The sequence below is a fragment of the Desulfofalx alkaliphila DSM 12257 genome, assembly GCF_000711975.1.
GTDB lineage: Bacteria > Bacillota > Desulfotomaculia > Desulfotomaculales > Desulfohalotomaculaceae > Desulfofalx > Desulfofalx alkaliphila.
Genome location: NZ_JONT01000007.1, coordinates 57,672 through 151,744, shown reverse-complemented (window position 1 = coordinate 151,744; position 94,073 = coordinate 57,672). Strand labels below are relative to the sequence as shown.

The 94,073-nt window shown below is 44.9% G+C and carries 93 protein-coding genes and 3 pseudogenes (1 of these 96 only partly in view); 82 read left to right on the top strand and 14 right to left on the bottom strand.

Annotated features, from left to right (window positions below; genetic code table 11):
* Positions 1-669: 669 nt before the first annotated feature.
* The 6 genes from BR02_RS0105395 (at position 670) to BR02_RS0105370 (ending at position 6,583) form a co-directional block, all read left to right on the top strand.
* On the top strand, positions 670-972 hold the full coding sequence (locus BR02_RS0105395) for an ArsR/SmtB family transcription factor (RefSeq protein ID WP_031514948.1): 303 nt from the start codon (positions 670-672) through the stop codon (positions 970-972).
* Between the two features lie 70 nt (positions 973-1,042).
* On the top strand, positions 1,043-1,834 hold the full coding sequence (gene arsM, locus BR02_RS14360) for an arsenite methyltransferase (protein ID WP_157834925.1): 792 nt from the start codon (positions 1,043-1,045) through the stop codon (positions 1,832-1,834).
* Positions 1,835-2,111: 277 nt separating this feature from the next.
* Complete coding sequence (locus tag BR02_RS0105385) at positions 2,112-2,642, top strand: hypothetical protein (RefSeq protein ID WP_031514946.1); 531 nt, start codon at positions 2,112-2,114, stop codon at positions 2,640-2,642.
* A gap of 23 nt (positions 2,643-2,665) precedes the next feature.
* Positions 2,666-3,907 carry a glycosyltransferase gene (locus BR02_RS0105380; protein ID WP_034638891.1) on the top strand — a complete coding sequence of 414 codons (1,242 nt, stop codon included), beginning with the start codon at positions 2,666-2,668 and terminating at the stop codon, positions 3,905-3,907.
* 102 nt (positions 3,908-4,009) lie between these two features.
* Positions 4,010-4,825, top strand: coding sequence for a polysaccharide deacetylase family protein (locus BR02_RS0105375; protein ID WP_169738573.1), 816 nt, complete (start codon positions 4,010-4,012; stop codon positions 4,823-4,825).
* Between the two features lie 411 nt (positions 4,826-5,236).
* Positions 5,237-6,583, top strand: a complete 1,347-nt coding sequence (locus BR02_RS0105370; RefSeq protein WP_031514940.1) for a glycosyltransferase family 2 protein — start codon at positions 5,237-5,239, stop codon at positions 6,581-6,583.
* A 450-nt stretch (positions 6,584-7,033) separates the two neighbouring features.
* Here BR02_RS0105370 and BR02_RS0105365 read toward each other — a convergent pair whose 3' ends face one another.
* A complete protein-coding gene (locus BR02_RS0105365; RefSeq protein WP_034638890.1) occupies positions 7,034-8,440 on the bottom strand; it encodes an MFS transporter in 1,407 nt (468 codons plus the stop codon).
* A 100-nt stretch (positions 8,441-8,540) separates the two neighbouring features.
* Complete coding sequence (locus BR02_RS0105360; protein ID WP_031514936.1) at positions 8,541-9,650, bottom strand: iron-containing alcohol dehydrogenase family protein; 1,110 nt, start codon at positions 9,648-9,650, stop codon at positions 8,541-8,543.
* A gap of 165 nt (positions 9,651-9,815) precedes the next feature.
* On the opposite strand from BR02_RS0105360, the gene mobA reads away from it, so the two are divergent.
* The 58 genes and pseudogenes from mobA (at position 9,816) to BR02_RS0105060 (ending at position 59,667) form a co-directional block, all read left to right on the top strand.
* The gene (mobA, locus tag BR02_RS0105355; RefSeq protein ID WP_031514934.1) at positions 9,816-10,415 is read left to right on the top strand and encodes a molybdenum cofactor guanylyltransferase; all 600 of its coding nucleotides are present in this window, start codon (positions 9,816-9,818) and stop codon (positions 10,413-10,415) included.
* A gap of 4 nt (positions 10,416-10,419) precedes the next feature.
* Complete coding sequence (locus BR02_RS0105350; RefSeq protein ID WP_238442408.1) at positions 10,420-10,920, top strand: YqeG family HAD IIIA-type phosphatase; 501 nt, start codon at positions 10,420-10,422, stop codon at positions 10,918-10,920.
* Between the two features lies 1 nt (position 10,921).
* Positions 10,922-11,794: a shikimate dehydrogenase gene (locus tag BR02_RS0105345; protein ID WP_031514930.1), complete on the top strand. Its 873-nt coding sequence runs from the start codon at positions 10,922-10,924 to the stop codon at positions 11,792-11,794.
* Entirely contained in the window at positions 11,794-12,954 is a 1,161-nt protein-coding gene (gene aroC, locus BR02_RS0105340; protein ID WP_031514928.1) for a chorismate synthase, read from the top strand. The genes BR02_RS0105345 and aroC overlap by 1 nt, the downstream gene beginning before the upstream one ends.
* 1 nt (position 12,955) lies before the next feature.
* Positions 12,956-13,474, top strand: coding sequence for a shikimate kinase (locus tag BR02_RS0105335; RefSeq protein WP_031514926.1), 519 nt, complete (start codon positions 12,956-12,958; stop codon positions 13,472-13,474).
* The gene (aroB, locus tag BR02_RS0105330) at positions 13,471-14,550 is read left to right on the top strand and encodes a 3-dehydroquinate synthase (RefSeq protein ID WP_031514924.1); all 1,080 of its coding nucleotides are present in this window, start codon (positions 13,471-13,473) and stop codon (positions 14,548-14,550) included. The genes BR02_RS0105335 and aroB overlap by 4 nt, the downstream gene beginning before the upstream one ends.
* Positions 14,551-14,564: 14 nt before the next feature.
* Entirely contained in the window at positions 14,565-15,320 is a 756-nt protein-coding gene (locus tag BR02_RS0105325; protein ID WP_238442407.1) for a prepilin peptidase, read from the top strand.
* Complete coding sequence (locus tag BR02_RS0105320) at positions 15,321-16,373, top strand: type IV pilus twitching motility protein PilT (protein ID WP_031514920.1); 1,053 nt, start codon at positions 15,321-15,323, stop codon at positions 16,371-16,373.
* 4 nt (positions 16,374-16,377) lie between these two features.
* Positions 16,378-18,048 (top strand): GspE/PulE family protein, encoded by a 1,671-nt coding sequence (locus tag BR02_RS0105315; RefSeq protein WP_031514918.1) that lies wholly within the window; start codon positions 16,378-16,380, stop codon positions 18,046-18,048.
* A gap of 171 nt (positions 18,049-18,219) precedes the next feature.
* Positions 18,220-18,999 (top strand): annotated as a pseudogene (locus BR02_RS14355) (Abi family protein); the annotation flags it as partial.
* 324 nt (positions 19,000-19,323) lie between these two features.
* On the top strand, positions 19,324-20,562 hold the full coding sequence (locus BR02_RS0105305; RefSeq protein WP_031514916.1) for a type II secretion system F family protein: 1,239 nt from the start codon (positions 19,324-19,326) through the stop codon (positions 20,560-20,562).
* Positions 20,563-20,583: 21 nt separating this feature from the next.
* Positions 20,584-21,000 carry a type IV pilin protein gene (locus BR02_RS14350; RefSeq protein WP_034638887.1) on the top strand — a complete coding sequence of 139 codons (417 nt, stop codon included), beginning with the start codon at positions 20,584-20,586 and terminating at the stop codon, positions 20,998-21,000.
* Between the two features lie 3 nt (positions 21,001-21,003).
* The gene (locus tag BR02_RS0105295; protein ID WP_031514912.1) at positions 21,004-21,480 is read left to right on the top strand and encodes a prepilin-type N-terminal cleavage/methylation domain-containing protein; all 477 of its coding nucleotides are present in this window, start codon (positions 21,004-21,006) and stop codon (positions 21,478-21,480) included.
* Positions 21,481-21,484: 4 nt separating this feature from the next.
* Complete coding sequence (locus BR02_RS0105290) at positions 21,485-21,865, top strand: type IV pilus modification PilV family protein (protein WP_169738572.1); 381 nt, start codon at positions 21,485-21,487, stop codon at positions 21,863-21,865.
* A gap of 5 nt (positions 21,866-21,870) precedes the next feature.
* Positions 21,871-22,395 carry a PilW family protein gene (locus BR02_RS0105285; RefSeq protein WP_031514909.1) on the top strand — a complete coding sequence of 175 codons (525 nt, stop codon included), beginning with the start codon at positions 21,871-21,873 and terminating at the stop codon, positions 22,393-22,395.
* A gap of 51 nt (positions 22,396-22,446) precedes the next feature.
* Entirely contained in the window at positions 22,447-22,908 is a 462-nt protein-coding gene (locus BR02_RS0105280) for a hypothetical protein (RefSeq protein WP_207640981.1), read from the top strand.
* Positions 22,909-22,920: 12 nt separating this feature from the next.
* Complete coding sequence (gene pilM, locus BR02_RS0105275) at positions 22,921-23,790, top strand: type IV pilus biogenesis protein PilM (RefSeq protein ID WP_031514905.1); 870 nt, start codon at positions 22,921-22,923, stop codon at positions 23,788-23,790.
* Positions 23,787-24,332, top strand: a complete 546-nt coding sequence (locus BR02_RS0105270; RefSeq protein WP_031514903.1) for a PilN domain-containing protein — start codon at positions 23,787-23,789, stop codon at positions 24,330-24,332. Before pilM ends, BR02_RS0105270 begins: the two co-directional genes overlap by 4 nt.
* Positions 24,322-24,909, top strand: a complete 588-nt coding sequence (locus BR02_RS0105265) for a hypothetical protein (protein WP_031514901.1) — start codon at positions 24,322-24,324, stop codon at positions 24,907-24,909. The genes BR02_RS0105270 and BR02_RS0105265 overlap by 11 nt, the downstream gene beginning before the upstream one ends.
* Before the next feature lie 58 nt (positions 24,910-24,967).
* Positions 24,968-26,428, top strand: a complete 1,461-nt coding sequence (locus BR02_RS0105260) for a TldD/PmbA family protein (RefSeq protein WP_031514899.1) — start codon at positions 24,968-24,970, stop codon at positions 26,426-26,428.
* 494 nt (positions 26,429-26,922) lie between these two features.
* Positions 26,923-27,135, top strand: a complete 213-nt coding sequence (locus tag BR02_RS0105245) for a sporulation peptidase YabG (RefSeq protein WP_031514898.1) — start codon at positions 26,923-26,925, stop codon at positions 27,133-27,135.
* A gap of 106 nt (positions 27,136-27,241) precedes the next feature.
* Positions 27,242-28,582 carry a TldD/PmbA family protein gene (locus BR02_RS0105240; protein WP_031514897.1) on the top strand — a complete coding sequence of 447 codons (1,341 nt, stop codon included), beginning with the start codon at positions 27,242-27,244 and terminating at the stop codon, positions 28,580-28,582.
* A 148-nt stretch (positions 28,583-28,730) separates the two neighbouring features.
* Positions 28,731-29,180, top strand: a complete 450-nt coding sequence (gene aroQ / locus BR02_RS0105235) for a type II 3-dehydroquinate dehydratase (RefSeq protein WP_031514896.1) — start codon at positions 28,731-28,733, stop codon at positions 29,178-29,180.
* Complete coding sequence (locus BR02_RS0105230) at positions 29,177-30,256, top strand: M24 family metallopeptidase (RefSeq protein ID WP_031514895.1); 1,080 nt, start codon at positions 29,177-29,179, stop codon at positions 30,254-30,256. The genes aroQ and BR02_RS0105230 overlap by 4 nt, the downstream gene beginning before the upstream one ends.
* Before the next feature lie 30 nt (positions 30,257-30,286).
* Complete coding sequence (efp, locus tag BR02_RS0105225; RefSeq protein WP_031514894.1) at positions 30,287-30,844, top strand: elongation factor P; 558 nt, start codon at positions 30,287-30,289, stop codon at positions 30,842-30,844.
* A 107-nt stretch (positions 30,845-30,951) separates the two neighbouring features.
* The gene (locus BR02_RS0105220; RefSeq protein ID WP_031514893.1) at positions 30,952-31,407 is read left to right on the top strand and encodes a CD1247 N-terminal domain-containing protein; all 456 of its coding nucleotides are present in this window, start codon (positions 30,952-30,954) and stop codon (positions 31,405-31,407) included.
* 186 nt (positions 31,408-31,593) lie between these two features.
* On the top strand, positions 31,594-33,303 hold the full coding sequence (locus BR02_RS0105215) for an FAD-dependent oxidoreductase (protein ID WP_031514892.1): 1,710 nt from the start codon (positions 31,594-31,596) through the stop codon (positions 33,301-33,303).
* A gap of 74 nt (positions 33,304-33,377) precedes the next feature.
* Positions 33,378-33,542 carry a small, acid-soluble spore protein, alpha/beta type gene (locus BR02_RS0105210; RefSeq protein WP_031514891.1) on the top strand — a complete coding sequence of 55 codons (165 nt, stop codon included), beginning with the start codon at positions 33,378-33,380 and terminating at the stop codon, positions 33,540-33,542.
* Between the two features lie 186 nt (positions 33,543-33,728).
* Positions 33,729-34,661, top strand: coding sequence for a stage III sporulation protein AA (spoIIIAA, locus tag BR02_RS0105205; protein WP_051688142.1), 933 nt, complete (start codon positions 33,729-33,731; stop codon positions 34,659-34,661).
* Positions 34,655-35,173: a stage III sporulation protein SpoIIIAB gene (gene spoIIIAB, locus BR02_RS0105200; RefSeq protein WP_031514889.1), complete on the top strand. Its 519-nt coding sequence runs from the start codon at positions 34,655-34,657 to the stop codon at positions 35,171-35,173. The genes spoIIIAA and spoIIIAB overlap by 7 nt, the downstream gene beginning before the upstream one ends.
* A gap of 15 nt (positions 35,174-35,188) precedes the next feature.
* Positions 35,189-35,389: a stage III sporulation protein AC gene (gene spoIIIAC, locus BR02_RS0105195; protein WP_031514887.1), complete on the top strand. Its 201-nt coding sequence runs from the start codon at positions 35,189-35,191 to the stop codon at positions 35,387-35,389.
* Between the two features lie 20 nt (positions 35,390-35,409).
* Entirely contained in the window at positions 35,410-35,799 is a 390-nt protein-coding gene (gene spoIIIAD, locus BR02_RS0105190; RefSeq protein WP_031514885.1) for a stage III sporulation protein AD, read from the top strand.
* Between the two features lie 9 nt (positions 35,800-35,808).
* Complete coding sequence (gene spoIIIAE / locus BR02_RS0105185) at positions 35,809-36,981, top strand: stage III sporulation protein AE (protein WP_031514883.1); 1,173 nt, start codon at positions 35,809-35,811, stop codon at positions 36,979-36,981.
* 13 nt (positions 36,982-36,994) lie between these two features.
* Positions 36,995-37,603 (top strand): stage III sporulation protein AF, encoded by a 609-nt coding sequence (spoIIIAF, locus tag BR02_RS0105180; RefSeq protein WP_031514881.1) that lies wholly within the window; start codon positions 36,995-36,997, stop codon positions 37,601-37,603.
* Positions 37,604-37,640: 37 nt separating this feature from the next.
* Positions 37,641-38,252: a hypothetical protein gene (locus BR02_RS14345; RefSeq protein WP_034638881.1), complete on the top strand. Its 612-nt coding sequence runs from the start codon at positions 37,641-37,643 to the stop codon at positions 38,250-38,252.
* 81 nt (positions 38,253-38,333) lie between these two features.
* Entirely contained in the window at positions 38,334-38,981 is a 648-nt protein-coding gene (locus BR02_RS0105170) for a SpoIIIAH-like family protein (RefSeq protein ID WP_051688138.1), read from the top strand.
* Positions 38,982-39,171: 190 nt separating this feature from the next.
* Positions 39,172-41,103 carry an acetyl-CoA carboxylase biotin carboxyl carrier protein gene (gene accB / locus BR02_RS0105165; protein ID WP_031514875.1) on the top strand — a complete coding sequence of 644 codons (1,932 nt, stop codon included), beginning with the start codon at positions 39,172-39,174 and terminating at the stop codon, positions 41,101-41,103.
* A 13-nt stretch (positions 41,104-41,116) separates the two neighbouring features.
* Positions 41,117-42,481: an acetyl-CoA carboxylase biotin carboxylase subunit gene (gene accC / locus BR02_RS0105160; protein WP_031514873.1), complete on the top strand. Its 1,365-nt coding sequence runs from the start codon at positions 41,117-41,119 to the stop codon at positions 42,479-42,481.
* Positions 42,482-42,562: 81 nt separating this feature from the next.
* Positions 42,563-42,973: an Asp23/Gls24 family envelope stress response protein gene (locus BR02_RS0105155; protein ID WP_034638879.1), complete on the top strand. Its 411-nt coding sequence runs from the start codon at positions 42,563-42,565 to the stop codon at positions 42,971-42,973.
* 67 nt (positions 42,974-43,040) lie between these two features.
* Positions 43,041-43,577 (top strand): alkaline shock response membrane anchor protein AmaP, encoded by a 537-nt coding sequence (amaP, locus tag BR02_RS0105150; RefSeq protein WP_031514869.1) that lies wholly within the window; start codon positions 43,041-43,043, stop codon positions 43,575-43,577.
* Positions 43,578-43,594: 17 nt separating this feature from the next.
* A complete protein-coding gene (locus BR02_RS0105145; protein ID WP_031514867.1) occupies positions 43,595-43,816 on the top strand; it encodes a DUF2273 domain-containing protein in 222 nt (73 codons plus the stop codon).
* A gap of 60 nt (positions 43,817-43,876) precedes the next feature.
* Positions 43,877-44,311: a transcription antitermination factor NusB gene (gene nusB, locus BR02_RS0105140; protein ID WP_031514865.1), complete on the top strand. Its 435-nt coding sequence runs from the start codon at positions 43,877-43,879 to the stop codon at positions 44,309-44,311.
* A 91-nt stretch (positions 44,312-44,402) separates the two neighbouring features.
* Complete coding sequence (gene xseA, locus BR02_RS0105135) at positions 44,403-45,602, top strand: exodeoxyribonuclease VII large subunit (protein WP_031514863.1); 1,200 nt, start codon at positions 44,403-44,405, stop codon at positions 45,600-45,602.
* A gap of 19 nt (positions 45,603-45,621) precedes the next feature.
* Positions 45,622-46,476, top strand: a complete 855-nt coding sequence (locus BR02_RS0105130; protein WP_031514861.1) for a bifunctional 5,10-methylenetetrahydrofolate dehydrogenase/5,10-methenyltetrahydrofolate cyclohydrolase — start codon at positions 45,622-45,624, stop codon at positions 46,474-46,476.
* 15 nt (positions 46,477-46,491) lie between these two features.
* Complete coding sequence (locus BR02_RS0105125) at positions 46,492-47,124, top strand: cyclodeaminase/cyclohydrolase family protein (protein ID WP_031514859.1); 633 nt, start codon at positions 46,492-46,494, stop codon at positions 47,122-47,124.
* 29 nt (positions 47,125-47,153) lie between these two features.
* Positions 47,154-47,402: an exodeoxyribonuclease VII small subunit gene (gene xseB / locus BR02_RS0105120; protein WP_031514854.1), complete on the top strand. Its 249-nt coding sequence runs from the start codon at positions 47,154-47,156 to the stop codon at positions 47,400-47,402.
* On the top strand, positions 47,403-48,287 hold the full coding sequence (locus tag BR02_RS0105115; RefSeq protein WP_031514852.1) for a polyprenyl synthetase family protein: 885 nt from the start codon (positions 47,403-47,405) through the stop codon (positions 48,285-48,287).
* A gap of 846 nt (positions 48,288-49,133) precedes the next feature.
* Positions 49,134-49,715: a hypothetical protein gene (locus BR02_RS0105110; RefSeq protein ID WP_031514851.1), complete on the top strand. Its 582-nt coding sequence runs from the start codon at positions 49,134-49,136 to the stop codon at positions 49,713-49,715.
* A 24-nt stretch (positions 49,716-49,739) separates the two neighbouring features.
* Positions 49,740-51,635 carry a 1-deoxy-D-xylulose-5-phosphate synthase gene (gene dxs, locus BR02_RS0105105; RefSeq protein WP_031514849.1) on the top strand — a complete coding sequence of 632 codons (1,896 nt, stop codon included), beginning with the start codon at positions 49,740-49,742 and terminating at the stop codon, positions 51,633-51,635.
* 25 nt (positions 51,636-51,660) lie between these two features.
* Entirely contained in the window at positions 51,661-52,473 is an 813-nt protein-coding gene (locus BR02_RS0105100; protein WP_031514847.1) for a TlyA family RNA methyltransferase, read from the top strand.
* On the top strand, positions 52,470-52,994 hold the full coding sequence (locus BR02_RS0105095; protein WP_031514845.1) for a hypothetical protein: 525 nt from the start codon (positions 52,470-52,472) through the stop codon (positions 52,992-52,994). The genes BR02_RS0105100 and BR02_RS0105095 overlap by 4 nt, the downstream gene beginning before the upstream one ends.
* Positions 52,991-53,857, top strand: coding sequence for an NAD(+)/NADH kinase (locus BR02_RS0105090; protein ID WP_031514843.1), 867 nt, complete (start codon positions 52,991-52,993; stop codon positions 53,855-53,857). The genes BR02_RS0105095 and BR02_RS0105090 overlap by 4 nt, the downstream gene beginning before the upstream one ends.
* Complete coding sequence (gene mnmM, locus BR02_RS0105085; RefSeq protein WP_031514841.1) at positions 53,850-54,419, top strand: tRNA 5-(aminomethyl)-2-thiouridylate-methyltransferase MnmM; 570 nt, start codon at positions 53,850-53,852, stop codon at positions 54,417-54,419. Before BR02_RS0105090 ends, mnmM begins: the two co-directional genes overlap by 8 nt.
* Positions 54,420-54,878 carry an arginine repressor gene (argR, locus tag BR02_RS0105080; protein ID WP_031514839.1) on the top strand — a complete coding sequence of 153 codons (459 nt, stop codon included), beginning with the start codon at positions 54,420-54,422 and terminating at the stop codon, positions 54,876-54,878.
* Positions 54,879-54,882: 4 nt separating this feature from the next.
* Positions 54,883-56,565 (top strand): DNA repair protein RecN, encoded by a 1,683-nt coding sequence (gene recN / locus BR02_RS0105075; RefSeq protein ID WP_031514837.1) that lies wholly within the window; start codon positions 54,883-54,885, stop codon positions 56,563-56,565.
* 226 nt (positions 56,566-56,791) lie between these two features.
* Complete coding sequence (gene spoIVB, locus BR02_RS0105070; protein ID WP_031514835.1) at positions 56,792-58,174, top strand: SpoIVB peptidase; 1,383 nt, start codon at positions 56,792-56,794, stop codon at positions 58,172-58,174.
* Positions 58,175-58,334: 160 nt separating this feature from the next.
* On the top strand, positions 58,335-59,096 hold the full coding sequence (spo0A, locus tag BR02_RS0105065) for a sporulation transcription factor Spo0A (protein ID WP_031514833.1): 762 nt from the start codon (positions 58,335-58,337) through the stop codon (positions 59,094-59,096).
* A gap of 145 nt (positions 59,097-59,241) precedes the next feature.
* Positions 59,242-59,667, top strand: a complete 426-nt coding sequence (locus tag BR02_RS0105060) for a universal stress protein (RefSeq protein WP_031514831.1) — start codon at positions 59,242-59,244, stop codon at positions 59,665-59,667.
* Positions 59,668-59,800: 133 nt separating this feature from the next.
* On the opposite strand, the gene BR02_RS0105055 is transcribed toward BR02_RS0105060, so the two are convergent.
* The 9 genes and pseudogenes from BR02_RS0105055 to BR02_RS0105015 form a co-directional block, all read right to left on the bottom strand.
* Positions 59,801-60,199 (bottom strand): TIR domain-containing protein, encoded by a 399-nt coding sequence (locus BR02_RS0105055; protein WP_031514828.1) that lies wholly within the window; start codon positions 60,197-60,199, stop codon positions 59,801-59,803.
* An 80-nt stretch (positions 60,200-60,279) separates the two neighbouring features.
* Positions 60,280-60,738 carry a RipA family octameric membrane protein gene (locus BR02_RS0105050; protein ID WP_048601839.1) on the bottom strand — a complete coding sequence of 153 codons (459 nt, stop codon included), beginning with the start codon at positions 60,736-60,738 and terminating at the stop codon, positions 60,280-60,282.
* 73 nt (positions 60,739-60,811) lie between these two features.
* A complete protein-coding gene (locus BR02_RS0105045; protein ID WP_031514825.1) occupies positions 60,812-63,913 on the bottom strand; it encodes a type I restriction endonuclease subunit R in 3,102 nt (1,033 codons plus the stop codon).
* Positions 63,910-65,100: a restriction endonuclease subunit S gene (locus BR02_RS15860; RefSeq protein ID WP_031514823.1), complete on the bottom strand. Its 1,191-nt coding sequence runs from the start codon at positions 65,098-65,100 to the stop codon at positions 63,910-63,912. Before BR02_RS15860 ends, BR02_RS0105045 begins: the two co-directional genes overlap by 4 nt.
* Positions 65,097-65,927, bottom strand: a pseudogene (locus tag BR02_RS0105035) (type I restriction-modification system subunit M); the annotation flags it as partial. The gene BR02_RS15860 and the pseudogene BR02_RS0105035, both read right to left, overlap by 4 nt.
* Positions 65,928-65,948: 21 nt before the next feature.
* Positions 65,949-66,839 (bottom strand): IS3 family transposase, encoded by an 891-nt coding sequence (locus BR02_RS0105030; protein WP_114638798.1) that lies wholly within the window; start codon positions 66,837-66,839, stop codon positions 65,949-65,951.
* The gene (locus BR02_RS0105025; protein ID WP_051688137.1) at positions 66,836-67,117 is read right to left on the bottom strand and encodes a transposase; all 282 of its coding nucleotides are present in this window, start codon (positions 67,115-67,117) and stop codon (positions 66,836-66,838) included. Before BR02_RS0105025 ends, BR02_RS0105030 begins: the two co-directional genes overlap by 4 nt.
* 68 nt (positions 67,118-67,185) lie before the next feature.
* Positions 67,186-67,983, bottom strand: a pseudogene (locus BR02_RS0105020) (type I restriction-modification system subunit M); the annotation flags it as partial.
* A gap of 4 nt (positions 67,984-67,987) precedes the next feature.
* On the bottom strand, positions 67,988-68,209 hold the full coding sequence (locus tag BR02_RS0105015) for a helix-turn-helix domain-containing protein (RefSeq protein WP_024822623.1): 222 nt from the start codon (positions 68,207-68,209) through the stop codon (positions 67,988-67,990).
* Positions 68,210-68,855: 646 nt separating this feature from the next.
* Here BR02_RS0105015 and BR02_RS0105010 point away from each other — a divergent pair.
* From BR02_RS0105010 to BR02_RS0104995, 4 genes are all read left to right on the top strand, one after another.
* Positions 68,856-71,159 carry a phage/plasmid primase, P4 family gene (locus BR02_RS0105010; RefSeq protein WP_031514811.1) on the top strand — a complete coding sequence of 768 codons (2,304 nt, stop codon included), beginning with the start codon at positions 68,856-68,858 and terminating at the stop codon, positions 71,157-71,159.
* 264 nt (positions 71,160-71,423) lie between these two features.
* On the top strand, positions 71,424-72,323 hold the full coding sequence (locus tag BR02_RS0105005) for a phage major capsid protein (protein WP_031514809.1): 900 nt from the start codon (positions 71,424-71,426) through the stop codon (positions 72,321-72,323).
* A gap of 75 nt (positions 72,324-72,398) precedes the next feature.
* Positions 72,399-72,602, top strand: a complete 204-nt coding sequence (locus BR02_RS0105000; RefSeq protein WP_031514807.1) for a transposon-encoded TnpW family protein — start codon at positions 72,399-72,401, stop codon at positions 72,600-72,602.
* Positions 72,603-72,659: 57 nt separating this feature from the next.
* Positions 72,660-74,312: a recombinase family protein gene (locus tag BR02_RS0104995; RefSeq protein WP_031514805.1), complete on the top strand. Its 1,653-nt coding sequence runs from the start codon at positions 72,660-72,662 to the stop codon at positions 74,310-74,312.
* A gap of 92 nt (positions 74,313-74,404) precedes the next feature.
* On the opposite strand, the gene BR02_RS0104990 is transcribed toward BR02_RS0104995, so the two are convergent.
* The 3 genes from BR02_RS0104990 to BR02_RS0104980 form a co-directional block, all read right to left on the bottom strand.
* Positions 74,405-74,833 (bottom strand): YaaR family protein, encoded by a 429-nt coding sequence (locus BR02_RS0104990; protein ID WP_051688136.1) that lies wholly within the window; start codon positions 74,831-74,833, stop codon positions 74,405-74,407.
* A gap of 22 nt (positions 74,834-74,855) precedes the next feature.
* Complete coding sequence (gene dut / locus BR02_RS0104985) at positions 74,856-75,431, bottom strand: dUTP diphosphatase (RefSeq protein ID WP_051688135.1); 576 nt, start codon at positions 75,429-75,431, stop codon at positions 74,856-74,858.
* Positions 75,432-75,624: 193 nt separating this feature from the next.
* Entirely contained in the window at positions 75,625-76,488 is an 864-nt protein-coding gene (locus BR02_RS0104980) for a DegV family protein (RefSeq protein ID WP_031514800.1), read from the bottom strand.
* A 164-nt stretch (positions 76,489-76,652) separates the two neighbouring features.
* Here BR02_RS0104980 and BR02_RS0104975 point away from each other — a divergent pair, with 164 nt between their 5' ends.
* The 14 genes from BR02_RS0104975 to BR02_RS0104900 form a co-directional block, all read left to right on the top strand.
* Complete coding sequence (locus BR02_RS0104975) at positions 76,653-77,564, top strand: diaminopimelate dehydrogenase (protein WP_031514798.1); 912 nt, start codon at positions 76,653-76,655, stop codon at positions 77,562-77,564.
* A gap of 497 nt (positions 77,565-78,061) precedes the next feature.
* Positions 78,062-78,361 carry a hypothetical protein gene (locus BR02_RS0104965; protein WP_031514794.1) on the top strand — a complete coding sequence of 100 codons (300 nt, stop codon included), beginning with the start codon at positions 78,062-78,064 and terminating at the stop codon, positions 78,359-78,361.
* A gap of 4 nt (positions 78,362-78,365) precedes the next feature.
* On the top strand, positions 78,366-78,929 hold the full coding sequence (nuoE, locus tag BR02_RS14340; RefSeq protein WP_051688133.1) for an NADH-quinone oxidoreductase subunit NuoE: 564 nt from the start codon (positions 78,366-78,368) through the stop codon (positions 78,927-78,929).
* Between the two features lie 31 nt (positions 78,930-78,960).
* A complete protein-coding gene (nuoF, locus tag BR02_RS0104955) occupies positions 78,961-80,736 on the top strand; it encodes an NADH-quinone oxidoreductase subunit NuoF (protein WP_034638907.1) in 1,776 nt (591 codons plus the stop codon).
* Positions 80,729-84,163, top strand: coding sequence for an FAD-dependent oxidoreductase (locus BR02_RS0104950; protein ID WP_031514788.1), 3,435 nt, complete (start codon positions 80,729-80,731; stop codon positions 84,161-84,163). Before nuoF ends, BR02_RS0104950 begins: the two co-directional genes overlap by 8 nt.
* A gap of 193 nt (positions 84,164-84,356) precedes the next feature.
* Positions 84,357-85,043, top strand: a complete 687-nt coding sequence (locus BR02_RS0104945) for a response regulator transcription factor (RefSeq protein WP_031514786.1) — start codon at positions 84,357-84,359, stop codon at positions 85,041-85,043.
* Between the two features lie 24 nt (positions 85,044-85,067).
* Positions 85,068-85,871: a sensor histidine kinase gene (locus tag BR02_RS0104940; protein WP_051688132.1), complete on the top strand. Its 804-nt coding sequence runs from the start codon at positions 85,068-85,070 to the stop codon at positions 85,869-85,871.
* A 222-nt stretch (positions 85,872-86,093) separates the two neighbouring features.
* On the top strand, positions 86,094-86,639 hold the full coding sequence (locus tag BR02_RS0104930) for a helix-turn-helix domain-containing protein (protein ID WP_034638870.1): 546 nt from the start codon (positions 86,094-86,096) through the stop codon (positions 86,637-86,639).
* A 56-nt stretch (positions 86,640-86,695) separates the two neighbouring features.
* Positions 86,696-88,738 carry a hydantoinase/oxoprolinase family protein gene (locus BR02_RS0104925; RefSeq protein ID WP_031514780.1) on the top strand — a complete coding sequence of 681 codons (2,043 nt, stop codon included), beginning with the start codon at positions 86,696-86,698 and terminating at the stop codon, positions 88,736-88,738.
* A gap of 3 nt (positions 88,739-88,741) precedes the next feature.
* Entirely contained in the window at positions 88,742-90,487 is a 1,746-nt protein-coding gene (locus BR02_RS0104920; protein WP_031514778.1) for a hydantoinase B/oxoprolinase family protein, read from the top strand.
* Positions 90,488-90,501: 14 nt separating this feature from the next.
* Complete coding sequence (locus BR02_RS0104915) at positions 90,502-90,819, top strand: cupin domain-containing protein (protein ID WP_031514776.1); 318 nt, start codon at positions 90,502-90,504, stop codon at positions 90,817-90,819.
* Positions 90,820-90,837: 18 nt separating this feature from the next.
* Positions 90,838-92,493, top strand: coding sequence for an ABC transporter substrate-binding protein (locus BR02_RS0104910; protein ID WP_031514773.1), 1,656 nt, complete (start codon positions 90,838-90,840; stop codon positions 92,491-92,493).
* A 90-nt stretch (positions 92,494-92,583) separates the two neighbouring features.
* The gene (locus tag BR02_RS0104905) at positions 92,584-93,606 is read left to right on the top strand and encodes an ABC transporter permease (protein WP_031514772.1); all 1,023 of its coding nucleotides are present in this window, start codon (positions 92,584-92,586) and stop codon (positions 93,604-93,606) included.
* Positions 93,606-94,073 carry the 5' portion of an ABC transporter permease gene (locus tag BR02_RS0104900; RefSeq protein WP_031514771.1) on the top strand. It continues 450 nt past the right edge of the window, so the window shows 468 of its 918 coding nt (coding positions 1-468); the start codon lies at positions 93,606-93,608; its stop codon lies off the right edge, out of view. The genes BR02_RS0104905 and BR02_RS0104900 overlap by 1 nt, the downstream gene beginning before the upstream one ends.

Sequence of the window (94,073 nt, the reverse complement as noted above, 5' to 3'; positions counted from 1 at the left end):
CGATAAAGGCGAACCATGCCCTTACAACAGGGACATCTATCAAAAGAAGGAAAATTGTTTTCCTTTCCCAAACGGGCATATTCTTCTAAATCGATTTTAAAGTCATGATAAACGACCACAAAAATCACCCCGAAGCATTTTGCAAAAATTATAGCAAAATGTCGGGGTATAGGAAACATTGTCTAACCGGGTTAATTTGAAAAAACTCTTCAGGTTAGGAAGAGGATAAAGAGGCAAGTGACACCAAGCCTAGTCCGAGCCATACGGCCCACCAGTCTTCTTTTTTAATTAGGTCTAACCATCCACTGCTTTTCACAGCAGGCTTAGAAGCCACTTTAATTCCTCCTTAAACTACACAATTTTGATCTGTGATGTATGTCGACAACATCAATTAAAAAGGTGCTTTGTACTTTAGCGCTAAGCGGCATATTCATATTATTGATATAAAAGGCACATCTATCATATTAATGGTTAACATAATAAATATCCGTCTTATAGCTGACAATTATTCAGATTCCCGAATTTTGAGATATTTTGATGCATATTGTCGATATTTGCCAGGGTTTTTTATCATAAAACAAGTTATACATTGACAACTATCTATATCTAGGAATACAATATATATAGATAGTTATCTATATGTATTGATTTACTAAGGAAGGTGCCAAGGTGGAAAATAAATACAGGGATTATGCATTGCTTATGAAAGCTCTCTCAGACGAAACAAGGGTTAAGATATTTCATATGCTTTCTCAGGGTGAGCTTTGTGCTTGTAAAATTTTAGATGAATTTAACATTAAACAGCCGACTCTTTCATACCACATGAAAATTTTAAGCGAAAGTGGCCTTGTCAATGGTAGGCGTGATGGGGTTTGGATGAAATATACTATTAACAAGGATAGTCTTGTAGTACTAAATAAATTTTTTAATGATATTACTTTAAACCTAGAATGCCCAGAAATATTCAAATAAATGCTTAGAAGGTCTATTGGAAAAAGGAAAGGGATCGGTTCTTTAATAAATAATTTAAGGAGTGGAACCTATGGGTGATATAAATAAAACTGATATTAGAAATATTGTCCGTGTAAGTTATGGTAAAATAGCCGACAGCACGGCAAACGGTGGAGGATGTTGTAGCGGTAGTATTGAAATTAAAGGTTCTACCCAAAAAGTATCAAAAGAAATTGGGTATTCTGATGAAGAAATCTTAAATGTACCAGAAGGAGCTAACATGGGGCTAGGTTGTGGAAATCCTCAACTTATTGCAGAGATAAAAGAAGGTGAAACAGTAATTGACCTTGGAAGTGGAGGAGGATTTGATTGTTTCTTGGCATCAAAAAAGGTAGGGCCCAAGGGATATGTAATTGGAGTAGATATGACTCCTGAAATGGTGAGTAAGTCAAGGTTTTTGGCAAAGAAACACAATTATACGAATGTAGATTTTAGATTAGGAGAAATTGAAAATCTTCCGGTAGCTGATAACACAGCAGATGTAATTATCTCAAATTGCGTAATAAACTTATCCCCTAATAAACAAAGGGTATATAATGAGGCATACAGGGTATTGGTAAAAGGTGGTAGAGTTGCTATTTCTGATGTAGTCCTAATTAAAGACCTGTCAGAAGAAATGAAGCAAGATGAAAAACTTTATTGTGGTTGAGTTGCCGGTGCCTCTTCAGTTGAAGAGATAAAAATGTATTTAAAGAAAGCCGGTTTTAGTAACATCAATATTGAAACTAAAGAAGTACCTGAGGAATATGCTAAAAAATGGGCACATAATTTAAGAGTTGGTGAGTATATTATGTCTGCTTCAATAAAGGCAACGAAATTGTAATAGTTTACTATAAAAACTTAAACCTTTCATGGGGCTTTTTTTTACCCCTCAGCAAACCTTGGGAGCAAGCAAGCTCTTAAGGGGCTGAGGGGTTTTTTATTAATAAGCAAGACGAATAATTTCGCCTATTTCATAATACAAATTGGAAAATATTTGATATAATGTAATCAATTGGTTATTAAAGAAAGGTTGTTGGACTTTACAACTACAGAAAAATGGACATTCCATTTTCTGAACATCCCTAGAAAGAAATATATGATTAAGAAGGATAGATAATATGTCAAATATGGTGCCAAAAACTAACGAAAGTGATGCCAAAATCCACAAAGGGATAATCGCCCGTGGATTAGAAATTAGTGCAACCCTAGGGACATGGGCTGTGCTTGTTTTTGCCGTCGTCTGGTTATTGGCAGCCATCGGCTGGTATATGCTGGCCCGTCTATGGTGGCAGGAACTCTTTGTGCCCGATGCTGTGGCTTCTCTTATTAGAATTGGCTTAATCACACTTTTATGGGCGGTTCTACTGGGTTGCAGCGCCTTGTTATGGGCCGGTTATCATAAGCGGCGTTATTATAAAAACAATAGGCGCAAGGTTTTGCCTTTAATAATGGAATCGAATGATCCCCATCAAAACCCTATTATCGGTATAAATGTACAAGAAGACTTTAAGGATGATAAAGGAAGGGTGGTATTGATGAAGGGGGAAGTTATCACTCCGGAAATCATTGATAGAATAACTGCCCGCGGGCTTTATGGCATCTTTGTGGTTTATTTGACAAAACAATTATTAGAGACTATCAAGGAATAGAAAAGAAGATAGAAGGGGTTCAAATGACAGTATACGGTTTTCTTAGTTGGTATGTTTTTATTTATCCTTTTTATATAAGTGTAGTATGGGTCGTTTTAGGGCTTTATTACTGGTGGCGTCGGGAAAGGGACCCAGATAAAGAAAGAAGCAACTGGCCCGATCATTGGCCGCCTGTGACTATTCTTGTGCCTTGCTACAACGAGTCGGCCAGTATTGCTGCCACTTGCACTAGCTTAATGATTCTATCCTATCCCAATTATAAAGTGGTATTTATTAATGATGCTTCCACCGACGATACAGCAGCAATTATAGAAGGTATGATGCGCCATAATAAAAATTTTCACCTTATAAATCTTGAAGAAAACGGCGGTAAGGCCCGGGCTTTGAATTACGGCCTGGACACTGTGACAAGCTCAATAACAGTAGTAATTGATGCCGATACCCTACTTACCCCTTCAGCACTAAAATACCTTGTTGCCCCATTTTGTACCCAGCCGAGGCTGGGCGCAGTTACTGGCAATCCTTTTGCCCTTAAACGTAATAATCTTCTTGAAAAAATACAAACTGCAGAGTTTTCGTCCATCATTAGCTTGATTAAACGTGCTCAAAGGGTTGTTGGACGTGTGTTTACCGTATCCGGCTGTGCCGCTGCCTATAGGACAGAGGTGCTGAAAGAAGTGGGCGGCTTTTCGCCCTATACTGCCACTGAAGATATTGATATTACTTGGCGTATGCAGCGCCATTTCTATGAAGTTTGGTTTATGCCGCAGGCAATAGCTTTTATCCAGTGTCCGGCCACGGTCAAGGAATACTGGAAGCAAAGGAAACGCTGGGCCTTAGGAGGCTGGCACCTTTTGCGTACACATAAAGGTATATTTAAAGACCTTAGGTACCGCTATCTCTATCCAGCCTACCTGGAGACGGTTTTGAGTTTTTTCTGGTCCTTTGTATTTGTATTGGGATCAGTCTTTTGGGTTACCACATATCTATTTGAATTAGCACCAATGGGGGTTAGCCCGATTCCGGCCTGGCTTGGGGCCCTTATCTCCATTGCCTGTATTGTCCAAATGGCAACATCCATATTCATTAATAGACGTTACGATCCCACACTGTACCGGTCTTTTTTCTGGGTTCCCGTGTATATTTTCTTTTTCTTTGTTGTCGGTGCATTAACCATAGTGTGGACAGCACCAAAGGGCATTTTTGGCAAACTTGAGCATGCCGGTAAATGGGAAAGCCCTGAGCGGAGGACTTTAGGTGCTTAGTATTGTTTAGGGCTTCTCCGAAAGGAAGGGTTTTGATTGAGGCGCGCATGTGGTTTTTTGTTGTTGGTATTAATACTTACAAGCTATCTTGGCTGTTCTCCTATGCCTAAAGAACAAGCAACTCAAGCTGAACATAAATTGGAGGGGGATGGCTTGGTAGTTCTCTGCTACCATAGAGTATTGCCTAACACAGTGCTAAATTGGGGCCGCTTGGTAGATCCAACTGAATCGGAATTCTCCCTTTACACCGTTAGCAAAGAAGATTTTGCTTCTCAATTGGATTTTCTACAGGAGCAAGGAGTGCGTTTCTTGACGCCCCAAGAGGCAGAAGATTATCTGGTTGGTAAGAAGCATTTTTCCGGTAAGCTTGCACTGGTTACTTTCGATGACGGTGATCTCAGCCTATACAAGCATGCTTTTCCGGTGCTTAAGGATAAACAAATACCTTTCTTACTTTTCTTTATTCCCGGTCAGGCTAATGAAAGATGGGAAGGTTTTACCATGTGTTCATGGGAGCAGGTTATGGAGATGATGGACGGCGGTCTTTGTACGGTGGGTCTACATACCTATGACCTTCATTATTACGATCCGGTAGCTGTAATGCCGGTTTTTAATCACCCAGAAAAGGCAATTCTTTTTGAGGAAGATACCAAAAAAGGAATTGAATTGCTAGAAAAGAAGCTAGGCACAGAAGTGAAATGGTGTGCTTATCCGTACGGTTTTGGTACATCTCGAACCAATGAAATTATTATATCCCATGGGATACCTAATAATTTTACATTAAGTGCAAAGGTGAATAGACCGGGCAGCAGTCGTTCTTTTATCGGGCGGGTAATGGTTACAGCGCAAAGCTGGCCCAAGGTAGAAGGCTGGGTACTGGAGCACCATAATAAAGGTGCAGTCCAAAATAGTATGTAGTTATGGAAATGATATTCTAAAAACATAAATGAGCGAGGAAGAAATTAAAGCAGGTTCGGGAAGATATCGGAATACTTTAGATGCCTAAAAAGGTTATGTCGATATGATGAAAAATAAGCAAATCAAGAGGATATTGACATATTTAGTAGAATTACATCAAGTAGCAATTTTTATTTTATATTTTTTTCGGGAACGATGAGGTACAGTTTGTATTTGGCTACTTGAGCTATATGGAGTCAGTAGTACCAACCCACCGTGCAGGTTATTTATTTACCTGTGCGGTTTTATTAACTAACGGGCTAAATGATTGTTGTATTACCTTATTAATTATCTAAATATTCTACCAATGTATTCATTAAAAATAGTGCTTTTGGAATTAGGGGCTAGTCCGAAGTAGAAGGAGAAGGAACAATGCCAGTACCAAAAATAGGTGTACCGGAAACGAAAACAGGTAGTGAAAAAAGATATATAAGTGTAGATAAAAAGTTTTGGATTGGACATTCCTTTGCTTTGGTATGGATGATTTTTTCTATTATAATTTCACTTCCCTGGTTAAATGATCTGAGTCAAATAATTAGCATGCCGCTTGCCATTTTAGTCATTGCCGGCATAGGCTACATTCCCGGATATATTAATGCTTTTATTGTAGTAAGCTTGCTATTAGACCGTCAACCACCATATAAAACATTGAGTCCTAACGAGCCGGTTACAATAGTTATTGCCTGTATGAATGAAGAAAAAGTAATAGCGAACACTTTATGCTATGTCAAAAATCAAGATTATATAGGTGAAATTCAGGTTATTGTGGTTGACAATGCTTCTTCGGATAAAACATCCATTGTGGACCAAAGGGCAGGGGAACGGCTGGGTTTGGATCTTAAAGTTCTTTATGAAGAAAACCCTGGCAAATATAATGCCCTAAATAAGGCTTTGGGTTATATTAAAACTGACTATGCCATTACGCTGGATGCAGATACCCTGTTACATAGATCGGCTGTTCGTTACATTGTTTCACGTATTAAATCGGCCCCGGAAAACGTATGTGCCGTGGCGGGTGCCGTATTAGTAAGGAATAGTAGACAAAATTTATTAGCCCGGCTTCAAGAATGGGATTATTTTTTAGGCATTGCCAGTATAAAGCGAATGCAAGGTTTATACCAGGGGACCCTAGTCGCCCAAGGGGCTTTTTCCATTTACAAGGTAGATGCATTAAAGCTTGTGGATGGCTGGCCCAATGCCATTGGGGAAGACATTGTTTTGACTTGGAACTTTTTAAAAAATGGGTTGAAGGTATATTTTGAGCCACTGGCTGTGGCTTTTACAGAGGTACCCATCACGCTGAGGCACTTGGCCAGGCAAAGGAGCCGCTGGGCAAGGGGCATGATTGAGGCTTTAAAAATCGTCAAACCATGGCAGCATCCAATAAAATATGTACGCTACTTAACAGGTATTAATTTGGTTATGCCTTTTTTGGACATCGTTTTTACATTTTGTTGGATGCCTGGATTAATACTGGCTTTATTTGGGATTTTCTGGATTGTAGGACCGATGACATTATTTGTTCTGCCGTTGGCTCTAGTGCTAAATTACATTCTTTATAATTATCAACGCTATGTATTTAGGAAACTAGAATTAAGAATTCGCAAAAATTTTTTAGGGTTTATTTTATACGTACTAATTTATCAAATGTTAATGAGCCCTATGTCGGTATGGGGTTATATTCAGGAGCTATTTCTTTTGAAGCGTGTTTGGAAGTAATGGTAATTTCAGCCTGGCAGTACTGGCCGTGAAAATTATATTCTGCTAATTTGCAGACTTTTCTTCTACCAGGCTGGTCGCTTACCGTAGCGCTGTACCAAGAAGAACCATGGCACAGTAAGGACGATTCCCCTTTTTTCACATAAAGAACAATAATCGCTGAGTTTTCAGTTTTTCTGCAGCAACCGGCGGATAAGATAGCAAAACAGGGTGCTGTCCCTATTAATTAAGGACAACACCCTGTTATTAATGTTTGTATTTTTTGTTGACCCGGCTAAGATCTCTGCCTATCTTGATAAAAAACATCGCTCTTCCTCTTAAAAGCAGTTTGGGAGGAAGAGCTTGGTACTATGATCTTGACTCTAATGGTCTTGATTTTAGTACACTTATATTATAACAGAAACAATTACAGTATGACAATAATTTTGGTGATAATTACCACATTTGTTATTACTTTTTATTTCTGAATAATGAGGCAATGATCCCACAAACTAGCAATATACTGGTTATAGCCATCACCACTTGGAAACTTTCTATAAATATCTGCCTTTCCACAAGGGTGGAAGAAATCTCCCGGGAGGCCAGTTTGGCAGCATAAACATTGCTAAATATGGCCACTGTCAGGGCTATACCCAGTACGCTTGCCACATTGCGGGCCAGTGAAATTAAACTGCCTACCACCCCAAATCTATGCTCAGCCACTGAACCCATGATGGCACTGTTGTTGGGTGCCTGAAAAATTCCCCTCCCAACACCCACAATAAAAAGCCTTAAGTAAATATCTGCCTTAAGACTGTATAATCCCAAACCGAGGAGTGAAAGCTGCCCCAGTAAGCTTACCACAAGCCCAAAGGTGGCAATGTATACCGGCTGAATCCTGTCTGATATTCTTCCGGCAAAGGGGGCGGTAATGCCCATTGCCAAAGGTATTGCTGTAAGCATTATTCCCATCTCGGAGGCCGAAAGAACCAGTACTTCTTGTAAATAAAAGGGCATGAGAAAGTTAATGCTGATTAATCCCACAAAGGAGAAAAAGTTAGCTAAAATACCGCCAACCAACATTCTGTTTTGAAAAAGGGATAGGTCTATCAGGGGGCTGGCATGTCTTTTTTCATTAAAAACAAATAACACTGCAAAAACTACAGATAAGATAATTGCAGCAATTACATACTTGTTCCAGGAATACTCATTGGCATTGGAAACCCCCAATATAAAGAGCAACATGGCAAGGGTAAAAAACAAGGCGCCGGTTCCGTCAAATTTAATTTCAGCTTCAGCTTTTTCCGATTTTAGTTCGGGAAGTATCTTAAAAGAGATAATATAAGCCGCTATACCAAAGGGAACCACAAACCAGAATACTGAACGCCAGCCGAATAGGTCTATTAATAACCCTCCGATACCGGGGCCGGCAAGGGTGCCAACTGCCACAACGGTATTGGAAATTCCCATGGCCTTACCCCTTTCGTTTTCTGGGAACACAGAGGCAACAATTGCCAGGGTGTTAGCCATGGTCATGGCAGAACCCAAAGCTTGAATAACTCTAAAAAGAATAAGCATCAAGGCAGAGGTGGCAAAGCCACAGAGAATGGAACCGATTGAAAAAATAAGCAGTCCGGTGCTGTAAATTTTTTTTCTGCCTGAAACATCTGCAATCTTGCCAAAAATGGGTAGTAAAGAGGCAATTACTAACATATATGCAGATACTACCCACTGGGTTATTTCCAGTTGGACTTCAAACTCGGCTGCAATAAACGGTAAGGCCGTATTGGTAACTCCGGCACTTAAGGTTGACATTAAAGTTCCTAATCCCACATTAAAGAGTACCAACCATTTTGAATAAGTTTTTTCTGTCTGCAAATCTTCTACTCCTTTTCCGACACAAAAAAGAACCCTTGGGAATTGCGATAATTTCCAAGGATGCAGAAAACTTCATATAGTCAGTTGCCCGGTAATGCTGCTACTCCGTTAAGCCACTGCTTTTAAATATATTATAAATATCTTTTTCCTGTGGTGAGATAGGACAGTTGGCTATGTTTTTAGCCTGCATTGTTTTTTCTACGAATAACTGCTGCTCCGATTCACTTAGCTTAATACTCACCTGGGGCAGCACCTTTGCCAATAAGCGACCCACCTCATCCAGGTTTTGGCAGTCCATTGCCCTTACCACCCGGGCCACCTTGTCTGGGCTGCCTTGGCCCAAAAATTCCAAGGCTGCTTTCAGGGTTACTCCGTTGGCTAAACCATGGGGTAGGTTTTTGTAGTAGGTTAGCGGGTAGCCCATGGCATGTACCATATTGGTGGCTGTTTGGGATATTACCATACCGGCAAGCATAGAGGCATAAAGCAGTTCTGCACGCTCATCCAGCGATATGTTATTGAGGTCGATGTTTTTTAACACCCGACCGATGATAGTGATACTCTCCAGGGCCAGCAAGTCGGAAATAAGGGTGGCCCGATTATTGATAAACCCCTCAATACTGTGACTTAAAGCATCCACTGCTGTGTTGGCCGTAACATACCAGGGTAAATTAAGCATATAGCGGGCATCCATATATGCAATTACCGGAAAGAGATCGTCCCCTGCGATGGATTTTTTAGTTTCTTCCTTATCCACAGTAAGTATGGAGTAGGGGGTTACTTCGCTGCCTGTGCCTGCGGTGGTGGGCACCGCCACCACCGGCAGGGCAGACTTAACCCACCTTTTAGTCAGTAATTGGTCTTCTTCGATGTCATTCACTGCCAGTACAGCCACTGCCTTTGCGGCATCTAAGGGTGAACCGCCGCCGATACCCACAATAAAGTCGGCCTTCATTTGCCGGGCCAGCCTTGCGCCCTGGTAAACGGTATTCACCGAAGGGTTTTGCTCCACCTGGTCAAATACCCGGTGGTCAATGCCTTCTTTATCTAAAGCATCCACCATATCCTTTAGTGAGCCGTTTTTTTTCGATGAATTACCCCCGGTTACAATTAAGGCTTTTTTGCCAAATTTACTCATTTCAGCACTGTATTTATCTACACACTCTTGTTCAAAAAATACTTTAGTGGGACAGTAAAAGGAAAGCTGCATTATGTAAAACCTCCTTGACTAGTCTGTGTATAACTATAGTTTAACATAAATGGTGCATAGCACCAACAAAGCTTCAGTGCAATAAAAAATTTAATAAAAATCGAAGGATATTGCCAGTGTATTGTGTAATAACATCAAGTAAATCCGAACACCGGGGGTGACGGTTTGAAAGCATCGGCCGCAATACTGGCGGGGGGAAAAAGCTCCCGCATGGGTACAAACAAAGCCTTTTTAGAGGTGCGCAGCTGCCGCATTATCGATCACACAATGGATGAGCTAAAAAAAGTAAGTGACGATATTTTGCTTATTACCAACAAGCCGGAAGAATACAAGGGGCTGGGGGTAAGGCTGGCCAAAGATATTTATCCCGGCATGGGACCCCTTTCGGGCATACATTCGGCACTGGTACATGCAGGGCACCGGGCAGTGCTGGTGGTGGCTTGCGACATGCCTTTTATTGAAGCCGGTTTAGCCCGGTATTTAATTAGCTTTGCCGATGATTATCAGGTGATTATTCCGGTGGTTGATGGCTACCATGAGCCACTGTTTGCCGTTTACTCCACATCATGTGTTCCTCATATTGAAAGGTGTATCCTTCAGGGTAAAAGGCGTGTGATTGACTTTTTTTCCTCAGTGCGGGTAAAATATGTCAACGAAGAAGAAATCAGTAAGGTGGCTAATTTAGAGCTGGTATTTTATAACGTCAATACGCCTAAAGAGCTGGCGCTGGCTAAAAAAATCAAAGCAAAGAAGCAGGAGGCATAATAAGTTGCGTATTTTTTATCCCGATATGTATGTTAGCGCCCTTCAAAACATAGATATTGAACAGCTTAAGCAAAGGGGCATCAAAGCACTTATTTTTGATTTGGATAACACCATTATACCCTGGGGCAGCAATGACATGCCCGATGAAACGGTGGCTTGGTTTGCCAACTTAAAAGAACAGGGCTTTAAAGTCTGCATCGTCAGCAATAATAGCAAGGACAGGGTGGCCCAAATGGCGGGCATATTGCAAATACAGGCCATACATAAGGCAGCTAAGCCCCTGAGAAGGGCATTTCTTCGGGCAGTACAAATGATGGATGTGCGCCCCGAAGAGACGGCCATGGTGGGAGACCAAATATTCACCGATGTTTTAGGGGCCAATCGACTGGGCCTCTATACAATTTTAGTGATGCCCATAAATAAAAGGGAGTTTATCGGCACCCGAATTAACCGGCAACTGGAAAAGTTGGTGCTGCGCCGCATTAGGCATCAGTTAATAAAATGAGGTGAGTAACTTGCAAATTGACGGCAAAACCACCCTGTGTGGTCTTTTTGGCTATCCTGTGGCACATTCCTTTTCACCGGCCATGCACAATGCCGCCTTTCAGGCTTTAGAATTAAACTGGATTTATCTGCCCCTCGAGGTAAAACCGGAGCAATTGGGCCAGGCGGTGGATGGTTTGCGGGCCTTTAATATGGCCGGTGTTAACGTCACCGTGCCCCACAAGGAGGCGGTGATACCTTACCTAGATAAGCTAGACCAAGGGGCCGCTGCCATTGGGGCTGTCAATGTCATTGTAAATTATGAAGGAAAGCTTACCGGCTACAACACAGACGGGGCGGGTTTTACCCGGGCCTTAAAAGAGGAAACCGGTTTTAATCCCTTACATAAAAAAGTAGTGATTTTAGGTGCCGGCGGTGCTGCCCGGGCGGTGGCGGTACAGCTGACCTTGGAAGGGGCCAAAGAAATTGTGCTGGTTAATCGCACTGTCCCAAGGGCACAGGCCCTGGCCCAAACCGTTGAGCGTATGGGTACCCCTGGCAGGGTGTTAACATGGCAGGAGCCGCAGCTGGCTGAAGCCATGTCAGGGGCAGATTTGGTGGTGCAATCCACCAGCATTGGCATGCACCCCGCAGTGGATTACTGCCCCCCTGTGCCCCAGGGAGTCTTTCGTCCGGGCCAGCTGGTGTGCGATTTAGTATATAATCCCATGGAAACAAAATTTTTATCCGCTGCCGCTAAGGCTGGGGCCACCACGGTAAGTGGCCTGGGCATGTTGCTTTATCAAGGGGTGCTGGCCTTTGAACTGTGGACCGGACTTGATGCTCCGGTGGAGGAAATGAAAAAGGCATTATACCGCCAGATAGGAGGTAAATAATGTTAAGATTTTTAACAGCCGGTGAATCCCACGGGCCTGCCCTCACTGCCATAGTGGAAGGCTTACCTGCGGGGTTGCCCTTAACCCAAGAATATATTAATTACCAATTGGCCCGCCGTCAGGGTGGGTACGGCCGGGGTGGCCGGATGCAAATTGAAAAGGATACCGTCAATTTCATATCCGGTGTGCGCGGCGGATTGACGCTGGGCAGCCCGGTGACCATGCAAATAGAAAATAAAGATTATGTTAACTGGTCAAATATTATGGCTTCGGGCCCGGAGGCCGATACCTCCCAGCGGGTGGTCACAAGGCCCCGGCCCGGCCATGCCGATTTAACCGGGGCCATTAAGTATCGACACAATGACATCCGCAACGTACTGGAACGGGCCAGCGCCCGGGAAACTGCCATCAGGGTGGCGGTGGGCAGTGCTGCCCGGCGGATGCTGGAAGAAATAGGTGTCAAACTGGTGGCACTGGTGCGCCAAATCGGCGGTGTATCAATTGAAGATAAAGACTACCATGTCAATGAATTATGTGAATCATTAACCGATTCCCAGCTGATGTGCCCTGACCCGGCAGCCGAAAAAAAGATGATGCAAGAAATTGACCGCTGCAAAGAAGAGGGGGATTCCCTTGGCGGTGTATTTGAAGTGCGGGCCTATAACTTGCCGGTGGGCCTGGGCAGCTATGTGCACTACGACCGGAAGTTAGACGGCCGCTTAGCCGGGGCCTTAATGAGCATCCAAGCCATCAAGGGGGTAGAGGTGGGTGCCGGATTCAGTGCAGCCGCTTTGCCCGGCTCAAAGGTGCACGATGAAATATTTTACAATGAGGAAAGAGGCTACCACCGGGTGACCAATGGGGCCGGGGGGATAGAGGGCGGCATGACCAATGGCCAAACAGTTGTGGTGCGGGCGGCCATGAAACCAATACCCACCTTATACAAGCCCCTGAAAAGTGTAGACATGGGCACTAAAGAGCCCTTTGAGGCTTCGGTGGAACGTTCTGACGTATGTGCCGTGCCCGCCGCAGCGGTGGTGGGTGAAGCGGTGGTGGCCTGGGAATTGGCCGTGGCGGTTTTAGAAAAGTTCCCCGCTGACAATTTGTATGACCTAAAACAGGCGGTGCGGCGGCATGCTGAATATGTAAGGCAGGTGTAGCATGAAGAACATCGTTTTAATTGGTTTTATGGGTTGTGGAAAGACTGTGGTGGGTAGAAGATTGGCAGCCCGGCTGGGCTTAAAACATGTGGATACCGATAGGGAAATAGAGAAGGTAACCGGTAAAACGGTGGCCCAACTCTTTGCCAAGGACGGCCCCATCCGCTTTCGTTCCGAGGAGACCCTGCTGCTGAAAAAAATGGACGGTAAAAGAGGCCTTGTGATATCCACAGGCGGAGGCATGGTGCTCAACCAGGAAAACGTAGAGCTTTTAAAGACCGATGGCATACTGGTGCACCTGTACGCAGATGCCCAGGTGATTTACAACCGGGTAAAGGGCAAGCGCGAACGGCCGCTGCTAAACCGGGGGGACTTAAAAAAGCGCATTGAGACACTGCTGGAAGAACGAGCCGGAGTGTATGATGTGGCCGAGCTGACCATAGACACCGGTAAGTACACCTTGGATGAAATAGTGGAGCAAATAATTCAGTACCTAAGAGAAAGGAAGTATATTCAGTGAATACTGTTTTGCCGGTAAACCTAGGGGGGCGCAGTTATGACATTATAATCGGCCCCGGCCTTCACCAAGGGATAGGTGACCTTTTAGCCCCCCTTAATATAGGTAAAAAAGTACTGCTTGTAAACAACCCCAGGGTGGGCCGATTGTACCGCCAAACTGTGGAACAGGCCTTACAACAAAGGGGTTATGGTGTTACGGTGGCCGAGGTGCCGGACAGTGAAGAGGCTAAAAGTATACAGCAGGCGGCACGATTATATGATGTAATGTTTGACGCAGCAATGGATCGCAACAGCGCGGTCTTGGCCTTGGGCGGTGGCGTGGTGGGGGATTTGGCCGGTTTTGTGGCTGCCACCTACATGCGTGGGGTACCTTTTGTGCAAATACCCACCACCCTGTTGGCCATGGTGGACAGCAGTGTGGGTGGTAAGGTGGCCGTTAATCACCCCCAAGGGAAAAACATTATCGGGGCCTTTTACCAGCCCAAGTTGGTGCTGGCAGATACCGACACCCTGGCTTCTTTGGACAAAAGAGATGTGCTGTCCGGCCTGGCCGAAGTAATTAAGGCTGCATTGATTAAAGATGCTGATTTCTTTAATTGGCTGGAAGAAAACATCCACCGGGTGCTTGCCTTAGAAACCCAATCCCTGCAGAAAATTATAGAGCTATCCTGCCGCATTAAAGCCCGGGTGGTGGAGTCAGATGAAACCGAGCAGGGTTTAAGGGCCATTTTAAACTATGGTCATACCGTTGGCCACGGCATAGAAACCCTTTCTGGCTACGGTATTTACCGCCACGGTGAAGCGGTGGCCATGGGCATGGTGGCCGAAGCACGGCTGGCACTGCAGCTGGGCCTATTAACGGAAGCCGATGTGGAGCGCATAGAGAAATTGCTGGAAAATTGCGGACTGCCCACCGCTGTGCCCAAGGGAATAAATGCCCGGCACCTGCTGGCTTCCATGTACAAAGATAAAAAGGTGCTGGATGGTTTGCTGACCTTTGCGCTGCCGGACGGAATCGGCAGGGCAGTAATTAAACGTGATATTCCGGAGCAGCTGATATTAAATACCTTTAATTAAGGGGGGAGGGCGTTTTGAAGCTGATAACCTTTATGCTGGGGTTGGTGATTGGCAGCTTCCTTAACCTCTGCATTCACCGTATCCCACTGGGTATATCGGTGATAACCCCGCCTTCCCACTGTCCTAAATGCAATTATCGGCTGGGTGTAGTGGACCTGGTGCCGGTGATTAGCTTTTTACTGCTGAGGGGTAAATGCCGCCGGTGCAGCGCTAAAATATCAGTGCGCTACCCACTGGTGGAACTGTGCTGCGGTGCTGCCTTTTTGGGTTTCTTTTTGTATTTCGGCCTTTCCCTTGAATATGCTGCTGCACTTGTACTGTTCAGCGGGCTGCTGGTTAGCTCGTTAATTGACATAGAACACCGCATTATACCCAACGGTGTTAACCTGGCCATGGCTGTACCGGCTGTGCCGCTGCTGTTACTTCAATCCGCTGAACTGCTTTTAATGGGGCTGTTTGGGGCCCTGGTAGGAGGCGGATTGCTGCTTCTGGCGGCAGTGCTTTCTAAGGGAGGTATGGGCGGCGGCGACATTAAACTGGCCGCGGTGCTGGGCCTTTACCTGGGATGGCCCCATATATTATTGGTGCTGTTCGGTGCCTGCCTAATGTGTTCAACGGTGGGCATAACATTGGTGCTGCTAAAGAAAAAGACCTTAAAGGATATACTACCCTTTGGCCCCTACTTAAGCATAGCTGCTTTAACAGTGTTATTGTGGGGTGACGAAATAGTTAGTTGGTATGTAAGTACGCTGCTAAAGGGAGGTATATAAATGCATATCGACAAGCTTTTAACAGAGGCATACCACAGGGGAGCTTCCGATGTGCATATCACCGCTAGCTCGGCCCCTGTCTTTCGCCTCAATGGGCTGCTGCAGCCTTTAGAAGGCTTGCAAAAACTTACCCCCAAGGATACCGACGCCCTGGCCAGGCAACTAATGACGCCGGAGCAGTACAATCAATTTATTAGCGCCGGCGATTTAGATTTTGCCTATCAAATTGCCGGTTTATGCCGTTTTCGGGTAAATGTCTACAAACAGTCAGGCAGCGTAGCCCTGGCTGTCCGCTTGATTAACCTAACTGTTCCTTCCCTTGAAGAACTGGGTTTGCCCCAGGTGTTGGGCCATTTATCACAGAAAGCCCGGGGCTTGGTGCTCATTACCGGGCCCACCGGCAGCGGCAAATCCACCACCTTGGCCTCAATGATTGACTTGATTAACAATACCCAGCACTGTCACATCATCACCTTGGAAGACCCCATTGAATTTATCCATAATCACAAAAAAAGCATCATTAATCAGCGGGAGGTCGGTCGGGATACCGCTTCCTTTACCCAGGGGCTGCGGGCGGCCATGCGTGAAGACCCCGATGTTATTTTAGTTGGCGAAATGCGGGACCCAGAAACCATAGCCACTGCCATTACCGCCGCTGAAACCGGGCACCTGGTTCTCGGCACCCTGCACACATCCAGTGCCGCCCAAACGGTGGACCGCATCATTGATTCTTTTCCGCCCCACCAACAGCAACAAATACGGGTGCAGTTGGCCAATACCATCCAAGGTGTGGTGGCTCAACAGCTAATACCCCGCATGGACAGGCCCGGTCGGGTGGCAGCCCTGGAAATAATGGTGGCCACCCCAGCCATCCGCAACTTAATTCGAGAGGGAAAAACCTATCAAATTCTTTCTCAAATTCAAACCGGGGCTAAACATGGCATGCAAACCCTGGATCTATCACTAAAGGACTTATACTCCAAGGGTATTATCAGCCGGGATGAAATGTTAAAGCATTCCGTTGACAGCCAATTGTTAGAGAGGATGTTGTGAGGAAATGTACCACAAATATTTCGGTAAAAAACTGACCGACCTATTATTTGAAAAGGGCCTCATCACAGAAAGGCAGCTGCAGGAAGCCATAGTTGAACAGAGAAAAACCGGTGAAAAACTGGTTAAGCTGTTGGTGAAGGCAGGATTGGTAAGCCAAATTGATATTATTAATCTGCTGGAAAAGGAGTTGGGTATTTCCCAGGCCAACATTCCCTTAACAGTTGCAGCCACGGTCCTTAGCAAGTTACCTGAACCAATGGTTCGCCGACACCGGGTTTTTCCCGTCAGAATAGAGAACAATGCCCTTGTGGTGGCAATGACCGACCCTTTAAATCCCCTGATCATTGACGAGCTGCAGCAGCAAACTAAGATGGAAATTAGGCCGGAAATAGCGACAGAAGAACAGATAGATGCTGCCATAGCAAGACATTTTGAAGTGGCAAAGTTAGAACAGGAAATGATGGTATATGAAAGGCAGACCAACACCTATGGCCACCCAAAGGCAGAGGACAACTCCACCTTGGTCAGGCTGGTCAATTCCATCATTAAACAAGGCATAGATGGGCGGGCCAGCGATATCCACATCGAACCCGGGCCGGAGTATGTACTGGTACGGCAACGGGTAGACGGCATGTTAAGGGAAATGATGCACCTGCCCTTAAGTTCCCACAGCGCAATTATATCCAGAATTAAAATTATGGCCAATATGGATATAGCAGAAAAAAGACTGCCCCAAGACGGGCGGGCGGGGCTGGAGCATGGTAATAGCACAGTTGACCTGCGCGTTTCGGTGATTCCTGCCGTTTTTGGCGAAAAAGCGGTTATCCGCATTTTAAAGAAGGACAGGCAGCTAATGAATATTTCCCGTTTAGGTTTTAGCAAAGAGAATTTCGAAATATTCAAAACACTGACCTTGTCCACCTCGGGCATTATTCTGGCTACAGGACCCACCGGCAGCGGCAAAAACACCACACTCTATGCGGTGCTGCATGGCCTTAACTCTCCGGAAAAAAACATCATCACCATCGAGGACCCGGTGGAATACACCATTAAGGGGATAACCCAGGTACAGGTCAATAGCAAGGTGGGCTTAACCTTTGCGCTGGGACTGAGGTCAATATTGCGCCAGGACCCCGATATAATTATGGTGGGCGAAATACGGGACAAAGAAACGGCGGAAATAGCGGTGCGCGCTGCCACCACGGGGCATCTGGTTATTAGCACCATGCACACCAAGGATGCGGCAGATGCGGTGTATCGGTTGATAGATTTGGGAGTATCGCCTTTTTTAGTGGCCTCTAGCCTGTTAGGGGTGGTGGCACAGCGTCTGGTACGGAAAATTTGCCCCCACTGCCGGGAAGCAAGTAACAGCCAACAGGGTGAGCAGGTACAGCTTTTACTGCCGGAGCTGACCCGGAAAAGCGGTAACTTTTTCCGAGGCAGGGGCTGCAGTTACTGCGACCACACCGGTTACTACGGACGTACGGGTATCCATGAAATATTAGTGCCCGACAGACAAATAAAGGAACTGATTGTCCGGGGAGTTTCTGCCGGCACCTTGAAAAAGGCAGCAGAACAAAAGGGAATGGTTACCCTGCAGAAAGATGCCATCCATAAGGTTGCCGAGGGCTTAACCACAATAGAAGAAGTAAAGCGGGTTCTATATACAGTATAAGGAAAATTGATAAAAGGTGCTGCTTAATCGGAATCCATCGTATCAGGAGGCCAAAATATGGGGAAGAGAAAACTGTCGGTAGATGAACAGATAGATTATATGAAAAATAAAAGTGGCATACAGTTTAATGTCATTAATGAGTAAGAAGCAAAAAGCTTTTTAACAAATAATACTTACTACTTTAAGATAAAATCCTATGCAAAAAACTATGAAAAGTATTTAGAAGGGGAGAAAGTCGGTAAATACATTAATTTGGAGTTTGCTTATCTTAAAGAAATGTCAACCTTAGATATGTATTTTAGAAGGGTTATTATGAAAATAGCTCTGGATACAGAACATTATCTAAAGACCCAACTACTCAGAGATTTTGCATGTAACGATAAGGAAGATGGATATAGTATTATAGATGAACTTTTTTTAAAATACCCTTATATAAAGAACAAAATCAGCAAAAAAGACTCTGCGTGCTCCGATTTGGTAAAAAAATACAAAAAGAATTTTGCTATCTGGAATATAGTGGAGGTATTAAGCTTTGGTGACTTTACTAAATTATATCAGGTATATTATGAGAAATATAAGACTAAGGGTTCTATGGAGAAATATTTGTGGTCTGTACGATTTTTAAGAAACGCAGCGGCTCATAATAGTTGTTTGCTAAACAGTTTGCGAATACCTTATAGCAAAAGAGTAACTCTGAATATGAGGATTATGAACTTTATATCTAAAATTGATGGTATTTCCAGAGTAGCAAGAAGTAGCAAAATGAAAAACCCGGTCAGACACGACTTTGTTGTTACATTGTATGTTTTTAATAATGTTGCCACCAGTAAAAAGCTCAAGAAAAAAACCATGGGAGAATTAAAAGACTTAATAGATGGTAGGTTTATAGCTAATAAAGAGTTTTTTATAAAGAACCATTTCCTGGAGTATATTAGCTACCCAGCTTATTAGTATAAATTAAACCAAAGCCCAAGCTCTGAATCCTTATGCTTTAGGGCTTTTTTTATGCCCAATTTTGGAGTGGAAGAAAACCGGATAGATACAAAGATTATCTGTTAAAAACGATAAAGTCCCCGCAAACCTTGCATCTAAAGGTTTGTGGGTTATTTATTAAACAAAAATACAAAAGGTGTAATTACTTGTAAAAATTATGTAAATTGAGAAGGATTTTTCTCCCAATAAATAGAATATTAAAAATATTAGATATAAATATATTCTTGTAAACTGTAGTCTTGGTTTTTTAGTAGAAATATCAGTTAAATTTGGTGTTTTCCAATGAAAAAAACTTTTTATTATCGTGCCAAAGACCTAAGCAACAATTTAAGGGAGGGTGTAATAGAGGCAACAGATACCATGGCCGCGGTGGCTGAATTGCGGCGGCAAAATCTATATATCATACATATTAAGCCTCACCCCAGCGGTATACAAAAACTAAAGGAAGGCATTGGGTTTTATTACTGGCCGTCGGTCAGCAGTAAAGAGCTGGCGGTATTTTGTCAGCAGCTGTCGACACTTATCAAGGCCGGAGTGCCTATTCTTAAGGCGTTGCATCTGTTGACGGAGCATACTGAAAATAAAGGTCTTAAAAATATTTTAAATAAGGTGGTAGTGGAACTAAATTCAGGCAGTACGCTTGGGGAAACATTTGAGCAACACCCTGACCTTTTTCCTCAATTTTTCATTGGCATTATTAAAGCGGGGGAAGAGAGCGGAAAATTAGAAACGGTACTGGATAGCCTTGGCAAGTATTATAAAAAAGAACATGCAATAAAGGCAAAATTAAAGACAATAGTCATCTACCCGCTTTTGGTAATGGCTTTTTCCGCCATAGTATTGACAGTGCTCTTGTTGTTTGTGCTACCTAATTTTGTGGGCACACTGCAAAGCTTTGCGGTTGAACTGCCCTGGATAACAAAGGTTTTAGTTGACCTTGGGGCTGCAGTTAATAAATTTTGGTATTTATTTTTTATTCCGCTGTTAATTATTGTGGCCGCAGCCGTTTATTACCCTGCCTTGTTAAGGGAAAACACTAAAGCTAAAAATGCCATAGATAAATTGGTGTTCAGTTTGCCTTTATTTGGTCCCCTGTTTATCAAAGTTTATATGGCAAGGTTTTGCCGCTCCTTGGCTCACCTAATAGAAAACGGTGTACCCCTGTTGACTGCCCTGGAGACCACAAAGGAAATTATTAATAACAGCTTAATATCCGGGGTAATTACCGAAGTACAAAGGGAAGTGCAGCGGGGTGGAACGGTGGCAGAAACACTACAAAAAAGTACCGTTTTTCCCCGGATGGTCAGCCGTTTGGTGGCGGTGGGAGAGCAAAGTGGTGATTTACAGCGAATGCTGGATAACGTCGCAGATTTTTATGAAGATGAGGTGGATGTGACGGTTTCCCGGCTGTCGGTGGTATTGGAACCGTTACTGTTATTGGTAACGGCTTTTTTTGTGGCCTTAATTATGGCTGCCATGGTGCTGCCCATGTTCAATGTTATTGAGGCCATTAATTATTAAAGCTTTCTAGGGGGATGTGTTATGGATAAAGGGTGGTGGCGAAACCAGGGTGGTTTTACCTTGATGGAAGTGATGGTGGTACTGCTGATTATGGGGGTGCTGGTGGCCATTGCAATGCCCGGTTTTAGCGGCCAGGTGGAAAAGGCCAGAGTGAGCCGAACCATGGCAGAGTTAAAGTCAATGCAGACGCTGGTGGAGCTTTATAACCTAGAGCACAGTGAGTACCCGAAGGCTGAGCAATTTAAAGAGTTGATGGCAGAAAACGGTTTAGGTGATATCAAAGATCCCTGGGACAGGGAATACAGCTATACCCTTAATGGCAAGGGCTATATAATTTTGTCCCATGGGCCCAGCGGTGAGGGCGATGCCGCCGATAATATATATATCACCAATAACACCAGGGAGCCCAAACAGGGTTCCCCGGGCGGCGATGATTAATCAATGGGCAAGTACAAGCACTTAAGCAACTGCCGGGCTTTTACCCTGGTGGAATTGGTGGCGGTGCTGGCTGTTATGTCAATTATATTGGCGGTGGCCCTGCCTAAACTTAACGGTCACCTGGGCAATGCCCGGTTGGAAACAGCGGCCCTGCAAATGGCCGGGGATATTCGTTACCTGCAGCAGCTTGCCGCCACCACAGAGGAAGAAATGTCTAACTATTATCTGCTATTTTCCCCCACTGAACATAAATACCGGCTCTTTAAAAACCACCAATCTTTTAAAACAGTGACTTTGCCGCCGGGCGTTAATTTAGAGAGCACTAATTTTCCTAATAATCGCTTAAATATAAGTGTCAAAGGTTTGCCCTCCGGCGGCGGTGGAACGGTGGTGTTATCCAATAAAGATACCCAAAAACATAAATACGTGGTGGTGGCCAGCATCACCGGGCGGGTGCGGGTCAGTGAAACCCCTCCCTAAGCCGGTGCGGAATATACAAGGAATGACGCTGCTGGAGCTGGTAATTGCGCTAACAATAATTGGCATTGCTGTAATACCCTTGTGCAATATGTTTTTACAAAGTAAAGGGATGGCCAATTCCGGTTTGCATACCACCCAGGCCATTTACTTGGCCCAGCATGTACTGGAGACGGTAAAGGCAGAAGAGTACCACCGGGTGACATCCCATGGCTGGCGACCCCTTGACCAAGCCCCCTATGCCGGTGAATGGCGATACCGCTTACAGGTTGAACAATGCCCGAGCCAGCACCGCTTAAAGGAAGTGACGGTGGTGGTCAGTTACCCCGGGCCATGGGAACAAGAACAAAAAACCATACAGTTGACCATGATTAAGGCCCAGAGGTGAGGGCAGTGTTAAGAGGGCGAAACCAGCAGGGTTACACCTTATTAGAATTGATGTTGGTAATCACACTGCTGTCCATTATAATGACAGCTGTTTTTAAATTTATGCTGCAGGGCAGCGCCATGTGGTGGCAGGGCCAGCGGCAGATTGATGTGCAGGAAAACCTATCCATTGCCCTGGATAAAATTTCCCGGGAGCTTAGAAATTGCGATAAATTACTGTTTGTCAATAGCACTGCCGGTTTTCAACCGGACTTAGACAGCCAAATACTTTGTTTTTACTTTGACTACAAAACGGTAAGTTATTACGTGGATGACAAGAAGCAGCTTTGCCGCACCTTTGGCAGCGGTTTGCCGGTATCGTCCCATGTTAAAGAGCTTAAATTAGAGTATTTTAATTCTGATGGGCCCATTGCACCGGGAACCCAAGCCCATGCGGTGGATAGGGTAGAAATAACACTGGTCGGCTCCGGGGAAGGCACACCGGACCTTGTATTAACCACCTCGGTGGCTATCCGTACATTTGATAACTAAGGCCCTGGCCAGTGTCCTGCGCCCTTGGGTTTAATTTATGGCCAATGGAGAATGTGGTGGGAGCTTATGCTTTTTAACTGCCAACGGGGGCATATGCTGCTGCTGCCTGTGAGCCTTATGGCGGTCTTATTTTTATTGGGCGGCAGTTATTTGCACCTGTCATTTAACACTAAAGAAAGTACGCTGTTACAAGGTGAGCGTATACAGGCTTACTATGTGGCTGAAGCGGGCGTTGAGATGGCGCTGGCCCGGTTGGCGGCTGACAGCAACTGGTCGGTTTGGGCACCGGAATTTGCCGGCCCGGTGGAATTTGCCGGCGGGCAAATCAGGGAAGTTAATGTTAACAAAACAGCAACGGGCCCCAACTGGGTTACTGTGCAAATTACCTCGGTGGGTGTCTATAAAAAGGCCAGAAAAACTTTAATAGTGACGGCACGTATTACCCGGCCCTCTGGGGATGAAGAAGGGAAAATAGCTATAGTTTCATGGCGGGAAAAATACGGGCCCTTTTAAGGTGTGAGGGGCATGATTAAAAAGTTTTTTAACAGGGGCTTCTATACGGGGGTTGATGTGGCAGAGCGGCAAATCAATGCGGTGCAGATTAGGCTGAAAGGGGGTAAGCCGGAGGTTACCGGTAGCGGAACCGTTAGCCTCAGTGCCAAGAACACAGAAATTAATAATGAAGAATTGGCTAATTCGTTGAGGCAATGCTTTGCAAAAATAAACTACCGGGGAGAACCGGTTATTACAGCGCTACCTAACCATCAACTGCTGATGGGCACCGCCACCTTTCCTCTCTTGAGCGGAAAGGAATTGGCCACCGCAGCCCATTACGAAACTTGCAATCAATTTCAAATAAATGAAAGGGATTATATTACCGAACATTTACCCATTAATATAGATGAAGAGGAAGAGCAAATAGAGGTGCTCTTGATAGCTGCCCCCCTTGGTCAAATACACCGGTATCATCAAGTGTTTAAACTGGCCGGGTTAAAGCTCAGTGTCATAGATATTTACCCCGCAGCCCTATGGCGCTTATCCCGGAACCGGTTGACTAAACCCGGTTTTAGCTGTGCCATGTTGCATTTGGACGGTGCCAACACCCAGCTGTTAATGGTGGCCGATAAAAAAATTCAGTATGTGCGTCCTTTGAACTATCAAGGCAAAGAAGGGGCTGCACTGGTGGAAGAAGTCAATAGGGCACTGGCCCTTTACGCTTATCGTCCAAACCATAAGCCCATAGAAAAAATTATCCTCACCGGTGTAGAGGATTTACATATGGTATTGGTCCAATATTTAGAGGCTAAGCTGGGCTTGCCGGTACATACAGACTCAACCTTAGAACCTGCCCTGGCAATGGCATTTGGCCTGGCCGTCAGGGAGAGTGACCCATGAAGAATAAAGTAAATTTATTGCCGAAAAAATTGCAGCCGCAGGCGCCGCTGAAATTATCCAGGCTGTGCCAACTGACGATGATAGTTGTGGTGTTTGCCGCTATCCTTATGGCTTATGCTGTTTTTTCAGCGGATTTAAACAACAAGAGGGAAATGTTACCTGTAATGCAGAAGGAATTGGATGCACTGCTGCTGATTGGCGAAAGGATGCAGCAAACCGGTGACACCAATCAGGTGCCCGGCCTCTTGGCGAACAAGATTAAATGGCATCAGGTGTTGGCAGATATAAAACAAGGGCTGCCGGGCGGGGTGTGGTTAACGGAAGTAAACTTAATTGAACACAACTTAAGGGACGCAAAAGGGCAGTTGGTGATAAAAGGTAGCGGTGAAAGATTATCATCAATTGGTCTATACATCCACAACCTGCAGCAGCTACCTTATATTGGGCAGGCAGAACTGGTCAACAGCCGGCTAAATGAACAGCATGATACCATGGAGTTTATCATACATATTACCTTTCCGGAGAGTGGAGATGAAATATAGACTTACTCCCAGAGAACGGGTGTTATTAACGGTGCTGCTGGGCCTGGTGGTCTCTTATGTGGTCTGCGGCCGCTGGTTGGGCCCCCAGTTAAAAGAGTATATTGGTTTAAGCCGACAGATAAAACACACCGCCGAACAATTGGAAGAGGCAAGGGCGGTGGTGTTTAGCTTGCCCGCTAAAAGGGATGCCGCCGGTCAATACTATATTAAAGACATGCGGGACGGCAACCTCTTTGTGGCAATGGATAATGCGGCCAATGACCACCAGGTAAATATTGTAAGGCTGACGGCACAAGCGGTGGGTGAAAATAGCGGCTATCCGGAAATGCCCTTTGAAGTGGTGGTGCGGGGCAACTATTCCCAGGTGCTTTCATATTTAGAGTGGTTGGAGAATTCTTACCCCTGGGGCAGTTGCAGCAGCATTTCCCGGTTTACCGTCACCCCAGCCCCATCCTCTGACACAGAGGAAGTGGATATTATACTGACCTTGATATTTTACTCCCATCCCCAACCCACAGGGCAGGTGCAAATTCAATACCATAATTTGCATAATAACTTGCAAAATGGTGGACAATAACTTAGTGTTCAGTCTAATATATAAAATAGCTTTCTAAAAGAGGTAGGTGTCTATACATATGGATAAAAAGGTGTTACAGCAAGTATTAGAAGCTGCACTGTCTAACGGGGGGGACTTTGCAGACGTTTTTGTGGAGTATAAAAGGGGCACAGGCATTGGCCTGGAGGCAGGCCGTATTGAACGGGTGCAGTCGGGCTATGAGGCGGGAGCCGGTATTAGGGTGCTGAGCGGTGAAAACACCTCTTACGGGTATACCAACGACTTGAGCAAAGAGGGTTTAATTGAAGCTGCCAAGTTGGTCAGCCATGCTGCCCGGGGCGGCAAAAAAGACTATAACCTGGACTTGACCAAACTGCAGCCCACAGTGAAATTTGAGTTTAAAAAACGTCCCGAAGAAATAGCCACCGAGCAAAAGGTTGAGGTGGTAAAGGCGGCTGAAAGGGCTGCCCGTTCGGTTGATGACAGCAAAATAAAACAGGTTATTGTGGGTTATGGTGACAGTGTGCAGCAGGTGGTAATTGCCAACAGCAACGGCGATTATGTGGAAGATGAAAGGGTGCGCACCAGGCTGATGGTTAATGCCGTGGCCGCTGACGGCGGCACCATTCAAACGGGTTATGATGCGGTGGGCAGTATGTGTGGCTTTGAGCTCTTTGATCGTTTTGACCCCGAACAAATTGCCCGGCATGCAGCGGAGCGGGCGGTAAAAATGCTGGATGCTAAACCGGCACCCACAGGCAAGATGCCCTGTGTAATGGCCGGAGAAGCGGGGGGGACCATGGTGCACGAAGCCTGCGGGCACGGCTTAGAGGCAGATTTGGTCCAGCGGCAGTTATCTGTTTATGCCGGCCAAAAAGACCAACAGGTGGCCTCTGAACTGGTGACGGTAATTGATGATGCCACCATGCCGGATCAATACGGTTCCTACAGTTTTGACGATGAAGGGGTAGCTTCGCGCCCGGTGGAGCTAATTAAAGACGGTGTATTGACAGATTTTTTATATGATCGTCTCACTGCCAAAAAAGAGGGACGGCAGCCCAACGGCCATGGGCGCAGGCAATCTTATCAGGAGAAACCCATTCCCCGAATGGCCAATACATATGTTGCTGCCGGTAAAACAGATCCGGAGGAAATTATTAAAGACACCAAAGAAGGTTTGTTGGTCAAAAAAATGGGCGGCGGCCAGGTAAATACCACCACCGGGGACTTTGTCTTTGATGTTGCCGAGGGTTACTTAATAAGTGACGGAGAAATAGGGCCCATGGTAAGGGGTGCAACGCTCACCGGTAACGGCCCGGAGGTGCTGAGAATTGTAGACCTGGTAGGCAGCGACCTTGGTTTTGCCATCGGCACCTGCGGTAAAGACGGCCAAGGGGTGCCGGTATCGGACGCCCAACCAACCATGCGCATCCCTAAAATAGTGGTGGGTGGCACGGGTGACCCTGTATCACCCAATGGGGAGATTAAAAGACTAACCGCCCAGGATATGCCCAGGGATTATAAAATTAGAAGATTATAGCCTTCATGAAAATTTGCAGCCGGTTTATTGGTTTTTTATTTTAGCGCTTTTGACCTTTACGTACAGACCTAAAGCCCCAAACGAAGCCAAATACCCCCATCGCTACTAAAAAACCAACAAAGAGAATTTGCGGTATGGTCATCTATATTCACCTCTTAATTATACTGTTTAGATATAATATCAAAAAAAATTACCGAGCGCAAAAAGGCCCGGTCAAAAAGAAAAGGGTGGATATGCTTAATGATTATGGCTATTAATTAATTGCTATATATTTTTGCATAGGCAGGAAAAAAATACAGTCGCCCGGACGACTTATTTTTCATAAATTTTTCTTCGGCTGCCGGCAGCCGGGTTTTCATTGCGAAAGGGATAAGGCGGGAATGTCAAAGGGACCACCTGTAATACAAAGTTATTCCATACACAACTGTCGGAGTGGGTACATATGTTACATAAAGGAAGGTGGCCTGTTAGTTTTACTCTAGGGGGGTAGAAGGGTGAAGATAGGTGACATCGTAACCAGAAAGGTTTATGGCGAGGATATGCAGTTTTGTGTTTTGGGTTTTTATACAAATCAAAGTACCGGAGAGAGGGTGGCGATTCTGGCCCTATTAGACCCCAACCTGATAGTGGAAGCGTCTGTTCAGGAGTTGTGCCCTGTCTCCGCTCGAAAATTATTTGCTCTAACCAGTAATTCCATGGTTCATTAGAAGGCCCTAAAACAAGGGCTTCTTTTTTTTGTGTATTAAAAGGAATATTTTGTCTGGTATTGAATTATATTAATGGTTAGCTTGTGAAAGGAGTTGCCTATTTAATATGCCGGATAATATGCTCAACGTTGCAGAAGGTGCTGTGGCCAAAGCCCGCCAAAGGGGCGCAGAGATGGCTGAAGCTTACATAGTTCGATCCAAATCCTTATCCATAGATGTTCATGACGGTGTGGTTGAAACAATGAAACTGGCCGAGGACCGGGGAATCGGTCTGCGCTTAATTAATAACGGTAAAGTAGGTTTTGCCTTTAGCACTGAACTGGGTGCCACCGGCATTGAGGAGTTGGCTAAACAGGCCATGGCCAATGCCGATATTAACGAAAAAGACCAATATAACAACTTGCCCGATGCAGGGGGCCAATATCCACAGCTGGAATTATACGACCCTGCCATAAAAGAGGCAACGGTGGAAAGCAAGATAAATTTAGCCTTGGAAATGGAGAAGGCGGCCAAAAACTATGACAAAAGAATAAAAGTCATTGAGAGTTCCACCTATCAGGACGGTGAAGCGGAGGTATTTATTGTCAACTCAAAGGGGCTTTCTGCCACCTATAGGGGGGCATACAGTGGCTTATATGTGGCCCTGGTGGCCGGCGGTGATCACGACAGTCAAACCGGCTTTGCCATAGACTACAGCTTAAAACTTAAGGACTTAGATCCTTTGAAAGTAGGGAAGTTGGCCGCCCAGCGGGCGGTGCGCATGTTGGGGGCCAAACCAATATCTACCCAACGGTTGACGGTGGTGCTAGACCCCTACATAGCCGCCAGCTTTTTAGGATTATTGGGACCGGCCCTATCCAGTGAGGCGGTACAAAAGGGTCGGTCCTTGTTTGCCGGAAAAGTAGGTACAGATGTGGCTTCAAACAAGGTGACAATAATAGATGACGGCTCAATGGCCGGCGGTATTGCCTCAGCCCCCTTTGACGGGGAAGGTGTGCCTTCATCTAAAACGGTTTTAATTGATCAGGGCTTACTGAAGGGTTATTTATATAATACATATACAGCTGCCAAAGATGCAGTAGAGTCCACCGGTAACGGTGTGCGCGGCTCATTTAAAAGCACACCGGAGGTGGGAACAACCAATTTTTATATTCAACCCGGAGAAAAGGATCCGGAGCAATTAATTAAAGATATTCCCAAGGGACTGTATTTAACCGAAGTAATGGGTATGCACACAGCCAACCCTATTTCCGGGGATTTCTCAGTTGGTGCCTCGGGTATATTAATTGAAAACGGTCAATTTACCAGACCGGTTCGCGGTATTGCCATTGGCGGCAACGTAATGGAATTGTTAAAATCGGTGGATGCGGTGGGTAGCGATTTACAATTCTTTGGCGGAAAGGGTGCTCCCACCGTACGGGTTTCCCAAATGACAGTAAGCGGTTAAGGCTCGATTTAATCGAGCCTTATTTACACGGCAGAAAATTTCCGAAGTCTCTTTTTCTAAAAATAAAATTTGTGATCACACACCCAAGCGATTGAAGGCATTAGTATATTATGGTAAAATGTTTTCGTTTATAAGGCAGGTGTTTTTGTTGAAAATATTGGTGCTTCATGGGCCAAATCTTAACCTGCTGGGCAAGCGGGAGCCGGCGGTATATGGTACAATTACATTAGAAGAAATTAATGCCAACATAGCTGCCTTGGCCAAGGAGCTAAATGTTGAGGTTGAATGCTTCCAATCAAATCATGAGGGCATACTGGTGGACAAGCTACACCAAGCCATGGGTGCCTTTGACGCAGTGATTATTAATCCCGGTGCCTACACCCATTACAGCATTGCCCTGCGCGATGCGGTGTCGGCGGTGAAGTTGCCGGTAATAGAAGTACATCTTTCTAACATTTATGCCAGGGAAGAGTTTCGCCATCGCTCGGTGATTGCCCCGGTGGCGGTAGGTCAAATTTCAGGTTTTGGCATGCAGGGTTACCTATTGGCACTGCGGGCGGCAGTTCAGTTATTACAGGCTAATGGAGGTTTAACATGAATAAAAGGGTACAAAAATTACAGCAAGGTTTATCCGAAAACAAAATAGACGCCATGCTTGTTGAAAGGCTGGATAACGTTCGTTATTTAAGCGGTTTTACCGGTACAAACGCTAAACTGCTGGTGACGGCCGAAAAGCTTTATTTATATACTGACTTTCGCTACATAGACCAGGCTAAGGAACAATGTCCCGGTGCGGAGATAATTAAAGTAATTCAACTGGGTAATGATATTTTTGAAAAAATAATGGCCACTGCTAAACAGTGGGGAATAAATAGGTTAGGTTTCGAGACTGACTATGTAACCCATGAAAATTATCAAAATATGGTTCAGTACTTACCGGAAACAGAGCTTATTCCTGTTAAAGGTATCACCGAAGGCATTAGAATGGTAAAAGACCAGGAAGAACTGCGCCTGTTAGAACATGCAGTGGCCTTGGCTGACCGGGCCTGGGCTGAGGTACTGCCCCATGTGAAGCCCGGTATAACTGAAAAACAGTTTGCCTTGGAACTGGAAATTATTATGCGCCGCCTGGGTGCAGAAAGACCGGCCTTTAATATTATTGTGGCCTCCGGCCCCCGGGGAGCCTTGCCCCACGGTGTAGCTTCCGACCGGGTAATTAATACCGGTGATATGGTAACGGTGGATTTCGGAGCGGTGTACAAGGGCTATCACTCAGATATAACCAGAAATTTTGTGCTGGGCAGCCCCAGTGCTAAGCAGCAAGAGATATACAAGATAGTGCTGGAAGCACAGGTCAGTGGCATAAATGCCGTTAAGCCCGGTGTTGCAGCATCGGCGGTGGATGCAGCGGCCAGAGGTGTAATTGAGCGGTATGGCTATGCTGACTATTTCGGTCATGGAACGGGACACGGGGTAGGTTTAGTGATACATGAAGGGCCCAGGCTATCACCCCAAGATAATACTGAGCTACAACCGGGAATGGTTGTTACTGTGGAACCGGGAATTTACTTACCTGGCTGGGGGGGAGTGAGAATAGAGGATATTTTGTTAGTTACAGAGGATGGTGCCCGTATACTGACAAAAACTCCTAAAGAAGAGTTGTTGGTTATATAATACATAGAACTTTAAGGGGGTAAAAAGAAAATGATTTCAACCAATGATTTTAGAACAGGATTAACCATTGAGATGGATAACGAGGTGTATCAGGTGTTGGATTTTCAGCACGTAAAGCCGGGCAAAGGGTCTGCCTTTGTGCGTTCAAAGCTGAAGAATTTACGCACCGGTGCCACCGTGGATAAAACCTTTAACGCCGGCGAAAAAATCGCCAGAGCTCATATCGAGAGAAAAGAAGTGCAATATCTTTATAATGACGGCAGTGAATATTACTTTATGGACACCGAAACCTATGATCAGTTTGGCATGACTAAAGAACAGCTGGGTGAAGCCATTAATTTCCTAAAGGAAAATATGACCATTACCAATTTATTGTTTAAAGGAAAGTCCATCGGTATAGATTTACCTAACTTTGTGGAATTAGAGGTGGTGGATACCACCCCCGGTATTAAAGGGGACACTGCATCCGGCGGCAGCAAACCTGCCACCTTGGAAACCGGCTATATTGTTAACGTGCCTTTCTTTATTAACACCGGTGATGTGCTGCAAATTGATACCCGCACCGGGCATTATATTAAGCGGGTGTAAGCAGTCAATTCAGCCCTGTTTTAATGTTTAAAAACTAACTTTAAGTGACATAATATACTAGCAATGACTAAGCTTGGTAAATAAAATTTTACAAAGGGGGTTGCGCAATGAACGACCTGAGGGCCAGGGTGGCATATCTGCAGGGTTTGGCTGCCGGATTAGACATTTCAGAAGAAAGCAAAGAGGGCAAATTGCTAAACGGTATTATTGATGTGTTAGCGGAATTTGCTGAAGAGGTAAACGACCTGCAAGAGATGCAAGAACAACTGGAGGACTATGTTGAAACTTTAGATGAAGATTTGTACAGCCTTGAAGACGATTTTTACGAAGATGACGGTCCCTGTTGTGGTGAAGTGGAAGACTATGAAGAATTTGTTGAAGTGGATTGTCCCAGTTGTGGCGAAACAGTAATGTTTGAATCAGATATTTTAGACCATGAAGATACAATTGAAGTGGCATGTCCCAATTGTGATGAAGTGGTGTTTATAAATGATGATTCTTTTTCTTCCGCCGATGAACCGGAACAGTTGGTGGGTGGAAGGGAACAAGATGATGATCTATAGATAATGAACCGGGTTTAGGCCCGGTTTATTTTTTTAGGAAGGGCGTAAGTGCAATTGTGCAGAATTTTCTACTGATATACCCTTGAATATCATTCCGTTATCAAATAAAATATAGATGTTATTGGTTATAGAGTAAGCGTTTGGGTTTATATCCAAACGTTATTATCAAGAAGCGGGGGGATAATAATGAGTGAACAGCAGAAAATACTGATAATCGGTGGTGTGGCAGCCGGACCCAAGGCTGCGGCCCGTGCTCGCCGTCGCAATCCGCAGGCGGAAATTACAATTCTTGAACGGGGTGGGTTAACTTCTTACGCCGGTTGTGGCATGCCCTTTTTTATTTCCGGCATGATTCATGATTATAAAGAATTGTATTTGACTTCATATGGGGTGGCCCGGGATGCAAATTACTTTGGTCGGGAAAAGGGTGTAAAACTTTATACCCGTACCGAAGCCACCGCCATTGATCGCCAAAATAAGGTGGTAAAGGCAAAAAACTTGGAAACCGGTGAAGAAATGGAGTTTCCGTATGACAAACTGGTATTGGCAACCGGTGCATCGCCCTTTGTGCCGCCCATTGAAGGGGTGGACTTAAAAGGCGTACATCTGCTTAACCATCCGGACGACTCGTTAAAAATTAGAGAACTGGTAGATACCGGTAATATAGAACAGGCAGTTGTAATTGGTGCCGGTCTTATTGGTATGGAAGGCGCAGACGCACTCTTTAACAAGATGGTTGAGGTAACCATTGTTGAGATGCAAGACCAGGTGCTGCCAAACATGCTGGATGCCGATATGGCCCAAAGGTTGCAGCGTCATATGTATGACGAGGGTGTTGACCTTTTCTTGGGAGACAAGGTGCTGCGCATTGAGGGAGACGAAGAGGGCAATGTAAAGGGTGTAGTTACCGAAAAGAACGGATTTGTTGAGTGTCAGTTGGTAATTATGGCCTCCGGAGTGCGCCCCAATGTACAGCTGGCCGCTGATGCAGGTTTAGAAATTGGTGAAGCCCGGGCCATTGCCGTTAATGAGTACATGCAGACCAGTGACCCCGACATTTATGCCTGCGGTGACTGTGTGGAAAACGTTCACTTGATTTCCGGTAAAAAGGTTTATACTCCCATGGCTACCTATGCCAACCGTCAGGGCCGGGTAGTGGGGGATAATGTAACCGGAGGAGAGAGCACCTTTAAGGGTGTGCTGGGCACCGGTGTGGCAGAAGTGTTTGAAATGAATGTGGGTCGGACAGGCCTTGGGGAGCAGCAGGCCAAAAACCTTGGCTATAATGTTATTACTGCAGTTAGCTCCGGTTTAGACCGCACTCACTACCACGCCCGCCACGGTTTGGTACAGTTTAAAATCATTGCCGATGCCGACAGCAAACGCATTTTAGGTGCCCAGGGAATTGGTAAGGGTGACGTGGTAAAACGCATTGACGTGGTGGCTACGGCCATTACCTTTGGCGCAACACTGGAAGACTTAAGCAACCTTGACTTGGGATATGCACCGCCCTTCTCTTCACCAATTGATCCGGTGGCCCATGCGGTGAACGTGGTGCGCAACAAAGTTGACGGCTTGGCTGAAACAATTAAATCCCAGCAGCTGCTGGAAAAACTGGAAGACGGTGAAGACCTCTTGTTGTTAGACGTACGTACCGCCGAGCAGTTTGCACCGAAACACTTTAAAGACGACCGCATCATGCAGGTGGCCCTGGGTGATCTGCGTGAGAAGTTAGAAGAGATTCCCAGGGATAAAGAAATTGTTACCATCTGCCCCATGGGTATCAGAGCATACGAGGCAGTGAGAACGCTGCGCGGTGCCGGTTTTGAAAATGTAAAGCTGCTGGAAGGCGGCTTAAACATGTGGCCCTTTGATTTAGAAATTAAGAAAAAATAAAGCAATACAGCCATAAGATCCCCCGTATTTAATCATTTTATATGTGCATGCTAATCTTAAGGGGGGTTGTAATTATGGCTAGAAGGAAATTAATGAGTGATGCTCTAAAGTATGAGATGGCACAGGAAATGGGTGTGGCCCATAAAATTAAGGGTTCTGATTACGGGGACCTGACCTCACGGGAATGTGGTAACTTCGTAGCACTGGCCATTCAAAGAGCAGAACGTAGCCTAGTATAACTTCCCTGGAAAGACCCTTGCCTAAGGCAGGGGTCTTTCTTTTTTATTTCGGAATAAATTACCAGGCGGAACATAAATATAGTTTTAAAGGGGGGAGTGTCTGTGAAGGCGGTCAGTGCTGCCAAAAAAGGCCTAGATGGCCCGTTAACCGCTGTGCTGGGGGTGCTGCCAACCCACCTGCGGCAAATGATATTACAGTTGCCCCCTGATATTTTTACTGCCATAGAGGAAATACGTGTGCGCCATGGCAGGCCGTTGATCCTGGGATTAAACCACAAGGATGCCTTTTTACACCGCCAGGGCGGGTTAGCTGACCGGCCAAGCCAAGCCTATGTGGTCAGTGACGATGACCTCCGGCGCACCACACAATTGATCAGCAACTCTTCGATTTACGCCTTGGAGGAGGAGTTAAAAAACGGCTATATAACGCTGGCCGGAGGTCATCGGGTAGGTATAACCGGCAAGGTGGTGACGGAAAAGGGCGGCGTTAAGACCATGAAATATATATCCGGTATCAACATTAGGGTTTCCCGTCAGGTGCTGGGGGCGGCAGACGGGGTAATTAAGCACCTGCTGTCACCCAAGGGTATGGTCTACCATACCATGCTCATTTCGCCTCCCCGCTGCGGCAAAACCACCTTGTTGCGGGATATCGTTCGCCAGCTGTCTAACGGGATACCCAGTTTGGGTTTTGGGGGCATTAATGTGGGGGTGGTGGACGAGCGGTCAGAAATTGCCGGCTGTTACCAAGGGGTGCCCCAGCTGGATGTGGGCATAAGAACCGATGTATTGGATGCCTGTCCCAAGGCTGCGGGTATGATGATGCTGCTGCGCTCCATGTCGCCCGGCCTTATAGCCACCGACGAAATAGGCCGCAGTGAGGATGTGGCAGCGGTTGAGGAGGTACTAAATGCCGGTATTAAGGTGCTGACCACTGCCCATGGTTCATCAATAGAAGAATTAAAGCGCCGACCGGCCTTGTCCCGCTTGCTGTCACTTGGCTTGATAGAAAGATATGTGATACTGGGAAGAAGCCGTGGTGTGGGCACGGTGGAACAGGTAATTGATGGGATAAGCCGGCGCACCTTAGAGGGCTTACGGGGGGTAAAGAGGTGCTGAAATATATTGGAGCCTTAATGATACTGTCTGCCTGTGGTTATGCCGGTTTGACCGTGGCTGCAAAGTACCGCCGCCGGCCAATGGAATTAAGATACCTGCGGTCGGCCCTGCAAATGTTAGAAACGGAGATATCTTACGGGGCCACCCCGCTGCCCGAAGCCATGGATAGGGTGGGCCAGCGCTGTGAAGCCGGAATAGCCGCCCTGTTTTCTTTAACCAGGGATAAACTGTTAGCCGGCGAGGGTGTAACTGCCCGGGAGGCCTGGGATGAAGCCTTGGCCCACTTTTATAAAAACAGCGCCCTTAACAGGGCGGATTTGGCGGTGCTCAAGGCCCTGGGTTCCGGAATTGGCATTTCTGATCGGCTTGATCAGGTAAAGCACCTGCGGCTGGCCCAAGAACAATTAAAAATTGAAGAAGCCAAAGCAGAGGTGGAAGCGGAAAAAAATGTAAAGCTCTACAATTACCTTGGCTTTTTGGGTGGACTGACCATAGTAATTATCTTTATTTAATAAGGGGGTAACAGAGTGGGTGGTATTGATATTATTTTTCGAATTGCCGGCGTCGGCATTATAGTGGCGGCCTTGCATGCGGTGTTAAAACATGCCGGCAAGGAAGAATATGCCAACTGGGTGACGGTGGGCGGAGTGGTGGCAATTTTGTTTTGGGTGGTTGAGTTTTTAGGTGCCTTTTTTACAGAGGTTAAGTCGGTGTTCAGTTTATTTTAACCGCTTGAGGGTGGATTCATATGGAAATTATGCAGATTGTCGGAATAGCCTTGGTGGCAACCATATTGGCCGGCATTGTAAGGTTTGGCAAAAGTGAAATTGGCGTGCTGCTGAGCTTAACTGCCGGTTTAATTATTTTCTTTTTGGTATTGGGCCATATCGCTTCGGTTTTTCAAGTGTTAAAGGACCTTGCATCCCAAGCCAATGTCAGCATGGCCTACCTGGGCACTATTTTGAAAATTGTCGGCATTGCATACATTGCAGATTTTGGTGCTCAAATATGTCGCGATGCCGGCGAGGGCACCCTGGCGGCCAAGGTTGAGTTTGCAGCCAAAATATTGGTGCTGGTAATGGCGGTACCCATCATAGTGGCGGTTTTACAGGCCTTGCTGAAAATAATGCCCGCGTAGGTGAGATTTATGGTCAAAAAATTATTCTTGTTCTGTGTGCTTGTTTTTATTACTGTCTTTGCCCTGCCTGCGGGGGCAACCCAGCGGGACAACCCGGGTGATCCCCTGGATGGCATAAGCAAGTTGGACCTCCGGGCGGTGGAAGAGGTGGTGCAGCAACTGGACGAGGAAATACAGCAGGCAGTACCGCATCTGGATTTTCGTCAAATGGTGGTTGACATGGCCAGGGGGGAAATGAAATGGAATGTCAGTGATATTGTTAACGGTATTTTAAAATTTATTTTTAACGAGGTGTTGGTCAATCTGTCACTGCTGGCCAAGCTGGTAATGCTGGCCATAATCACCGCTGTGCTGCAAAACCTAATGGGCGCCTTTGAAAAGGCCACCACCGGAAAGCTGGCTTATTTTATTTGCTACCTGGTGTTGGTTACCATGGCGGTGGGTGCTTTTACCCTGGCGGTGAATATCGGTCGGGATGCGGTGGATAACATGGTGGCCTTTATGCAGGCACTGCTGCCCTTGCTCTTGATGCTGCTGGCAGCCATGGGCGGCATTGCATCGTCGGCCATGTTTAGCCCTTTAATTATCGGTTCCATAACGGTCATTGGTACCATTATTAAAAACATTGTACTGCCCTTAATATTTTTTGCCGCCGTACTCACCATTTTAAATGGGGTATCCACCAAGTTTAATGTGTCGAGGATGGCTGATTTATTAAAGACTGTGGGTATGGCTGTCTTGGGCCTGTGTTCCACCGTGTTTTTGGGGGTACTGGCTGTACAGGGTGTGGCGGGAGCCATCAGCGACGGGGTGGCCCTGCGCACAGCCAAATATACCACCGATGCCTTTGTGCCGGTTGTGGGAGGTATGCTGTCTGATGCCTTGGAGGCTGTTATCGGCTCAGCGCTGCTGATGAAAAATGCGGTGGGCATTGCCGGAGTGGTGATGATAATCCTGATTACAGTGCTGCCGCTAATTAAAATTTTTGCCATTGCCTTTGTTTTCCGCCTGGCGGGGGCGCTGGTTCAGCCCATAGGAGACGGGCAAATGGCCGATTGCTTATCATCATTGGGCAACAGCTTAATCACCATCTTTGGTGCGGTGGCAACGGTGGGCATATTATTTTTCTTTGCCATCACCATAGTGGTGGCAATGGGTAACCTGACGGTGATGATTAGGTAGGGGGTGATAGGCAGTGGAAGAACTGCGCCAATTGGTGCAGGGCCTGGTAATAATTGTGATGCTGGCGGTTTTTTTAGAAATGCTGCTGCCCTCCGGCGGAATGCAAAGCTATGTGAAGATGGTGATGGGGCTCTTGGTGGTAATTGCAGTATTGCAGTTGTTATTTAAGTTTACAAGTGTCGATTTCAATTTACATGTACCTGAAATAGTGCCGGTGCCGGCCATGTCCTTAGAACAAGTACAAGCTGACGCAGAGCGGTTGTCAGAGGCATATCACAATCAAGCCCTGGAGGACTATCGCCAGGGGATAGCAAAACAGGTGCTGGCCCTGGCCCGCCTTAACCGGCAGGTGACCGTGCTGGATGCCGCCGTTGAAGTAAACACGGAAGAGGGGGAGAAATACGGCCACTTGCAATTAATCCGGTTAAGGGTGACAGATAAAGAGGCAGACCCCGGTGAAACAAAGATAGAGCCGGTGGAAATAACGGTGGGAACCCAACAGGAAGAAATATCTTCAAAGCTATCGCCGGAGGTGGAGCAGGCAATGGAGAGCTTGGCTTCAACGGTATCTAATTTTTATAACCTGCCCCAAGATAAGGTGCAGATAATATATGTAGAGTAACCGCTTTAGAACCGGGCGGTAAGGAGGTATCAAGGTTTTGTTTAAGGATTTTTTTAAAGGAGAGAAGGACAAGTTAAGGCTGTGGGCTTTGCTGCTGGCCATCACCTTTGGCTTGTTCCTCTTGGTAGGAGGTAATCCCTTTGATAATCAGTCAACCGGCCGTCAAGAACCGCCGGAACAGGCCCGGATCAGCTATCAGGAGGAAGACGTTGAGTATATCAATGCTGCCTCCACTCAGCCCAGCATGGTGAACGAAGAAAAGTATCTGGCTGATAAACTGCGCACCATGTTGGAAATGGTTGAGGGAGCAGGCAGGGTGGAGGTTACAGTTCGCCTGGTGAGTTCTTCCCGGGCTGAATATGCCGTCAATACCACCACCAGCACTAAGACCACTCAGGAACAGGATCAGGCCGGTGGAACCAGGGTTTTAACCGAAGATAACGACTCCGGGCAATTGGTGCTCATTCGCAGCGGAAACGGCACAGAAATACCGGTACTGCAGCAGGAAAGGGCCTCCAATATTTCGGGCGTCTTGGTGGTGGCCGAGGGTGCCGGTGACCCGGCAATAAAAGCCCAGCTATTTAGGGCGGCACAGGTGGGGCTGGGGGTAGAACCCCAAAAAATTTTAGTGCTGGCCAAGTCTAAGTGAGAAAAGAAAAAACAAAGGCCTGTCCCTTGGTTTTCACAGGGCGGGTGATCGCACCCAGCCGGTTTGTTAATGGGGGGCGGTATGGTAAAAAAGAAAGAGGTTAAAGAGGTGAAAATAATTTTGCTTAACCGAAAAAATGTGATGTCGGTGACTTTGGTCCTGGTTGGGCTTGCCTTGGTGGTGATAGGTTATGGGGGTTTGGGAAATAATTCACCCACCGCAGATGCCACCGCCGGGGCAGATTACTCTGGACAAACAATTGAAATAGGGGCACCTGAATTTGTAGACGAGGAAGCGCCGGTAACAGATGTGCCGGATTTAGTCACTGAACCCACACGCCTGGCGCAATCCACAGAGAAAACAAGGCAAAGCGAAGGTTTTTTTGTGGAATACCGCATTGAAAGGGAGCGCACCAGGGGCCAGCAGGTGGAATGGCTGCGGGAAATCATTAATAATCCCAATTCAGACAGCGAAACCCGCAAAAAGGCCCAGGAGCAGCTATATACCATTAGCCAAAACCTCGGCAAAGAAATGGAGATAGAAAACTTAATTCGCGCCAAAGGCTTTGACGATGCAGTGGTGCTCATACAGGAAGACCCCACCAATGCGGTAACGGTGGTGGTAAAAACTGAAAAGTTGACCACAGACCAGACAGCCCAAGTGGCAGAATTGGTATCCCGCAACACCGGTATTAACATGTCCCATGTGGTGATTATTCCCAAATTTTAACTCACAGTGCCGGCGAATTGTGCAATTAGTAACAAAAAAGCATTATGTATACTTAACGGGCAACTGTTTCTATTTAATAAGGGTTATAATATAATAGTTGTGTACTTAAATGCGCAACTATAACCACATAGCTCAGGTGAACAAGTTATAAACCTGAGTTTTTGTGTTGTGATGTCAGGGGGTAACAATTATGCAACATCACCGAGTAGGGATTACAGATACAACGCTGCGAGACGGACACCAGAGTTTATGGGCCACCAGGATGCCCACTGAAGAAATGCTGCCAATAGTTGAAAAATTGGATCAAATGGGATATCATTCTTTGGAAGTATGGGGCGGTGCCACCTTTGATGTTTGCCTGCGCTATTTATATGAAGATCCATGGGAAAGGCTTCGTGCCATAAAAAAAGTAGCCAAAAACACCCCGCTACAAATGTTGCTGCGGGGCCAATCTGTGGTGGGTTATAATCACTACCCAGATGATGTTGTAGAGGCATTTGTACACAAGGCAGTGGAAAACGGCATTGATATCATTAGGATATTTGATGCCTTAAACGACGTGCGGAATATGGAAACAGCCATTAGAGCCACTAAAGCGGCCGGCGGTCATGCCCAGGCCACGGTATCCTATACCCTTAGCCCGGTGCACACGGTGGAACACTACCTGCAAACCGCTGAGCAGCTGGCCGAGATGGGTGCAGATTCAATTTGTATTAAAGACATGGCCGGGCTGTTGGCCCCATACCGTGCATATGAGCTGGTAAAGCTGTTTAAAGATAAAATTAACCTGCCCATGCAGCTGCATTGTCACTACATTGGCGGCATGGCAGTGGGTGCCTACCTAAAGGCCATTGAGGCCGGTGTTGATGTTGTTGACACGGCATCTGTACCTTTGGCATTTGGCGCTTCGCAGCCACCGGTGGAAACAGTGGTGCGGGCTTTAAAGGCTACACCCTTTGACACCGGACTGTCGCTGAGTTCCTTATTTGAAGTGGCTGAGTACTTTGAAAAATTGCGTAAAAAATTAGGCTATGAACGCGGTGTAACAAGAATTAATGATATGCGGGTTTTTGAGCACCAGGTACCCGGTGGAATGATTACCAACCTGGTAAGTCAGCTGCAAGAACAAAAGGCTTCCCATCGGTTGGATGAAGTACTGCAAGAGATTCCGCGGGTGAGGGAGGAGTTAGGTTTCCCGCCGCTGGTTACACCCACCAGTCAAATTGTCGGTACCCAGGCGGTACTTAATGTGCTAACTGGCCAGCGTTATAAATTAATACCCGGTGAAGTGAGGGCTTACGTTGAGGGCTTATACGGTGAGCCCCCTGCACCCATAGACCCGGCCATATCCAGAAAGGTGCTGGGAGACAAAGAGATGATTACCTGCCGCCCGGCAGACTTGTTAGAACCCAAACTGGATAAACTACGGGAAGAAATAAAGGACTTGGCAAAATCAGAAGAAGATGTCATTTCCTATGCCCTCTTTCCGCAAATAGCAAGGAGATTCTTCCAGGCCAGGGCACGGGGAGAGCTGGGAACCAGGTATAAGGCGGAAATAGAAAGAATTAAGCAAAGTAATAACAAAAAAGATAAAAGCGATGGAAAAACCAAAGGCTTCGAGGAGGCTGGCAAAGTGAATCTAAAAGAATTAAAAGAGTTAATTGAAATTCTAAACGAAACAGATATAAATGAAATATCATTGGAAAGTGACGGCATGAAGGTGTCCATTAAAAAGGGAAACGGCCCCGGTGCAGTGGTAACAGCTCCGGAGATAACTGACTCACCGGCGGTGGAAAAACCAAAGGCAGTGGAAGCTACGCCGGCAGCGGCTCCTGCTCCTTCTCCCACACCCCCACAAAAACCCGTAGCGGAGGGCGAGGATATTGAAACAGTTACTGCGCCCATGGTGGGAACTTTTTATCGGGCATCGGCACCGGATGCAGAACCCTTTGTGGAATTGGGCCAAAGGGTGGAAGTGGGGCAAACCTTGTGTATTGTGGAAGCAATGAAGTTAATGAATGAGATAGAGGCAGAGTTTGCCGGTGAGATAGTAGATATTTTGGTGGAAAACGGTCAACCGGTGGAATACGGACAACCGATGTTTTTAATCAGAAAAGGGTAAGTAAGGAGTAAGCATGTTTAAGAAAATATTAATAGCTAACCGTGGAGAAATTGCATTAAGAATACTTCGGGCCTGCCGGGAAATGGGCATTAGAACGGTTATGGTATATTCCGAAGCCGATGCCGACAGTTTACCGGTTCGTATTGCCGATGAGGCCTACTGTATCGGCCCGGCGCCTTCAGCAAAGAGCTACTTAAATATAGCTAACATTATCAGTGTGTCTGAGCTGTCAGGTGCAGAGGCCATTCACCCCGGTTTTGGTTTTTTATCAGAAAATGCTAACTTCGCCGATATATGTGAGAACTGCGGTATAACTTTCATTGGTCCATCGGCGGACGCCATCGAAAGGATGGGCAACAAGGCACTGGCCCGCCAAACAATGATAGAGGCCGGGGTGCCGGTGGTGCCCGGTTCAGAGGGCGTAGTGCGGGATATGGATCATGCGGTGGAAATAGGTGAACAAATCGGCTACCCGGTACTTATTAAGGCCTCTGCAGGCGGCGGTGGCCGGGGAATGCGGGTGGCCCATAACCGCGAAGACTTAGTTAAGTCTATTGCAGCGGCCCAAAACGAAGCCCAGGCTGCCTTTGGCGATGATGCTGTTTATCTTGAAAAATATGTTGAGCAGCCCCGCCATATTGAGTTTCAAATACTTGGGGATAAATATGGCAACATTGTTAACCTGGGTGAGAGGGATTGCTCCATTCAGCGCCGCAATCAAAAGTTATTAGAAGAAGCACCATCTGTGGCTTTGACACCGTCACTGCGCAAAAAGATGGGTGAGATGGCAGTGAAGGCGGCCCAGGCGGTAAATTATTATAATGCGGGCACCGTTGAGTTTTTGCTGGACAAACACAACAACTTCTATTTTATTGAAATGAATACCCGTATCCAGGTGGAACACCCGGTAACGGAAATGGTTACAGGTATTGATTTAATAAAGGAACAGATACGCATTGCTGCCGGTGAGTCCCTGGGATATAAGCAAAGCGATATTAAAATTCGCGGTTGGGCAATAGAATGCCGCATCAACGCAGAGGATGCTGCTAATAACTTTATGCCCACCCCAGGCACCATTACCACCTATCTGCCGCCCGGTGGGCCCTGGGTACGTATGGACAGCGCCGTTTATCCGGGCTACCAAGTACCGCCCTTTTATGACTCCATGATAGGTAAACTGATAGTGTGGGGCAATGACCGCCAAGAGGCAATTGGCCGTATGGAAAGGGCACTGAAGGAAATGGTCATTGAAGGGGTGCCCACAACAGCCGCTTTTCAGCAGCGAATTTTGGGCAATGCCTTCTATCGTCGGGGCGAAGTATATACCAACTTTATCCAACGGCGCATTCTGCCTGAAGAAGATCTAATGTTGCGGTAGTTGGTATAGTTTGGTATAATTACTTGTACTTAATTACTTGTGTCTTGTTTAACCGGCAAACTATTTTCTGGAGGTGTCGCGGTGCAAAACAATAGTACTAAAGATATCTATGTTCACGATCAGCAAAACGCCTTGGGTTCTATCCGGGTGGCTGACGACGTGGTGGGCATTATAGCGGGATTGGCCGCCACTGAAATTCCCGGCGTTGCAGGTATGAGTGGCGGAATTGGCGGCGGCATTGCTGAAATGCTAGGCCGCAAAAACCTGTCCAAAGGTGTAAAGGTTGAAGTCGGTGAGCGTGAAGCTGCGGTAGATCTGCATGTAATTGTTGAATTTGGTGTGCGCATCCCGGAGGTGGCAGCCAGTATTCAGACAAATGTTAAGCATGCTATTGAGGGTATGACCGGTCTAAAGGTGGTAGAGGTAAACATCCATATCCGCGGTGTGGTTTTTCCCGATGAAAAAGGGGAGGAAAACGCCAGAGTTCGCTAAGTACATGGAAACCCGGGGCTTAAGCCGCGGGTTTTGGTTTTATTATTTTTTATTCAGGAGGTATGGTATGGGTTTTCTCGATAGGGTTTTACTGGGATTATACACCTTAGCTATCATCATACTGCTGCTGCTGGCGGTGACCGCTTTCACCGGTTGGTGGCTGCAACCCTTGGATGCTATGCTGTATGCCCCCTATGGTGCTGGGGATAATATAATATTATGGTTAATTATCGGTGTGCTTTTGTTGGTAAGCCTAAGATTGTTTTACGTTAGCTTGGTGGGAAGCCGGGAAAAGCGGGCGGTGGTACACGAGTTTACCTTAGGACAATTGCGCATTACCATTCCTGCCATTGAAGGGTTGGTAAAAAAGGCTGCTTTTCAGATAGACGGAGTGCGGGAGGTAAAACCAAGGATAAACACCGTTAAAGACGGAGTCAGTGTCTTTGTTAAAGTAACGGTGGCTCCGGACATAAATATACCGGAAACTTCCAAGCAAATTCAGCAGCGAATAAAGGATTATCTTCTAGAAATAACAGGAATATCGGTGCATAATGTCAAAGTAATGGTAGAAAATATCTCCACCAACAAGCCCCGGGTGGAGTAGTGTAAAGAGGTGTTATGATGAATTTTAAGTATTTATTACAAGAAATATTAGAATACCACCGGGGTAAGGCATTGGGGGTTTTACTGGGGCTAGTCTTTGGTTGGTTTGCCATCAAATACGGCTTTTTTAAAGCCCTTTTTGTGGCCTTTTGCATAGGGGCAGGCTTTTTTATAGGAAAGCGCATTGATGAGCGAGAGGATATAGCCCAAATTTTTGACCGTTTATTTAAAGACCGATAAATATAACACCCATATGGGTAAGATATAATTAAGTACCGTTTCTTTTCAGGGGGAATTATTTTGAGCAGGAGACAGGCCCGTGAAACGGCTGTACAGGTTCTTTTTGCCATGGATTTAGGAAAAATTGAATTTGAAGAGGCTTTTAATCATGTGACCGATGAATTTGCCATATCGCCTAGGGCTAAGGACTTTAGTAAAGAGCTAATTCAAGGTACCATACAAAAGCTGCCGGAGTTAGATGCAATTATCAAGCAATTATCCAGGGGCTGGAATTTTGAACGCCTATCTTATGTGGATCGAAACATTATGCGTTTGGCCCTTTATGAAATATACCACCGGGAAGAAATACCGCCGGCAGTTTCGGTAAATGAAGCGGTGGAGTTAGCAAAAATATATAGTGGGGAGGAAGGCGGACGGTTTATCAACGGTATATTAGGTAGGGTGGTGGCGTCACCGGAAAAGTTTCGCCGGGTACAACCCCCTGTCGGTACATAGTATTTTTATTATAATAGCTTAGGGTTTGCTTTAGGGCTCAATGAATTGAGCCCTTTATTTAAGAAAACTAATATTGCAGAGGTATTTTTTAATGAAGGTTTTGTCTGTTACCCAACTAACCCGGTACGTAAAGGAAAAATTTGACGGCGATTATTTGCTGAATAATCTTTGGGTGAAGGGTGAAATATCAAATTTTAAAAGGCACAGTTCCGGGCACCTCTACTTTACCTTAAAGGATGATCATACCCGTATAGGTGTGGTAATGTTTCGTTCCAGGGCCTATAGGCTGCCCTTTTTTCCGGAAAACGGCATGTCTGTCATGGTGCGCGGGTATGTATCGGTTTACGAACGGGATGGTTGTTATCAGTTATATGCAGAAGAGATGGAACCCGACGGCTTGGGCGCCCTGTACATTGCCTTTGAACAATTAAAAGCCAGGCTGCAAGGGGAGGGGCTTTTTGATGCAGCCAGGAAAAGGCAGCTTCCCAAGTTTCCTAAAATTATAGGCCTTGTTACATCCCCCGGCGGTGCGGCGGTGAGGGATATGATTAAAATAATATCGCACCGGTGGCCGCCGGCCAAGCTGGTAATAGTTCCTGTGACGGTGCAGGGGGAGCATGCCCCCCAAGATATTTCCCGGGGCATAGAGGAAATTAACCGTTGGGGAAAGGCCGACCTAATCATTGTGGGCCGCGGCGGGGGTTCGCTGGAAGAGTTATGGGCTTTTAATACAGAGGTGGTGGCCCGGGCGGTGGCCGGTTCCCAGGTGCCGGTTATTTCGGCGGTGGGCCATGAAACTGATGTTACCATTTGTGATTTTGTCGCCGATGTCCGGGCGGCCACACCTTCCCAGGCGGCAGAGATGGCTGTGCCGGACCTAAATAGTGTTAAAGACTATATTGAAATACTGCAGAACCGTGCCCATAGGGCCATAAAACAGTATCTTGCCAGGGCCCGCCTTTGGCTGCAGAGGGTAGAAGAAGCCAGGGCCCTTAATATGCCCCAGCGTGTATTGGTGGACAGCAGGCGGCAGCATTTGGACCTATTGAATAAGGAATTGCAGCATGGCATTGAACTTTTGCTTTCCAAAAAGGGCGGTGAGCTGGCGTCTTTGGCTGCCTCACTGCAAAGCTTAAGCCCCTTGGACACCTTATCCAGAGGCTATAGTTTATGTACCTCACCCACCGGCCGGCTGATTAGAGATGCTGCCCAGGTGGAGCTTGGTAGCAGGGTTGAAGTTCAATTACATCGGGGTAAGCTTACCTGTACTGTAAAGAGTCGCGAAGTTTAAGTAAGAGGGGATGGTCAAGATGGCAAAAATATTGGATGGTAAAGAAGTAGCCATAAAAATAAAAGAAGAGTTAAAAATTGAAGTAGAACAATGGCAGCAACGGGGCATTAATCCCTGTTTAGCAGTGGTGCTAATGGGTGATGATGCTGCGTCTGTGGCCTATGCAAACTTTTTACAAAAGGTAGCTGCCGATGTTAATGTAAAATTTCATCTGGAGCAATTGCCTAAGGATGCTGAGGAAGATTATTTGTTGTCGGTGGTGGACAAGTTAAACCAAAACAAAAAAGTACATGGCATATTATTGCTTTTGCCACTTCCTGAACATATTGATAAACAGCAGGTGATTGACAGCATTTTGCCGGCCAAGGATGTGGATGGCGTGCACCCCATTAACCGGGGGTATATCCTCAGCGGCGGCGATTGTATCTATCCTGCTACACCGCTGTCCTGTTTAGAGATACTGCAACGCTATGGCATTGGCATCGAGGGTAAACACGCTGTGGTGGTTGGCCGGGGAGAAACCGTGGGTAAGTCTCTAATGTATCTGGCGCTGGCCCAAAATGCCACCATCACCGTTTGTCACTCTAAAACCCCCGATTTGGCTTATCACACCAAGAGGGCTGATGTAATATTCAGTGCAGTGGGAAAACCGGGATTAATTACCGGGGATATGGTGAAGCCGGGAGCCGTGGTGGTTGATGCCGGTATAAGCCAGGTAGACGGGAAAATTTGCGGTGATGTGGATTTTGAAAATGTAAAGGAAATTGCCTCGGCCATCACCCCCGTACCCGGCGGTGTGGGCAGTATAACCACTGTGATGATGTTAAAGAACCTATTAAAAGGCATCACCATGCAACAGGCCTTTGTCCAATAAGGAGTGACAACAACCATGTCTGATATTTTCGATAAAAGTGTAAGGGATTTTCTTAATGTTACAGCATCGGACGCCCCTACCCCGGGTGGGGGCAGTGTGGCTGCCCTTTGCGGGGCCCAGGCTGCTGCCCTGGTGCAAATGGTGGGCAGGCTCACTGTGGGCAAACAAAAATACCGCCAGGTTGAAGAGGAAGTTAAACAACTGATAGATAAGGGCAACCGCTTGATGGAAAAACTGAAAAGGTTGGCCTTAGATGACATGGCCCACTTTGATGCCTTCATGGAAGTGTTGCGGCTGCCTAAGGAAAATGAAGAACAGCAAAAATACCGCAAAGAAAGAATGCAAGGGGCCCTAATAAACGCCACCGGCACACCCCTGGCCATTGCTGCAGCGGGGGTGGAAGTGCTTTCTTTGGCCTGCCGGCTTGCGGAAATAGGTACTAAATTGGCTGTCAGTGACACCGGCGTGGCGGCCCACCTGGCGGAAGCAGCTGTGCAGTCGGCGCTGATTACCGCAGAAAGTAACATTGGTGGCATAGAAGACAGGGCCTTTGTTGAGCAATTTAAGGCAGAAAAGGCCCGCCTGAGTGACCAGGCAGCCCATTTGAAGGAAAAAACTTTAGAGTTTATGAACCGGCGCATGATTTAGTTGTGGTTTACTTTTTAGGAGGTTTATTTGTGCAAGAAAAACAAAAAGAGCTGACTTTTGAGGAAGCATTGGCCAGGCTGGAAGTGGTAGTTAAACAACTGGAAGACGGTCAATTACCGCTGGAAGAGTCATTGGCATTATATGCCGAAGGTATAGAACTGGTTAAGGTGTGTAACCATAAACTGGATAATGCGGAAGAGCACATTAGGGTGCTTTTGGCCGATGACAAGGGTGAACTTATGCTAAAAGAACTACAGCAGGCCAAGGGGGAAGGGTAAATGGATTTTTCAAGGCAGCTTAGAATGCGTGCAAAAATGGTTGAAGATGCAATGGTTCAGTTTATACCGGCAGAGGCTGAGTATCCTGAGGTGATACATCGGGCCATGAGATACAGCCTTTTGTCCGGCGGGAAACGTCTTCGACCTGCCCTTGTTCTTGGTGCTGCAGAGGCGGTGGGCTGCCAGCCCCAACGGGTATTGCCGGCGGCCTGTGCCTTGGAACTAATACACACCTATTCACTGGTACACGATGATTTGCCTGCCATGGATAACGATGATATGCGCCGGGGAAAGGCCACTAACCACAAGGTTTTTGGTGAGGCCATTGCTATTTTAGCCGGCGATGCCATGTTGACCCTGGCCTTTCAATTGATGGCCCAAAATGCCGCCACCTCATCGGCTGAAGCGGTGGTACTTGCCATTAAAGAGCTGGCCCATGCTGCCGGTTCCCAGGGCTTAATTGGCGGCCAGGTGGTGGATATCCAGTCGGCCAACAGTCTTGTTGATGAAGGCACCATGGAATACATTCATCGGCACAAAACGGGCGCCTTATTTCGGGCGGCGGTGCGCTGCGGCGCCATATTAGGTGGGGCTGATGAAAGACAGTTGGGGGCATTAACTGAGTATGCAGAGAATTTAGGGCTGGCCTTTCAAATTGTGGACGATATTTTAGATGTGGAAGGTGATGCTGCTAAACTAGGAAAACCGGTGGGCAGTGATGCAAAAAACAATAAATCCACCTATCCTGCCAAATACGGCATTGAACACTCAAAGCACATGGCCCGGCAATGTATGCACAAGGGCATGGCAGCTTTAGAATCCTTTGGCCCGGAAGTGGATTTTTTACGCCATACATTAAAGTTTATTGTTCATCGTGATCATTAAATGCAAAACGAAACAAAATCATTTGCGGGCGACTGCGAAAAAGAGTCAGTTACTTATAATATAAACTATGGCAATACAACTTCAAACCAGGCCTAAAGCGGTCTCATTTTGACTTTGTCAGTATAAATTATTTATGCTATAATTTTTTAGGCATGAAAACATAGGCGTTGCTAAAGTGATGCAGTATCCTAGTCAGGATTTCCTTTCTGAAGGCGGGCCTAAAAATCCGTCAACGGGCACATCGATGAAGTTCCTGGTGCTGGCTTCTGACGCCCAGTTGGGGGCTGGTACTGGGAGTTAAGGTTATAGGGCAACCCACAATGGCATGTGGATCTTGACCCTGTTTCCGTGGAGGCCCAAGTTTGTGGGGAACCGTTAGGCAACGGCGAACTATGGCTTGGAGAAAACCTGCACGTGGAAGGAAGCTGCGTGCAGTGTAGCCTGCCTTGAGTGGTAATGGCGAACTCCGGTAAGTGCTTTACACGGTCCGGGCCCGGTCTGTGTAAAGCAGGGATGAAACCTTTATTGCAAAAGAGGCTAGGAAAGGGTAATTCTGTTGAGGAAAACTCCTAGGCTGTCTGGGTCACCCAGGGCTTGCCGGGGATTACAGTGCGGACTAAGTGGTAATCTAGCCCCGGAACCGGTAACGGTCCGGAAAAGACCTTAATGGGAAACCGCCGATATGGCGACAGTCGGTGGTCTTTTGGGAAAACCTGCTAGACCTAAGCCGCAACATTTACTCGGTAAGCTGTCACTTTAGTACAACGTATATATATTTTAATCTATACCCATGGGCTGCTTTAAAAAGCAGCCCTATATTGGTATATATGGATGGAGTGGAATTGTTTGGGAAATAATAAATCCAGTGTATCTGGGTCGTATATTGTACTGGTGGGAATCGGTGCATTTTCCCTGGCTGTGTTTTTTTCTGTTGTCTCTGAATTGCTGGTGCGGGGGCTGAGCAGTGCCACGGCATTTTTGATTTTGTTAATGATGATTTTAATTGGTATATCCTTTGATATTTTTGGTACCGCAGTTACCGCAGCCAATGAAACACCCTTTCACGCCATGGCAGCCAAACGGGTGCTGGGAGCGCAGCAGAGTGTGATGCTGCTCAGAAATGCAGACAGGGTTGCTAATATTTCCCTGGATGTGGTGGGTGACATTGCCGGCACTGTATCAGGTGCCCTGGGTATATCCATAGTGGCACAAATAATTATGGAAAACCCCCATTGGGATATATTTATACTAAATGTATTGGTAACGGCCAGTGTGGCATCTTTAACCATATCGGGTAAGGCACTGGGCAAAAAATTTGCCTTAAGGAATGCAAATACAATAGTTTTTTTTGTAGGAAAAAACATAGCCCGGGTCGAAAAAAGTATAGGGCGTGATCCTTATCGCAAGAGACGGCGACCTAAGGAATAGCGAACAAAAGGTGGTTAAATAACGGTGACGATAATAGACAACGTATCATTACCTCAGGATGTGCGCAATTTGGATAATAAAAAATTACAGCTCTTGGCTGATGAACTGCGCCGGTTAATAATAGAAACCGTTTCAAAGACCGGCGGTCACTTGGCACCCAACCTAGGGGTGGTGGAGCTGACCCTTGCCATTCACCGTGTTTTTGACAGTGAACGGGATAGAATTATCTATGATGTGGGGCACCAGTGTTATGTGCATAAAATCCTTACCGGGCGCAAAGATCAATTCCACACCTTGCGCCAGCATCAGGGTATCGCCGGCTTTCCCCGCTGCAGCGAGAGTATTCACGATGCCTTTGGCACCGGGCATAGCAGCACTTCCATATCCGCTGCCCTGGGTATGGCGGTGGCCAGGGATTTACAGGGTGAAAAATATTCGGTGGTGGCGGTAATTGGCGACGGTGCAATGACCGGAGGTATGGCCTTTGAGGCCTTGAACCATGCCGGGGATTTAAAAAAAGACTTAATAGTTATTTTAAATGATAATGAAATGAGTATTGGGGAAAATGTGGGAGGCTTATCCCGCTACTTGAGCCGTATCCGTACCGACCCCATGTACTCCAAGGGCAAGGAAGAAATTGAAAATTTATTGAACAAACTGCCCATTGGTAAACAGGTGTTAAAGCTGGCAGAGCGGATGAAGGACAGCTTGAAGCACCTGGTAGTACCGGGCATGCTCTTTGAGGAATTAGGTTTTACATATTTAGGTCCCATTGACGGCCATAACATAGAAGATATAACCGATGTGCTTAAGCAGGCCAAAGGTGTTGGTGGGCCGGTGCTGGTGCATGTGGTCACCACAAAGGGGAAGGGTTATTTGCCTGCGGAGCAAAATCCGGATAAATTTCACGGTGTAGGGCCCTTTGACAGGGTGTCGGGGGAGGTAATTAAAAAGAACGGTGCCCCCACCTATACCTCTGTTTTCAGTGATACATTGGTAAAACTGGCTGCCGAAAATGACAACATACTGGCAATTACCGCTGCCATGGCCAGCGGAACGGGATTATCACAATTTAGCCACCTTTACCCCCAGCGTTTTTTTGATGTGGGTATTGCCGAGCAGCATGCGGTGACCATGGCGGCAGGTATGGCTAACAGGGGCTATAAACCGGTGGTGGCCATATACTCCACTTTTATGCAGCGGGCTTACGACCAGGTGATGCACGATGTTTGTTTACAAAACCTGCCGGTGGTATTTGCCATTGATAGGGCGGGGATAGTGGGGGACGACGGGGCAACCCACCAGGGCGTTTTTGACATCGCTTTTTTAAGATCTATACCCAATCTTACTATCATGGCCCCCAAGGATGAAAATGAGCTGCAGCATATGATAAAGACAGCCATAGAACACGAGGCTCCCTGTGCCATTCGATACCCCCGGGGTGCCGGTGTCGGCTGCCAAATGGACCCGGACCCAATGGTATTGCCGGTGGGCCGGTGCGAAGTGCTGCGTCAGGGTAAAGATATTACCTTGATTGCCGTGTCCAACATGGTTGCTGTGGCGGAGCAAGCCTCCCGGGAGTTGGGCAAACTTGGGGTACAAGCCACTGTAATTAATGTGCGTTTTATTAAGCCCCTGGATGAAGAATGTATTATGCACCATGTTACTCAAACCAGGCGGTTGATAACCATAGAAGAACATGTGTTGGCCGGTGGCCTTGGCAGCTCCATACTGGAATTATTGGAGCAAAGGGGAGTTCATGACATTAAAGTAAAAAGATTAGGAATTCCCGATGAGTTTGTGGAACATGCCCGTCCTTCTATCATGCATGAGAAGTATGGGCTGACAGTTGATAATTTGGTAAACCAATCACTGAACATGATGGGCAGAAGACCAAAATTAATTCTTGCCCATGAGTAACACTAAAAATATATTGGAGGATTTTATGTCCGGCAAGCAAAGGTTAGATACATTGCTGGTATCCCGTGGCCAGTTTTCCAGCCGGGAAAAAGCCCGCTCAGCAGTGATGGCGGGCTTGGTTTTTGTGGACGGCAAGAGGGTAGACAAGCCGGGACACCAGGTTACCGGCCAATGCAAAATTGAAATAAAGGGTACACCTCTGCCCTATGTAAGCAGGGGTGGACTGAAACTGGAAAAGGCGCTGGCAGTCTTTAATATAGACCTTTCCGGTAAAATTGTGCTCGATATAGGTGCCTCTACCGGGGGTTTTACCGATTGTGCCCTGCAAAAGGGAGCTTCAATGGTATATGCTGTGGATGTGGGGTATGGGCAATTGGCCTGGTCACTGCGTCAGCATGAGCGTGTGGTGGTGCTTGAAAGAACCAATATCCGCCATTTGGAGGCCGAAAGGCTGGAACAGCTGCCTGACTTTGCTACGGTGGATGTTTCATTTATATCTTTATCCAAGGTATTGCCCAAGGTGGCTGAGCTCACCGCCGATGATGCGGGGGCTGTGGTGCTGATCAAGCCCCAATTTGAGGCCGGCCCGGAAAAGGTGGGCAAAAAAGGGGTAGTTCGTGATCCCCAAGTTCATATTGAAGTGATTAACCAAGTGCTAAAAGTTGTTGAGCAGTTGGGTTTTCAGCCCCAGGGACTGGACTATTCACCAATCAAAGGGCCGGAGGGCAATATTGAGTACTTGCTTTATTTCACCAAGGGTGCCTCCCCTGGGTGCCCACAAAAACCGGTACCGGTAAATAAGGTGGTTGAAAATGCACATAAGGGGCTAGCCAAATGACGTCCACTGATATTCTTATATTGGGCATTGTTTTTGGTGCCCTTTTCGTTTACTATTTAACCAAGTTAGTGCGTTCTTATAAATTAAAACGACAGTCTAAAACTGCCCGCCGGGCGGAGAGGGCTGCCCAAAACTACCTAGAAGACCAGGGCTATACCATTGTATCCGCTCAACAACGGGTGCCAATATTAACAAAGGTGGACAACCGTGACTATAAAAACCACGTAAAGGCCGATTTTATTGTCAAAAAAGGCGGTTATACTTATGTGGTTGAAGTAAAAACCGGGAAGCAGGTGGAAAGGCCCACCTCTGCTGAAATAAGAAGGCAGCTGCTGGAATACTATTTGATATATCGTACCAATGGGGTACTCTTATTGGATATGGAAAATAAAAAAATACATACAGTGCAGTTTCAAATCAAACTGCCCAAAAGGGCCGACAGTTACATTTCCCACGCCATTGCCTTTGGGGCAGGTGTACTGGTGGTGCTGTTACTGATTAAGGGAGGCGTTATTTTTTGAAAACCATCGGTCTTGTTTTAAATAAAGAGAAACACAAGGTTGCGCCGGTGGTTGAAAAAATCTACCATTGGCTCCAAGGCAAAAACATTAGGGTGCTGATAACTGATGAATGTGCCGAAATACTTAATATAAATAAAAACTACTACCCCCTAAGCCAACTGGCCGGAATGTGTGACTGTTTGATGGTATGGGGCGGCGACGGCACCATATTAAACTGTGCCCGGGCGGCAGCCCCCGCAGGCACACCAATTTATGGTGTAAATGCCGGGAGATTGGGCTTTTTAACCGAGGTAGACATACCCGATTTGTTGCCGGGTTTAGAAAAATTGATAGCAGGTAACTACACAGTGGAAGAACGGATGATGATCGAAGCCCGGGTGTACCGAAAGGACAAGCTGCTAAAAACGCTGACGGGCTTAAATGACGCCGTTATTTCTAAGGGTGCATTTGCCAGGCTGATATGGTTGGAACTACATGTAAACGGTGAGCATATGAACAGCTATCCCGCAGACGGGGTTATAGTGGCAAGCTCCACCGGCTCCACTGCCTACTCCTTGTCTGCCGGGGGACCCATTGTGGGTCCGGACCTTGACCTGATGGTGGTAACCCCCATTTGCCCACACACACTGTCAGCAAGGCCCCTGGTCATATCACCGGACTATACAATCAGTGTGATGGCAGAAACCAACCGGGGAGAAATTGTACTTACGGTGGATGGACAATGTAGATTTGATTTAGAATCCTTTGATGTGGTGCAGGTACGGCAAGCTCCTTATAATGCCAAATTTATTAGAACGGAGAATCATAATTTTTATGAAATACTAAGAAAGAAGCTGGAGGAGTGGAACAGCAGTCATGTTTAAAGGGCAAAAACGGGCGGTGGATATAGCACAGCAATTTATAGGCCAGTCCCTGCCCAGTGGTGGATTGGCAGTGGATGCCACCGCCGGAAACGGTAACGATACCTTGTTTTTAGCCCGAACTGTGGGCAGGTCCGGAAGGGTATTTGCCTTTGATATTCAACAGGAGGCTTTGGACAAAACGGCACAACTGCTGGAAGAGCATCACCTGTTGGATGTTGTTAATCTGGTTCACAGCGGTCACCAAAATATGGAGGAGCATGTGAAAGAACCGGTGGATGCAGTAATGTTTAACTTGGGTTATCTGCCGGGGGGAGACCACAAGATCATTACTGAGCCGGAGAATACTGTGTCAGCCTTGAACAGTGCCATTAAAATGCTTAAAGTTGGTGGCAAAATATCACTGGTAGTTTATACAGGTCATCGGGGTGGCGCGGACGAATTGAATGCCATTGAGCAGGTGGTCAGTTCACTGGATTCCCATGCCTACTGGGCAGTGACCATCAGTTTTGCTAATCGTCCGCCCACTGCACCGGTAATATTTTTAATAGAAAGGGTGGGTTAATTGACCAAGGCCAGGCGTCAATTAAAAATACAAGAAATTATTCAAAACCAGCCCATTGAAACCCAAGCGGAATTGGTACGCCGGTTAAAAGAAGAGGGTTTTAATGTCACCCAAGCCACTATATCCAGGGATATAAAAGAGTTGGGCTTGATAAAAATTCCCACTGAAAACAGTTCGCCGCGCTATGCATTGCCCAATGAGCCTGTTGTACTCCGCAATGATGAACGTCTAAAACGCCTGTTTAAAACCTCTGTTACCAACATCGATTATAGTGAAAACATCATTATAATCAAAACCATGACAGGTGAAGCAATGGGGGTTGCTTCTGCCATAGACAATGCCAACTGGCCGGAGATTATTGGCACCATAGGTGGCGATGACAATATTTTGATAGTGGTGAAACCTAAAAAAGCTACTGGCATGGTGGTGAGCAAGTTTAACGAGTTATTCAAGGGGTGATACTATGTTGCGCTCCCTGTACATTAAAAATTTTGCTCTCATTGATGATATTACCGTTGAATTCGACTCCGGATTAAATATTTTAACAGGTGAAACAGGGGCCGGAAAATCTATCCTGTTGGGTGCCTTACAGGTGGCTTTGGGCGGCCGAGCCTCTGCTGAATATATTCGGGCCGGCGAAGACAAGGCGGTGGTGCAGGCGGCTTTTCAAGTGGACACAGAGACGGAAAAGGATATGGGCAACCTGGGAATTGAAAGTTCCGGCGACGGTGTGGTGGTGTTGGCCAGGGAAATTAGCCGCAACGGACGCAATTGGTGCCGGGTTAACGGACAGGTGGTTACGCTGGCAATGTACCGCCAGGCAGGGGCCGGCCTAGTGGATATGCACAGTCAGCATCAGCAGCAGTCACTGCTGAACCCGGAACGGCATCTTGAATTACTGGACAGTTTCGGGGGTGAGCCTTTGGCACTACAGCTTGAAAAGGTAACAAATAGTTACCAAAGTTGGTTCCAGGCCCATCAAAAATTGCAGCGTTTGCAGAACAATGCCAGGGATACTGCCCGGGAAATAGATATGCTGCAGTTTCAAAATGATGAAATTGAAAAGGCCAACCTGACGCCGGAAGAGGATATTCAGTTGACTAACGAGAGAAATATTTTAGCCAACGCAGAGAAAATAACTGTTTTGGCTAACACAGTGAAAATGAGTTTATACAGCGGTGGGGGGAAATATACCTCATCGGCTGTGGATATGATGGGCGAAGGGCTCAATGCCCTGCAGCAGTTAAAAGAATACGATGCTTCCCTGGAACCGCTGCTGCAGTCATTGGAAACCGCTTTATATACTGTGGAAGACGTGGCCCGAGAGATATCCGGCTATCTGGATGGTGTTGAATACCAGCCCCAGCGCTTGGATTTAATTGAAAAACGTCTTGACGAAATCAATAAACTAAAGAGAAAATACGGTGACACCGTTGAAGAGATACTTGCTTACCGGCAAAAAATAGTAAGCCGACTGGAAGAGTTGACATACAGCGAAGAACAGATTGATATTTTGCAAGAAGAGGTAAAAGAATATCATCAGCAGTGGGTAGAGCAGGCAACCGCCCTTTCTAACTTGCGCAAAGAAATTGCGAAAAAATTAGAGGAACAAGTATCTAAAGAGTTGGCTGGCTTAGACATGGCCAATGTAGATTTTAAACTGGGCTTTGAACCACTGGACGGTATCAATGCCAAGGGGATGGATAAGGTAGAATTTTTAATTTCCCCTAACCCGGGGGAACCTTTAAAACCCTTACAGAAAATTGCTTCCGGGGGTGAACTGTCGCGATTTATGCTGGCATTAAAGTGCGTGCTGGCTAAGGTGGACAAGGTGCCCACCCTAATATTTGATGAAGTGGATACCGGTATAGGAGGTAGAACACTTCACTCGGTGGGCGAGAAAATGGCTCAAATTGGCAGCAGGCATCAGGTGATCACGGTGACCCATGCCCCCCAGGTGGCATGTTTTGCCAATAATCACTACTTGATCAGTAAAGAAGTGGAGAACAATAGGACCTATACCAGAATTACTAAACTTGATTACCAGTCCAGGCTAAATGAGCTGGCCCGCATGTTAGGCGGTAAAGATGCAGACAGCGTAGCCTTAGAACATGCCCAGTCCTTGTTAAATATTGCCAACAATTAATTATTTTATAAAAATGACCGACCTTTAAGGCGGTCATTTTTAATTTTTAAAAAGATTTTTATTAGTGGTAACACATCAAAAAGTTACATAATCTTTGTAACCGTTAACAGCACTGGATGTGGAATTTGCTGCCATATTTAGCTTTAATAAAAACATTTTACGAAGGTTACTTTAATTAATGTTATATAAGATTTTGTGCAGAAAAAAATAAGGGGGGATGACATAATTGAATGACAGCAGGGTCAAATTTTTTTGTTTTATAAGTATTTTATTGCTGGCAGTGTTTTGTTTTAACGGCCAGGTTATGCGCTTAGGCACCCTGCCCGTGCAACAAAAAATAGCGGTGGGCGAGCCTTTGGATCTAGGATTTCAAGACCCTCATAAATTCTTAAGTGCTTTGAAGGTGGACATAAAAACTGAAAATGAATTAATTATGATGTATCAGGGGTTGCCGTTTAAAGACAGCAATTTCACCTTAATGGAGTCAACTCCCGTTGTAAATTCACCGGGCAAGGTGGAAATGAATGTTAAATTATTTGGGCTGATACCGCTACGTCAAGTGACGGTGGATGTGGTTCCCCAAAAAAAAGTTATGCCCGGGGGCCAGTCCATTGGGGTGCTGCTGCACTCTAAAGGGGTGATTGTGGTGGGAATTTCTGAGGTTGAGGATGCCACCGGTAAACAAGATGCTCCGGCAAATAAGGCAGGAATAAAAATAGGAGACGTGATATTAAAAATAAACGGTGAAGAAATAGAATCGGAACAACAAATGCGCAGTTTGGTAAATAAATCCGGAATGACAGGCAAGCCAATAAGGGTGCAATTAATGCGCCAAGGCAAAACAATGAACGTAAAGGTAGACCCTGTCTACTGCAAAGATACAAATAGTTATCGCCTGGGTTTGTTTATCAGGGACACCGCAGCCGGCATAGGAACGCTTACCTTTTATGAACCGGAAACATCAGTCTATGGTGCCCTGGGGCATATGATAACAGACGCAGAGACAGGGCAAAGGATGGAGCTGCCCGATGGCAAAGTAATAGAGGCCACAGTACAGCAAATTCACCCTGGCCAGAGGGGCCAACCCGGTGAAAAAGTCGGTTTAATAAAAAACCAAACGTCCCTTTCCGGCACCATAGAGAAAAATACCCCCTATGGTATTTTCGGCCAATTGTCACAACCCATAACAAATCCTTTCTTTGACGAACCGATACCCGTTGCTTTATCCCATCAAATAAAAGAAGGCCCGGCAGAAATTATCACCGTTTTAAACGGCGATAAAATGGAGAAGTTTAAAATTAATATAGATAAGGTATCCTCCCAGACCAATCCAGAGGGTAAAGGAATGATAATAAGAATTACCGACCCTAAATTATTAGAAATAACCGGCGGAATAATCCAGGGCATGAGCGGTAGTCCTATTATCCAGTATACCCAACAGGGTGATGCCGTGTTGGTGGGCGCAGTGACACATGTTTTTATAAATGATCCCACCAGCGGTTATGGGGTGTTAGCGGAATGGATGCTGAATGAATCAAGCACTGTGCGGGCAAAGAAAAATATTAATGTTAGCAGAGTAAAACGTGTTATTTATGATAATTGCGCATAATGTCAAAACTTGTCTAAGCATATCATTTATAATTTATTTGATATTTTTTTAATAGGAGAAAGGACTTTGGATAGCGGTTGTCGAATGTTAAAGCACATAGGCTAATATACAATATATGGTAAAGACAAAAATTAAATAAATAGGAGGCGGGGTTTTTATTATGGCTATTAAGGTGCTGGTAGCAGACGACAACCGAGAATTTTGTGAATTATTAAAGGAGTTTGTTAATTCCCAAGATGATTTGGTACTATCAGGTATTGCGTATAATGGGTTGGAAGCATTAGAGATAATTGATCAGCAAAAACCTGATATTGTTGTACTTGATATAATTATGCCGCATTTAGATGGGATAGGTGTGCTGGAGAAAATTTCATCCGGCGCCACCGTTATCAAACCTAAGGTGATTATGTTAACTGCCTTTGGACAAGAAAGTGTGACCCAGAGGGCTGTGGAATTAGGCGCCGACTACTATATATTAAAACCCTTTGATTTCTCAGTGTTGGCCACCAGAATTAGGCAATTGGCCAAAGGTGTGACGGTTTCTGAATATGTCTCACCGGCTAAAACGAAGAATTTAGATGTGGCAGTGACCAATATTATACACGAAATGGGTGTACCTGCTCACATTAAAGGTTATCATTACCTGCGCGAAGCTATTTTAATGGTAATCCGTGAAGTGAATTTACTGGGTGCTGTGACGAAAGAGCTTTACCCCATGATTGCCCAAAAGTACAATACCACCCCCAGCAGGGTGGAACGGGCTATCAGGCATGCCATAGAACTGGCTTGGGACAGGGGTAACATTGAAATGATGACCAAATTTTTCGGTTACACCATTAACTTGGAGCGGGGCAAACCAACAAATTCAGAGTTTATTGCCATGGTGGCTGATAAGCTGCGCATTGAGGTTAAGGCCGGCTAAGTAAAAAATAATATAAAATTTAAATTTTAATGCCTGTTTGTCTCTAAGAAGGGGAAAACAGGCATTTAATTATATCAATACCTTTCCACAGAATGTAAATATGGTATATAATTAAACCAGTTGAATAATTAAGGGAGGTAATAAAATGAAGGTGTTAGTGGCTTACGATGGGTCTGAGAATTCAAAACGGGCGGTGGAATATGCTGCAAAAATGGCAAAAATCTGTAGTGATATGAAAGTTACCGTTATTTCTGTTGCTTACATACCGGATCATACTTTCTATAACGAGTTTATACCCCATAATGTCAAACTTTCAGAAGAGTTTAGGAAAAAGGCAAGAGAACATTTAAAAGATGCAGAGGCAATCTTTAATGCCGCCGGAATAGAAGTGGAAACTGTCACGGAAACCGGTGATACTGCTGATATTATTATCAATACCGTTAAAGACCAAGGGTTTGATCAAGTAATAATGGGTACCCGGGGTCTTTCAAACTTACAAGGTTTGTTTTTAGGCAGTGTTAGCAGTAAAGTTATCGCCACCTTAGAAGTGCCGGTTACCGTTGTGAAGTAAATAAAAAAACACCCAAAAGAAGCGTTCACTTAGGGATTGAAGAAAACTTAAATGAACAGCTTCAAGCGTGGCAAAAAAGACCAGTCATGTTCAAGCGTAATTGCTTGTAGTGACTGGTCTCTTTTTTATACAATTATTTGCGTATAGCTCCAACAATTGAACTTGTATTCCACTTAACAATTTCATCAGCTGCATTTTTAACAACTTGTGAAGTTCGTTCAGAGCCCCAAGGCTCAATTGCAATAATCCGTTTTGGAGTATAAAAACCATTTTTCGCAAGGTCTATTTCTATATTAATCCACTTACTATATGTAGAATAGACACCAGCAAGAATTAAAACACAACTGGCAGGAGCCATTTGAGCTTTAATGGCTTCTTTTAGCTGCCACTGTGTCGGGGCATTGTGTATAGGGTCATCTTTAGGCACAGAATAATTTCTATACGAGAAATAGCTAGCGTTATCTAATAGATCAACCAATCTGTCATATGCATCCGAATAAGTCCATGAATGGCTTATAAATAAATTATACATTTTATTAACCTCCTTAGTATAAAAATTTTTTTACATGTATTTTCGTAATACTACTGCACAACTATTGTTCATGTATGTATTCATTTAAAAATACAAATTGCCACTTGCCAAAATATGCATATTATGTAGAGGATAATAAAAAGCCATGGAAGAATTCGTTCCAGATGTGTAAATCGCCTATACTTTTTATTATCTCCAAGCAATGACCATTCATAGGCATATGGAGATATGGGCAACTTTTTTTCGATTTCATTTATTATTTGATATTTAACACTATTAAGTTTCTTATAGCTTATTATCGAATTTAACCACAGTATACTTACAATTGCTCCGACTATAGATAGAAGTATGCTTTTATAATCAAACGTAAATGAAATCAACGCAATAATAGCAGCATTGACTGTGATGTATACATTGTTAGTACTGATTCGTCGCTCACTATTACTATTGGCCATTTCAACACAGGTTTTCCATTGTTCAAGTAAATGTTCTTTATATTGTTCTCCATATTCTTCACTTTTCAAGTTTTCTATTTCCACTGTCTTCCCTCCCCCTAAAAATTAGCATAGCAACTATAATGCTAATTATAATTAATGATCGTAATGCAATTTTCTACACCAACCCTAAATACTTCTCAAAGAATAACATTAGTTTTTCGATAATTCCTTGTTTTTTCGCGGCTCTACCTCCGCCAAAGCGGGATACAGGTGGCATGATTTTATCAATGGCTGTACCGGTTGTTTTAAGTATCCCATCTCGGAAAGCATTGTCGATGAATCGGCGGGTTTCTTCAGGCTTTAACTTTTCTTCTTCTATAATCGCTGAAATATCCGCTTCCTTACGCTCATGGAGGAATTTACGCCAATCCTCATCCACTTTGGTCGATACATTGACTTGCTCAATAAAACGCTCGATAAGTTCTTTCTTGCTTCTAAGTTCAATACTCGAATTGATAGCCTTATCAATGGTCGTAAGAATGGTTTTGTCCTTGCAGTTGGATTGTTGATATTTGGCTACAAGCATAAGGATGTAGTCAATATTTACCTCTATCTGTTTGACCAGTTCAATCTCAAAAACTATGTCATCATTGATAGTTTCTTTGTCACCATCAGCACCTTTTCTATATTCCTGATACAGGTCAATATAAATGCTCTGATAGTCCTGAAAATCCCTTTCAGATAAAATCTCATTTCCTTCAAAGTCATCGAAAGAAGTAAGAATATTTCTGAGCCTGAGTATTGCTCCATATAACCTGATAAAGTCTTTTTCCGCTTCTTCTCCGATAATAGGTTGTCCAAGGGGATACTGTGTTGTAAGAGTTGTAATCAATTCAGCATAGCCCGGCTTATACTCACCTTTGTCATCATAGCCGTTATAGTATTCTTCGTATGTTTTTAGCAGTACAATACCGCCAGCATCCTTATTGCCGAATAGTGCAATAGCTTTATCTGTTTCTTCTTTCAAATCTCTAAAGCAAACGATATTACCATAGGTCTTAACGCTGTTTAAGATGCGGTTAGTTCTTGAAAAAGCCTGAATTAGTCCATGCTGTCTCAGGTTTTTATCTACCCATAGCGTATTTAGGGTTGTTGCATCAAAGCCTGTCAGGAACATATTGACAACAATCAATATATCAATCTCCCGATTCTTTACGCGAAGAGAGAGGTCTTTATAATAATTCTGGAACTTATCCGAGGAAGTATCGTAATTTGTGCTAAATGTGGAATTGTAATCTCGGATAGCCGCCTCAAGAAAATCTCTAGAGCTCTGGTCAAGGTTTTCCATATTAAAATCCTCTTCAGGAAGCAATCCATCTGGCTCCTCCTCATTGGCACTAAAACTGAAAATAGTTGCAATGGTAAGGTTACGGTTCTTTTGTGCTATCTGCTTCTTAAACTCATTATAGTATCTGATTGCCATTGGGATGGATGCAGCAGCAAATATGGAGTTGAAACCGGCAACTCGCCTTGTTTCACGCTTTTCTATCATCTTTTTAGGGTTGTGCTTATCTGCTTCTTCCCATTTCGCAGAGAATGTGTAATAACTATTGCGCTTTGTCTTCTGATCAAAGTGTTCAAGAACGTAAGAAACAATTTCACTGATTCGCTGTGGATCTGCTAAGGCTTTTTCTCTATCTATGCTATAGACTTTTTTATCATTAACGTAATCAGGCATCTTAATGGTATTGATAAAATCTATTCTAAAAGGCAGAACATTCCCATCATTGATGGCATCCACAATGGTATAGGTATGCAGTTTTTCTCCAAAGGCCTGCTCGGTTGTGCGAAGCAGTGGGTTACCTCCTGAACTAGCATTGGCAGCAAAAATCGGGGTTCCCGTAAAGCCGAAGATATGATAATTCTTAAAACTCTTCGTGATAGCTTGATGCATTTCGCCAAACTGGGAACGGTGGCACTCATCAAAAATCAGTACCACGTGTTTCTTATAAATATCATGCTGTTTATTTTTACGGATGAATATATCCAACTTCTGAATAGTGGTTACAATGATTTTGTATTCATGAGGATTTCCTTTTTCGTCCTTGTCTTCCAATTGTCTTTGAAGAACTCTTGTGGACGTATTACCATTAGCAGCTCCCTTTTCAAAACGGTCATATTCCTTCATCGTCTGATAATCCAGATCTTTACGGTCAACGACAAACAGTACCTTGTCTATGTAAGGCAAGGCAGAAGCTAATTGAGCTGTCTTAAAACTGGTCAATGTCTTACCAGAGCCTGTTGTATGCCAAATATATCCTCCAGCTGCAGTTGTGCCCATCTTCTTGTAGTTGGTTGATACTACAATACGTGATAAGATACGTTCCGCAGCAGCTATTTGATAAGGACGCATTACAAGGAGCAGATCTTCAGATGTAAAAATACAATATTTTGTTAGTATATTTAAGAGGGTATGTTTGGCAAAAAAAGTTTTAGTAAAGTCCACAAGGTCAGGAATAATTTTGTTATTTGCATCTGCCCAAAAGCTGGTAAACTCAAAGCTATTGCTCGTTTTTTTACTTCTTCGTCGCTCACTACTGCTTTGCTCCTTGATATGAGCATTTCTTGTGGTGTTACTATAATACTTTGTATGGGTGCCATTTGAGATTACAAATATTTGCACATACTCAAATAAACCAGAAGCCGCCCAAAAGCTGTCACGCTGGTATCTTTTTATCTGGTTGAAGGCTTCTCGGATAGCAACACCACGACGCTTTAACTCCACATGAACCAGCGGAAGTCCATTTACAAGGATTGTTACATCATATCGGGTTTCATGCTTGCCGCCTGCTTCTTCATATTGATTAATAACTTGCAAACGATTGTTATGGATATTCTTTTTATCCAAAAGGTATATGTTCTTTGTTGTTCCATCTTCACGTTTTAGAATCTGGATATGGTCATCCTGAATTTTTCTGGTCTTTTCAACAATTCCCTCGTTGGTATTTGCAATGCACTCTGTGAAAAACTTCTCCCATTCACTGTCAGTAAAAGTGAAGTCATTAAGCAGTTCAAGTTGCTTTCGGAGATTTGCTATCAATGAAGCTTCATTGTGTACTGAAATATATTCATATCCTTGTGAAGTTAGTTGCCTGATAAACTCCCGCTCAAGTTCTGCCTCGCTCTGATACTTTTCAGGACGGACATTATATTCAGCTGCATATTCAGCAACAACCGTTGCTTCATCAGTACTGGCAACGATATTGTATATACTCATGCCGTCACCTCCTTGAAAGATAACAGTTTATCTCTGTAATATTCATATTGCTTTTGCCGTGCTTCAATTTCAGCAGGAATACCACTGGTTAAGTCGTTGCAGAGAGCGTCAAAGCGATCGAGGATAGCGACGATGCGTTCTTTTTCTTCAAAAGACGGAGCAGGAACTGGTATCTTGTTAAGATTCTCTTGTGTCAATTTTGGTTGTGCCGCAGTTGATAAAAAACGACTTAAGTCAATCATGTTCAGGTAGTATTCAATAAACTTTCTATCTTCATATGTTTCGAATTCCAATACATGAGCATGGTTGTTTACCCATATCTTTCCAGACGCAGAAAAAGCAATAGGGGTTACTCTTGCCACAAGATTTGCACCATCTTCTGAAACTAACAAGTAGTCACCGTCGAAAATATAGTCGTCTACATAGTCAACAATTCCAGAGGCTCCATAGTACGGATATTCACCCGCTTTACGTTTCCCTTTAGCGACAGGTTTACGCTTAGAATCAAGGTTGATTGCAACCTCTCCCAATGTCGTCCACTCTACCTCATCACCAAACGTAAGCAGAAAATCCCTATAATACTCATACTGTTTTCTTCTTGCTGTAAGCTCTGCTGTAAGCTCTGCTGTAAGCTCTGTGAAATTGTCCAGAATACGGACAATTTCCTGCTGAACAGCTAGAGGGGGAATGGGGATAAGTAGCTTTTTCATTTCACCCATAGATACACTTTTTACTGTTCCTCCCAATGCTTTAACCAAATATCGTTCTCGAACTCTTTGTGACATAAGGACATACATTAAGAATCTCGATATGATTCTTTTTTTGTCTGGTTTTATTGCATAAACTCCTTCTTTTATATTCCAATTTATTGGTGGGGATTCAATGACAGCAGTTTCTCCAATTGTTCCTGTACCTGAAAAAAGAACATCTCCAACCTCTAAATTAGAGCGATTGTTACAGAGCTTCAAAGCTTCATCATTTATTCGATCTGTTTTATCTGTAAAAATAACCTTATTATTCCTTAATTCTCTTATTGTTACATAATAATTTTTAGCATCAACAGTATTCAACCGAAAAAATTGTCGTGGGTTAAGACCTGTATTAAGAGAAAGAATAACCTCTTCTAATGGTACTAGCTCCACCCCATCAGGGCAAAGTTCAGCAATCAATTCATCTAACTTACTCATTTGCCCACCTCAATTTCCGCAATAATCTTATCTATTTCTTCCCTTAAAACCTGCTCTCTCGCCACAATTTTTTCTATCTCAGCATTGAGGGCAACAATATCAATCTTTTCTCTGGTATCCTCCTGTTCAACATAGGTAGAAACAGACAGGATATAGTCCTCTTCAGCTATTTCGCTGTTTGGCACAAGCCTGGCAAAATGTTCAATATCTTTTCTATCTTTGAATGCGTTAAGAATGGTCTCAATATTTTCTTGTGTCAGCTTGTTGTTATTCGTAACCTTAACAAATTCCTTTGATGCATCGATAAATAAGGTGCTATTTTCTGATTTAGACTTCTTCAGCACCATAATGCAGGTAGCAATGCTGGTACCATAGAACAAGTTATCCGGTAACTGAATGATACAGTCGATATAGTTATTGTCAATCAGGTACTGCCTGATTTTCTTTTCAGCGCCTCCGCGGTACATTACACCGGGGAAACAAACGATAGCCGCTGTTCCGTTTGTTGCAAGCCAAGAAAGACTATGCATAATAAAAGCAAGGTCTGCCTTAGACTTAGGAGCCAATACTCCAGCTGGAGAAAAACGGGGATCGTTAATCAAAATAGGATCATTGTCGCCCTTCCATTTAATAGAGTAAGGTGGATTTGATACAATGGCTTCAAAAGGCTCATCATCCCAATGTTGCGGATCTGTTAGCGTGTCACCAAGGGCAATATCAAATTTGTCATAATCAATATCGTGCAGGAACATATTAATTCTGCACAGGTTTGAGGCATTCTCGGTTTTCCGGACACCATTTCGTGTGCGTAGCTTAGTCTTTCGCACGCTTGCTCCTTATTTCATTTTCTATGCTGCTAAGTGAAACTTAGCAAGTTGCTCTTTATATTTTAAAGGAGTCAGCCAACCCAGAGCGGCATGTCTCCTTTGCCGATTATAATAAACCTCTATGTACTCAAAGATAATTTGCTTAGCCGCGTCTCTATTCTTAAAATGGTAAAAGTTGGTGCATTCGCATTTAAGACAGCTGAAAAAATTCTCTGCACAAGCATTGTCATAAGGATTGCCCTTGCGACTCATGCTCTGCTGGATATCATAGGTCTCCAGTAAAGCCCTGAATCTCTTGGAACAGTACTGGCTCCCTCTATCAGAGTGAAATATAAGGCCTGATCTGGGTGTTTCTCTTCGTATTGCCATCTGCATGGCTTTGATTACAAGTCCTTTGGTCATTCGTTTGCTCATTGCATAGCCGACAACATCCTTTGTGCACAGATCCTTAACGATGGCGGTATAGAGCCATCCTTTGTCAGTCCAGTGATACGTTATATCTCCGACCCATACCGTATTTGGTGTTGCAACATCAAATTCCTGGTTTAATAGATTCGGTGCAACAGGTAGATTATGATTACTGTTAGTCGTGGCTATCCACTTCTTCTTGCGTTTAGACTTAATATTATGCTCTTTCATCAGTCTATGGACAGTCCCACGGCTGCAAGGTATTGATTCTTTAACCTCAGTCCAAATAGGGTCTACACCCCACATAGGATACTTTCTATGGGTTTCTTTAATGACAGCAAGGATCTTCTTATGCTTGGTTGCTCTGGCTGATGGTGGCCTATCTCTCCAGTCGTAGTACCCGCTCCGGGACACACCTAATAAATCGCACATTTTCTCCACAGAATGCCCGGAGGCATGAGTTTTGATGAATGCATATTTCTCACTGGGTGTAGGTGATTCTATGGTTTTATGAAAATGGCTACGGACTTTTTTAGCACTTCAACAGTTTCCTTTGCGTCCGAAAGTTCTTTTTTGAGTTCTTTGTTTTGTGCTTCTAGTTCGGCAATTCTCTTGGCAACCGAATCTTCCGGCTCAGTGCTTAATTTTACCCATCTTCTTATGGCTGGCTGAGAAACACCAAGATCCTTGGCCACTGCACTTATGGGGCGCCCCTTCTCAACCACCATATTAACAGCATGAGCCTTAAACTCTTCATCGTATCTGTTATTTGTCTTACTCACAATCAACATCCTCTCGTGATTTAATTATACGATCACGGTCTGGTGTCCGTCAAAGTGAGCATGACTCAGTTGTAGGTTGTAATGTTGATTTCTTGACCGAAGAAACCTTGACGTACATTTTCTTTTCCTAAGATTTTTGCAAACTTTAGCAGTAGAGAGCCAGAACCGCAAGCGGGGTCATATACCTTGTTGACTTCAGTTTTTCCTACTAAAGTTAGATGGGTAAGGAGTTCAGAAACCTCCTGTGGCGTATAGTATTCACCACCACTTTTTCCTGCATTGGATGCATACATACCCATTAAGAATTCATAAGCATCACCGAATGCATCTATAGTATTGTCTTTGTAATCTCCCAGCTTCATTTCTCCAACAGAATTCAATAGCTTAACCAGCTTTTCATTACGCTTTCCTACAGTATTTCCTAGCTTATTGCTGTTAACATCAATATCGTCAAACAGGCCTTTGAAATTATCTTCACTCTCTGTTCCTTGGGCAGATGCCTCTATATTACTGAAAATCTGTTCCAGTGTTTCATTTAAGTTTTCATCGTCCTTTGCACGAGCTCGGACATTTTCAAAAAGCTCGCTAGGTAAGATAAAGAAGCCTTTTGTCTTAACTAAATCCTGTCGTGCCTGTTCTGCTTCTTCGTCGGATAACTTAGCATAATCAAATTCCGTATTGCCAGCTTCCCATTCTCCGGCGTTAATATAGGCAGTAATATTTTCAGATATGTAGCGATAAAACAGCATGCCTAGAACATATTGTTTAAAGTCCCATCCATCTACACTGCCTCTTAAATCATTTGCCATATTCCATATCGTGCGGTGTAATTCCGCCCGTTCCTGTTCTTTTCTGTTGTTACTCATACATCTACTTCCTTTCTTCAACCATATTAGGCACTAATTCCATGATATCTTTAAAATCAACGCCAAGTGCCGTACAAACCTTTACAAGAACGTCCATACTGACATATTCGTTTTTAGAAAGCTTTGAAATTGACGATGGACTTATTCCCGCAGCAGCTTGTAAATCTTTCTTCTTCATATCGCGGTCTATCAACAATTTCCAAAGCTTTTTATAGCTAACGGTCATCTTGGTCACCTCTTTATATATGTTTTTTCCATCATAGCACATTTTCTTCAAAAATAACATGATAATTCTGTGTTTGTGAAGTAATTTTACAATGTTAATAAAGATAATGATTGTTGTGTATGCCTTTATTTTTGATTTTTATTTAAATAAATACTTTTAGACAAAAATGTCTGTAAGTTATTTGTAAAACCAAAGGCAAAGTTATAACATTAATCCTTCTTAAACTAAATATCACTTCCGCTCAAATTTGAGCAAAAGCATAAGCATTACAGCAGTCTTTACCGGAAAAAAGACAGGCTGTTTTTTTATTTTAAGGGTTCGAATCAATAGAATTCTTCGCTTATGGATGAGGAAGAAAAATATTTTTAGAAAATCCTCAACTAATGTGCCCTACCGTGGCTATAAGGTGAGAGGAAAAATAATCCCCCAATTAAAGCATAGTTTTTCTCTCACTGCTCCTTGACAACTGAATACCCCGAAATGCAAGAGATACTTCAAGCAGAATATGCCATGACGATAATTCCGAGCGTATTCTTTGAAAGATAACGAGGTTGTGTCCAACAAGGCAAACTCTCTGGAACAGTAGCGTTTTGGGTTATTTATAACAGGCAAGGAGGTGAAATAACTGAAACCACAATATGATAACTTGCCACAGATACTCAAAAGTAAGCCACAGTTTTGCTGTTGGAAATATGAAGAGCGAAGTGGTAGAAAAACCAAAGTTCCCTATAACCCAGTAACAAGAAAAAGGGCAAAAGCAGATCAGCGGAGTACATTTTTAGATTTTAGTTCGGCAGCAGCTGCTATAAGTGATTATGACGATATCGGATTTTTGGTAGGTAATGACATCTGTGTTATCGACTTAGATGATTGCTTTGACAGTGGTGATAAGCTTAAGCCTATTGCCCAAATTGTTGTAGATGTTTTTAGTGGTTGCTATATGGAACACAGTCCATCTGGGAAAGGGTTGCATATTTTCTTTAAGGCCACCGGCTATGGTTTTGACAAAACAAAATACTATATCAACAACAGAAAGCTGGGAGTTGAGGTCTATGTGGCTAGAGCAACAAACCGCTTTGTTACCGTAACAGGCAATGTATTTGTAGATGGTGATATACCGGAGAAATCGAATGAGCTTCAGATGATACTAGACAAGTATATGCTACGTCCTACCCCTGTGAAGCAACTACTGGATACAGAAAGCCAATCCTATCTGTCCGACAAGTCTGTTATTGAGAAGGCTTTAAAATCGGCAAACGGAGAAAGGTTCAAAGCATTATGGCAGGGAGATACATCTGGTTATGCTTCTGCCAGTGAAGCTGATTTGGCACTTTGCGGTATGCTGGCATTTTGGTGTGGCAGGGATATTGGGCAGATGGACAGACTTTTCCGAAAAAGCGGCCTAATGCGGGATAAATGGAATAGACCACAGTCCGGCAGTACTTATGGAATGATAACCATAGAAAAAGCTATCGCAAATGCTACTGAAATATACAAACCAGGTGGTAAGCGTTCATCAGCTACAGAGGATTTTGGTGAATGTTCTCTTACTGGCTTTAAGCCTGAGAGTAACGATCGCTACCCTTGGACGGATATTGGGGCAAGCAGGCTGTTTGCTGATTATTATAAATCTTTTGCCCGCTTTGTTCCTGAAAGGAAGATGTGGTTTTGCTACGAGAATGGCATTTGGATTCCTGATGTCGGTAATCTAAAAGTAATGGAAATGTGTAAATCATTGGCTAATCAACTGCTAACCTATGCTTTGACTATTCAGGATGAACATCAAAGAAAGGCATACATTGACTATTGCCGAAAGTGGCAGTCAAGAAGATACAGGGAAACGGTGCTTAAGGATGCACAGAGCGTATATCCCATATCAATGGCTGAATTTGACCAAGGCCCGCAGATGTTCAACTGTTCCAATGGCACATTGTTTTTAATATCTATGGATTTTCATCCCCACAACAACGAGGACAGACTTACAAAGATATCTGGTGTTAAATATGACCCAGAAGCAAAAAGTGAGCGATGGGATAGATTTATTCATGAGATTATGAGCGGAGATGAGGAAAAGGCAAAATTCCTCCAAAAAGCCTTTGGCTACAGTATCAGCGGAGACACTCGGTATGAATGCCTGTTTGTTCTCTACGGTGCTACAACTCGAAACGGTAAAGGTACGCTATGTGAGAGCATTCTTAAGGTATTAGGCAGTTATGGCTGTACCGCAAGGCCAGAGACTATCAGTCTGAAAAAGAACAATAACAGTTCAAGTCCAAGTGAAGATATTGCCCGGCTTGCAGGAGTACGCTATGTAAATATCTCCGAACCTAGCAGAGGACTTGTCCTAAATGCTGCACAGGTAAAAAGCATGACGGGTGGTGACACCATCAACGCAAGGTTTCTACATGAGAATTCTTTTGACTTTTCGCCAAAGTTTAAGCTATATATCAACACCAATTATCTGCCCGTTATTACGGATATGACGCTGTTTTCCAGTGGCAGAGTGGTGATTATCCCTTTTGAACGACACTTTGATGAAAGCGAGCAGGATAAAAACCTAAAACGTGAATTCGCCAAATCGAAGAATCAGAGTGCTATCCTTAACTGGCTAATTGAAGGCTATCAGCTGTTAAAGAAGGAAGGCTTTACTTTACCTGATTCTGTTAAGACAGCAACGGAGGCTTATAAACGTGACAGCGACAAAATAGCATTATTTTTCGAGGATGCCTTGGAGGAAAGTCCCAACAGTGAGGTGCGCACATCCGAAGTGTATGCCCGGTATCAGCGTTGGTGCAGTGCCAATGGATGTTATTCGGAGAATGCAAGAAACTTCAAACAAGCCTTAACAGCTATCGCCCGTGTAGAACGGAAACGACCACGTTCTGGTGGTGGAATGACCACAATGCTTATCGGATATAAGCTGACAGAAGAAGAATTTCTTCTTATTTAAACACAGTGTAGCAGCTTGTAGCAAGAAAAACAGGTTATATAAAAAAACGCTCTCGTATAGAGAGTTTAGTTTTTACCTGCTACATCTTGCTACAAAGCTTAAAACCACTGGATATGACTCCATGTGTTAATACCTGCCCCTAGGGGAGGTCAAATCTCCACATCTGTTTATTTGTGTAACGGGCGTGGGGCAACGCGTAAAAAAACGCGGTTTCAAACAGGGTATATACCCCACAATCAATTTAAATTTAGGAGGTAAAGGATTATGGCAACTTCAACAACTTATAATAGAGCGTTTTGGAATGTTATGAAAGGAAAAGAAGAAAATAATCAAAATCTAAGCGAGGGCTTTGATAATGCAGGAGCCTATGTCGCACCAGACGAGTTCAGAGAAGGCTTTAACACTGCTTTGGCAAAGGAGAATATATTCCGCAGATTTGCTACTGTTATCAATCTATCTTCTGCAGAAGGTAAAATTCAAGCGGTATCCTCAACGGGTACAGCAGATTGGGTTGAAGACGGGGATCCAATCCCCGAAAGCGCCGATACATTTACACAGTTTCTAGTGAAATCATACAAGCTGGCATCTCTTGTCAAGCTAAACCGCTCATTCGTCACCGATATGAACTTTAATCTTGAAAAGTATCTGATGAGTGATTTTGCGAAGCGTTTTGGCAAGGCTGAGGAAAATGCATTACTTAATGGAAATGGCACAACACAGCCAACAGGTATCCTTACAGCAGATGCAGATGTAACTACAGCAGATAGTGCTACCATCTCTTTTGACGAGATTATCTCTCTGTATTTTTCATTAAAAGATGAATACCGAAATAACGCTGTGTTTATCATGCACGATAATACAGCTATGCTTCTTAGAACCCTTAAGGATACAAGCGGCAGTTATCTGTGGAATCCTTCAGATAACACCATCTTCGGAAAGCCTGTAGTTACCTCTCCATATATGCCTACAGTATCAGCAGGAGCAAAAAGCATTGTATTTGGAGATTTATCATACTACTGGCTGATTGAGCGTCAACCAATAACGATAAAAAAATTAAGTGAGTTATATGCATTGCAGGGGCAAATTGGCTTTTCTGCTTACGAGAGATTGGATGGCAAGCTAATTCAACCGGATGCTCTGAAAATATTACAATTAAAAGCTTAAATAATGGATAAGGCACTGGGTCATCAATTCGGCTCAGTGCCAGTTCCTTCAAAACATCGGACAGGAGGTCACGATATGGAAAACCAAATTAGCAGCCGCACAACCAAATCCGATATCGGAGGTACGGTCTATGTGGTGGAATCACGAATAAGTGTTTCAGCAAAGGAAAGTGCATATTCCAAGCTGAAACGACTGATTACGGTCAACGCAAAAAGCCTTTCAAAGTTATCAGATAGTTCAAATAAATCCACGGAAATCAACTCGACTTCTTCAAGGTAGTACGGTAATATACATAGTGCTAAACCGCTTGAAGACTGTCGGAAATGGAGGAGAAAAATGAATAGACAGTCAACATTTAGCACTATACGTAAATCAACATTAGCATTTGAAGAAGCGAAAATTACTGCTTTGTACTGCAGGCTTTCACGTGATGATGAGCTTGCAGGAGACAGCAACAGCATAGTAAACCAGAAGACAATTCTAAAAAAATATGCTGAGGACAACGGTTTTCGCAACATCGAATTTTATGTGGATGATGGGGTCAGCGGTACAACTTTTGATAGACCAGACTTTAACCGCATGATTGCAGATGTAGAGTCCGGTAGAATTGGAACGATTATCATTAAGGATATGTCCCGCTTCGGCAGGGATTACCTCAAAGTAGGATATTATACCGAGATTATGTTTCCTGAATCAGATGTACGATTCATTGCTATTAACAACGGTATTGATAGTGCAAACCAAGCAGACAGTGACTTTACACCGTTTCTTAACATTATTAATGAATGGTATGCTAAGGATACTAGCAAGAAAATCCGTGCTGTGTTCAAATCCAAGGGACAGTCCGGTAAGCCACTCTGCACCAATCCGCCTTACGGTTATATTAAAGACCCTAAAGACAAGTTGCACTGGATTATAGATGAGAAAGCCGCCGAGGTGGTCAGAGATATTTTCCGACTGTGCATGGCTGGCTTTGGACCCACGCAGATAGCAAAGCAACTTGAAAAGCGATGCATTGATACACCTACGGTTCATCTTCGCAAAATGGGTATTAACACTCCAGCAAGACCACCAGAAAACCCATATGCTTGGTCGGCTCGTACCGTAGCAGATATTTTGGCTAAAATGGAATATCTAGGTCACACGGTGAATTTCAAGACTTCTAAAAAGTCCTACAAGAGCAAAGTCAAGATATTGAACAATCCAGAAGAATGGCTGGTTTTCAAAAATACCCATGAAGCAATTATTGATAAGGGTACTTGGGAAACAGTGCAGAAAATCAGAGATGGCAAGCGAAGACCATCACGATTAGGTGAAATGGGAATGCTCTCTGGCATGATGTTTTGTGCCGACTGTGGAGCAAAGCTGTATCAGGTTAGAGGCAAGGGATGGACACACGATAAGGAATATTTCGTTTGTGCGACTTACCGCAAGAAAAAGGGTATGTGCAGTTCACATCAGATACGCAATGTTGTAGTGGAACAGCTTTTGTTAGAAGACTTAAGACGTGTAACCTCCTTTGCCAAAGACCATGAACAGGAATTCATCCGTATAGTTATGAATAATTCTGAAAAGGAACTTGCCAAAGAACTCCGCCAAAGTCAAAAGGAGTACGAACAAGCACAGACTCGCATTGCTGACATAGACAAAATCATTCGAAAGCTATATGAGGACAATGTGATGGGCAAAATTCCCGAAGAGCGTTTTTACAAGATGTCGGCTGAATATGAAGCCGAGCAGAAGGCACTGGAAGAAAGGATAACCAAATTAAAGCATACCATTGATACAGCAAATGAACAGTTCCTCAATACCGACCGCTTTTTGGCACTGGTTAAAAAGTACACAGAAATTACAGAATTGGATGCAGAGATTATTAGAGAGTTCATCGACAAAATTATAGTATTCAAGGCTGAAAAGATAGATGGCCGCAGAACCCAGCGGATTCAGATTTTTTATAACTGCATTGGTGCTATCGACTTACCAAAATAAACGAAAAAACGGCATAGCCGAATTTCAACGACTATGCCGAATTTTTTAGGAATTATAAATCCCTGTGTGACCGCTCCAAAAGGGGTGTTTTTTTATTGATATAGGTCTAAGAGCAGGCCTTCAATTTTATCTATTCGGGCCACAATGGATAGGTTTTCTGACTGATCACTTAACAGTTCCATTGTAAGCTGTTCAATTTCTTTATCTATGATTTCAATTCGGGTATATAGGGTGCTGTAATCAACACTTCTTTCCTTCTTTAAAATATAGTAGTTTCTAAGAATGTAGGACAGATATTCTTTAATTATATTTTTGTACTCATTTATATGGGTTTGGGTTTGCTGGTTTTTTAGCCTGTTGCCGGCGGTTTTTATTTTATCGATCATTTTACGCAGTTGGTATTTACTGTGTTGATGATTGGCCATATCCATACTGCTGGAAAAAGATTTACTGCTTTTACGCTTTATCTTTGCGTTTTCGTGCCATAAAATACTTTTGTTGTCGCTGCCTGAAATTTTCACTACAAATTACCCCTTCTGCCCTTTAACTGCCGGTACTGCCAAATCCCCCTTGGCCCCGTTCGGTATCACTGATTTCGTCACATTCTACTATTTCAATGTCAGGTAGCCGGTGTATAATGGCCTGTGCTATCCTGTCTCCGGTCTGGAAGGATACCGGTTTAGTGCCGGAATTATACAGCAGTACCACCACTTCGCCCCGGTAGTCGGAATCAACTACACCCACGGCATTGCTTAAGGTTATACCATATCTTTTGGCATTGCCACTGCGTGGGTATAAAAGCATGACATAACCCGGAGGAAATTCAAAAGCTAAACCGGTGGGCACAGGACGGTGTTCACCTGCCTCTATGGTAAAGCTTTCGACACAGTGAAGGTCGAAGCCGGCACTTTCTGCCGTAGCTCGCTTTGGCATTTCAGCATTCTTGTGTAATTTCTTTATTTTAAGGGTAATGCCTTTAAAGACGAAGTAGTCACACTCCCTAAAGGGATACAATGCCTCATCCCGGGCTATTTTTACTTCTTGTATTTCGCATTTGTAGTCGCCGCGGATTATTTCTTCACCGTATTTGCAGCGGTTACAGGTCTGTTTCAACCCCATAGACACTCCTTATTAATCGGCCATGCCTGCTGGCACAGCCAGGTATTTACGCCCATAAAAAACTCGGCTTGCCTTGCTCTTTCAATGGCCTTACCCTTTGCCACTGTAAATACTGGGGCTTAGCCTTGGGCTGTAATTTATTATTATTTTTTGTACTAAGTGCTATTATTTCGACGGATAAGCTGTTCTCCCTTTAAAAAGTTTTACTAATGTCGGTGTAATAGACAATTCCCACCGTTCCGGGGCCAACGTGTAGACCTATCACCGGTCCGATGGAAAATACATCCACTGAAATGCCCAAATGTTGCTCAATTTCCCTGGCTATTCTATTGCCTTCGGCTTCGTTATTGATATGGTGTACCACAACTTCACCCAAACCCTTTTGTTTTACGTCCTGGTAAAAAATATTCAATATGTTTTGTATGGCTCTGCTTTGGGTTCTCACCTTATCAACAAGGGCGGTTTTTCCGTCCGTAACTGTTAAAATTGGTCGAATTTGTAGAATAGAACCAAGTAATGCGGCAGCCCCGCCAATGCGTCCGCCCTTTTTTAAGTAAGTTAAGGTTTCGGGTACAAAGAGAAACCTGCTGTTCTCTATAACTTTTTTGGCGCTGTTTAATACCTGCCCCATGGGCAATCCTTTTTTGGCTGCCTTGGCTGCCGCCAGCGCTGCAAATCCCAATTGCATGCTGTTTGAACGGGAGTCTACCAATTCTATTTCGGCCTCGGGGTACTTTTCTAATAGTTGTTTTTTAGCCATTTGGGCAGTGGAGTAGGTCCCACTCATATCGGAAGAAAGAAATACCCCTACCACTGCGTTTTTTTGCAAAATATGTTTTTCAAAGGTATCGTAAAGGTCTTGGGGACTTGGCTGAGACGAAGTCGGTATGTTAGCACTGGCTGCCATTTTCTTATAAAATACTTCATTATCTATTTGATCTTCTAGAAAGCTTTCGTTTTCAAAGTGTACACTTAAAGAGACCATTGAAATATCGAATTGCTCCCTTAATTTAACGGGTATGTAGGACGTACTGTCTGTAACCACTTTTATAGCCACTGTTAAGACACCTCACATGATATGGAATAATTTATATAATATCATATCATGGGGATAAAAATAATAGCAAAGCATTGTATTAACGGTACTGTTTATGTTATCTTAAAAAAAACTTTAAAGTGATGTTTGTTAGACCGGCGGTCAATGATTGGAGGTTTTGTTATTTGAGTAGATTATACAGGGTTGCTATTGTTGGTTACGGAAATATTGGGCGCTTTGCTCTGCAGGCCCTTGAAGCTGCTCCGGATATGGAATTGGCAGGGGTGGTAAGAAGATCTGCTTCCATCAGTTCTGGGCTTCCGAAGGAGTTAATTGGGGTGCCTGTGGTTAGTTCTATCAAAGAGCTCGGCCAAGTGGATGTTGCCATTTTATCTACCCCTAGCCGGATGGTGGCCCAGTATGCCAAAGAAATACTGTCCCTGGGCATTAACACTGTGGACAGTTTTGATATTCACGGGGACAAGCTCTTGGAGCTGAGAAGTGAGTTAAATGATGTGGCCATGCGGCACAAGAGTGTGGCCATTATATCCGCAGGTTGGGATCCCGGTACCGATTCGATGATTAGAAGCATTTTTCAGTTTATGACTCCCCGGGGTATTACCTATACAAACTTTGGTCCCGGAATGAGTATGGGGCACTCGGTGGCAGTCAAAGCCATTGAAGGGGTGAAAAATGCCCTTTCAATGACTATACCGCTGGGAACCGGTGTGCACAGAAGAATGGTCTATGTTGAATTGGAAACCGGGGCCGACTTTCATCAAGTTAAGCAGGCTATTTTGCAGGATCCTTATTTTGTAAAGGATGAAACCCATGTTATAGAGGTGCCGGATGTAGAGCAGCTCATTGATATGGGCCACGGTGTGCTTATTGAGCGCAAGGGTGTTTCCGGCCGGACCCAAAACCAGCAGCTAAAGTTTGAGATGCGTATTAACAACCCGGCTCTCACCTCCCAGGTGATGGTGGCAGCCGCCCGGGCCACCTTAAAACAGCAACCCGGGGCATATACAATGCTGGAAGTACCCATTATAGACTTTATGTACGGCGAAAGGGAACAAATAATAAAAGGCTTAGTATAATTTATACGCTGCAAACCTTAATGGCGGCTGCCTGCAATATCATATGTTGGCTAAGGGGTAGCCCAACAGTATAGCGGCTATAAATTGAAGTCTGAAAGCCTGCCAATAGGTTATTGTTTTCAAATTAAACAAATCCGGCATTGTTGTATTCCAAAGATATTTAAGCAAGAGGGCGCCTAAGATTAAACCAATCAATGTAAGAAAATAACCAAGGGTAAGAAATAAACTAAGGGCGTCCAAGATCTACCAACTCCCTTAGCTGCTTTTTACTATGGTTTCTTTAGCTTTATCACAAATCCTTCTTATAAGCGGGATAAATTGCCAATTTTATATAAAGGCTGACATGCAAGGCTGCACCGGTTTATGGTGCAGCCTTTTTATTGTGGTTTTTACTTAGATGAAATGAGTGCCTTCCCTAATGTGAAATTTTTCTAAAAGTGATTTAATTAATATACTAGCCAGATATTATGCCACAACTATTATTAGGAGGTATTAAAATGGGAACGAGAGCGTATTTAATGGTTACTGTGAAAGACGAGGTCAACCAGGCTCAGTTTGTCAACATTCTGCGTGAACTTGAGGAAATGAGGGAAATTGACTTTGTAGATCCGGTGGTGGGCAGTTGGGACATAGTAATTATGATTGAAGCTCCTGTTACTGTGGATGCGGTGGCCGCAAAAATAAAAAGTCAGCCATGGGTGGATAAACTTGAAACACTAAAGATTGTCAGCCTCTTTGAAAGACATCGGGGTTCTAAAAAAGAACTGCTGGCCTCAATGCGCCACGAAGGGGTTTAGCCATATGACGACCGGGAATAGTTTATTAAAAGATAATGGCGGCAAGAACCCCTTTGCGGTTATTGATAATATAGTTCGGCGCAATAACTATGATAAGGGTGCTGCTATTGTAATATTGCAGCAGGTTCAATCCACCTATGGCTATGTTTCGCCCGCTATGATTGAAAGAATTGCTCAACTTACAGGGATTCAACCCAGTGAACTTTACAGCATTGTCACCTTTTACTCACAGTTTCGCACTGAACCGGTGGGTGAAAATATTATTCAAGTGTGCCACGGCACTGCATGCCACCTGGCAGGAGCCGAGAGAATTTCTGAGGCCATAGAAAATGAAACCGGTGCAGCGGATGGACAGACCAGTGCCGACGGCAAGTTTACAGTGGAAAATGTGGCGTGTTTAGGCTGCTGCAGCCACGGTCCGGTGGTGACAATTAATGATGAAACATATGCCAAAGTGACACCGGAAAGTGCACGGAAACTGGTAAGGGAAAAAAGACAAGGTTGCCGGTGCAAGGATAATTCAACCGGCCAAAGCTGCTCACAGGAAGGAAGTGAGGCCAGTGTCTAAACCATCAGCAGCCACCGTGGTAAATGTAGGTATGGCCAGTTGTGGCATTGCTGCAGGGGCACAAAAGGTATACGATGCCCTGCAGCAGGCTTTAAAGGATTTGCCGGTGGAGCTGGGCATCAGCGGATGTATGGGAATGTGCTACAACGAACCCTTGGTGGAGGTGCGCACTGCCGAGGGTAGGCGATTTATCTATGCCAAGGTAGAACCAAAGCAGGTGGAAAGAATTGTTCAAGAGCATCTGATAGAGAACCGGCCCATTGAGGAATGGCTTGCTTACGGTGATGGCATAGAAACCCCAGACTCGGCTTTTATTGATAAGCAGCAGAGAATAATTCTAAAAAATTGTGGTGTAATTAACCCTGAGAGTATCGACAGCTACTTAGAAGTTGACGGTTATAAAGCAATAGAGAAAGCCATCAAGATCATGACACCGGAACAGGTTATAGAAGAAATCACCCATTCAGGCCTTAGGGGAAGGGGGGGCGGGGGGTTTCCCACCGGTGTTAAGTGGTCCTTTGCCTTTAAGTCCCCCGGCAGGGTGAAGTACGTGGTTTGCAACGCCGATGAGGGTGACCCCGGCGCCTTTATGGATCGAAGTATATTGGAGAGCAGTCCCCACAGCGTGCTGGAGGGGATGATGCTGGCAGGTTATGCCATAGGGGCCCAGGCCGGATATATTTATGTGCGGGCGGAGTACCCCTTGGCCATTAAACGCCTTAAAAAAGCAATTGAACAGGCAAAAGAAAAGAACTTTTTGGGTGAAAACATTTTAGGCAGCAATTTTAGCTTTGACATAATAATTAGGGAAGGTGCCGGAGCCTTTGTGTGCGGTGAAGAAACGGCCCTTATTCGGTCAGTGGAAGGTAAAAGGGGTATGCCCCGCATCCGGCCGCCTTTTCCTGCACAGTCGGGTTTGTGGGGAAAACCAACCACTATTAATAACGTGGAAACCTTTGCCAACGTACCCTGGATTATTTTACACGGCGCAGAGGCCTTTAACCAATTTGGCACTGAAAACAGCAAAGGAACAAAGGTTTTCGCCTTGGCAGGAAATATTGTCCGCGGTGGGCTCATTGAAGTGCCCATGGGTATCACCATTAAGGAAATTGTACACGACATAGGCGGCGGCCTGGCTTCGGGGGGTAAGTTAAAGGCAGTGCAAACCGGCGGGCCTTCCGGCGGCTGTATACCCGCCAGCCTTGCTGACACCCCAATGGATTATGAATCTTTAAAGAAGATTGGGGCAATCATGGGTTCCGGCGGCATGTTAATAATGGATGAATCGGTGTGCATGGTGGATGTGGCAAAATTCTTCTTGAAATTTACCCAAGAAGAATCCTGTGGTAAATGCACCTTTTGCCGGGTGGGCACCCGACAAATGCTCAACATTTTAGAGCGTATCACCAATGGTGAAGGCAAAGAGGGAGATATTGAGTTGCTGGAGGATATGGCCCAAAAAATAAGCGCCGGGTCCCTGTGCGGACTGGGGCAAACTGCGCCTAATCCTGTTTTAACCACCATCAAATATTTCCGGGATGAATACCAGGCTCACATTGTTGATAAGGCATGCCCGGCTAAAAAATGTAAGGCACTGATTAGTTATCATATAATGCCGGAGGCTTGTAAAGGCTGTTTGCGTTGCAGCAGAGAGTGTCCGGTGGGGGCGATAACCGGTGAAAAGAAACAGCCCCATGTTATCGACCAGCAAAAGTGTGTGCGCTGCGGCCTGTGCTTCAGTGTATGTAAATTCAAGTCTATAACAGTAACCACCGGAAAGGAGAGGGGGGAGGCAAATAATGTCTAAGGTAAATATTACTATAGACGGAAGACAGATAGTTGCAGAAGAGGGTAGTAATTTGCTGGAAGTGGCCAGGCAAAATGGATTTGATATTCCATCCCTTTGCCATGACCCCCGCCTAGAACCTTTTGGTGCTTGCCGTCAGTGTATTGTAGAAATTGAAGGGGCCCGGGGGTTAGTGCAGGCCTGTGGGGCTAAGGTACAGCAGGGTATGGTTGTAACCACTGACAGTGAAAGAATCAGGGCCATTCGCAAATTAGGTTTAGAGCTGCTGCTTACAGAACACAGCGGCGACTGCATTGCCCCCTGTCAGTTGGCATGTCCTGCGGAGATAGATATTCAAGGATTTGTGGCCCATATTGCCAACGGACAGACAAAGGAGGCGGCCAGACTAATCAGAGAAAAGCTGCCGCTGCCCTCGGCTGTGGGAAAGGTATGTCCTGCCTTTTGTGAAAAGGAATGCCGGAGAAATCTGGTGGACAGCCCGGTGGCCATCTGCTCCTTAAAGAGGTTTGCCGGAGACTATGAATTAAACAAGGATCAATATTTTGTACCGGAGCCTAAGCCCGATACCGGTAAGCGGGTGGCGGTGGTGGGCGGTGGCCCTGCCGGTTTATCTGCCGCTTACTACCTGGCATTGGAAGGCCACAGGGTGAGTATTTTTGAAGCGGCACCCAAGCTGGGGGGCATGATGCGCTATGGAATACCGGAATATCGCCTATCTAAGGAATTGTTAGATAAGGAAATACAGGTAATTACCAACCTTTGTGAAAATGTTTTTTATAACAAGGAGCTGGGCAGGGATTTTAATTTGACCCAGTTAAAACAGTGGGGTTTTGACGCTGTTTTTGTTGGTGTAGGCAGTTGGGCAAATCAAAGCCTGCGTCTGCCCGGAGAAGAGCTGGCAGGGGTATACTCGGGCATCGGGTTTTTATGGGAAGTTGCCAACCATAATCCCCTGGAAATCGGAGATAGGGTAGTTGTAATTGGGGGCGGCAACACTGCCATGGATGCTGCCAGAACCTCTGTTAGATTGGGGGCCAAAGAGGTGACGGTGGTTTACCGCCGTTCCAGAGAAGAAATGCCTGCCAACCCCCACGAGATAGAGCAGGCCGATGAAGAGGGTGTAAATTTTGAATTATTAACGGCCCCTTTGGGTTTTGTGGGAGAAGAGGGCCGTGTTACAGCTATCCGCTGTATAAAAATGCAGTTGGGTGAACCTGATAGTTCCGGTAGACGTCGTCCGGTACCCATAGAGGGTTCGGAATTTGATATTCCGGTGGACACCGTTATCACTGCCACCGGACAAAGGTTAAAGGCAGATTGTTTAGATGCCAGTACGGAATTAACCCTAACTGACCGGGGAAACATTAATGTGAACGACAAAACCTTGCAGAGCCATACCCCGTGGGTATTTGCCGGGGGCGACTGTGTTACCGGCCCTGCAACGGTGGTGCAGGCAGTGGCTGCCGGACGTAAAGCGGCCAACTCTATCCACCTGTACCTGTCAGGCCGGCCTGTGGCGGCCCCGGAAAAACCCTTTAATTGTACCCGTGGCCGCTTGGATGAGCTGGATCCGGCAGAGTTTGCAGACAGAGAAAAAATTGTGCGTACCCCAATGCCCACGGTGGAACCGGAGATAAGAAAAGATTCCTTTAAGGAATTTGAGCTGGGCTTTACCGAGGAACTGGCGTTGAGGGAGGCAGAGCGGTGCTTATCCTGTGGCTGTTTAGATGTCTTTACCTGTAAGCTGCGTGAGTATGCCACCGCCCTAAAGGTGCAAGCGGATATACTGGGCTTCGGTAAAAAAGAATATCCTGTGTTTGCCGATCACCCTAACATCATAAGGGACCCCAATAAGTGTGTACTTTGCGGCAACTGTGTGCGCATTTGTCAAGAGGTTGAGGGGGCAGGGGTGCTAGGTTTTATTAACAGGGGATCTGAAACGGTGGTAATGCCTTCAATGGGAGTCCGCCTATCAGACACCAATTGCAGGCGCTGTGGGCAGTGTGTAAATATTTGCCCCACCGGAGCATTAAGCTATAATACATCCCTGCCAAAGCCCGGTCCATGGCGCACTGAAAAGGTGCAATCGGTATGCCCCCACTGCAGCATCGGATGTAACTTAGAGTTAAATGTTGTGGGTGACCAAATAATAAATGTCACTGCGGCCATTGATTCCGATACTGTAAATGAAGGCAGTTTGTGCCAAAAAGGTACCTTTGGATGTGTAAGTGCCGGTGAAAAGGCAGAAAGGCTCTTTACCCCCTGGGTGGCCAGTGAAGGGCTGTTAAAAGAAAACAACTGGCAGCAAGCCATTGATGCAGCGGGCCAAATAATAAAAGATATCCGCAGCGGTGGTATGGATAAGATGGCTGTGGTTATTTCCCCAAATCTTACCAATGAGGAAAACTATCTGGCCTATAAGTTGGGGCGCATGGTGTTAGGAACTGACAAAATATACAGTAGCGCTGCTGTGCCCACCTTAGATTATAGGGGGCAAAAACCCACCTTTAGGGATTTAATGAACAGCGATCTCATTGTATTGTTTGATGAGGATTCTTTAAATAAGTATCCCATTGCCAGGCAGAAAATTAAAAAGGCAGTGTCCAGGGGCAGTAAATTAGTAATTGTCAGCCCCCGGGTCACGGAACTGGATAGTATTGCAAGTCTGGCCCTGAAGGTGAGAGGGGATAAAAGAGCCCTGCTGCTAAAGTCCTTTGTGAAGTATGTTTTACAGTATAATTTAGTTGTTGATAAAGCTTATACTGAGTTTGGCCAACTGATAAATGAACTGGAAAATGAACTCAGCGAGGACTTTTATGACCTGGTGCAGCATTTCAGAATCAAGGCTGATAAAATTATTGAAGCAATTCACCTATATATTAGGGCTAAAAATGCGGTGCTGGTGGTGGATGGCCAGGGTGCAGGGCCTGACCTGCTTAAGATGATGGAAGCTTTGGCGCTAATTACGGGTAACCTGGGCCGGCAAGAAAGGGGCATCATAAGTCTATACCCCCATGCCAACATCCAAGGTCAGTTGGATTTGGGCATTAAGGTGACAGTCCATGATTATAAGGATTTGATCAATGGGCTTAAAGCCGGTGATTTCAAGGGACTGCTTGTTGTGGATGACGGCAGCGGCATTGACAGTCAATTACTTCAACAGGGCGTAAAAACAATAGTTATTACCCCTCTTATGCAGCAGGGATTATATGCCGACGTTATTCTACCCGGCTCTGCCTTTGGTGAAACCGGCGGCACCTATACCAACTGTGAAGGTAAAATACAGCCTGTGCAGCGGGCATTGTCGCCTGTTGCGGGCCTAGAAACCTGGCAAATATTGCTGGAGTTGGCAAAAAACTTGGGTTATGAAATGAATTATCAGCAAGGCAGTGACATCTACCGTGAAATGATTAAAAGGTTAATATAAAATTACAGGAGGGTGGACCTGGGTCCACCCTTTTTTTCGTCACCACTTTCGCTACAACAAAGCACAGGCAAAATCAAGATATAAAAAATACATAATTTAATTGACTTTTATAAGTGGCAATTATATACTCAATTTATAAGTATCGGTTTTATACTGTTTAAGTGTATAATCCCTAGCATAATGAGGTGATATGATGGATAATATATCAATCTTGCTGGCGGATGATCACGTTGTAGTTAGAGAAAGTATTCGCAAATTACTGGAGGAAGACGAAACACTAAAAGTTGTGGCAGAAGCCGGTGATGGTGAAAGTGCAGTGCAATTGGCCTGTGACCTACAACCGCAAGTGGTTGTAATAGATATTGACATGCCTAAGCTTAACGGTATTGAGGCGGCCAGAAAAATTAAAGGCACGTGCCCCAATACTGCCATACTGATATTGACGGCCTATGATTATGAGCAATATATACTGGCCATGCTGGAGGCAGGGGCAACGGGCTACCTCTTAAAGGATGTTTGCGGCAGAGATCTTGTTAATGGCATTCATGCCGTTGCCCGGGGAGAGCCGGTGATGCATCCCATGGTGGCCATTAAGGTGATGAAGAATCTAAGTCAGCGGGGTAGTCAACAATCCAGTGAAGCTGAGCCTCTCACCGGGAGAGAAAAGGAAGTTCTGTGGTTGGCTGCCATTGGGCTTAAAAACAAGCAAATTGCTAAAAGACTTTATGTAAGCGTGCGCACAATTGAAGCCCATTTGGGAAATATATTTTCAAAGCTGGGGGTATCTTCCCGCACGGAAGCAGTGTTGGCGGCCATTGAGAATGACCTCATAGATGTGGAAGAATTAAAGGGTGCCCGGGTGAAAATATCTATCAATTAGTGTTTGCGGAAGGGGTGATAACACTTGTTGATACTTCACAAAAACAAATCAAATACTAAAAGGGTAGCCTGTTTGTGCAACTTAGGGCACTCCAAAGGACTCAGCTCATGCCGGGCTGACGATGCAGCATTAAAAGAAGTAAATGTGCAGAGAATTAACGAAGACCTACGATTTTATCTAAAGCAAATAACCCTGGCCAGGGAAGAAGAGCGGCTTAGTATAGCCCGGGAGCTTCATGACAGTACCATACAGTCTCTCATTGCCATACTCCATCAAACCGAAAGGTTTTTAGAAAAAAATAAACACTTCGATATGTCCTCCACAAGGTTTTTGCTGCAGTTAATGGAGCAAATCAAGGCAGTTATTCAAGATGTCCGCCAACTCAGTTCCAATCTACGCCCCTCTATTTTAGATCACCTTGGCCTCATACCGTCTTTGGAGTACATCATTGATAAGTTTACCAAAAACTATAACATAGAAATAAATCTTATGGTTACGGGCAGGCAGCTTAGGTTTCAAAATGAGGTTGAAGTAAGCATTTTTAGGATTGTGCAGGAGGCATTACAAAATGTTGTGAAGCACTCCAAAGCCACTAAAGTTGAAGTGAAATTTAAATTTGACAATAAAATAACCAAACTGTTTATTGAGGACAATGGTGTTGGCATAGAGAATATATCATCAATCGATGAGCTGCCCCGCTTAGGCAAACTGGGACTGGCTGGCATGTGTGAGAGGGTTGAGCTCTTCGGAGGAGAATTGGTTATTGACAGTACCTTGGGAAAGGGGACAAAAATTTCCGTTGCAATTCCGGTAGAGGGAAATATCTAAATATAAGGATAAAGACCGATGACCGACAAAAGTCGGTTATTTTTTTGCATTGGTTTGCAGAAATAAGGCATATGTCAAAAAACGGTACACTTTTTGTAACTGTCAGCAAAAAAATTAAAAAAATTATTAACTTAGGCAGGAAAAATTTAAATGAAAGTGTAATACCTTATACTGCGATAAAAATTTTTTCAGTTTATTGAATTAAAGAGTTAGGGAGGGAAAATGATTAAAGAAATAAGTAGTAAAATTCGCACTATTCGACATCAGCAAAACCTTACTCTAAAAGACTTAAGTGAGAAAACCGGCTTATCGGTAAGTTTTCTGTCCCAGGTAGAGAGGGGAACTTCGATGTTGGCAATCACATCGTTGAAAAAAATTGCTGATGCCTTAAATGTTCCTATTACCAGCTTTTTTGACAGTCATGTTAATCAAAATTTTATTGTCAAAGCTGAAGAACACAAACCCTTTCGCATTGAGGGTTATAATGCGCAATATACCAGACTAAGTGGCGAATTTAGCGGTCGTTTAATGGAACCAATGTTGGTAATACTGGAGCCTGGGAAGACACACCATTCTACATTAAGTCATCCCGGCGAAGAATTTTATTATGTTTTAGAAGGTGCAGTGGTTTTTAATGTGGACGGTCAAGAAAGTTTAGTAAATAAAGGTGACTCTATACATTTTCCATCGGAACTTCCCCATTATTGGCGCAATCCTACGGATGAAGAGGCGGTGGTCTTGTGTGTAGTGACACCGGTGATTTTTTAAATACTTACTTAACAGTGAATAATAATAAACATTAACAAAAAAGAAAGGTGGTTCTTATGCGGGTTGCAACAGACATTGGTGGAACCTTTACGGACTTGGTTGCCATCAATAAGGAAGGCAAAATTACAATAGCAAAAAGCCACACTACCCCGCCTAATTTTGAGCAGGGCGTAATTGATGTTATTAAAAAAAGTGGTACCAATGCTAAAGAAATTGAAACTTTTATTCATGGAACAACGGTGATTATTAATGCCCTTACAGAACGTAAGGGTGTTAAAACGGGGTTGATTACAACCAAGGGATTCCGCGATGTTTTGGAGATTGCCAGGGGTAATCGGCCGGACCTTTTTAATGTGCGCTATCAAAAACCGGCTCCTTTTATACCCCGTTACCTACGTCTTGAGGTGGAGGAAAGGTTGAACTACAAGGGAGAAGTGCTGACTCCTTTAAAGACAGAACAAATAGCACCGATTATTGAATACTTTAAGAAAGAAAAGGTTGAAGCCATTGCCGTGGCTTTTCTTCATGCTTATGCCAACCCTGACCATGAGAAAGAGACCGTTAAAGTAATTAAAGAATTGTGGCCGGAGGTGGCGGTTACTGCTTCCCATGAGGTAACCAAGGAATGGCGTGAGTATGAGCGCACCAGCACCTGTGTGTTAAACTCCTACGTTAAGCCCATTGCCTCTTCCTATATCGACAGGCTGGAGTCCAGGCTTACAGATATGGGTGTTGAGGGACATAAATATATCATGCAGTCAAACGGTGGCACCACCACCTTTGAGCAAGCTAAGGTAACACCCATTAACATGGTTGAATCCGGCCCGGTGGCAGGTGTTTTTGGAGCAGCTGTGCTAGGACAAGTCATCGGGGAGAAAAACATTATTGCCTTTGATATCGGTGGAACCACTGCTAAATGCTCCCTGATTGATGACGGCGAAGTGAAGGTTACCACTGAATATCATATTGAAAAGACTGAACTTACCGCCGGCTACCCCATTAAGGTACCTGTGGTGGACATTGTGGAAATAGGTAACGGCGGGGGTTCCATTGCTTGGATTGACGAGGCCGGTTCCTTGAAGGTAGGGCCGCAGTCCGCAGGAGCTGTGCCAGGACCGGTGGCCTATGGCCTTGGCGGTACAGAACCCACAACCACCGATGCCAACCTGGTTGCAGGTAGATTATCGGCAAAGAACTTTGACAATGAAGTGGACCTAGACAATGTTAAAAAGTCCATTGAAGAAAAGGTTGCCAAACATTTCAATATTTCTGTTGATGAAGCGGCCCTGGGCATTATTCGCATTGCCAACTCTAATATGCTAAACGCCTTAAAACTGATTTCCGTTAGAAGGGGTTATGACCCGCGGGAATTTGCCTTGGTGGCATTTGGCGGCGGCGGACCAATGCACGCAACTGCTTTGGCCAAAGAGTTGGGTGTTAAGAAGGTAATTGTTCCGGTGGCCGGTCCTGTGTTCTCGGCCTGGGGCATGTTAATGACTGACCTGCGCAGCGATTCTGTACAAACTTATATTAGACGCTGCGGCGAAATTAATTTTGCAGAGATAAATCAAGAATGGGCTAAGATGGAAACAGAGGCCACAAATCAATATCATAACCAGGGAGTCAGCGCTGACAGGGTGATATTCACAAGATTTGCCGATATGCGCTACTTAGGACAGGAACATACTGTTAAGGTGCCCGTGCCCAACGGCGAGTGGAATGAAGAGGCCATTGAAGAGGTAATCCGCCGCTTCCACCACTTACATGAGCAGAACTATACATTTAAGTTAGAAGGCGCCCAAACAGAGATTGTAAACTTGCACCTGGTGGCCTATGGAAGGGTACAAAAACCGGAAATGCATCGGATTGAAAGTGAAGCTGCCAACATTGAAGATGCTGTGAAGGAAGTGAGACCTGTTTTATTTGAAGAACAGGGTTGGCTTGATACTAAGGTATATGCCCGAGAAAAAATGGTTCCGGAGGTACTGGTTGAAGGGCCGGCCATTGTGGAGGAACAATCAGCCTCTACCATCATTTATCCCGGACAGTCTTTGATTGTAGATGAATATGGCAATTTGATTATCAATACGGGGGTGTAGAGAATGACAGCAACAAAAATGCCCAACATCGACCCTTTTACCCTTGATATAGTAAAGGACAACCTGTTGGCCATCGGCGACGAGATGTTCTACACTTTGGCCCGCACTTCAATGAGTCCCATTATTTATGAAGTGTTGGACTATGCCAGTGGCCTTACCGATGCCAAGGGGCAGCTTTTAACTCAGGGTAACGGGGTAACCGGATTTATTGGATTATTGACCTTTATGGTTAAAGAAGCCATTGAAAAGTTTGGCAAAAAGGGTGACCTCAAGCCCGGCGATATCATTATTATTAATGACCCCTATAATGGAGGCGGTTCTCACCTGTCTGACGTGGGACTGTTGATGCCTATCTTCTACGAAGGTGAACTGGTGGCTTTTTCAGCTAACAAGGCACACTGGACTGAAGTCGGTGGTAAGGACCCCGGTTCTTGGACCACTGACTCCACAGAAATTTATCAAGAAGGGCTTCAGTTCCCCTGTGTTAAGCTTTTTGAAGAAGGCAAACTCAACCAGGCACTGGTGGAGGTAATTGCTGCCAACGTCCGCTTCCCGGATTTATCGCTGGGGGATATGTGGGCCCAGGTTGCAGCCTTAAAAACCGGTGACAGACGTTTTCGTGAGCTGTGCGACAAGTATGGCAAAGACGTAGTGCTTGCTGCCAACGAACGACTCTTGGACAATGGTGAGCAAATCACCCGTAAGGAATTGGCTCAACTGCCCAAGGGAGTTTTTGAGGCGGTAGATTACATCGATGATGACGGCCTTGGTAACGGCCCCTTTAAGGTGCAGGTAAAAGTAACCATTACAGATGATAACTTTATCTGTGACTTTACCGGCAGTCATCCCCAGGTGCTGGGTCCGGTTAACACCGCATATCCTGCCATGATCACAGCTGTGCGCACCATCTTTTTGGCCATCACTAATCCTTCACAGGATGTAAACGACGGCATATTCCGCCCGCTGAAGGTCATTGTCGAGAGGGGTTCAATCTTTGCTGCTGAACGGCCGGCGGCTGTTTCAACCTACTGGGAAACCATGGCCTATGCCACAGATTTAATTTGGAAGGCTTTGGCCCCGGTGGTACCCCACCGTCTCACTGCAGGGCACCTGCTGTCGGTTTGTGCAGTGGTGGTGTCAGGGATGCACCCCGATACCAACGAGCCATTTTTAATTGTTGAGCCTTCTGTTGGGGGCTGGGGTGCCGGACAAGGCAAAGACGGAGAAAACGGTCAGTTTTGTATCGGTGACGGGGAAACCTTTAACGTACCCGTAGAGGTATGCGAAACCCGGTACGGAGTGATGGTGGATGAATACAGTTTCCGTGCTGACGGTGCAGGTGCCGGGGAATATAGGGGCGGTTCAGGTGTAATTCGTACTTACCGGGCTTTGACGGACAACCAGGCTGTAACAGCTACCTTTGGCCGTCATAAGTACTTGCCCTGGGGTTTTAACGGTGGAAAGGACGGTTCCAATAACCTGTTTGAAATTGTTAAAGCCAACGGTGAAAAGGATGGCCCCTTTGGTAAGTATGCTCGCTACCCCCTCAACAAGGATGACACCGTGCGCCTGATTACAGCAACTGGAGGTGGTTATGGTGATCCATTAAAACGTCCTGCAGAAAAGGTGGCCATGGACTTGAAAAACGGCTTTATTACCGTTGAACAGGCCAGGGATGACTATGGTGTAATCATCAATCCAGAAACTTTTGAGATTGAAGGATACACAGCGGCACGAAATAACAACTAGAAGGAGCGAAGGTAGTGCAACTTGTAAATGCAAATGAAGTTGAAGCCCTAAAAGGTAAAGATTACATTATTAAAACTTTGTTTTCTGATAAAAAGGTTGACTTTGGTAATGTGGTAATACCCCGGGGTGTAAAAATACCCCGGGAGGGTTTCGGTTCCCACGATGCTGATGAGTACTCCATTGTTATAAGGGGTTCCATTAAAGTGATGAGCGGAGGCAAGGAGTACCAACTAAATGCAGGACAAGCTAGCCTTATACCTGCCGGAGAGGAACACTGGTGTAGTAATGAGGGTAGCGAGGACTGTGAGATTGTATGGGTAATGGTAAAATAGCCGAGAGGAGAAATGAATATGAAAAATTTAATAATGAGAGGTAAAAGGTATTCATTAGTTGCTCTGTTAGTTATTTTAATGATGGCATTTGCCACCGGTTGTGGAGGCGGATCAACGGACGGCGATACACAGGGTGCAACTGAAAGCATTGTGAGAGTTACCGCTGCTAACGTGCCGAACATTGACCCTGGCGTGGGTTCAGACTACAGCAGTTCAATTGCGCTGCTAAATATTTATGACAGCCTGGTATTTCCGGATGATGACGGTACAATAAAACCTTGGCTGGCCACCGAATGGGAAACCAGCGATGATGGCTTGGTGTGGACCTTCCACCTAAGGGATGATGTTAAATTCCACAGCGGTAATCAGTTGACTGCAGATGATGTTGTCTTTTCCATGAAGAGAATGCTGACCATGGGTGAAGGTTATGCTTACCTGTTCACCGAAGTGGTAGAGGATGTAGCAGCCCTGGATGACTATACTGTGCAATTTAAACTGAGCAAGAAGTTTGGTCCTTTTCTGTCTACCCTTGCTCGCCTTTACGTATTAGACAGTGAAACGGTGATGGCTAACTTAGCCGACGGACCATACGGTGATATGGGCGATTACGGTAAGGCATGGCTGGTTAACAATGACGCTGGCAGTGGCCCTTATACCGTTAAAGAAATGAAAATTCAAGAGCATTTAATAGGAGAAAAATTTGATGATTTTTGGGGCGGCTGGCAAGAGGGCGCACCGGAAGCATTCCAAATCGTTGGCACCACTGAACCGGCAACCGTTCGCACCCTGTTAACCCGTAAACAACTGGAAATTTCTGACCAGTGGCAGACTGAAGAGGCAATAAGAGCTTTGGCGGAAATTCCCGGGGTTGATATTGCCACCTTCTTTACTAACAGTATGCTGAATATCTCGCTGAACACCAAAAAAGCACCCACCGATGATATCCACTTCCGGAAGGCTTTGGCCTACATGTTTGACTACCAAGCCGTTGAAGAGGATATCTTCCCAGGTTCCAAAAAGGCAGTGGGACCCATTCAGTTTAACCTGCCTGGCTTTGATCCAAACCTGTATGAATACAAAACTAACTTAGATAAGGCCAGGGAAGAGTTGGCCAAGTCCAAGTACGCAGATCAGTTGGATCAGTATCCCATCGATTTGGCCTGGATTGCCGAAGTGCCCGATGAAGAAAAAATCGCCATGCTCTTCCAAGCCAATGCAGCTGAGTTGGGTATCAAAGTTAATGTTACCAAAACCCCTTGGCTGTCATTTACCGAGCAGGTGGGCACTCCTGAAACCACTCCCCACGCAAGTGTGGTATTTGTAAACCCGCACTACAATGAAGCGGGATCAATGCTTGAAACCCGCTATCACTCCAGATCCACCGGCACCTGGGAACAGTGTGAGTGGTTACAGGATCCGGAAATTGATGCCATGATTGAAGATGCCATTGCAACCCTTGACTTCGAGGAGCGTTTAGCAAAGTACAGTTTGATTCAAGAAAAGATTATTGAACTTGCACCGACCATTTGGGTGTTTGATCAGGCTGAAAAGAGAGCTTATCAAGACTACATCCATTGGCCTTCTGCAGAATTGTCAAAGGCAGGTAAAAATGTTAACCCGGTGATGGGTTATCCCTTCTACTTTGCTGAATTTAAGGTGCTTACAGATAATTAAATAACAACCAATGGTGACTCCTGTATCATTGGAGTCACCATTGGAATTTATCATGGTTTTTACATTGCAATATGTTAGAGGAGGCACTGTATGAATCTCCGCAATTATTTATTGAAAAGACTGCTGCTCTCCGTTTTTGTACTGGTGGGACTTTCCATTGTAATATTTGTCATTGCACGAATAGTTCCCGGTGACGTGGCACGTATGGCGCTGGGGCCCAGTGCACCCCAATTTGCCATCGAAGCCTTGGAGAAGGAAATGCATTTGGACAAACCGATACCCACCCAGTATTATTATTGGGTTAAAGGGGTGGCCACCGGTGATCTGGGACAATCATTGACCACAAAACGTGCCGTTGCAGAGGATATTAAGGAGTTTTTGCCCGCCACCCTAGAGCTGGTTATGATATCAGCAATTATTATGATAATCTTTTCTATCTTGTTTGGGTCACTGGCGGCTAAATATCGAGACTCATGGATAGATACCTTGATACGGGTTATGGCTTATTCCGGGGTGGCGGTACCGTCCTTTGTGCTGGCGGTTTTATTGCTATTAATCTTCGGCTATATATGGCCGGTAATCCCGGTTCTGGGTAGGCTTAGTCCGGGTATTATGGCCCCGCCCACAATCACCGGTTTAATTACCATAGACAGTTTATTTACCGGAAATTTTACCGCCTTTTGGGATGCCTTAAAACATTTGATTTTACCGGCAATAGCATTGTCTGTGGGGCCTATGTTCCAAGAAGCGCGATTGATTAGATCGGCCATGACTGACAATATGAGTAAAGATTACGTTGCAGCGGTTACCGGTTATGGCGTTCCTAACAGGGTGATTATGCACAAGTATTTGTTGAAGCCTTCGTTAATACCGGCGGTATCTGTAATGGGCTTGGACTTAGCTTCACTGATGGGCAATGCCTTTTTAGTTGAGGTAATTTTTAACTGGCCGGGTATTTCCCGTTATGGCATGAATGCCATGCTGCAAAAGGATTTAAATGCCATATCAGCGGTTATTATTGTCTTTGGCTTAATTTTTGTTATCGTGAATATCATTGTGGACCTAATAGTGGCTTACCTTGATCCACGTATTCGGTTGGGAGGGAAGACCTAATGCAAACAGACGTACAAAAACCCATAGATTATTCACTTCCTCCCAGGTCTGTGAGGATAAAGAATGCACTGCATAAAAACTGGTATAAGTTTTCACGCAACAAGCTTTCGGTGATTGGCTTAGTCATAGTGGTAACAGTGGTTTTTGCTGCCATACTGGCCCCATTTATCACTCCTTACCCCCATCATGCCGGGGAGTTTGTGGATTACAAAAGTGCCAGTATAGCTCCTTCGTCAAGCCATATAATGGGTACTGATGTTTTTGGGCGAGATATTTTCACAAGGATTGTCTTTGCCTTCCAGGGCGCTCTGCTAATGCCGGCAATGGTGTTAGCCATATCTGTACCCGTGGGTGTGCTGTTGGGACTGTTGGCCGGTTATTACCGGGGTTCCTGGATAGATACCGTGATCATGCGTACCACAGACATCTTTCTTGCGGTACCCCCACTGATTTTGGCGCTGGCCATC

Bases quoted from the DNA above. Each gene is read 5' to 3' on its own strand.
- BR02_RS0105240 (WP_031514897.1), top strand. From the start codon at position 27,242: ATGCCGGATAATATGCTCAACGTTGCAGAAGGTGCTGTGGCCAAAGCC.
- xseA (WP_031514863.1), top strand. From the start codon at position 44,403: ATGAAGGTTTTGTCTGTTACCCAACTAACCCGGTACGTAAAGGAAAAA.
- BR02_RS0105005 (WP_031514809.1), top strand. From the start codon at position 71,424: ATGGCAACTTCAACAACTTATAATAGAGCGTTTTGGAATGTTATGAAA.
- dut (WP_051688135.1), bottom strand. From the start codon at position 75,431: ATGGGGTTGAAACAGACCTGTAACCGCTGCAAATACGGTGAAGAAATA.
- BR02_RS0105220 (WP_031514893.1), top strand. From the start codon at position 30,952: ATGAACGACCTGAGGGCCAGGGTGGCATATCTGCAGGGTTTGGCTGCC.
- BR02_RS14350 (WP_034638887.1), top strand. From the start codon at position 20,584: ATGGATAAAGGGTGGTGGCGAAACCAGGGTGGTTTTACCTTGATGGAA.
- BR02_RS0105320 (WP_031514920.1), top strand. From the start codon at position 15,321: ATGCATATCGACAAGCTTTTAACAGAGGCATACCACAGGGGAGCTTCC.
- BR02_RS15860 (WP_031514823.1), bottom strand. From the start codon at position 65,100: ATGAGTAAGTTAGATGAATTGATTGCTGAACTTTGCCCTGATGGGGTG.
- accC (WP_031514873.1), top strand. From the start codon at position 41,117: ATGTTTAAGAAAATATTAATAGCTAACCGTGGAGAAATTGCATTAAGA.
- BR02_RS0105100 (WP_031514847.1), top strand. From the start codon at position 51,661: ATGTCCGGCAAGCAAAGGTTAGATACATTGCTGGTATCCCGTGGCCAG.
- BR02_RS0104920 (WP_031514778.1), top strand. From the start codon at position 88,742: ATGACAGCAACAAAAATGCCCAACATCGACCCTTTTACCCTTGATATA.
- BR02_RS0105125 (WP_031514859.1), top strand. From the start codon at position 46,492: ATGTCTGATATTTTCGATAAAAGTGTAAGGGATTTTCTTAATGTTACA.
- BR02_RS0105115 (WP_031514852.1), top strand. From the start codon at position 47,403: ATGGATTTTTCAAGGCAGCTTAGAATGCGTGCAAAAATGGTTGAAGAT.
- BR02_RS0104930 (WP_034638870.1), top strand. From the start codon at position 86,094: ATGATTAAAGAAATAAGTAGTAAAATTCGCACTATTCGACATCAGCAA.
- BR02_RS0105380 (WP_034638891.1), top strand. From the start codon at position 2,666: ATGACAGTATACGGTTTTCTTAGTTGGTATGTTTTTATTTATCCTTTT.
- BR02_RS0105280 (WP_207640981.1), top strand. From the start codon at position 22,447: ATGTGGTGGGAGCTTATGCTTTTTAACTGCCAACGGGGGCATATGCTG.
- BR02_RS0105260 (WP_031514899.1), top strand. From the start codon at position 24,968: ATGGATAAAAAGGTGTTACAGCAAGTATTAGAAGCTGCACTGTCTAAC.
- BR02_RS0105045 (WP_031514825.1), bottom strand. From the start codon at position 63,913: ATGAGTATATACAATATCGTTGCCAGTACTGATGAAGCAACGGTTGTT.
- BR02_RS0105145 (WP_031514867.1), top strand. From the start codon at position 43,595: ATGAATTTTAAGTATTTATTACAAGAAATATTAGAATACCACCGGGGT.
- spoIIIAA (WP_051688142.1), top strand. From the start codon at position 33,729: ATGATATTACAGTTGCCCCCTGATATTTTTACTGCCATAGAGGAAATA.
- BR02_RS0105270 (WP_031514903.1), top strand. From the start codon at position 23,787: ATGAAGAATAAAGTAAATTTATTGCCGAAAAAATTGCAGCCGCAGGCG.
- spoIIIAD (WP_031514885.1), top strand. From the start codon at position 35,410: ATGGAAATTATGCAGATTGTCGGAATAGCCTTGGTGGCAACCATATTG.
- BR02_RS0104965 (WP_031514794.1), top strand. From the start codon at position 78,062: ATGGGAACGAGAGCGTATTTAATGGTTACTGTGAAAGACGAGGTCAAC.
- BR02_RS0105015 (WP_024822623.1), bottom strand. From the start codon at position 68,209: ATGACCGTTAGCTATAAAAAGCTTTGGAAATTGTTGATAGACCGCGAT.
- nuoE (WP_051688133.1), top strand. From the start codon at position 78,366: ATGACGACCGGGAATAGTTTATTAAAAGATAATGGCGGCAAGAACCCC.
- BR02_RS0105230 (WP_031514895.1), top strand. From the start codon at position 29,177: ATGAATAAAAGGGTACAAAAATTACAGCAAGGTTTATCCGAAAACAAA.
- BR02_RS0105170 (WP_051688138.1), top strand. From the start codon at position 38,334: ATGGTAAAAAAGAAAGAGGTTAAAGAGGTGAAAATAATTTTGCTTAAC.
- spo0A (WP_031514833.1), top strand. From the start codon at position 58,335: ATGGCTATTAAGGTGCTGGTAGCAGACGACAACCGAGAATTTTGTGAA.
- BR02_RS0105370 (WP_031514940.1), top strand. From the start codon at position 5,237: ATGCCAGTACCAAAAATAGGTGTACCGGAAACGAAAACAGGTAGTGAA.
- BR02_RS0105055 (WP_031514828.1), bottom strand. From the start codon at position 60,199: ATGTATAATTTATTTATAAGCCATTCATGGACTTATTCGGATGCATAT.
- accB (WP_031514875.1), top strand. From the start codon at position 39,172: ATGCAACATCACCGAGTAGGGATTACAGATACAACGCTGCGAGACGGA.
- BR02_RS0104910 (WP_031514773.1), top strand. From the start codon at position 90,838: ATGAAAAATTTAATAATGAGAGGTAAAAGGTATTCATTAGTTGCTCTG.
- BR02_RS0104925 (WP_031514780.1), top strand. From the start codon at position 86,696: ATGCGGGTTGCAACAGACATTGGTGGAACCTTTACGGACTTGGTTGCC.
- mnmM (WP_031514841.1), top strand. From the start codon at position 53,850: ATGTTTAAAGGGCAAAAACGGGCGGTGGATATAGCACAGCAATTTATA.
- BR02_RS0105130 (WP_031514861.1), top strand. From the start codon at position 45,622: ATGGCAAAAATATTGGATGGTAAAGAAGTAGCCATAAAAATAAAAGAA.
- nuoF (WP_034638907.1), top strand. From the start codon at position 78,961: ATGGCCAGTTGTGGCATTGCTGCAGGGGCACAAAAGGTATACGATGCC.
- BR02_RS0105215 (WP_031514892.1), top strand. From the start codon at position 31,594: ATGAGTGAACAGCAGAAAATACTGATAATCGGTGGTGTGGCAGCCGGA.
- spoIIIAE (WP_031514883.1), top strand. From the start codon at position 35,809: ATGGTCAAAAAATTATTCTTGTTCTGTGTGCTTGTTTTTATTACTGTC.
- BR02_RS0105375 (WP_169738573.1), top strand. From the start codon at position 4,010: ATGCCTAAAGAACAAGCAACTCAAGCTGAACATAAATTGGAGGGGGAT.
- BR02_RS0104945 (WP_031514786.1), top strand. From the start codon at position 84,357: ATGGATAATATATCAATCTTGCTGGCGGATGATCACGTTGTAGTTAGA.
- pilM (WP_031514905.1), top strand. From the start codon at position 22,921: ATGATTAAAAAGTTTTTTAACAGGGGCTTCTATACGGGGGTTGATGTG.
- amaP (WP_031514869.1), top strand. From the start codon at position 43,041: ATGGGTTTTCTCGATAGGGTTTTACTGGGATTATACACCTTAGCTATC.
- BR02_RS0105210 (WP_031514891.1), top strand. From the start codon at position 33,378: ATGGCTAGAAGGAAATTAATGAGTGATGCTCTAAAGTATGAGATGGCA.
- BR02_RS0105315 (WP_031514918.1), top strand. From the start codon at position 16,378: ATGTACCACAAATATTTCGGTAAAAAACTGACCGACCTATTATTTGAA.
- BR02_RS0104995 (WP_031514805.1), top strand. From the start codon at position 72,660: ATGAATAGACAGTCAACATTTAGCACTATACGTAAATCAACATTAGCA.
- BR02_RS0105265 (WP_031514901.1), top strand. From the start codon at position 24,322: ATGAAATATAGACTTACTCCCAGAGAACGGGTGTTATTAACGGTGCTG.
- BR02_RS0105060 (WP_031514831.1), top strand. From the start codon at position 59,242: ATGAAGGTGTTAGTGGCTTACGATGGGTCTGAGAATTCAAAACGGGCG.
- BR02_RS0105360 (WP_031514936.1), bottom strand. From the start codon at position 9,650: ATGCAGCTTTCCTTTTACTGTCCCACTAAAGTATTTTTTGAACAAGAG.
- BR02_RS0105000 (WP_031514807.1), top strand. From the start codon at position 72,399: ATGGAAAACCAAATTAGCAGCCGCACAACCAAATCCGATATCGGAGGT.
- BR02_RS0105335 (WP_031514926.1), top strand. From the start codon at position 12,956: ATGAAGAACATCGTTTTAATTGGTTTTATGGGTTGTGGAAAGACTGTG.
- BR02_RS0104905 (WP_031514772.1), top strand. From the start codon at position 92,584: ATGAATCTCCGCAATTATTTATTGAAAAGACTGCTGCTCTCCGTTTTT.
- BR02_RS0105385 (WP_031514946.1), top strand. From the start codon at position 2,112: ATGTCAAATATGGTGCCAAAAACTAACGAAAGTGATGCCAAAATCCAC.
- BR02_RS0105095 (WP_031514845.1), top strand. From the start codon at position 52,470: ATGACGTCCACTGATATTCTTATATTGGGCATTGTTTTTGGTGCCCTT.
- BR02_RS0105295 (WP_031514912.1), top strand. From the start codon at position 21,004: ATGGGCAAGTACAAGCACTTAAGCAACTGCCGGGCTTTTACCCTGGTG.
- BR02_RS0105305 (WP_031514916.1), top strand. From the start codon at position 19,324: ATGAAAAAAACTTTTTATTATCGTGCCAAAGACCTAAGCAACAATTTA.
- recN (WP_031514837.1), top strand. From the start codon at position 54,883: ATGTTGCGCTCCCTGTACATTAAAAATTTTGCTCTCATTGATGATATT.
- efp (WP_031514894.1), top strand. From the start codon at position 30,287: ATGATTTCAACCAATGATTTTAGAACAGGATTAACCATTGAGATGGAT.
- BR02_RS0104950 (WP_031514788.1), top strand. From the start codon at position 80,729: ATGTCTAAGGTAAATATTACTATAGACGGAAGACAGATAGTTGCAGAA.
- aroC (WP_031514928.1), top strand. From the start codon at position 11,794: ATGTTAAGATTTTTAACAGCCGGTGAATCCCACGGGCCTGCCCTCACT.